Annotated in this window: 114 protein-coding genes (2 of these 114 running past the window's edge); 58 read left to right on the top strand and 56 right to left on the bottom strand. The window is 68.8% G+C overall.

Annotation, left to right across the window (positions count from 1 at the left end; all coding sequences use genetic code 11):
* The 8 genes from rimP to AC2YHA_RS12670 all read left to right on the top strand — a co-directional run.
* Positions 1–341 carry the 3' portion of a ribosome maturation protein RimP gene (rimP, locus tag AC2YHA_RS12705; RefSeq protein ID WP_487401866.1) on the top strand. Its footprint begins 187 nt before the window's first position, so 341 of the gene's 528 nt are visible here — the last part of the coding sequence; its start codon lies beyond the left edge, outside the window; it ends in the stop codon at positions 339–341.
* Between the two features lie 5 nt (positions 342–346).
* Positions 347–1,972 carry a transcription termination factor NusA gene (gene nusA, locus AC2YHA_RS12700; RefSeq protein WP_487401865.1) on the top strand — a complete coding sequence of 542 codons (1,626 nt, stop codon included), beginning with the start codon at positions 347–349 and terminating at the stop codon, positions 1,970–1,972.
* Positions 1,953–2,678 (top strand): DUF448 domain-containing protein, encoded by a 726-nt coding sequence (locus tag AC2YHA_RS12695; protein WP_233784551.1) that lies wholly within the window; start codon positions 1,953–1,955, stop codon positions 2,676–2,678. The genes nusA and AC2YHA_RS12695 overlap by 20 nt, the downstream gene beginning before the upstream one ends.
* Positions 2,679–2,686: 8 nt before the next feature.
* The gene (gene infB, locus AC2YHA_RS12690) at positions 2,687–5,356 is read left to right on the top strand and encodes a translation initiation factor IF-2 (protein WP_487401864.1); all 2,670 of its coding nucleotides are present in this window, start codon (positions 2,687–2,689) and stop codon (positions 5,354–5,356) included.
* Between the two features lie 201 nt (positions 5,357–5,557).
* Positions 5,558–5,956 carry a 30S ribosome-binding factor RbfA gene (gene rbfA / locus AC2YHA_RS12685; protein ID WP_487401863.1) on the top strand — a complete coding sequence of 133 codons (399 nt, stop codon included), beginning with the start codon at positions 5,558–5,560 and terminating at the stop codon, positions 5,954–5,956.
* Between the two features lie 49 nt (positions 5,957–6,005).
* Positions 6,006–6,269, top strand: a complete 264-nt coding sequence (locus tag AC2YHA_RS12680; protein ID WP_233786667.1) for an AbrB/MazE/SpoVT family DNA-binding domain-containing protein — start codon at positions 6,006–6,008, stop codon at positions 6,267–6,269.
* Positions 6,236–6,655, top strand: a complete 420-nt coding sequence (locus AC2YHA_RS12675; protein ID WP_487401862.1) for a type II toxin-antitoxin system VapC family toxin — start codon at positions 6,236–6,238, stop codon at positions 6,653–6,655. Before AC2YHA_RS12680 ends, AC2YHA_RS12675 begins: the two co-directional genes overlap by 34 nt.
* A complete protein-coding gene (locus tag AC2YHA_RS12670; RefSeq protein WP_487401861.1) occupies positions 6,655–7,269 on the top strand; it encodes a thymidine kinase in 615 nt (204 codons plus the stop codon). Before AC2YHA_RS12675 ends, AC2YHA_RS12670 begins: the two co-directional genes overlap by 1 nt.
* A 5-nt stretch (positions 7,270–7,274) precedes the next feature.
* On the opposite strand, the gene AC2YHA_RS12665 is transcribed toward AC2YHA_RS12670, so the two are convergent.
* A complete protein-coding gene (locus AC2YHA_RS12665; RefSeq protein ID WP_487401860.1) occupies positions 7,275–9,410 on the bottom strand; it encodes a M3 family metallopeptidase in 2,136 nt (711 codons plus the stop codon).
* Positions 9,411–9,588: 178 nt separating this feature from the next.
* Here AC2YHA_RS12665 and AC2YHA_RS12660 point away from each other — a divergent pair, with 178 nt between their 5' ends.
* The 6 genes from AC2YHA_RS12660 (at position 9,589) to AC2YHA_RS12635 (ending at position 18,881) form a co-directional block, all read left to right on the top strand.
* Positions 9,589–10,317: an ImuA family protein gene (locus tag AC2YHA_RS12660; RefSeq protein ID WP_487401859.1), complete on the top strand. Its 729-nt coding sequence runs from the start codon at positions 9,589–9,591 to the stop codon at positions 10,315–10,317.
* 145 nt (positions 10,318–10,462) lie between these two features.
* Positions 10,463–12,019 (top strand): DUF6504 family protein, encoded by a 1,557-nt coding sequence (locus tag AC2YHA_RS12655; RefSeq protein ID WP_487402304.1) that lies wholly within the window; start codon positions 10,463–10,465, stop codon positions 12,017–12,019.
* Positions 12,016–15,315 carry an error-prone DNA polymerase gene (locus tag AC2YHA_RS12650; protein ID WP_487401858.1) on the top strand — a complete coding sequence of 1,100 codons (3,300 nt, stop codon included), beginning with the start codon at positions 12,016–12,018 and terminating at the stop codon, positions 15,313–15,315. Before AC2YHA_RS12655 ends, AC2YHA_RS12650 begins: the two co-directional genes overlap by 4 nt.
* Positions 15,316–15,436: 121 nt before the next feature.
* Positions 15,437–16,585 (top strand): glycosyltransferase, encoded by a 1,149-nt coding sequence (locus AC2YHA_RS12645; RefSeq protein WP_487401857.1) that lies wholly within the window; start codon positions 15,437–15,439, stop codon positions 16,583–16,585.
* A 34-nt stretch (positions 16,586–16,619) separates the two neighbouring features.
* On the top strand, positions 16,620–18,017 hold the full coding sequence (locus tag AC2YHA_RS12640) for a glycoside hydrolase family 28 protein (RefSeq protein ID WP_487401856.1): 1,398 nt from the start codon (positions 16,620–16,622) through the stop codon (positions 18,015–18,017).
* A gap of 75 nt (positions 18,018–18,092) precedes the next feature.
* Positions 18,093–18,881, top strand: a complete 789-nt coding sequence (locus AC2YHA_RS12635; protein ID WP_233784560.1) for a DUF2189 domain-containing protein — start codon at positions 18,093–18,095, stop codon at positions 18,879–18,881.
* 6 nt (positions 18,882–18,887) lie between these two features.
* Here the strand turns inward: AC2YHA_RS12635 and nhaA are convergent, their stop codons facing one another.
* Entirely contained in the window at positions 18,888–20,117 is a 1,230-nt protein-coding gene (nhaA, locus tag AC2YHA_RS12630) for a Na+/H+ antiporter NhaA (protein WP_487401855.1), read from the bottom strand.
* Positions 20,118–20,198: 81 nt separating this feature from the next.
* Here nhaA and AC2YHA_RS12625 point away from each other — a divergent pair, with 81 nt between their 5' ends.
* Entirely contained in the window at positions 20,199–21,689 is a 1,491-nt protein-coding gene (locus AC2YHA_RS12625) for a DUF389 domain-containing protein (RefSeq protein WP_487401854.1), read from the top strand.
* Here AC2YHA_RS12625 and AC2YHA_RS12620 read toward each other — a convergent pair.
* The gene (locus tag AC2YHA_RS12620; protein WP_487401853.1) at positions 21,664–23,253 is read right to left on the bottom strand and encodes a lysine--tRNA ligase; all 1,590 of its coding nucleotides are present in this window, start codon (positions 23,251–23,253) and stop codon (positions 21,664–21,666) included. The two genes, AC2YHA_RS12625 and AC2YHA_RS12620, sit on opposite strands and share 26 nt — an antisense overlap.
* 68 nt (positions 23,254–23,321) lie before the next feature.
* The gene (locus AC2YHA_RS12615; RefSeq protein ID WP_487401852.1) at positions 23,322–24,383 is read right to left on the bottom strand and encodes a class I SAM-dependent methyltransferase; all 1,062 of its coding nucleotides are present in this window, start codon (positions 24,381–24,383) and stop codon (positions 23,322–23,324) included.
* Positions 24,384–24,536: 153 nt separating this feature from the next.
* On the opposite strand from AC2YHA_RS12615, the gene AC2YHA_RS12610 reads away from it, so the two are divergent.
* Positions 24,537–27,236 (top strand): ATP-dependent DNA helicase, encoded by a 2,700-nt coding sequence (locus tag AC2YHA_RS12610; RefSeq protein ID WP_487401851.1) that lies wholly within the window; start codon positions 24,537–24,539, stop codon positions 27,234–27,236.
* A complete protein-coding gene (locus tag AC2YHA_RS12605; protein ID WP_233784566.1) occupies positions 27,233–27,775 on the top strand; it encodes a SixA phosphatase family protein in 543 nt (180 codons plus the stop codon). The genes AC2YHA_RS12610 and AC2YHA_RS12605 overlap by 4 nt, the downstream gene beginning before the upstream one ends.
* Here AC2YHA_RS12605 and AC2YHA_RS12600 read toward each other — a convergent pair.
* Positions 27,772–28,707, bottom strand: a complete 936-nt coding sequence (locus AC2YHA_RS12600) for a ribose-phosphate pyrophosphokinase (protein WP_233784567.1) — start codon at positions 28,705–28,707, stop codon at positions 27,772–27,774. The two genes, AC2YHA_RS12605 and AC2YHA_RS12600, sit on opposite strands and share 4 nt — an antisense overlap.
* Positions 28,708–28,845: 138 nt before the next feature.
* Between AC2YHA_RS12600 and gltX the strand changes: the two genes are divergently transcribed.
* From gltX to ribB, 6 genes are all read left to right on the top strand, one after another.
* Complete coding sequence (gltX, locus tag AC2YHA_RS12595) at positions 28,846–30,171, top strand: glutamate--tRNA ligase (RefSeq protein ID WP_487401850.1); 1,326 nt, start codon at positions 28,846–28,848, stop codon at positions 30,169–30,171.
* 99 nt (positions 30,172–30,270) lie between these two features.
* Positions 30,271–30,945: an energy transducer TonB gene (locus AC2YHA_RS12590; protein ID WP_487401849.1), complete on the top strand. Its 675-nt coding sequence runs from the start codon at positions 30,271–30,273 to the stop codon at positions 30,943–30,945.
* A gap of 59 nt (positions 30,946–31,004) precedes the next feature.
* Positions 31,005–31,352: a hypothetical protein gene (locus AC2YHA_RS12585; RefSeq protein ID WP_487401848.1), complete on the top strand. Its 348-nt coding sequence runs from the start codon at positions 31,005–31,007 to the stop codon at positions 31,350–31,352.
* Positions 31,340–32,335: a bifunctional diaminohydroxyphosphoribosylaminopyrimidine deaminase/5-amino-6-(5-phosphoribosylamino)uracil reductase RibD gene (gene ribD, locus AC2YHA_RS12580; RefSeq protein ID WP_487401847.1), complete on the top strand. Its 996-nt coding sequence runs from the start codon at positions 31,340–31,342 to the stop codon at positions 32,333–32,335. Before AC2YHA_RS12585 ends, ribD begins: the two co-directional genes overlap by 13 nt.
* Positions 32,335–32,958 carry a riboflavin synthase gene (locus AC2YHA_RS12575; protein ID WP_487401846.1) on the top strand — a complete coding sequence of 208 codons (624 nt, stop codon included), beginning with the start codon at positions 32,335–32,337 and terminating at the stop codon, positions 32,956–32,958. The genes ribD and AC2YHA_RS12575 overlap by 1 nt, the downstream gene beginning before the upstream one ends.
* On the top strand, positions 32,945–34,087 hold the full coding sequence (ribB, locus tag AC2YHA_RS12570) for a 3,4-dihydroxy-2-butanone-4-phosphate synthase (RefSeq protein WP_487401845.1): 1,143 nt from the start codon (positions 32,945–32,947) through the stop codon (positions 34,085–34,087). The genes AC2YHA_RS12575 and ribB overlap by 14 nt, the downstream gene beginning before the upstream one ends.
* Here ribB and AC2YHA_RS12565 read toward each other — a convergent pair.
* The 4 genes from AC2YHA_RS12565 to AC2YHA_RS12550 form a co-directional block, all read right to left on the bottom strand.
* Complete coding sequence (locus tag AC2YHA_RS12565) at positions 34,033–34,290, bottom strand: hypothetical protein (RefSeq protein ID WP_487401844.1); 258 nt, start codon at positions 34,288–34,290, stop codon at positions 34,033–34,035. The genes ribB and AC2YHA_RS12565 overlap by 55 nt on opposite strands.
* Entirely contained in the window at positions 34,287–35,054 is a 768-nt protein-coding gene (locus tag AC2YHA_RS12560; protein WP_487401843.1) for a DUF899 domain-containing protein, read from the bottom strand. The genes AC2YHA_RS12565 and AC2YHA_RS12560 overlap by 4 nt, the downstream gene beginning before the upstream one ends.
* A gap of 222 nt (positions 35,055–35,276) precedes the next feature.
* The gene (locus AC2YHA_RS12555; protein ID WP_233784576.1) at positions 35,277–35,753 is read right to left on the bottom strand and encodes an SRPBCC family protein; all 477 of its coding nucleotides are present in this window, start codon (positions 35,751–35,753) and stop codon (positions 35,277–35,279) included.
* Positions 35,750–36,079, bottom strand: coding sequence for an ArsR/SmtB family transcription factor (locus AC2YHA_RS12550; RefSeq protein WP_487401842.1), 330 nt, complete (start codon positions 36,077–36,079; stop codon positions 35,750–35,752). The genes AC2YHA_RS12555 and AC2YHA_RS12550 overlap by 4 nt, the downstream gene beginning before the upstream one ends.
* A gap of 115 nt (positions 36,080–36,194) precedes the next feature.
* On the opposite strand from AC2YHA_RS12550, the gene ribH reads away from it, so the two are divergent.
* From ribH to AC2YHA_RS12535, 3 genes are read left to right on the top strand one after another with little or no spacing between them, the layout of a single operon-like run.
* A complete protein-coding gene (gene ribH, locus AC2YHA_RS12545; RefSeq protein WP_487401841.1) occupies positions 36,195–36,620 on the top strand; it encodes a 6,7-dimethyl-8-ribityllumazine synthase in 426 nt (141 codons plus the stop codon).
* Entirely contained in the window at positions 36,617–37,159 is a 543-nt protein-coding gene (locus tag AC2YHA_RS12540; RefSeq protein WP_487401840.1) for a GNAT family N-acetyltransferase, read from the top strand. Before ribH ends, AC2YHA_RS12540 begins: the two co-directional genes overlap by 4 nt.
* Complete coding sequence (locus AC2YHA_RS12535) at positions 37,156–37,638, top strand: hypothetical protein (RefSeq protein ID WP_487401839.1); 483 nt, start codon at positions 37,156–37,158, stop codon at positions 37,636–37,638. Before AC2YHA_RS12540 ends, AC2YHA_RS12535 begins: the two co-directional genes overlap by 4 nt.
* Here AC2YHA_RS12535 and AC2YHA_RS12530 read toward each other — a convergent pair.
* From AC2YHA_RS12530 to AC2YHA_RS12515, 4 genes are read right to left on the bottom strand one after another with little or no spacing between them, the layout of a single operon-like run.
* On the bottom strand, positions 37,635–38,006 hold the full coding sequence (locus tag AC2YHA_RS12530; RefSeq protein WP_487401838.1) for a tRNA-binding protein: 372 nt from the start codon (positions 38,004–38,006) through the stop codon (positions 37,635–37,637). The genes AC2YHA_RS12535 and AC2YHA_RS12530 overlap by 4 nt on opposite strands.
* The gene (locus AC2YHA_RS12525; RefSeq protein WP_487401837.1) at positions 38,007–38,354 is read right to left on the bottom strand and encodes a GFA family protein; all 348 of its coding nucleotides are present in this window, start codon (positions 38,352–38,354) and stop codon (positions 38,007–38,009) included.
* Positions 38,355–38,381: 27 nt separating this feature from the next.
* Positions 38,382–39,377 (bottom strand): ATP-dependent DNA ligase, encoded by a 996-nt coding sequence (locus AC2YHA_RS12520; protein WP_487401836.1) that lies wholly within the window; start codon positions 39,375–39,377, stop codon positions 38,382–38,384.
* A gap of 1 nt (position 39,378) precedes the next feature.
* A complete protein-coding gene (locus tag AC2YHA_RS12515) occupies positions 39,379–39,894 on the bottom strand; it encodes a YciE/YciF ferroxidase family protein (RefSeq protein WP_233784584.1) in 516 nt (171 codons plus the stop codon).
* 192 nt (positions 39,895–40,086) lie between these two features.
* Here AC2YHA_RS12515 and AC2YHA_RS12510 point away from each other — a divergent pair, with 192 nt between their 5' ends.
* The gene (locus AC2YHA_RS12510; protein ID WP_487401835.1) at positions 40,087–40,788 is read left to right on the top strand and encodes an endonuclease III domain-containing protein; all 702 of its coding nucleotides are present in this window, start codon (positions 40,087–40,089) and stop codon (positions 40,786–40,788) included.
* A 21-nt stretch (positions 40,789–40,809) separates the two neighbouring features.
* The gene (gene ung / locus AC2YHA_RS12505) at positions 40,810–41,508 is read left to right on the top strand and encodes a uracil-DNA glycosylase (RefSeq protein WP_487401834.1); all 699 of its coding nucleotides are present in this window, start codon (positions 40,810–40,812) and stop codon (positions 41,506–41,508) included.
* Between the two features lie 501 nt (positions 41,509–42,009).
* Here ung and AC2YHA_RS12500 read toward each other — a convergent pair.
* The gene (locus tag AC2YHA_RS12500) at positions 42,010–42,354 is read right to left on the bottom strand and encodes a LysR family transcriptional regulator (RefSeq protein ID WP_487401833.1); all 345 of its coding nucleotides are present in this window, start codon (positions 42,352–42,354) and stop codon (positions 42,010–42,012) included.
* A gap of 438 nt (positions 42,355–42,792) precedes the next feature.
* Positions 42,793–43,353 (bottom strand): 2'-5' RNA ligase family protein, encoded by a 561-nt coding sequence (locus AC2YHA_RS12495; RefSeq protein WP_233784589.1) that lies wholly within the window; start codon positions 43,351–43,353, stop codon positions 42,793–42,795.
* A 121-nt stretch (positions 43,354–43,474) separates the two neighbouring features.
* On the opposite strand from AC2YHA_RS12495, the gene AC2YHA_RS12490 reads away from it, so the two are divergent.
* The gene (locus AC2YHA_RS12490) at positions 43,475–44,938 is read left to right on the top strand and encodes a S41 family peptidase (RefSeq protein WP_487401832.1); all 1,464 of its coding nucleotides are present in this window, start codon (positions 43,475–43,477) and stop codon (positions 44,936–44,938) included.
* 6 nt (positions 44,939–44,944) lie between these two features.
* On the opposite strand, the gene AC2YHA_RS12485 is transcribed toward AC2YHA_RS12490, so the two are convergent.
* Positions 44,945–45,493: an Ivy family c-type lysozyme inhibitor gene (locus tag AC2YHA_RS12485; RefSeq protein WP_487401831.1), complete on the bottom strand. Its 549-nt coding sequence runs from the start codon at positions 45,491–45,493 to the stop codon at positions 44,945–44,947.
* A 92-nt stretch (positions 45,494–45,585) separates the two neighbouring features.
* Entirely contained in the window at positions 45,586–46,425 is an 840-nt protein-coding gene (locus tag AC2YHA_RS12480; protein ID WP_487401830.1) for a LysR family transcriptional regulator, read from the bottom strand.
* A gap of 88 nt (positions 46,426–46,513) precedes the next feature.
* On the opposite strand from AC2YHA_RS12480, the gene AC2YHA_RS12475 reads away from it, so the two are divergent.
* From AC2YHA_RS12475 to AC2YHA_RS12445, 7 genes are all read left to right on the top strand, one after another.
* The gene (locus AC2YHA_RS12475; RefSeq protein WP_487401829.1) at positions 46,514–47,263 is read left to right on the top strand and encodes a hypothetical protein; all 750 of its coding nucleotides are present in this window, start codon (positions 46,514–46,516) and stop codon (positions 47,261–47,263) included.
* A 133-nt stretch (positions 47,264–47,396) separates the two neighbouring features.
* Entirely contained in the window at positions 47,397–48,827 is a 1,431-nt protein-coding gene (locus AC2YHA_RS12470) for a P1 family peptidase (protein WP_487401828.1), read from the top strand.
* A gap of 19 nt (positions 48,828–48,846) precedes the next feature.
* Complete coding sequence (locus AC2YHA_RS12465) at positions 48,847–49,995, top strand: serine hydrolase domain-containing protein (RefSeq protein ID WP_487401827.1); 1,149 nt, start codon at positions 48,847–48,849, stop codon at positions 49,993–49,995.
* A complete protein-coding gene (locus AC2YHA_RS12460) occupies positions 49,992–51,395 on the top strand; it encodes a peptide MFS transporter (RefSeq protein ID WP_487401826.1) in 1,404 nt (467 codons plus the stop codon). The genes AC2YHA_RS12465 and AC2YHA_RS12460 overlap by 4 nt, the downstream gene beginning before the upstream one ends.
* A complete protein-coding gene (locus AC2YHA_RS12455) occupies positions 51,392–52,783 on the top strand; it encodes an aminotransferase (protein ID WP_487401825.1) in 1,392 nt (463 codons plus the stop codon). The genes AC2YHA_RS12460 and AC2YHA_RS12455 overlap by 4 nt, the downstream gene beginning before the upstream one ends.
* A 15-nt stretch (positions 52,784–52,798) precedes the next feature.
* Entirely contained in the window at positions 52,799–53,986 is a 1,188-nt protein-coding gene (locus tag AC2YHA_RS12450; RefSeq protein WP_487401824.1) for an acyl-CoA dehydrogenase, read from the top strand.
* Positions 53,987–54,151: 165 nt separating this feature from the next.
* Positions 54,152–56,488: a TonB-dependent receptor gene (locus tag AC2YHA_RS12445; RefSeq protein WP_487401823.1), complete on the top strand. Its 2,337-nt coding sequence runs from the start codon at positions 54,152–54,154 to the stop codon at positions 56,486–56,488.
* 158 nt (positions 56,489–56,646) lie between these two features.
* Here AC2YHA_RS12445 and AC2YHA_RS12440 read toward each other — a convergent pair whose 3' ends face one another.
* From AC2YHA_RS12440 to sucC, 11 genes are all read right to left on the bottom strand, one after another.
* The gene (locus AC2YHA_RS12440; protein ID WP_487401822.1) at positions 56,647–57,288 is read right to left on the bottom strand and encodes an FMN-binding negative transcriptional regulator; all 642 of its coding nucleotides are present in this window, start codon (positions 57,286–57,288) and stop codon (positions 56,647–56,649) included.
* A complete protein-coding gene (locus AC2YHA_RS12435) occupies positions 57,285–58,754 on the bottom strand; it encodes an NAD-dependent succinate-semialdehyde dehydrogenase (protein ID WP_487401821.1) in 1,470 nt (489 codons plus the stop codon). The genes AC2YHA_RS12440 and AC2YHA_RS12435 overlap by 4 nt, the downstream gene beginning before the upstream one ends.
* A complete protein-coding gene (gene gabT / locus AC2YHA_RS12430) occupies positions 58,751–60,028 on the bottom strand; it encodes a 4-aminobutyrate--2-oxoglutarate transaminase (RefSeq protein ID WP_487401820.1) in 1,278 nt (425 codons plus the stop codon). The genes AC2YHA_RS12435 and gabT overlap by 4 nt, the downstream gene beginning before the upstream one ends.
* A gap of 249 nt (positions 60,029–60,277) precedes the next feature.
* A complete protein-coding gene (locus AC2YHA_RS12425; protein WP_487401819.1) occupies positions 60,278–61,246 on the bottom strand; it encodes a LysR substrate-binding domain-containing protein in 969 nt (322 codons plus the stop codon).
* A 92-nt stretch (positions 61,247–61,338) separates the two neighbouring features.
* A complete protein-coding gene (locus tag AC2YHA_RS12420; protein ID WP_487401818.1) occupies positions 61,339–62,580 on the bottom strand; it encodes a dipeptidase in 1,242 nt (413 codons plus the stop codon).
* 185 nt (positions 62,581–62,765) lie between these two features.
* Positions 62,766–63,311, bottom strand: coding sequence for an AAA family ATPase (locus AC2YHA_RS12415; protein WP_487401817.1), 546 nt, complete (start codon positions 63,309–63,311; stop codon positions 62,766–62,768).
* Positions 63,308–64,030 carry an SGNH/GDSL hydrolase family protein gene (locus AC2YHA_RS12410; RefSeq protein ID WP_487401816.1) on the bottom strand — a complete coding sequence of 241 codons (723 nt, stop codon included), beginning with the start codon at positions 64,028–64,030 and terminating at the stop codon, positions 63,308–63,310. The genes AC2YHA_RS12415 and AC2YHA_RS12410 overlap by 4 nt, the downstream gene beginning before the upstream one ends.
* 35 nt (positions 64,031–64,065) lie before the next feature.
* Entirely contained in the window at positions 64,066–65,178 is a 1,113-nt protein-coding gene (locus AC2YHA_RS12405) for a sialidase family protein (RefSeq protein WP_487401815.1), read from the bottom strand.
* 17 nt (positions 65,179–65,195) lie between these two features.
* Positions 65,196–66,125: an electron transfer flavoprotein subunit alpha/FixB family protein gene (locus AC2YHA_RS12400; RefSeq protein WP_487401814.1), complete on the bottom strand. Its 930-nt coding sequence runs from the start codon at positions 66,123–66,125 to the stop codon at positions 65,196–65,198.
* Positions 66,122–66,871 carry an electron transfer flavoprotein subunit beta/FixA family protein gene (locus AC2YHA_RS12395; RefSeq protein ID WP_487401813.1) on the bottom strand — a complete coding sequence of 250 codons (750 nt, stop codon included), beginning with the start codon at positions 66,869–66,871 and terminating at the stop codon, positions 66,122–66,124. Before AC2YHA_RS12395 ends, AC2YHA_RS12400 begins: the two co-directional genes overlap by 4 nt.
* A gap of 146 nt (positions 66,872–67,017) precedes the next feature.
* Positions 67,018–68,217, bottom strand: coding sequence for an ADP-forming succinate--CoA ligase subunit beta (gene sucC, locus AC2YHA_RS12390; protein WP_233784608.1), 1,200 nt, complete (start codon positions 68,215–68,217; stop codon positions 67,018–67,020).
* Positions 68,218–68,370: 153 nt separating this feature from the next.
* Here sucC and AC2YHA_RS12385 point away from each other — a divergent pair, with 153 nt between their 5' ends.
* On the top strand, positions 68,371–68,760 hold the full coding sequence (locus tag AC2YHA_RS12385; protein WP_487401812.1) for a hypothetical protein: 390 nt from the start codon (positions 68,371–68,373) through the stop codon (positions 68,758–68,760).
* A gap of 21 nt (positions 68,761–68,781) precedes the next feature.
* Here the strand turns inward: AC2YHA_RS12385 and AC2YHA_RS12380 are convergent, their stop codons facing one another.
* The 5 genes from AC2YHA_RS12380 to rpmF form a co-directional block, all read right to left on the bottom strand.
* On the bottom strand, positions 68,782–69,117 hold the full coding sequence (locus tag AC2YHA_RS12380; protein ID WP_233784610.1) for a MerR family transcriptional regulator: 336 nt from the start codon (positions 69,115–69,117) through the stop codon (positions 68,782–68,784).
* An 8-nt stretch (positions 69,118–69,125) separates the two neighbouring features.
* Entirely contained in the window at positions 69,126–69,425 is a 300-nt protein-coding gene (locus tag AC2YHA_RS12375) for an integration host factor subunit alpha (protein WP_233784611.1), read from the bottom strand.
* A gap of 233 nt (positions 69,426–69,658) precedes the next feature.
* Entirely contained in the window at positions 69,659–70,624 is a 966-nt protein-coding gene (locus AC2YHA_RS12370) for a beta-ketoacyl-ACP synthase III (RefSeq protein ID WP_487401811.1), read from the bottom strand.
* 11 nt (positions 70,625–70,635) lie between these two features.
* Complete coding sequence (gene plsX, locus AC2YHA_RS12365) at positions 70,636–71,667, bottom strand: phosphate acyltransferase PlsX (RefSeq protein ID WP_487402303.1); 1,032 nt, start codon at positions 71,665–71,667, stop codon at positions 70,636–70,638.
* 32 nt (positions 71,668–71,699) lie between these two features.
* Positions 71,700–71,879, bottom strand: coding sequence for a 50S ribosomal protein L32 (rpmF, locus tag AC2YHA_RS12360; protein WP_233784613.1), 180 nt, complete (start codon positions 71,877–71,879; stop codon positions 71,700–71,702).
* 235 nt (positions 71,880–72,114) lie between these two features.
* Here rpmF and AC2YHA_RS12355 point away from each other — a divergent pair, with 235 nt between their 5' ends.
* Positions 72,115–72,549, top strand: a complete 435-nt coding sequence (locus AC2YHA_RS12355) for an MAPEG family protein (protein ID WP_233784614.1) — start codon at positions 72,115–72,117, stop codon at positions 72,547–72,549.
* 128 nt (positions 72,550–72,677) lie between these two features.
* Here AC2YHA_RS12355 and AC2YHA_RS12350 read toward each other — a convergent pair whose 3' ends face one another.
* Both AC2YHA_RS12350 and AC2YHA_RS12345 read right to left on the bottom strand, forming a co-directional pair.
* On the bottom strand, positions 72,678–73,334 hold the full coding sequence (locus tag AC2YHA_RS12350; protein WP_487401810.1) for an MBL fold metallo-hydrolase: 657 nt from the start codon (positions 73,332–73,334) through the stop codon (positions 72,678–72,680).
* Entirely contained in the window at positions 73,331–75,241 is a 1,911-nt protein-coding gene (locus AC2YHA_RS12345) for a S9 family peptidase (RefSeq protein WP_487401809.1), read from the bottom strand. The genes AC2YHA_RS12350 and AC2YHA_RS12345 overlap by 4 nt, the downstream gene beginning before the upstream one ends.
* A gap of 67 nt (positions 75,242–75,308) precedes the next feature.
* Here AC2YHA_RS12345 and AC2YHA_RS12340 point away from each other — a divergent pair, with 67 nt between their 5' ends.
* From AC2YHA_RS12340 to msrA, 4 genes are all read left to right on the top strand, one after another.
* A complete protein-coding gene (locus AC2YHA_RS12340) occupies positions 75,309–75,614 on the top strand; it encodes an aminotransferase class IV (protein ID WP_233784617.1) in 306 nt (101 codons plus the stop codon).
* A 37-nt stretch (positions 75,615–75,651) separates the two neighbouring features.
* Complete coding sequence (locus AC2YHA_RS12335; RefSeq protein ID WP_487401808.1) at positions 75,652–76,851, top strand: pyridoxal phosphate-dependent aminotransferase; 1,200 nt, start codon at positions 75,652–75,654, stop codon at positions 76,849–76,851.
* 133 nt (positions 76,852–76,984) lie between these two features.
* Positions 76,985–77,128: a hypothetical protein gene (locus AC2YHA_RS12330; protein ID WP_233784619.1), complete on the top strand. Its 144-nt coding sequence runs from the start codon at positions 76,985–76,987 to the stop codon at positions 77,126–77,128.
* A 2-nt stretch (positions 77,129–77,130) separates the two neighbouring features.
* Positions 77,131–77,781, top strand: a complete 651-nt coding sequence (gene msrA, locus AC2YHA_RS12325; protein ID WP_487401807.1) for a peptide-methionine (S)-S-oxide reductase MsrA — start codon at positions 77,131–77,133, stop codon at positions 77,779–77,781.
* Between the two features lie 94 nt (positions 77,782–77,875).
* On the opposite strand, the gene AC2YHA_RS12320 is transcribed toward msrA, so the two are convergent.
* On the bottom strand, positions 77,876–78,277 hold the full coding sequence (locus AC2YHA_RS12320) for a DUF1489 family protein (protein WP_487401806.1): 402 nt from the start codon (positions 78,275–78,277) through the stop codon (positions 77,876–77,878).
* 36 nt (positions 78,278–78,313) lie between these two features.
* Positions 78,314–79,717, bottom strand: a complete 1,404-nt coding sequence (mgtE, locus tag AC2YHA_RS12315) for a magnesium transporter (protein ID WP_233784621.1) — start codon at positions 79,715–79,717, stop codon at positions 78,314–78,316.
* A gap of 175 nt (positions 79,718–79,892) precedes the next feature.
* Between mgtE and AC2YHA_RS12310 the strand changes: the two genes are divergently transcribed.
* The gene (locus AC2YHA_RS12310) at positions 79,893–80,348 is read left to right on the top strand and encodes a peptidylprolyl isomerase (RefSeq protein WP_233784622.1); all 456 of its coding nucleotides are present in this window, start codon (positions 79,893–79,895) and stop codon (positions 80,346–80,348) included.
* Positions 80,349–80,444: 96 nt separating this feature from the next.
* On the opposite strand, the gene AC2YHA_RS12305 is transcribed toward AC2YHA_RS12310, so the two are convergent.
* On the bottom strand, positions 80,445–81,329 hold the full coding sequence (locus tag AC2YHA_RS12305) for a LysR substrate-binding domain-containing protein (RefSeq protein ID WP_233784623.1): 885 nt from the start codon (positions 81,327–81,329) through the stop codon (positions 80,445–80,447).
* A 272-nt stretch (positions 81,330–81,601) separates the two neighbouring features.
* Here AC2YHA_RS12305 and AC2YHA_RS12300 point away from each other — a divergent pair, with 272 nt between their 5' ends.
* Positions 81,602–83,902, top strand: a complete 2,301-nt coding sequence (locus tag AC2YHA_RS12300) for a CDC48 family AAA ATPase (protein WP_487401805.1) — start codon at positions 81,602–81,604, stop codon at positions 83,900–83,902.
* 111 nt (positions 83,903–84,013) lie between these two features.
* Here the strand turns inward: AC2YHA_RS12300 and AC2YHA_RS12295 are convergent, their stop codons facing one another.
* Positions 84,014–85,309 carry an MFS transporter gene (locus tag AC2YHA_RS12295; protein ID WP_487401804.1) on the bottom strand — a complete coding sequence of 432 codons (1,296 nt, stop codon included), beginning with the start codon at positions 85,307–85,309 and terminating at the stop codon, positions 84,014–84,016.
* Between the two features lie 130 nt (positions 85,310–85,439).
* On the opposite strand from AC2YHA_RS12295, the gene AC2YHA_RS12290 reads away from it, so the two are divergent.
* From AC2YHA_RS12290 to AC2YHA_RS12280, 3 genes are all read left to right on the top strand, one after another.
* Entirely contained in the window at positions 85,440–86,051 is a 612-nt protein-coding gene (locus AC2YHA_RS12290; RefSeq protein ID WP_487401803.1) for a class I SAM-dependent methyltransferase, read from the top strand.
* A 100-nt stretch (positions 86,052–86,151) separates the two neighbouring features.
* Positions 86,152–86,562 (top strand): peptide-methionine (R)-S-oxide reductase MsrB, encoded by a 411-nt coding sequence (gene msrB, locus AC2YHA_RS12285; protein WP_233784627.1) that lies wholly within the window; start codon positions 86,152–86,154, stop codon positions 86,560–86,562.
* Positions 86,563–86,609: 47 nt separating this feature from the next.
* On the top strand, positions 86,610–88,769 hold the full coding sequence (locus AC2YHA_RS12280) for a PBP1A family penicillin-binding protein (RefSeq protein WP_487401802.1): 2,160 nt from the start codon (positions 86,610–86,612) through the stop codon (positions 88,767–88,769).
* Here AC2YHA_RS12280 and AC2YHA_RS12275 read toward each other — a convergent pair.
* From AC2YHA_RS12275 to AC2YHA_RS12265, 3 genes are read right to left on the bottom strand one after another with little or no spacing between them, the layout of a single operon-like run.
* Positions 88,745–89,416, bottom strand: a complete 672-nt coding sequence (locus AC2YHA_RS12275; protein WP_487401801.1) for a M48 family metallopeptidase — start codon at positions 89,414–89,416, stop codon at positions 88,745–88,747. The two genes, AC2YHA_RS12280 and AC2YHA_RS12275, sit on opposite strands and share 25 nt — an antisense overlap.
* Positions 89,413–89,859, bottom strand: coding sequence for a YcgN family cysteine cluster protein (locus AC2YHA_RS12270; RefSeq protein WP_233786674.1), 447 nt, complete (start codon positions 89,857–89,859; stop codon positions 89,413–89,415). The genes AC2YHA_RS12275 and AC2YHA_RS12270 overlap by 4 nt, the downstream gene beginning before the upstream one ends.
* The gene (locus AC2YHA_RS12265) at positions 89,847–90,434 is read right to left on the bottom strand and encodes an SCO family protein (protein WP_487401800.1); all 588 of its coding nucleotides are present in this window, start codon (positions 90,432–90,434) and stop codon (positions 89,847–89,849) included. Before AC2YHA_RS12265 ends, AC2YHA_RS12270 begins: the two co-directional genes overlap by 13 nt.
* Positions 90,435–90,494: 60 nt before the next feature.
* Between AC2YHA_RS12265 and AC2YHA_RS12260 the strand changes: the two genes are divergently transcribed.
* Complete coding sequence (locus tag AC2YHA_RS12260; protein WP_487401799.1) at positions 90,495–91,097, top strand: ankyrin repeat domain-containing protein; 603 nt, start codon at positions 90,495–90,497, stop codon at positions 91,095–91,097.
* Between the two features lie 164 nt (positions 91,098–91,261).
* On the opposite strand, the gene AC2YHA_RS12255 is transcribed toward AC2YHA_RS12260, so the two are convergent.
* The 11 genes from AC2YHA_RS12255 to AC2YHA_RS12205 all read right to left on the bottom strand — a co-directional run bounded on the left by AC2YHA_RS12255 (position 91,262) and on the right by AC2YHA_RS12205 (position 98,182).
* Positions 91,262–91,756, bottom strand: a complete 495-nt coding sequence (locus tag AC2YHA_RS12255; protein WP_487401798.1) for an MmcB family DNA repair protein — start codon at positions 91,754–91,756, stop codon at positions 91,262–91,264.
* 147 nt (positions 91,757–91,903) lie between these two features.
* Complete coding sequence (locus AC2YHA_RS12250) at positions 91,904–92,539, bottom strand: cell wall hydrolase (protein WP_487401797.1); 636 nt, start codon at positions 92,537–92,539, stop codon at positions 91,904–91,906.
* A 219-nt stretch (positions 92,540–92,758) separates the two neighbouring features.
* Positions 92,759–93,097: a DUF1491 family protein gene (locus AC2YHA_RS12245; RefSeq protein ID WP_233784634.1), complete on the bottom strand. Its 339-nt coding sequence runs from the start codon at positions 93,095–93,097 to the stop codon at positions 92,759–92,761.
* The gene (locus AC2YHA_RS12240; RefSeq protein WP_487401796.1) at positions 93,094–93,561 is read right to left on the bottom strand and encodes a PaaI family thioesterase; all 468 of its coding nucleotides are present in this window, start codon (positions 93,559–93,561) and stop codon (positions 93,094–93,096) included. Before AC2YHA_RS12240 ends, AC2YHA_RS12245 begins: the two co-directional genes overlap by 4 nt.
* On the bottom strand, positions 93,551–94,018 hold the full coding sequence (locus AC2YHA_RS12235) for a PTS sugar transporter subunit IIA (protein WP_233784636.1): 468 nt from the start codon (positions 94,016–94,018) through the stop codon (positions 93,551–93,553). The genes AC2YHA_RS12240 and AC2YHA_RS12235 overlap by 11 nt, the downstream gene beginning before the upstream one ends.
* 23 nt (positions 94,019–94,041) lie before the next feature.
* Entirely contained in the window at positions 94,042–94,623 is a 582-nt protein-coding gene (gene hpf / locus AC2YHA_RS12230; RefSeq protein WP_233784637.1) for a ribosome hibernation-promoting factor, HPF/YfiA family, read from the bottom strand.
* Positions 94,624–94,679: 56 nt separating this feature from the next.
* Positions 94,680–95,366, bottom strand: a complete 687-nt coding sequence (gene dnaQ / locus AC2YHA_RS12225; RefSeq protein WP_487401795.1) for a DNA polymerase III subunit epsilon — start codon at positions 95,364–95,366, stop codon at positions 94,680–94,682.
* A gap of 8 nt (positions 95,367–95,374) precedes the next feature.
* Entirely contained in the window at positions 95,375–95,968 is a 594-nt protein-coding gene (gene coaE, locus AC2YHA_RS12220; protein ID WP_487401794.1) for a dephospho-CoA kinase, read from the bottom strand.
* Entirely contained in the window at positions 95,965–96,777 is an 813-nt protein-coding gene (locus AC2YHA_RS12215) for a shikimate dehydrogenase family protein (RefSeq protein ID WP_487401793.1), read from the bottom strand. The genes coaE and AC2YHA_RS12215 overlap by 4 nt, the downstream gene beginning before the upstream one ends.
* Positions 96,774–97,364 (bottom strand): Maf family protein, encoded by a 591-nt coding sequence (locus AC2YHA_RS12210; RefSeq protein ID WP_487401792.1) that lies wholly within the window; start codon positions 97,362–97,364, stop codon positions 96,774–96,776. The genes AC2YHA_RS12215 and AC2YHA_RS12210 overlap by 4 nt, the downstream gene beginning before the upstream one ends.
* Complete coding sequence (locus AC2YHA_RS12205) at positions 97,361–98,182, bottom strand: pyruvate, water dikinase regulatory protein (RefSeq protein WP_233784642.1); 822 nt, start codon at positions 98,180–98,182, stop codon at positions 97,361–97,363. Before AC2YHA_RS12205 ends, AC2YHA_RS12210 begins: the two co-directional genes overlap by 4 nt.
* A 298-nt stretch (positions 98,183–98,480) precedes the next feature.
* Between AC2YHA_RS12205 and hemE the strand changes: the two genes are divergently transcribed.
* From hemE to AC2YHA_RS12185, 4 genes are all read left to right on the top strand, one after another.
* A complete protein-coding gene (hemE, locus tag AC2YHA_RS12200; RefSeq protein WP_487401791.1) occupies positions 98,481–99,515 on the top strand; it encodes a uroporphyrinogen decarboxylase in 1,035 nt (344 codons plus the stop codon).
* Complete coding sequence (locus AC2YHA_RS12195) at positions 99,512–99,967, top strand: CopD family protein (RefSeq protein ID WP_487401790.1); 456 nt, start codon at positions 99,512–99,514, stop codon at positions 99,965–99,967. The genes hemE and AC2YHA_RS12195 overlap by 4 nt, the downstream gene beginning before the upstream one ends.
* A gap of 159 nt (positions 99,968–100,126) precedes the next feature.
* Positions 100,127–101,383, top strand: coding sequence for a transcription termination factor Rho (gene rho / locus AC2YHA_RS12190; RefSeq protein WP_233784644.1), 1,257 nt, complete (start codon positions 100,127–100,129; stop codon positions 101,381–101,383).
* Positions 101,384–101,535: 152 nt separating this feature from the next.
* Positions 101,536–102,186, top strand: a complete 651-nt coding sequence (locus AC2YHA_RS12185) for a TerC family protein (protein WP_487401789.1) — start codon at positions 101,536–101,538, stop codon at positions 102,184–102,186.
* Positions 102,187–102,190: 4 nt separating this feature from the next.
* Here AC2YHA_RS12185 and AC2YHA_RS12180 read toward each other — a convergent pair whose 3' ends face one another.
* On the bottom strand, positions 102,191–102,883 hold the full coding sequence (locus AC2YHA_RS12180; RefSeq protein ID WP_487401788.1) for a dienelactone hydrolase family protein: 693 nt from the start codon (positions 102,881–102,883) through the stop codon (positions 102,191–102,193).
* On the bottom strand, positions 102,880–103,356 hold the full coding sequence (locus AC2YHA_RS12175; RefSeq protein WP_233784647.1) for a methylated-DNA--[protein]-cysteine S-methyltransferase: 477 nt from the start codon (positions 103,354–103,356) through the stop codon (positions 102,880–102,882). The genes AC2YHA_RS12180 and AC2YHA_RS12175 overlap by 4 nt, the downstream gene beginning before the upstream one ends.
* Positions 103,357–103,387: 31 nt before the next feature.
* Between AC2YHA_RS12175 and AC2YHA_RS12170 the strand changes: the two genes are divergently transcribed.
* The 6 genes from AC2YHA_RS12170 to AC2YHA_RS12145 are packed head-to-tail and all read left to right on the top strand — an operon-like array spanning position 103,388 to position 109,082.
* Complete coding sequence (locus AC2YHA_RS12170) at positions 103,388–103,633, top strand: DUF6489 family protein (RefSeq protein WP_233784648.1); 246 nt, start codon at positions 103,388–103,390, stop codon at positions 103,631–103,633.
* A complete protein-coding gene (gene mnmE / locus AC2YHA_RS12165; protein ID WP_487401787.1) occupies positions 103,630–104,907 on the top strand; it encodes a tRNA uridine-5-carboxymethylaminomethyl(34) synthesis GTPase MnmE in 1,278 nt (425 codons plus the stop codon). The genes AC2YHA_RS12170 and mnmE overlap by 4 nt, the downstream gene beginning before the upstream one ends.
* Before the next feature lie 47 nt (positions 104,908–104,954).
* Positions 104,955–106,793 (top strand): tRNA uridine-5-carboxymethylaminomethyl(34) synthesis enzyme MnmG, encoded by a 1,839-nt coding sequence (gene mnmG, locus AC2YHA_RS12160; protein ID WP_487401786.1) that lies wholly within the window; start codon positions 104,955–104,957, stop codon positions 106,791–106,793.
* A complete protein-coding gene (gene rsmG, locus AC2YHA_RS12155; RefSeq protein ID WP_487401785.1) occupies positions 106,790–107,413 on the top strand; it encodes a 16S rRNA (guanine(527)-N(7))-methyltransferase RsmG in 624 nt (207 codons plus the stop codon). The genes mnmG and rsmG overlap by 4 nt, the downstream gene beginning before the upstream one ends.
* A complete protein-coding gene (locus AC2YHA_RS12150) occupies positions 107,410–108,189 on the top strand; it encodes a ParA family protein (protein WP_233784652.1) in 780 nt (259 codons plus the stop codon). The genes rsmG and AC2YHA_RS12150 overlap by 4 nt, the downstream gene beginning before the upstream one ends.
* Positions 108,186–109,082 (top strand): ParB/RepB/Spo0J family partition protein, encoded by an 897-nt coding sequence (locus AC2YHA_RS12145; RefSeq protein WP_487401784.1) that lies wholly within the window; start codon positions 108,186–108,188, stop codon positions 109,080–109,082. Before AC2YHA_RS12150 ends, AC2YHA_RS12145 begins: the two co-directional genes overlap by 4 nt.
* 137 nt (positions 109,083–109,219) lie before the next feature.
* Here AC2YHA_RS12145 and holA read toward each other — a convergent pair whose 3' ends face one another.
* On the bottom strand, positions 109,220–109,328 hold the 3' portion of the coding sequence (gene holA, locus AC2YHA_RS12140; RefSeq protein ID WP_487401783.1) for a DNA polymerase III subunit delta. Its footprint extends 911 nt past the window's final position; the window shows 109 of its 1,020 coding nt (coding positions 912–1,020); the start codon falls outside the window, past its right edge; the stop codon is at positions 109,220–109,222.

The raw sequence follows: 109,328 nt of genomic DNA, 5'->3' as shown, positions 1-109,328 counted from the left end.
GGCTCGACGAGGCCGACCCGATCGAGGAGGCCTATCGGCTCGAGGTATCGTCGCCCGGCATCGACCGGCCGCTCACCCGCCTCCAGGACTTCGCCGACTGGGCGGGGCACGAGGCGCGGGTGACGCTCGCCGAGCCGGTCGAGGGCCGCAAGCAGCTCAACGGCATCCTGCGCGGGATCGAGGGCGACCAGGTCACCGTCGACGTCCGCAATTTCCATGCGATGACGGTGCCGTTCGCCGCCGTCGCCGACGCCAAGCTGGTGATGACCGATGCGCTCATCGCCGCCACCGCACCGCTTTCCGCCGAAGGGGCGGACCAGATCATCGAAGTAGAAGGGTAAAGAGGATGGCCACCGCCATTTCCGCCAACAAGGCCGAGCTGATCGCGATCGCCGATTCGGTCGCCAAGGAGAAGCTGATCGACAAGGCCATCGTCATCGAGGCGATGGAGGACGCGATCCAGCGCGCCGCCAAGAACCGCTACGGCGCCGAGAACGACATCCGCGCCAAGCTCGACCCCAACACCGGCGACCTGCGCCTGTGGCGCGTGGTCGAGGTGGTCGAGGCGGTCGACGACTATTTCAAGCAGGTCTCGGTCAAGGACGCGCAGAAGCTGCAGCCCGGCGCCGCGGTCGGCGACTTCATCGTCGATCCGCTGCCGCCGATCGAGTTCGGCCGCATCCAAGCCCAGGCGTCGAAGCAGATCATCTTCCAGAAGGTCCGCGACGCCGAGCGCGAGCGCCAGTATGAGGAGTTCAAGGACCGCGTCGGCGAAATCATCATCGGCGTCGCCAAGCGCGTCGAGTTCGGCCACGTCGTCGTCGATTTGGGCCGCGCCGAGGGCGTGATCCGCCGCGACCAGCAGATCCCGCGCGAGGTGGTGCGCGTCGGCGACCGCATTCGCTCGATCATCCTCAACGTCCGCCGCGAGAACCGGGGCCCGCAGATCTTCCTCAGCCGCGCGCATCCCGACTTCATGAAGAAGCTGTTCGCGCAGGAAGTGCCCGAGATCTACGACGGCATCATCGAGATCAAGGCGGCCGCCCGCGATCCGGGCAGCCGCGCCAAGATCGGCGTCATCTCGCATGACTCCAGCATCGATCCGGTCGGCGCCTGCGTCGGCATGAAGGGCAGCCGCGTACAGGCGGTGGTGCAGGAGATGCAGGGCGAGAAGATCGACATCATCCCCTGGTCGCCCGACACCGCGACCTTCGTCGTCAACGCGCTGCAGCCGGCCAATGTCGCGCGTGTGGTGATCGACGAGGAGGACGACCGCATCGAGGTGGTGGTCCCCGACGACCAGCTGAGCCTGGCGATCGGCCGCCGCGGTCAGAACGTGCGCCTCGCCAGTCAGCTCACCGGCAAGGGCATCGACATCCTCACCGAGACCGACGCCAGCGAGAAGCGCCAGCAGGAGTTCGTCCGCAACTCCGAGACGTTCCAGAACGAGCTCGACGTCGACGAGACGCTGGCACAGCTCCTCGTCGCCGAGGGCTTCAGCGAGCTCGAGGAGGTCGCCTATGTCGAGCTCGACGAGCTCGCTTCGATCGAGGGCTTCGACGACGAGCTCGCGCAGGAGCTGCAGAGCCGCGCGCAGGAAGCGCTCGAGCGCCGCGAGGAAGCGAATCGCGAGCAGCGTCGCGCGCTCGGCGTCGAGGACGATCTCGCCACCATGCCGTACCTCACCGAGGCGATGCTGGTGACGCTCGGCAAGGCGGGCATCAAGACGCTCGACGACCTCGCCGACCTCGCCACCGACGAGCTGATCGCCAAGAAGCGCACCGAGCCGCGCCGCCGCAGCGAGAACGCCCCGCCCGCCCGCGAGCAGGACAAGGGCGGCGTGCTCGGCGAGTACGGTCTCAGCGAAGAGCAGGGCAACGAGATCATCATGGCCGCCCGCGCCCATTGGTTCACCGACGAGGAGCCCGCGCCGGCGGGTGAGGAGGACGCGCATGCGGAATCCTCGCAATGAGGCCGCGCTAGCCCCCCAGCGCACCTGCATCCTCTCGCGCGACGAAGCGCCGCGTGAGGGACTGATCCGTCTGGCTCTGGCGCCGGACGGGTCCGTGCTGCCCGACATCCGTGCCAAGGCGCCCGGCCGCGGCGCCTGGATCGGCGTCACCAAAGTCGAGCTCGAGGCCGCACAGGCCAAGGGCAAGCTCAAGGGGGCGCTCGCGCGGGCGTTCAAGGGCGCCACGCTCGTGATTCCCGACGAGCTCGGCGCCCAGATCGCCGCGCAGCTTCAGCGTGCCGCACTCGATCGGCTGGGGCTTGAGGCGAAGGCCGGCCGCCTCCTCACCGGCACCGATCGAATCGAGGCGGCGGCGCGATCCGGCCAGCTCCACCTGCTGCTCCACGCCGCGGATGCAGGCGAAGACGGTATGCGCAAGCTCGCCCAGGCGTGGCGCGTCGGCTCGGATGCGGAAGGATCGGGCCTCAAGGGATTGGCATTGCCCGTCCCACGCCCCATATTGTCCTTGGCGCTCGGCCGCGAAAATGTGGTACATGTCGGCCTGACGGACGCTCAGGCGGCGAAGCGGGTGGAGCAATCCTTGCTCCGCTGGCTCCACTTTATCGGACCTGAACCTGTACCCGATGCTTGCGCAGACCCGCCGGTCGGCGCATCGGCATCCGTCAATCTGTCCGAGGCGACGCACGCCTCACACGAAGGAATTTGAGTAACCGCATGAGCGAGACCGACAACGACAAGCCGAAACTGGGCATGCGCCAGCCGCTGGGGCTGAAGCGCACGGTCGAGACCGGCAAGGTCAAGCAGAGCTTCAGCCACGGGCGCTCGAACACGGTGGTGGTCGAGGTCAAGCGCCGCCGCGTGCTCGGCCCCGGCGCCGGCGGCGCCCAGGCCGAGACGCCCGCGGTCGAGCAGGCCGCACCGCCGCCTCCGCCCCCCGCGCCTGCGCCGCAGCGGACCGCCGCGCCCGCTGGCGAGACGCCGCGCGAGCGCCAGGAGCGCCTGCTGCGCGAGGCCGAAGAGCAGCGCATGGCCGCACTCGAGGACGCGCGTCGCCGCGAGGAGCGCATGCGCGCCGAGGCCGCCGAGGAGGAACGCCGCCGCGCCGAGGAGCGCGCCAAGGCCGAGGCGGAAACCGCACGTCAGCCCGCGCCTGCCGCCGAACCCGCGCCCGAGCCGGAGGCAGCCGCCCCCGCTGCCGAGCCGCAGCCTGCAGCACCGCCGCCTCCACCTCCCCCGCCGCCCGTGGTCGAGCTGACGCGCGACGCCAGCCGTCCGGCGCCGCGCATGTTCACGCCGGTGCAGCGCCCTGAGATTCCCAAGCCGGTCGAGCGCCCCGCGCCCGCGCCGGCGGCCAGCGCGCCGTCGAACGGCGGCCAGTCGGCCGGCGCCGCGGCATCGCGTCCGGCATCGACCGGCGGTCCCGCGCCGCGCCGGGATGCGCCGCAGCAGCAGCGGCCGCAGCAGCGCGACCGCAAGGGTGACGATCGCCGCCAGTCGGGCAAGCTCACCGTCAACCGCGCGCTCGGCGGCGACGACGGCGCCCGCGCGCGGTCGCTCGCAGCGCTCAAGCGCGCCCGCGAGAAGGAGCGGCGTTCCCACACCGGCCCGCGCGAGGCGCAGCCCAAGCAGGTCCGCGACGTGGTGGTGCCTGAGGCGATCACCGTCCAGGAGCTCGCCAACCGCATGGCCGAGAAGGGCGCCGACCTGGTGAAGGCGCTGTTCAAGATGGGCATGATGGTCACCGTCAACCAGACGATCGACCAGGACACCGCCGAGCTGCTCGTCACCGATTTCGGCCACAACATCGTCCGCGTCAGCGAATCGGACATCGACCTCACCACCGACACCGGCGAGGATGCGCCCGAGAGCCTGAAGCCGCGTCCGCCGGTGGTGACGATCATGGGTCACGTCGATCACGGCAAGACCAGCCTGCTCGATGCCCTGCGCGGCACCGACGTGGTCAAGGGCGAGGCCGGCGGCATCACCCAGCACATCGGCGCCTATCAGGTGACGCTGAAGGATAAGAGCCAGATCACCTTCCTCGACACGCCCGGCCACGAGGCGTTCACCGAGATGCGTGCGCGCGGCGCCAACGTGACGGACATCGTCGTGCTGGTGGTCGCGGCCGACGACGGGCTGATGCCGCAGACGATCGAGGCGATCAACCATACCAAGGCGGCCGGCGTGCCGATGATCGTCGCGATCAACAAGGTCGACAAGCCCGAGGCCAATCCGCAGCGCATCCGCGAGCGCCTGCTCGAGCACGAGGTGATCGTCGAGGAAATGGGCGGCGAGACCCAGGACGTCGAGGTCTCCGCGCTCAAGAAGACCGGCCTCGACCAGCTGATCGAGAAGATCCAGCTCCAGGCCGAGCTGATGGAGCTCAAGGCCAATCCCGACCGCGATGCCGAGGGCACCGTGATCGAGGCGAAGCTCGACAAGGGCCGTGGTCCGGTGGCGACGATCCTCGTCAACCGCGGCACGCTCAAGGTCGGCGACGTGTTCGTCGTCGGCGCCGAGAGCGGCAAGGTCCGCGCGCTGGTCGACGACAAGGGCCGCCAGGTGAAGTCGGCGGGCCCGTCGGTGCCGGTCGAGGTGCTCGGTCTGTCCGGCGTGCCGTCGGCGGGCGACCTGCTCCAGGTCGTCGAGAACGAGGCGCGTGCCCGCGAGGTCGCCGAATACCGCCAGGGCGTGCTGCTCCAGAAGCGCACGACCCAGGCGCCGGCGAGCCTGGAGAGCATGTTCTCCGCGCTCAAGGACAAGCAGGCGATCGAGTATCCGCTGGTGGTCAAGGCCGACACCCAGGGCACGGTCGAGGCGATCGTCGCGTCGATCAACAAGATCTCGACCGACGAGATCAAGGCGCGGGTGCTCCACTCGGGCGTCGGCGGCATCACCGAGAGCGACGTCACGCTGGCGGGTGCCTCGGGCGCGCCGATCATCGGCTTCAACGTCCGTCCCAACGCCAAGGCGCGCGAGATCGCCGAGCGGAACAAGGTGGCGCTGAAATACTATGACGTCATCTACGACCTCATCGACGAGATCCGCGCCGGTATGGCGGGTGAGCTCGGGCCGGAGGCGTTCGAGACCGTGGTCGGCCGCGCCGAGATCCGCGAGGTGTTCTCCGCAGGCAAGCACGGCAAGGCGGCGGGTCTCCTCGTCACCGAAGGCGTCATCCGCAAGGCGCTCAAGGCCCGCATCACGCGTGCCGACGTCATCATCTACCAGGGCGAGATCGCATCGCTCCGGCGCTTCAAGGACGACGTGCCCGAAGTGCGCGCCGGTCTTGAGTGCGGCGTGACCTTCTCGAACAACTTCGTGGACATCAAGGCGGGCGACTTCCTCGAAACCTTCGAAGTCGAGATGCGCGAACGGACGCTGTAGGCGATGTGGCTCGTCGGGTTGCTGGCTCTCGTAGCGCTGCTGATTGCGGTGCATGGGGGCCGCTCAACCTGGCGAGACTTTCGCGACGATCGTTGGGGATGGACGCTCGCGGGCGCGGGCGCGACCATAGGCGGCATCGTGTCATTGGCCTTCTCGGCCGTCATGATCTGGCAATTCGTCAGAGCGGGTGGTCTCTAACCGATGCGACACACCGAAACCCCCGAGACCCGCTCGGTCCGCCTGCTCCGCGTCGGCGAGCAGGTGCGCCATGCGCTGTCGGACATCCTCCAGCGCGGCGACGTGCACGATGAGGTGCTGGCGAGCCACCTGGTCTCGATCACCGAGGTCCGCATGTCGCCGGACCTCCGGCACGCCACCGTCTTCGCCAAGCCTTTGCTGGGCAAGGACGAGGAGGCGGTGCTGAAGGCGCTGCGCCAGAACACCGCCTATCTCCAGAGCGAGGTCGCGCGCCGCGTGAACCTCAAATATGCCGCCCGCCTCAAGTTCCTCCCCGACGAGAGCTTCGACGAGGGCACCCGCATCGACGCGCTGCTGCGCGATCCCGGGATCGCGCGCGATCTGGACGGCGAAGGCGATTGACAACTCGCAAAGTAAGACACATCTTACTTCAATGAGCGCCCATACCAGGATGTCGGAAAAGGGTCAGGTCGTCATCCCGAAGGATGTCCGCGACCGGCTGCGGCTAATGCCGGGTGACCGCCTCGATGTCGTCGAGCGGCCGGACGGGGTGCTGTTGCGCAAGGCTCGGATAAAGTCGGGAGAGACGTTCGAGGACATCACTGCCCGCATCCGCGCCCGCATCGACTATCGGGGACCGTCCGTTCCGATCGAGGAGATGAGCAAGGCGATTGCCGACATGTGGGCGAGCGGCGGGCCGCGCTGGGATCGGTGAGGTCGGTCGATACCAACGTCCTCGCGCGCTACGTCATGCGCGACGATGAAGCGCAGGCGCGTGTCGCCGACGCAACGCTGTCGGAGCCCTGTTTCATCTCGGACACCGTGTTTCTCGAAACGGCGTGGCTCCTGTCATCGCGCTACCGATTGACGCGGGCAGTGCTCGCGGCAACCCTCACCGATCTCCTGCAGCTGCCGGCCGTCACCGTGAGCGATCCCGATCGAATCGGCTGGGCGATCGAACGGTTCGCTGCCGGCGCCGATTTTGCGGATATAATGCATATCGTCGCTTCGGACGGCGCGGACAGCTTCGTCACCTTCGAACGCGACATGGTCCACCTTGCGGGCAGCGAGTCGCCGATTCCCGTCGAGACACTCGGCTGATGGCCAAGCTCTATTTCTACTACGCCAGCATGAACGCCGGAAAGTCGACCACGCTGCTGCAGGCCGACTTCAACTATCGCGAGCGCGGGATGCGGACGATGTTGTTCACTGCCGCGATCGACGACCGCTTCGCTGCCGGCACGATCGCCTCGCGGATCGGTCTGTCGATGCCGGCCACTGCCTTCGACAGCGCAACCGATCTCCGCCGCTGCGTCGAGGAGGAGCATGACCGCGCACCGCTCCACTGCACCCTGGTGGACGAGGCACAATTCCTTACCGTCGCGCAAGTCGATCAGCTCGCGACCGTCGCCGACGAACTCGGCATCCCGGTGCTCGCCTATGGCCTCAGGACCGATTTCCAAGGCGCGCTGTTCGAGGGATCGGCACGCCTGCTAGGGCTGGCCGACGCGCTTGTCGAGATCAAGTCGGTGTGCCTGTGCGGGCGCAAGGCGACGATGAACGCCCGCGTCGGCCCCCATGGCCGCGCCCTCACTCGCGGCGCGCAGACCGAGATCGGCGGCAACGACCGTTACGTCGCGCTATGCCGCCGCCATTTCGCCGAGGCGCTGGCGGGTACGTTGTCGCTCGGCACCGGTTCGGACGGCATCGGCTAGGGCCTTTACTCCGCCGGAAACCCGCGCCGCTTGAACAGCGCTGTCACGTCGGGATCGCGGCCGCGGAAGGCGCGGTATGCGGCCTTGCGGTCGGTCTCGTTCCCCGTCGACAGCAGCGTGGTGCGGAAACGGTCGGCGGTCGCCTTGTCCCAGACGTTGCCGGTCTCCTCGAACGCGGCCCAGGTGTCGGCGTCCATCGTCTCCGACCACAGGTAGGAATAATAGCCGGCGGAATAGGCGTCGGACGAGAAGAGATGGTTGAACTGCGGCAGGCGGTGCCGCATCACGATCTCCTTCGGCATGCCGATCTCGGCCAGCGTGTCGCGTTCGAAGGCGGCGACGTCGGTGACCGGCGTGTCGCGGTCGTGGAGCTTCATGTCGACGATCGCCGAGGCGAGATACTCGACCGTGTCGAAGCCCTGGTTGAAGGTCTGCGACTTCTCGATCTTGTCGACCAACGCCTGCGGCATCGCCTGGCCTGCGGCGTTCTTGGCATAGCGGTCGAGCACGTCGCGGGTGAGCAGCCAATTCTCGTTCACCTGGCTCGGATATTCGACGAAATCGCGCGGCGTGCCGGACAGGCCGGGATAGGTCACGTTCTGCAGCAGCGAATGAATCGCGTGGCCGAACTCGTGGAAGGTGGTGTTCGCATCATCGAGGCTGACCAGCGTGCGCTCGCCGGAGGGCGCCTTCACGAAATTATTGTTGTTGGAGGCGAGCACGGTACGCTCGCCGCCGAGGTGCTGTTGGCCGCGATAGCGCGTCGCCCAGGCGCCGGAGCGCTTGCCCGAACGGGCATAGGCGTCGAAGTAAAAATAGCCGATGAAACGACCGCTCTTGAGGTCCGTGACCTCGAAGGTGCGCATGTCGGGCGCGAATACCGGGATCTGGCCGGTATTCTCCTTGAAGCCGAGGTCATAGAGCCGGCCCGCGGCGTAGAAGGCGCCCTGGAGGATGTTGCCGAGCTCGAGGTAGGGTTTGATCTCCGCCTCGTCGAGGTCGTACTTCGCCTTGCGCACCTTCTCGGCGTAGTAGCGATAGTCCCAGGGCTGGATGGTGATGCCGGCGCCTTCCTGATCGGCGACCGCCTGCATGTCGGCGACTTCCTGCTTCACCCGAGCGACCGCGGCCGGCCAGACGCGCGTCATCAGCGCCATGGCATTGGCCGGGGTCTCGGCCATGGTGTCGTCCATCCGGTACCAGGCGTGGTTCTTGAAGCCGAGCAGCTTCGCCCGCTCCTGGCGGAGCTTGAGGATGGTGGCGATGGTCGACTTGGTATCGTTGGCGTCGCCGTTGTCGCCGCGGTTCACGAACGCACGCCACACTTTCTCGCGCATGGCCCGGTCGGTCGCGTACATGAGATAGGGCTGGGCCGAGGAGCGGGTGTTGACCACCACCCATTTGCCGGCAAGCCCGCGCTCCTCGGCGGCGGCGCGCATCGCCGCCTTGACGCTGTCGGGCAACCCGTCGAGCTGCTTCGCGTCGTCGAGGACGATCCAGGTCTCCTCGTCGGCGAGCAGCTTGCGGCTGAACTCGGCGAAGGCACCGGCGAGTTGCTGATTGATGCGGGTCACCTCGGCGCGTTGCGCCTCGCTGAGTGCTGCACCGGAGCGCACGTAACTGCGATAGGTGCGCTCGACGAGGCGGAGCTGCTGCGGGTCGAGTTTCCGGCTGGCGCGCGTGTCGTAGACCGCCTTCACCCGTTGGAACAGCAAGGGATCGAGCGTGATCTCATCATAGAAGGCGGCGAGCTTCGGGCTCCATTCCTGGTCGAGGTCCTGCACCTCCTTGGTGGCGAGATTGCTGGTGTAGACGCCCCAGGCGGCCATCACCCGGTCGAGCGTGTCGCAGCTGAGTTCCAGCGGCTCGATGATCGATTGGAAGGTGGGAGCGGAACGCTTGTCGCGGATCGCCTGGATCTCGCGCCGGCACTCGGCCATCGCCGTCTCGAACGCAGCCGGGAACATCGCCGGCTTGATCCGGTCCCATGGCACCACGCCGCCGTGCGGCCCCGGCCAGGGCGCGGTGAGCGGCGAGGCGTCCACCTTCGCGGCAGCGGGGGCGGGCGTCTGAGCGGAAGCGGTGACGGACATGACGAGCGAGGTCGTGGCGAGCAAGGCAAGCGTCAAGCGAAAGGTCATATCGAAAATCCCCCTGATGCGCCCGACTGTGCCCGCAGGATGACAAAGGGTCCAGAGCCGCTCGTGACTTCGTCGGGGCATCTCGTCGTCGCTTGACTCGCCGGCTGCATGGAACAAAATACGAACATTCGTCATTGCCCGAGTCGTGAGCTTGTCCAGAACCCAGGTCCTTGCCCGATTGCGCGAAGAGCTTCGCGGGCTGGAGAGCGGCGGCTTCCGCCGGCGGCCGGCGCTGCCGTTCGGGATGGCGCCGGTCGATGCGGCGCTGACCGATGGGGGTCTGAGGTTAGACGCGCTGCACGAGGTCGCCGCCGCATCGCCGGGACTGGGGGATGATGCCGCGGCGACCCTGTTCCTTGCCGGCATCGCCGCGCGCGCCTGGGGCCCAGTGCTGTGGGTGGTGCGGCGCCGCGATTTGTTCGCGCCGGGGCTGGCGCAGGCTGGGCTGGCGCCGCACCGGCTGATCTATGCCGAGGCTCAGGACGATGCCGACCTGCTCGCCATCATGGAGGAGGGGCTCAGGCATCGCGGGCTCGGCGCGGTGATCGGCGAGATCAAGCGCGCCGAAATGGCGGCGACGCGGCGGCTCCAGCTCGCCGCCGAGGGCGGACGGACGATCGCGCTGCTCATGAGGCGCCATGGCCGCGCCGGCGCCGATCCGCTCGGGCCTCCCTCGGCGGCGGTGACGCGCTGGCGGGTGGCGAGCGCGCCGTCGGCACCGCTGCCGGTGGAGGGCGTGGGGCGGGCACGCTGGCGGATCGAGCTCACCCGCCAGCGCGGGGGCGAGCCGGGTAACTGGACCGTGGAGGCTTGCGATGAAACGGGTCGCTGCGCTCTACCTGCCGCACTGGCCGATCGAACGGCTGCGGCGGGCCGCGCCGACACACGCCGCCGCGCCGCCGCCTGAGGGCGGGCGAACGCCGGCGTCGGTTCCTTCGCGGGAAGGCAGCTGGCGGCCGGGGGCGAGATGGGCACTGGAGAACAGCTCCTCCCCGGCATGGGGAGGGGGACCGCTCGCGAAGCGAGTGGTGGAGGGGGCCCAGCCACGAGCGGTGACCGAGGTGGAGGGCCCCCTCCACCATTCGTCTGCGACGAATGGTTCCCCTCCCCGTGTCGGGGAGGAGCTTCTGGTCACATCCCACCGCGTCGGCAGCCGCATCCTGATCGCTGCGGCTTCACCCGAAACTCGGACAGTAGGCATCGCTCCCGGTATGGCGCTCACCACCGCGCGAGCGCTCAATCCCGGACTGGTCGTGCGCGATGCCGATCCTGAAGGCGACCGCGCCGACATGCTCCGTCTCGCCACCCTGCTCGCTCGGCGCTGGTCGCCGACCGTTTGGCTCGACGGCGACGACGGGCTGCTGATCGACATGACCGGCGTCGCGCACCTTCATGGCGGCGAGCAGAACATGGCGCGGCAGCTGATCCGGCTGCTCGCGCATTTCAGCTTCACCGCGCGGATCGCAATCGCCGACACGCCGGGCGCGGCACATGCGCTCGCCCGCCACGGGCCGCGGATTTGTCTATGCCCGCCGGGCGAGCAGGCGACGATGCTGGCGCCGCTGCCGCCGCGCGCGCTGCGACTCGACGAAGCTCAGCTCGATCTGCTGCGTACCCTCGGCATCGACACAATCGGCCAGCTCGTCACCATGCCGCGCGCGCCGCTCGCCCGGCGGCTAGGGGACGCGCTGGTCGCACGGCTGGATCAGGCGCTGGGCCGTATCGCCGAGCCAGTCGATCCCATCGTCCCGCGCGAGACGATCGCCGTCGTCCAGCGCTTCGCCGAGCCGATCGCCACAGCCGAGGCGATCGAGCATTGGCTCGGTGTGCTGGTCCCCTGCCTCGCCCAGGCGCTCACCGCCGAGGGGCTCGGCGCGCGCCGCATCGAGCTGATCGCCGAGCGGGTCGACCATGTGCCGCAACGCATCCGCATCGGCCTCGCTCGGCCGAGCCGCGATGGCGCACACATCCTCAAACTGCTCGTCCGCCGGATCGAGAGCGTCGAGCCCGGCTATGGCATCGACGCGATGACGCTCGTCGTCCGTGCGACCGACCCGCTGGAACCCCAATCCTTCGCCGAACGGCTCGACGAAGAGACCGCCCCCGATCTCGCCCCGCTGATCGACACGCTGACGACACGCGGCGCCCGCATCTGGCGCACCGAGCCGATCGAGAGCGACGTTCCCGAGCGCAGCGTCGCGGTCGCTCCGCCGCTCGATCCGCCGGGCCGGACGGGCACCGAGCCGCCAATCGACGACGTCGCGCGATTGAAGCGGCTAGGGCCGCTCGATCCCTGGACGCCGCTGTGGCCACGGCCGGCGCGGCTGCTGGCGCGGCCCGAGGAGGTCGACAACGTCCTGTACGAGCTGCCCGACCATCCGCCGCGGCGCTTCACCTGGCGCGGCGTCACCCATCGCGTGATCCGCGCCGACGGCCCCGAGCGCATCCAGGGCGAATGGTGGCGCCGCCCGTCCGAGCGGCATTCGGTGCGCGACTATTTCCGGGTCGAGGACGAAACCGGCGCGCGCTTCTGGCTCTATCGGCGCGGCGACGGTGAGCGAACTGCCAGCGGCGATCTCCGCTGGTTCATGCACGGCGTGTTCGGATGACCTATTCCGAGCTTCAGGTGACCACCCATTTCTCGTTCCTACGCGGGGTGTCGTCGGCGGAGGAGCTGTTCTCGACGGCCGCGCTGATGGGGATGCCGGCGCTCGGCATCTGCGACCGCAACTCGGTGGGCGGGATCGTGCGCGGACTGGTCGCGGCGGAGGCGATCACCAAGCAGGGCTGCCCGATCCGCATGGTCGCCGGCTGCCGTCTCGACCTCGTCGACGGCGCCTCGATATTGGTGTGGCCGGAAGATCGGGCGGCCTGGTCGCGGCTGACCCGGCTCCTCTCCAAGGGCAAGCTGCGCGCCGATCCCAAGCGCGGTGAGAAAGGGAAATGTTTCCTTCATTGGGAGGACGTCACCGAGGCGAGCGAAGGGCTGGTCGGCGCGCTGGTGCCGGGGATGGCGGACGAGGGCGATCCCCTGTCGCTGCGCTGGATGGCGGACGTGTTCGGGACACGCGGGCATGTCGCACTGACCCCGCACCGCCGACCGGGCGAGGCCCTGCGTCTCCACAATCTCGCCGAGGCTGCGCGCCGCCATGGCCTGACGCCGCTCGCAACCGGCGACGTGCTCTACCACACGCCCGACAAGCGGATGCTGCAGGACGTGGTCACCGCGATCCGCGAGAAATGCACGATCGACGAGCTCGGCTTCCGCCGCGAGCGCAGCGCCGACCGCCATCTCAAGACGCCCGAGGACATGGCCCGCCGCTTCGCCCGCTTCCCCGAGGCGCTCGACGCGGTCGAGGCGATCGTCGAGCGCTGCACCTTCAATCCTCGCGATCTCGATTATCAGTATCCCGACGAGATCGTGATGACCGGCCGCACGCCGCAGGAGGCGCTGGAGCGGCTGGCCCACAACGCGCTCGACCGGACGTTCGGCGGCAAGGTGCCGCCCGACTATCGCGCGCTGCTCGACCGCGAACTCTCCCTGGTCCGGCAGATGGGCTATGCGCCCTATTTCCTGACGGTGAACTCGATCGTCAGCTACGCGCGGAGCGAGGGTATCCTCTGCCAGGGCCGCGGATCGGCCGCCAATTCGATGATCTGCTACGTGCTCGGCATCACCTCGATCGACCCGATCGAGCGCGGCCTCCTGTTCGAGCGCTTCATCTCCGAGGAGCGTCACGAGCCGCCCGACATCGACGTCGATTTCGAGCACGAGCGGCGCGAGGAGGTGATCCAATGGATTTACGAGACCTACGGCCACAACCATGCCGCGCTGACCGCGGTGGTCAGCCGTTTCCGCTCGCGCGGCGCGATCCGCGAGGTCGGCAAGGCGCTGGGCCTGTCGGAGGACCTGACCGGCGCGCTGGCGGGGCAGGTCTGGGGCGTCTCAGGCGACGGCATCGAGGAGAAGCACAGCCGGGCGCTCGGCGTCGACACCGGTCATCCGCGGGTCGCGCTGGCGATCGAGCTCGCCAACGAACTGGTCGGCATGCCGCGGCACTTGTCGCAGCATCCGGGCGGCTTCGTGCTCACGCGTGACCGGCTCGACACGCTGATCCCGATCGAACCCGCCGCCATGCCCGACCGCTGGGTGGTCGAGTGGGAGAAGCTCGACATCGAGGAGCTGGGCTTCATGAAGGTCGACGTGCTGGGGCTCGGCATGCTCGGCTGCATGCGCCGCGCGTTCGAACTGATGGCCGAGCACAAGGGGCGCCCGATGACGCTGGACAGCCCCGAATTCCAGGACGACGACCAGGCGACCTTCGCCATGATCCGCAAGGCCGACACGCTCGGCGTCTTCCAGATCGAGAGCCGTGCGCAGATGTCGATGCTGCCCCGGATGAAGCCCGAGGAGTTCTACGACCTGGTCATCCAGGTCGCGATCGTGCGGCCCGGACCGATCCAGGGCGACATGGTGAACCCCTATCTCAAGCGCCGGCAGAATCCCCATCTGGTCGAATATCCGTCCGAAAAGCTGGAGGCCGTGCTCAAGAAGACGCTGGGCGTGCCGCTGTTCCAGGAACAGGCGATGCAGGTCGCCATCGTCGGCGCCGACTTCACCGGCGGCGAGGCGGACAGGCTGCGCAAGGCGATGGCGACGTTCAAGGCGACCGGCAACGTCGGCGAGTTCCGGCCCAAGCTGATCGAGGGCATGCTGAGGAACGGCATCAGCCTCGACTTCGCGGAGCGGATGGTCAAGCAGATCGAGGGCTTCGCCAACTACGGCTTCCCCGAGAGCCACGCCGCCAGCTTCGCCAAGATCGCCTATGCCTCGTCATGGATGAAGGCGCATCATCCCGACGTGTTCTGCGCGGCGCTGCTCAACGCGCAGCCGATGGGGTTCTACGCCCCCGCGCAGATCGTCCGCGATGCGCGCGAGCATGGGGTCGAGTTCCTGCCGCCGTGCGTCAACGCGAGCGCATGGGACACGTGCTTGGCGCCCGCGGCGCGGGCTACGGGACGCGAGAGGCATCCGGGCTTCTACGGCACCGACGAGGAATGGGCGGCGCTTGCGCCGCTTCGGCTCGGCCTCAGGATCGTGAGCGGGGTCGGCAAGGAGGATGTCGAGGAGAGACTCCTGAAAGCGCGTGCCGCCGGCCCCTTCACCTCGGTCGAGGACGTGTGGCGACGCTCCGGGGTCAGGCCCGCGGTGCTCGAGCGGCTGGCGCGGGCGGATGCCTTCCGCTGCTTCGGACATGACCGGCGGCAGGCCCTTTGGGCGGTGCGCGCGCTCGGCGAGAAGCCGATGCCGCTAGGGCTCGCCGATCGGCGCGAACCCAGCGTTGCGCTGACGCCGCTGACCGCAGGGCGCGAGGTGGTGGAGGATTATCGCGCCATCCAGCTTTCGCTGCGCGCGCATCCGGTGTCCTTCCTGCGCGGCCGGCTCGATCTGCTGGGCGTGACGCCTGCCGCGGGGCTCAAGCAGGTACGGTCCGGCCGTAAGGTGGAAGTTGCGGGCGTGATCTTGGTGCGCCAGCGCCCGGCCACCGCCACCGGCGTGCTGTTTCTCACGCTGGAGGACGAGACCGGCATTGCCAACGCGATCGTGTGGCGCGACCGGTTCGAGGCGCAGCGCCGCACGATCATGACCGCGACGATGATCGGCGTACAGGGCGAGGTGCAGCGCGAGGGCGAGGTGATCCACATCATCGTCGACCGCATCGTCGACTATTCGGACATGCTGCGCGAGGTCGGCGCGATCGACCTGCCGCGCCTTGCCGCTCCCGGTGACGGCGCGGCCAGCGATGGTCCGCCCCGGCACCCGCAGCCCCCCCGTCCTGGCAATCATTGGCGCAGCCGGCGGGACGAAGATTCGATTCCGATCCGCAGCCATGACTTCCACTGATGGAGGATTCGAACAAGCGGCAGGCGAGCTGAACCGGCCATTCGGCGCATCACCTCAGGAAGACCTTAATGCTTTCAGGGGCATATGGCCTTCCCGCCGATATCGGCTAAAGGCCGCCGCGATGAGCAGCAGCCCGATGGCCGAATCGAAGATCGACGCGTCGAACCTTTCACCGGCGCCCATACCGATCCTCTCGGTGATCGTGCCGACGTTCAACGAGCGCGACAACGTCAGCCGGCTCTATGACGCGCTGCAGGCGGCGCTCGCCGGCATTCCATTCGAGGTGGTGTTCGTCGATGACGACTCGACCGACGGCACCCGCGAGGCGATCGCGGAGATGGCGGCGCGCGACGGGCGTGTGCGGATGCTCCACCGCATAGGCCGGCGCGGGCTCGCTACCGCGGTGACGGAGGGGATGCTCAGCACCTCCACCCCCTATGTCGCCGTGATCGACGCCGATCTCCAGCACGACGAGCGCATCCTGCCTCAGATGCTCGACCTGCTGCAAAACGGCGCCGCCGACGTGGCGATCGGCTCGCGCTACGCCGCCGGAGGGAGCATCGGAGGCTGGGACGCGCAGCGGGCGCGGGTGAGCGCGGTGGCGACGCGCCTCGCGCGGCTAGTCACCGGCGCCGACATCTCCGATCCAATGAGCGGCTTCTTCGCGATCACGCGGTCCGCGTTCGACTCCGCCGTCCGCGAACTCTCCGGCCAGGGCTACAAGATCCTGCTCGACATCTGCGCCTCGGCCGAGCGGCCGCTGCGCACGGTCGAGGTCCCCTATTGCTTCCGTCCGCGCGAGGCCGGCGAGAGCAAGCTCGATGCGCTGATCACCTGGGAATATCTGCTGCTGCTCGTCGACAAGCTGATCGGCCATGTCGTGCCGGCGCGCTTCCTGTCGTTCATGTTCATCGGCGGCCTTGGCGTGTTCGTCCACATGGGCGCACTCACGATCATGATGGAGGCGCATTATCCGCCGTTCCTGTGGGCGCAGTCGATTGCGACGGTACTGGCGATGATCTTCAACTTCTTCGTCAACAACACCCTCACCTACCGCGACCGTCGCCTCAAGGGCGCCCGGCAGATCGTGCGCGGCCTGCTCACCTTCGTCGCCGCCTGCTCGATCGGCGCGATCGCCAACGTCGGCATCGCCAATTATCTGTTCGCCGATTACGACTATGGCTGGTGGGCGGCGGGGCTCGCCGGCATCCTGGTCGGCGCGGTGTGGAACTATGCCGCGACCTCGGTCTTCACCTGGCGGTCGAGATAGACTTCGGCGGAGACCGATCGAAGGGGGGATGCCGATGCCGACCGACCGCCGGACCGTCCTTGCCGCTGCGGGCGCGCTCGCTGCCGGCGCCGGACCGCTGCTGGCCCGCTCGCGAATAGAGCCGGCACGCCCGAAGCCGACCAAGCCGGCGGCGAACGGCGTCCGCCTCGACCCGCGCGACTTCGGCGCAAGAGGCGATGGCATCGCCAGGGATACCGCCGCCGTCCAGCAGGCGCTCGACCGCGCGGCCGTGCTCGGCGGCGGCGAGGTGGTGCTGGCGGGCGGCACCTTCCTGACCGGCGCGATCCGGATCGGATCCGACACCACGCTCAGGATCGAAGAGGGCGCGACGCTGCAGGGCTCACCCGACGTCCGCGACTATCCGGTGACGCAGGTCCGCTGGGAGGGCCGCTGGATTCCCGGTCATATCGGCCTCGTCTGGGCGCAGGACGCGCGCAACGTCGCGCTGGTCGGCAAGGGCCGCATCGTCGGATCGCCGGCGATCCGCGGCCGCGTCGCCACCTCCGGTCTCCGCCACCCCGCGCTACTCGAGTTCGTCGGCGTGCAGGGGCTCAACGTCACCGACCTCGACACGCAGCAGAACGACATGTGGTCGATCCACCCGGTCTATTGCGAGGACGCACTATTCCGCGGCCTGACGGTGAAGGGCAATGCCGACGGCATCGACGTCGACAGCTGCCGCCGCGTCGCGATCGAGCATTGCGACTTCGACACGGTCGACGACTGCATCTCGCTCAAGTCCGGGCGCGGGATGGAAGGCAGCATGATCGGCCGCCCGACCGAGGACGTGACGATCGCCGACTGCACCTTCCGCGACCATCGCTGGGCCTGCATCGGCATTGGCAGCGAGACTTCGGGCGGCATCCGCCGCGTCCTAGTCGAGCGCTGCAAATGCCTGCTCGCCTACACCTTCGCCATCTACCTCAAGAGCCGCCCGGGACGCGGTGCCTTCATCGAGGACATCACGATGCGCGACCTCGAGGTGTCGGGCGCGGGCAACGGCTTCCTGCGCCTCAACTTCCTCGACAGCGGCAAGCAGGACCAATTCCCCGTGCCCGGCATGGACGGCGTGCCGCGGCTCGCCAATTTCACCTTCGAGCGCATCCGGGTGAAGGACGTGCCGGTCCTGGTCGAGGCGGTGAACATCCACCCCGACAAATCGCTCGACGGCTTCACGCTGCGCGACGTCACCGGCACCTGCGGCAAAGGCATCGCGCTCGCCAACATGCGGGGCGTGCGGATCGAGCATGTCGAGGTGAGCGGGTTCGCCGGCCCGAAACTCGCCGCGGCCAACGTCGCCGGCCGCGGCCTCGACGACGCTGCGCCGCTGGTCCCGCCGGAGCGCCCGGCGCCGGTGCTCGCAGCCGAGCCGCCCTATCGGCTGGGCATGGACTCGGGCCGGCCGAACTGATCGCTACTCTGCAAACATTGCCGCTGCGCCGCCGAAAGCGTATGATCGCCGGGCGGGGGCTCGAAGGAGCGCGTCATGGCAATCGCTCAGGTCGAAGGCATCGATCGTCCTGCCCAGGCCCTTGAGGTCCGCACCATCACCACGTCTGATCTCAGAGCTGCCCTCCGCGAGGGCTGGGGTGATTTCATGGACCGGCGCGGCGATCTGATCTTCGTCGGTATCATCTATCCGATGGTCGGCTTCATTGCGGCGATCGTGGCGCTGCGCGGGTCGCTGATCCCGCTGTTCTTTCCGCTCGCGGCCGGCATCTCCCTGCTGGGGCCCGCCGCCGCCATAGGATTCTACGAGCTGGCGCGGCGCCGCGAGCAAGGGCTCGCGGCCGACTGGTCGCACTTCCTCGACGTGACGAAGCGGCCCGCCTTCGATTCGATCGCCGTCGTGACCGGTGTCCTGCTGGCGATCTTCGGCGCGTGGGTGACGGCTGCCGCCACGCTCTACTTCGCGCTGATGGGACCCGCTCCGGAGAGCGTGGGCGCGTTCGTATCCCGCCTGTTCACCACCCCGGAGGGCTGGGCGCTGATCATAGCAGGCAATCTCCTCGGTGCTGCCTTCGCGGCCGCGGTGCTGGCAGTGAGCGTCGTGTCCATGCCGATGCTGGTCGACAAGGACGTCGACGCGCGGACGGCGGTCGACACTTCGCTCAGCGCCGTTTCCGCCAACCGGGGCGTCATGCTCCGCTGGGGCCTGATCGTCGCCGCCTTGCTAATCGTCGGTACGATTCCTTTCTTCGTCGGGCTGGCGGTGGTCCTGCCGGTGCTCGGCTACGCGACCTGGCACCTCTATACGAAGCTGGTCGTGCGCTGATCGGGATCAGTCGGGCTGGGCTGCCTGCGGAGGCCCCAACCGCAGCACGATCACGCCGAGCAGCGCCGACAGCAGCGACCCGACCAGCACGCCGACCTTCACCTGGTCCTGCAGCAGCGGGTCCGCGAAAGCGAGACCGCCGATGAACAGGCTCATGGTGAAGCCGATCCCGGCGACCAGCGCCATGCCGTAGAGGTGCCGCCAGCCGCAGCCGCGCGGCCGCGGCGCGATCTTGAGCTTCACCGCCAGCGCGATGCCGCCGAGGATGCCGGCCTGCTTGCCGACGAACAGCCCGAGCAGGATCGCGAGCACCAGCGGCTCGCCGAGCGTGGCGAGAGACATGCCGGACAGCGATACCCCCGCATTGGCGAAGCCGAACAGCGGCACGATCAGATAGGCGACCCAAGGGTGCAGCGCATGCTCCAGCCGGTGGAGCGGCGAATGCGTATCGTCGGGCGCGGCGGGCGACTTGGTGATTGGGATGGTCAGCGCGGCCACCACTCCGGCGATCGTCGCATGCACGCCGGAGATCAGCGTCGCCAGCCATAGCGCGAGGAAGCTGATCAAATAGGGCCACAGCGCCTTCACGCCGCCCCGGTTCATCGCCCACATCGCCAGCGCGATTCCCGCTGCTGCGGCGAGCGCGGGCAGGTTCAGCCCTTCGGTATAGCCGACCGCGATGATCGCCACCGCGCCCATGTCGTCGACGATGGCGAGCGCGGTCAGCAGCAGCTTGAGTGACGCCGGCACGCGATCGCCGAGCAGCGCCAGCACGCCGATCGCGAAGGCGATGTCGGTCGCCGCCGGGATCGCCCAGCCGCGATGCAGCTCGGGATGGCCGCCCGCGACCGCGAAATAGACCGCCATCGGCACCAGCATCCCCGCCGCCGCCGCGATCAGCGGCAGCCGCCGCCGCTCGGCGCTGGACAGGCCGCCGTCGACCACCTCGCGCTTGATCTCCAGCCCGACCAGCAGGAAGAACACCGCCATCAATGCGTCGTTGATCCACAGGTGCACGCTCATCGGCCCGAGCTTGGGCGACAGCACCGGCCCGGTCTCGAAATGCAGCGCCTCGAAATAGCCGTGCGCGAGCGGCGAGTTGGCGACGATCATCGCCAGCGCCGCCGCGCCCATCAGCAGGATGCCGCCCGCCGCTTCGGTCGCGAGGAAGTCGCGCGTCAGCGAAACCACGCGAACGGCAGGCCGGATCGCCTTCGGGGTCGTGCGCTCATCCATGGTGCCGTCCTAACCGACTGGTCCCGTGCGGCAAAGCCGAACCGGTTGTGGGGCGCGCTCAAAACCGCATAAGCTCGGGCGATGGATCGCCCTTCCCCCGTCGCCGTGTTCGCGCGCTGGTGGCGCGCCAACGTCATCGCCGAGGTCGAGCATCGCGAGGTGCTGGAGAGTATCCATGAGGATGCCGGCTGGAACGGCCGCTACGTCTTCATGATCCTGATGTCGGCCGGCATCGCCATGCTCGGCCTGCTGCTGTCGTCGCCGGCGGTGGTGATCGGGGCGATGCTGATCTCACCGCTGATGGGGCCGATCATCGGCCTGGGCTTCGCGCTGGCGACGCTCGACCTCCATTATATCCGCCGCTCGGCTGGCGCATTGGCGGCGGGAGCGGTGTGCGCCGTCCTGTTCTGCGCGCTGATCGTGCTCTTGTCGCCGCTCCAGAACGTGACCAGCGAGATCGCGGCGCGCACCCGGCCCAACCTCTTCGACCTGCTCGTCGCGCTGTTCTCCGCGCTGGCCGGCGCCTATGCGACGATCCGCAGCCGTGCCGGCACCATCGTCGGCGTCGCCATCGCCACTGCGCTGATGCCGCCGCTCGCCACCGTCGGCTTCGGGCTCGCCACCGCCAACGGGACGGTGTTCTTCGGCGCGCTGCTCCTCTTCATCACCAATTTCGTGACGATCGCGCTGTCGGGCGCGGTGATGGCGCGCCTCTACGGCTTCGGCCCGCGCCTGACGCCCGAGCAGACCCTGTGGCAGAGCGCGTTCATCGTCGCGACCTTCGTCGCGCTGGCGGTCCCGCTCGGGCTCACCCTGCGCCAGATCGCCTGGGAAGGCCTCGCCGGCCGTCAGGCGCGCGCCGCGGTCGCCAGCGCCTTTCCCGACAAGGCGCGGATCAGCCAGATCGACGTCGATTTCGGCGCGCAGCCGCTCGCGGTCCGCGCCAGCGTGCTGACGCCCAGCTATCGCGACGACGCCGAAAGCGCCGCCGCCGCTGAGTTCGCGCGCCTCGTCGGCCGCCCCGCGGCGATGACCATCGACCAGTATCGCGTCGGCGTCGGCCAGGCCGAGGCGGCGGCGATCCAGCAGGCCGGCGCGACCGCCCCTGCGGCCGCCGATCCGCTGGCCAATCGCCTCGCCGAGGGGCTGGCGCTCGCCGCCGGGGTGAACCGCGGTCAGGTGCTGATCGATTCGGGCAAGCGCCAGGCGTTCGTCCGCGCCGATCCGCTGCCCGGGGCGGGGCTCGCCGCCTATCACGCGCTCGAGGTGCGGCTCGCACAGGGAGCCGACGGCTGGTCCGTCCATCTCGTGCCGCCGCCGGCCACGCCCGGCATCGTGCCCTTCGACGGCGACGTCCCCAGCGCGATCGGCAGGGCGGCGATCGGCGATGCCGCCTGGGCCGCCGCGCGGCGCGGCGAGGCGATGCGGGTCAGCGGCCCCGCCGAAGAGGTCGAGACGGTGGCGCGCGCGCTGGCCGAGGCGGGCGTCGAGGCGATCCGCGATCCCGGCGGCGAGGCGCCGGTGCGGCTCGCCTGGGCGGTGCCGGTCAGCGAGCCAGCGCCTCCGCGATGAGCCTGCGGCTGTTGGCGATGCCGTAGAGCCGGATGAAGCTCCCCATCCGCGGCCCCTGGCTCGATCCCAGCAGCGTCTCGTAGAGCGCCTTGAACCAGTCGCGCAGCTCGGCGAAACCGCCCAGTTCTCCAAACTGCGCCTTGCCGATCTCGTAGACGATGTTCTGGATGTCCTCGGCGCTGGCGTCCTCGGGCAGCGCGGCGAGCTCGGCATCGAGCCGCTCCAGCGCCGCGACCTCCACCCCCTCGGGCGCGCGGCGCTTCAGCGTCGGCGCCACGAAATCGCGCGCATAGGCCAGCGCATAGCCGATCAGCCGGTCGAGCTCGGGCTGGTTCTCGGGCGTGGCGTCGGGGACGTAGTTGCGGAGGTATCCCCACACCTGCTCCTTGGTCGCCTCGCCCATCACTCCGACCAGGTTGAGCAGCAGCCCGAAGGTGACCGGCAGCGTCCCCTCCGGCAGCTTGCCGTCGTGGATGTGGTGGACGGGATTGCCAAGCCGTTCCTTGATCGGCTGGCCGGGATAGTTGGCGCGGAACTGCCAGTAATCGTCGACCGCGCGCGGGACCACGCCGAAATGCAGCGACTTGGCCTTCTTGGGCTCGCGGTAGATGTAGAAGGCGAGGCTCTCGTCGGGGCCATAGGTCAGCCACTGCTCGATCGACAGGCCGTTGCCCTTGGACTTGGAGATCTTCTCGCCCTTCTCGTCGAGGAACATCTCGTAGTTGAAGCCCTCGGGCGGCCGTCCGCCGAGCGCGCGGGCGATCTTGCCCGACTGGATCACCGAATCGATCAGGTCCTTGCCCGCCATCTCATAGTCGACGCCGAGCGCCACCCAGCGCATCGCCCAGTCGACCTTCCACTGGAGCTTGGACAGGCCGCCGAGCGCGGACTGGACGATCCGCTCGCCCTCGTCCTCGAAGGCGATGGTGCCGGCGTCGGCATCGACCACCTCGACCGGCACCTGCAGCACCACGCCCGACCTGGGGCTGACCGGCAGCACCGGCGAATAGGTGGCGCGGCGCTCGGCGCGCAGCGTCGGCAGCATGATGTCGAGGATCGCCTGCCAGCTCCTGAGCACGTTGCGAATCGCCTCGTCGAAGCGTCCCGAGCCGTAATAGTCGGTGGACGACGCGAACTCATAGTCGAAGCCGTAGCGGTCGAGGAATTCGCGCAGCATCGCATTGTTGTGATGCGCGAAGCTCTCGTACTTGCCGAACGGATCGGGGATACGCGTCAGCGGCTTGCCGAGATTGGCGGCCAACATCTCCTTGTTGGGGACGTTGTCCGGCACCTTGCGCAGGCCGTCCATGTCGTCGCTGAACGCGATCAGCCGCGTCGGCCGGTCGCTGAGCGCATGGAAGGCGTTGCGCACCATCGTCGTGCGCAGCACCTCGTTGAAGGTGCCGATGTGCGGCAGGCCCGAGGGGCCGTAGCCGGTCTCGAACAGGATCGCCTCTCCGCCCGGCTTCCCCTCCGGCCAGCGCTTGAGCAGCTTGCGCGCTTCCTCATAGGGCCAGGCTTTGGACTCGAGGGCGGCGGTTCGGAGTTCGGGTGAAACGGTCATGACCGCGTGCGTCTAGCGAAGCGCGCCCGCAATCGCCAGCACCAGCACCGAACCGAAGGCCGTAGGTCTCAACGGGCTTCGAGCACCATGTTGAAGGGCCCCTCGGTCGCCCGCCTCACCTGTGTGAAGCCGCCGTCCCGGATCACGGCGCCGAGCCGTCGCTCGCCCGCCTGTGCGCCGAGCCCTTCGCCCACTTCCTGATCGAGCGACGTGGGGATGCAGATCATGGTCGAGGCGTTGTAGTAGAGCCGCCCGACCGGGTTCATGTTGTCGGCAGGTGTGTCGCCCGCGATCGGCTCGACGATCATCCAGCTGCCGCCCTCGGCAAGAATCCGGCGCATATGAGCCGCGCAGCCACGCGGATCGCCCATGTCATGCAGGCAATCGTACATGGTGACGAGATCGAAACCCTCCTCGGCGATTTCCTTCGCCTGGGCGACCTCGAAGCGGACGCGGTCGGACAGGCCGTGATGGTCCGCGTGACGGCGCGCCTCCTCGATCGAGGGTTCATGGAAATCGAAGCCGACGAAGCTGCTCTCGGGATAGGCCTCTGCCATCAGCAATGTCGAGAAGCCGACTCCGCATCCGATATCCGCCACGCGCGCGCCTTCGCGCAGCCTGGCTTCGACGCCGTCCAGCGCCGGAATCCAGTTCTGGACGATGTTGTTGACGTAGCCGGGCCGGAAGAAGGCGCCGGTCGCGCAGAACAGGCAGCCGGCATGATCGCCCCAGCGCACGCCGGTGCCGCGGCGGAAGCAATCCTCGACCCGCGGCTCGGCCTCGATCATCGCCGCGACCAGCTCGAACGCGCCGGGCAGGTAGACCGGACTGTCGGCGAGGGTGAACACCATCGCCTGCTCCGGCGACAGGCTGAAGCGGTCGGCGGACGCGTCATAGTCGATGTTGCCATTGGCTGCCTGCGCCAGCGCCCATTCGCGGACGTAGCGCTCGTGCAGGCCGCCCGCGCGCGCGGCGAGCTCGCCGGCGGTGGCGGGCCCCTGCTGAAGCGCGTCGAACAATCCGAGCCGCAGGCCGATGCGGACCGTCGGCACGCTCATCGCTCCGCCGAGATCGCCCAGCATCTTGCCGACGAAGGCATGAAGCTTCGTTTCATCGATCGCGCTGGCCATCGTGCATGCCTTTCGGGTCATTGGATTCGGAAGGGCGGCTGCGGACCGGATGATAGCCGTTCTGTCCCCAATCGCGGAACGAAATGGAGAAGCTCAGCCATAAGGGTAGGTTGAGCTGTTCCTCAATCGTTCCGACCAGTCTAAGCAGAGGTGATGCTGCCCCATCCCGCCCTTCACGCCAGCCATGGCGGCATCTGGATCGCCGATGACGACGACCTGTGGGGCGGCGCGCGTGCGATCAGCCGCGGCGAGGCGATCCGGATCGCCGCTGATACCCCCGTCATCCTGCTCAACGCGCCGCTGGTCGGGCAGCGGCTGGGACATCCCGAGCTCAATGGGCTCGATCTCCTGGAGCTGTTCGCCTTCGTTCGGCCGGCCGTGTTCGCCGTGCCGACGCCCAAGGGGCTGGCACAGGCGCTCGGCATCGAGCCGCCGGCGAGCGATGCCGACGTCGCTCCGTTCCTCCGCCGTGCCGCCGGGGCGCTGCTGGAGCTGCTCGAAACCGACTGGCCCGAACGCGAGGGCGCCTGGACCGCCGCGCAGAACCTTCAGCGCCTGCGCTGGCCGTGGGCGCCGGCGGTGGCCGCGCGCCTCGCCAGGCCCGACAAGGCCGAACGCTGGCTGTTCTCGAAGCTCCCCGAATGGAGCGAGGCCGCACCCCGCCCCGCCCCGCGCACGGTGATGATTGGCGACGGCCAGGTCTCCGCGCGCCTCAACGCCCTTACCGGCGCCGGGGCCGAGCGGCGCGAGGGTCAGCATGCCTTCGCCGACGCCGCGACCAAAGCATTCGCACCGCGGATGATGCGCGATTCGCCCAATCTCGTGCTGGCCGAGGCAGGGACCGGGATCGGCAAGACGCTCGGCTATCTCGCCCCCACCTCGCTGTGGGCGGAGGCGGCGGGCGGCGCGGTGTGGGTGTCGACCTTCACCAAGGCGCTGCAGCGCCAATTGGCGCACGAGACCGTGCGGCTTTATCCCGATCCGGCCGAGCGCAACCTGCGCGTCGTCACGCGCAAGGGGCGCGAGAATTACCTGTGCCTGCTCAACCTCGAGGATGCGCTGCAGGGCGGCTTCGCAGGCCGCGCCGCGATCCTGGCGCAACTCGTCGCGCGCTGGGCGGCCTATAGCGCCGACGGCGACATGGTCGGCGGCGATCTGCCCGGCTGGCTGCCGACTCTGTTCCGCCGCAACGGATCGACCGCGCTCACCGACCGGCGCGGCGAGTGCATCTACGCCGGCTGCCCGCACTACCGGAAATGCTTCATCGAGCGCGCGACCCGCGCCAGCGCCGAGGCGAGCATCGTCATCGCCAATCATGCGCTGGTGATGGTCAACGCCGCCCGCGGCCGCGAGACCGCGAGCCGGCCGACCCGCTACGTCTTCGACGAAGGCCATCACTTGTTCGACGCCGCCGATTCGATGTTCGCCGCGGCGCTGACCGGCGGCGAGGCAATCGAGCTGCGCCGTTGGGTCACCGGCCCGGAGGGCACTGCGCGCGGCCGCCGGCGCGGGCTGGCGGCGCGGCTCAGCGACGTCGCCAGCTATGACGAGGAGGGCGGCCGCGCGATCCAGGACGCGGTCGAGGCGGCGCGGGCGTTGCCGTCCGACGGCTGGCTAGGCCGGCTGGCGGAGGGGGCGCCGTTCGGCCCGGTCGAGGCGCTGCTCGCCGCGGTGCGCGGCCTCGTCTACGCTCGCGCCGCCAAGGAGGAGGACGCCGGCTACGGCCTCGAGACCGAGCTTGCTGAGCCCGACGCCGCGCTGGTTGAGGCGGCAGGGCCGGCCGGTGCCGCGCTCGACGCGCTGGTGCGCCCGCTGGTCGCGCTCGGACGGCGGCTGGAAGCGGTGCTGGCGGACGATCCCGACTGGATGGACGGCCCCGCGCGCGCGCGGATTGAGGGGGCGATCGCCTCGCTCGGCTGGCGCACCGAGACGGTCGGCGCCTGGCTGTCGCTGATCGCCCGGATCGGCGGGCCGGCCGATCCCGACTTCGTCGACTGGCTCGCGGTCGACCGCAGCGAGGGGCGCGAATGGGACGTCGGCCTCCACCGCCATTGGCTCGACCCCAGCCGGCCCTTCGCGAGGACGGTGCTGGAGCCGGCACACGGCGCGCTGGTCACCTCGGCGACGCTCAAGGCCGGCGGTGACTGGGATGTCGCCGATGCGCGGAGTGGTGCAATCCACCTCCCTCAGCCGGCGACGCATTTCGAGGTGCCGAGCCCGTTCGACTATGCCGCCCATGCTGAAGTGCTGGTGGTGACCGACGTCAAGCGCGGCGACCTGGCCGCGCTCGCCAATGCCTATGCCCGGCTGATTGTCGCGGCGGGCGGCGGCACGCTCGGCCTGTTCACCGCGATCCGCCGGCTCCGTGGCGTGCACGCTCGCATCGCCGACCGGCTCGCGCGCGAGGGGCTGCCGCTGCTCGCCCAGCACGTCGACCCGATCGATACCGGCACCCTGGTGGATATCTTCCGCGACGATCCGCGCACCTCGCTGCTCGGCACCGACGCGCTGAGGGACGGAGTCGATGTGCCCGGTCATTCGCTCAGGCTGGTGGTGATGGAGGGCGTGCCCTGGCCCAAGCCGACCGTGCTTCACGCCGCGCGCCGCATGGCGGGCGGGGGCAGCGCCTATGACGATCGCATCGTCCGTGCCCGGCTGGCGCAGGCGTTCGGCCGCCTCATCCGCCGCGCCGACGATCAGGGGCGGTTCGTGCTGCTCTCCGCCGCCGTGCCGTCGCGGCTGCTCACCGCCTTCCCGCCCGGCACGCCCGTGCGGCGCGTCACGCTTGACGAGGCGGTCGAGCGCTGCCGTCTTCCATCCGTCACGGACCTTCGGCAGAAGCAGCCCTCGTGAAGACGCTGACCCTGCTCCGCCACGCCAAGTCCAGCTGGGACGATCCCGTCGCCCGCGATTTCGACCGGCCGCTCAACGCCAAGGGCCATCGGGCCGCGGTGGCGATCGGCCACAGCCTGAGATCGCTGGGGTTGGCGTTCGACCAGGTCGTCGCCTCGCCGGCGGTGCGCGTGACTGAGACGCTGGAGGGGGTCGAGGAGGGCTATGGCCGCGATCTCGTGCCGACGTGGGACCGGCGGCTCTATCTCGCCTCCCCCGCGACGTTGCTCGACGTGATCCACGAGCTGTCCGACGCCGCCGGCCGGGTGATGCTGGTCGGGCACAATCCGGGCCTGGAGGAGCTGGCGTTGCTGCTCGTCCCGGACAGCGCGGGCGACGCGCTGCGCAGCGAGGTCGAGGCGAAGTTCCCCACCGGCAGCGTTGCCGTGCTCACCTTCGAGATCGATCGCTGGGCTGATGCGCGTCCGGGCGAGGCGACACTGACCCGCTTCGTGCGTCCCCGCGACCTCGATCCGAGCCTCGGGCCCGGGAGGGACTAATCGAACAGGCTGGAAACCGAGCTCTCGTCGGCGATGCGCTTGATCGCCTCGGCGATCAGCGGGGCGATGGTGAGGTGGCGGACCTTCTTGGCGGCGGCGATGATCTCATGGTTGCCGATCGTGTCGGTGATCACCAGCTCCTGGAGCGCCGATCCCTCGACGCGCGCCACCGCGCCGCCCGAGAGCACGCCGTGCGTCACATAGGCGACCACCCCCTCGGCCCCCGCCTCCTTGAGCGCCGCGGCGGCGTTGCAGAGCGTGCCGGCCGAATCGACGATGTCGTCGATCAGGATGCAGAAGCGCCCCTCGACCTCGCCGATGATGTTCATCACCTCCGATTCGCCGGCACGCTCGCGGCGCTTGTCGACGATCGCGAGCGGGGCGTTGTCGAGCCGCTTGGAGAGGGCACGCGCGCGCACCACGCCGCCAACGTCGGGCGACACCACCATCCAGTTCTTGTCCGGGAAGCGGCTGCGGATGTCGGCCGACATCACCGGCGCGGCGAAGAGGTTGTCGGTCGGGATGTCGAAGAAGCCCTGGATCTGCCCGGCATGGAGGTCGACCGACAGCACGCGGTTGGCCCCCGCGGTGGTGATCAGGTTGGCGACCAGCTTCGCCGAGATCGGCGTGCGCGGGCCGGGCTTCCGATCCTGCCGGGCATAGCCGAAATAGGGGAGCACCGCCGTGATCCGCCGCGCCGACGCGCGCCTGAGCGCATCGATGCAGATCAGCAGCTCCATCAGATTGTCGTTCGCGGGATAGGAGGTCGACTGCAGCACGAACACGTCCTCGCCGCGGACGTTCTCGTGGATCTCGACGAACACCTCCTCGTCGGCGAAGCGGCGCACGCTCGCCTTGGTCAGCGGACTCTCGCAATAATCGGCGATCGCCTGCGCCAGCGGCAGGTTCGAATTGCCCGTCAGAAGTTTCATGGTGAGGGCCTCCCGTCGCCTCGCTTCTACGCTATGAGACGCGCCTTAGGGGGTGGAACGGGGTCAGGGCAAGGCGATGGTGATCCCGCACCGCCCGTCGCCGTTGAGCTTGCCGGCCCGGCGGTCTAGGCCGCGCCGATGATCGTCACCCGTTTCGCGCCGAGCCCGACCGGCAGGTTGCACGTCGGCAACATCCGTACTGCGCTCCACAATTGGCTGTGGGCGAAGAAGCAGGGCGGGCGCTTCCTGCTGCGTATCGACGATACCGATCGCGAGCGTTCCGAGGAGCGGTTCGTCGAAGCGATCCGGGCAGACCTCGCCTGGCTCGGGCTGATGCCCGACGGCGAGGAGCGGCAGTCGGCGCGGTTCGACCGCTATGAGACGCGCTTCGAGGAGCTGAAGGCGGCGGGACGGGTCTATCCGGCCTATGAGACAAGCCAGGAGCTTGATCTCAAGCGCAAGATCCTGCTCGGGCGCGGCCTGCCGCCGATCTACGATCGCGCCGCGCTCCGCCTCACAGAGGCCGAGAAGGCGGCGTTCGAGGACGAGGGGCGAGCGCCGCACTGGCGCTTCCGGCTCGGCGGCGACCTGCTCGAGTGGGACGATCTCATCCGCGGTCCCCAGCATTTCGCGGCGGAGGCGATGAGTGATCCCGTCGTCCGCCGCGCCGACGGCTCGTGGCTCTACCTGCTCCCCTCGGTGATCGACGACATCGACATGGGTGTGACTCAGGTCGTGCGCGGCGAAGACCATGTCTCCAATACCGCGCTCCAGATCGACATGTTCCACGCGCTCGGCGCCGCGCCACCCGCCTTTGCCCACGAGGCGCTGCTCACCGGCAGCGAAGGCAAGCTCTCCAAACGGCTCGGCTCGCTCGGCGTCGATCACTTCCGCGAGGCGGGGATCGAGCCGGAGGCGGTGATCGCGCTGCTCGCACGCATCGGCACCAGCCAGCCGGTCGAGCCGCTGATCGACCGCACGCCGCTGATCGCCGGCTTCGACTTCAGCCATTTCGGCCGCGCGCCGGCGCGATTCGACGAAGCGGAGCTCGCCGGGATCAATGCCAAGATCGTCCATCAGCTTCCCCACGCGGCGGTGCGTGACCGTCTGCCCGTCGGCATGGGCGAGGCGGCATGGGAGGCGATCCGCCCCAATCTCGAGCGCGTCGCCGATGCCGCCGACTGGTGGGCGGTGATCGAAGGTCCGATCGCCGCTTCCGGCGATCCCGAGGACAGCACCTATCTCATCGAAGCGGCGACGGTCGCCGCGCAGATCGACTGGTCCGCCGATCCCTGGCACGCGCTCACCGCCGCGCTCAAGGACCGCACCGGCCGCAAGGGCAAGCCGCTGTTCCTCCCGCTCCGCCGTGCCCTCACCGGCCGCGACCACGGCCCCGACATGGCGGCGCTGCTCCCGCTGATCGGCCGCGACCGCGCGGTCGAACGGCTACGGAGCGCCAGCTAGGGCCCGCCACCGTTCTTCTCCCGCCTGAAATCGCTTTGTGACGATTGTGTAATGTTGTATCATCCCTCAACCGGATCGCCCGGCGTGAAGGAGAGGACAATGTACGCAGACCGTGCGAATCGTACGAAGATGAGCCCCGCGGGGCTGACGATGGCGGTGGGAATCAACGCAGCGCTGCTCGCGGCGCTGATCTGGTCCGCGCCCGAGCTGCCGAAGGTCATCAACTGGGACCCGATCGAGGCGATCAACATCCCGATTCCGCCGCCTCCGCCGCCGATCCCTAAAGTCGAGCCGACGAAGACGGTCGAGGCACCGCGCCCGATCGATCCCTATGTTCCGCCAAAAAGGGTCGACGTGCCCACGAAGCCGACCGATCGGGTCGACACCACGGACGTGATCCTGCCCCCCGATACTGGAACTCCGCCGGGAACCGGGACCGGCACTGGCGGCGGCGTCACCGTGGATCCGCCCAAGCCGCTGCCGGTGGTGACCGTGCCGGAGATCGATTCGCGCTACGCCGACGATCTCCAGCCTGACTATCCGGCCGACATGCGCCGTGCCGGACTGGAGGGCCAGGTGGTCGTGAAGGTGCTGGTCGGCACCAACGGCCGGGTGAAGGCGATCGAACTGGTGAGCAGTCCGCACGACAGCTTCTTCCAGGCGACCAGGCGCCAGGCGCTGTCCCGTTGGCGGTTCAAGCCGGCGACTCGTGACGGCATACCGTTCGAGAGCTGGCGGACGATGCGGCTCGGCTTCCACCTGACCGACGCCTGACCGCGACATGGCGCCGGGGGTGGTGGCGAGCCTCCCCGGCGCCTATGTTATGCGGCGCAATGCGTTATTTCGCCCGCTTCTCGCCTTTTCGAGCGATCCAGGATCTGCGTATCTTCCTGTCGCAGCGCCAGCCCTATGAGCTGGTGTTCCTGTTCCTGTCGATCGTGGTGACGACGCTGCTGATCGCCGGCTTCGTCCACGATTCACACGAGGAGCGCGTCTACAAGCGCGAGATCACCTATTTCCAGAGCTGGCCGCTCACCCGCACCGACGAGGAGATCCGCGCCCAGCAGAAGATCGACCTGCCCAAGGAGCTGGCGCGCAAGGCCGAGGCGGAGCGCAGGGCCAAGGAACGGCAGGAACAGTTCAAGAGATACGACGACGCGCTCAAGAAATGGGGCCTGTGAGCGATCCGCGCTGGATGGGCGCGGCGTTGGCGCTGGCCGAACGAGGGCGCGGGCGGACGGCACCCAATCCCAACGTCGGCTGCGTGATCGTGAAGGACGGGCGCGTGGTCGGACGCGGTTGGACCCAGCCCGGCGGCCGCCCTCATGCCGAGGCGATGGCGCTGGCCGAGGCCGGTGAGGCGGCGCGCGGGGCGACGGCCTATGTGACGCTGGAGCCGTGCGCCCATGTCTCGCCGCGCGGACCGGCCTGCTCGACGCTGCTGGCCGAGGCGGGCATCGCACGAGTCGTGGCGGCGCTCGAGGATCCCGATCCACGCACCGGCGGTGCCGGGATCGAGCGGCTGCGGGCAGCCGGCGTCGCCGTCGAGACGGGAATTGGCGCGGCGGAAGCGCGGCGGTCGATGGCCGGCTTCCTCACCCGCCGCGCGCTCGGCCGGCCGCATGTCACGCTCAAGCTCGCGACCTCGCTCGACGGCTGCATCGCGCTTGCCAATGGTGCGAGCCGCTGGATCACCGGCCCTGCCGCGCGGGCGCACGCGCATCTCGAACGCGCACGGCACGAGGCGATCCTGGTCGGGCGCGGGACGTTTGATGCGGACAAGCCGATCCTCGACGTGCGCCTGCCTGGCTTGAGCAAAAGCCGCGCACCTCGCCGCTTCGTTCTGACGAATCGTCCCCTCCCACCATTTGCCAATTCTCATGAGGCGGAGAATTGGCACACGCTGGAGAATCCGGCCGATATCGCCGATTGGCTGGGAATCGACCATCTGCTGGTGGAGGGGGGTGCAGAGACCGCCGCCTCCTTCCTCCGTGCGGAGCTGGTCGATCGGCTACTCCTCTACCGCGCTCCGATCCTGATCGGCGGCCGTCAGGCGCTCGGCGACCTGGGCCTGACAGACCTGGAGGCGGCGCACGGCCGCTGGCGGCGCGTGGACCGGCGTCAGCTTGGCACCGACACCCTGGAGGTCTACGAGCGCGACTGATGTTTACGGGAATCGTCACCGATATCGGCACCATCCGTTCGGTCGAGCAGCAGGGCGACCTGCGCGCGATCGTGGAGACGGGCTACGACACCGCCACCATCGACCTGGGCGCGTCGATCTCCTGTTCGGGCGTATGCCTGACGGTGGTCGACAAGGGACCGGGCTGGTTCGCGGTCGACGTGTCCGGCGAGACGGTGAGCCGCACCGCCCAGGGCCAGTGGACCGCGGGCCGGCGCCTCAACCTCGAGCGTGCGCTGCGGCTCGGCGACGAATTGGGCGGCCATATCGTCACCGGCCATGTCGACGGTATCGGCGAAGTGGCGAGCGTGCGCGAGGAAGGCGGGTCGCACCGCGTCGTCATCGCCGCGCCGCGCGAGCTCGCCCCGTTCGTCGCGCCCAAGGGCTCGATCACCGTCGACGGCGTGTCGCTGACCGTCAACGAGGTGACGGATACGGCGCACGGCGTCGCGTTCGGCCTCAACATCATCCCGCACACCGCCGAGGTCACCACCTTCGGCGCGATCGAGCCCGGCCAGCCGGTCAACCTCGAAATCGACGTGCTGGCCCGCTATCTCCAGCGGATGGAGCAAGCCAGAAAGTCCCTGACCGATGCCGAAGCCTGAGCTGGCCCGCCTGCGCCACGCCTTCCTCTCCTCGCCGGAGGAGATCATCGACGAGGCGCGCAACGGCCGCATGTTCATCCTCGTCGACGACGAGGACCGCGAGAACGAGGGCGACCTCGTCATCCCCGCGCAGATGGCGACGCCCGACGCGATCAACTTCATGGCGAAGTACGGCCGCGGCCTGATCTGCCTGGCGATGACCAAGGCGCGGGTCGACCAGCTCGGCCTCGACCTGATGAGCCGCAACAACGGCACGCGGCACGAGACCGCCTTCACCGTCTCGATCGAAGCGCGCGACGGCGTCACCACCGGCATCTCCGCCGCCGACCGCGCGCGCACCGTCGCGGTCGCGATCGACGCGTCGAAGGGGCGCGAGGAGATCGTCACCCCCGGCCACGTCTTCCCGCTGGTCGCGCGCGAGGGCGGGGTGCTGGTCCGTGCCGGTCATACCGAGGCGGCGGTCGACGTCGCGCGGCTCGCCGGGCTCAATCCCTCGGGCGTGATCTGCGAGATCATGAACGAGGACGGGACGATGGCGCGGCTCGACGACCTCGTCGCCTTCGCCCAGCACCACAATCTCAAGATCGGCACGATCCGCGACCTCATCGCCTACCGCCGCCGCCACGACCATCTCGTCGAGAAGCGCGCCGAGGTGCGTTTCACCAGCCAATGGGGCGGCGAGTGGACCGCGATCACCTTCTGGAACAAGGCGACCGGAACCGAGCAGGTCGCGCTGATCAAGGGCAGGGTCGATCCCGCCAAGCCGACGCTGGTGCGCATGCACGTGCTCTCGCCCTTCTCCGACATCTTCGGCGAAGGCGGCGAGCGCGGCGGGATGCTGCGCCGCTCGATGGAGATGATCGGCGCGGAAGGCGCCGGCGTGGTGGTGGTGCTCAATCCGACCCGCGCCGACAGCTTCACTATGGCGCTGCAGGCGCGCGCCGGCACGCTTGCCGAGAAGGACATGGAGGAGCTGCGCGACTATGGCGTCGGCGCGACCATTCTGACCGAGCTCGGCGTGCACGACATGATCCTGCTCACCAACACCCACCACACGCTGGTGGGGCTCGACGGCTACGGCCTGTCGATCGTCGGGGAGCGGGCGGTGGACTGCTGCGGCCCGGCCTGACGCTCCCGCCGCGATGCCAGGCGGATCCACGGCGGCGCGTGGATCACGCTCATCAGCACCCACATCGCGGTCATCCCGCCGAGCGGCGAAGCGCCTGCCGCCGAGCAGAGCATGTCGGCGGCGCTGCCCTGGACGGCGCTGTGCAGCGCCATCGCCGCACAGGCCGGCATCGCGGCGAGGCCGAGCCAGCGCGCGCCGTTCACGTCTTCGCCTTCGCCTCGGGATCGCGGAACGCGGCCTCGCCCGCGTCCGAGATCTCGACCCATTTGGGGTCGGGCCTGGCCTCGGCGTCGTAATTGTCGTGCCAGTTCCACCATTTGTACGGCGGGTCCTGCGGATAGCCTTCGGGCGAATCCTCCCAGCTCTCCTGCCGGCCGAGCGGCGTCACATCGAGGTAGCTCCACACCGTCCCGAACGCCTCGTCGCCGCGGTTGTCGGTGAAATAGGTGCGATAGATGCGCTCGCCGTCGCGGATGAAGACATTGTGCCCGTGCCATTCGTCCACGCCGAAATCGGCGTCGAAGCTGTCGGTGATCGTGTACCACGGCATCGCCCAGCCCATCCGCGCCTTCAGCCGCGCGATGTCGGGCTGCGGCGCGCGCGAGGCGTAGGCGAGCGTGGTGTCGCGGGCATTGAGGTGCGCGAGGTGCGACACCTGGTCGGCGCCGAGCGAGCAGCCGCGGCAGGCATGGTCGGGCCAGCCGAACACGCCGGGCTCGAAGAAGGCGCGGTAGAGGATCAGCTGCCGCCGGCCCTCGAACAGGTCGAGCAGGCTCATCCGGCCGTCCGGCCCCTCGAACGCATAATCCTTCTCGACCGCCATCCACGGCATCCGCCGCCGCTCGGCGGCGAGCGCGTCGCGCGCCCGCGTATGGGCCTTTTCCTTGACGAGCATCGCCTCGCGCGCCGCGCGCCATTCTTCGGGCGACACGATCGGCGGATGGGTCTTCGGCAGTTCCTGCTGCATGGCCTTCACTCCTGCTGGGCCTAGGTCGTGTTGACATTCAGGCGTTTCGGTGACGGCCGCGGTAAAACCGCGGTAAACCATCGTCATGCCGGGCTTGACCCGGCATCCAGAGCCACAAGCGGTGTCCCCCATGGCCCTGGATGCCGGGTCAAGCCCGGCATGACGGCTGTTTGGAGCCCGCGCGACGGTCTCGACGCTGAATGTCAACGCGACCCAGGCCCGTCATCGCGCTGCGCTCTGCTCGCCCGACAGTTCGCCGATCCGATGGACGACCTGCGTCCAGCCGCCGCTCATGTTGCGATAGGCCGTCTCGTTGCGCGGCAGGACGAAGCCCGAATGGACGACGCGCAGCCGGGTTCCGCCCTCGACGGGCTCAAGCGTCAGGGTGACGACGGTATCGAGCAGCGAGCCATAGCCCTGGTTCTCCGCATGTCCGCCCTTCCACGAATAGGCGAGGCGCCGGTTGGGGATCACCTCCACCACCTCGCACCGGATCGTCCCGTCCCATTTGCCGCCGGGCGAGGTCTGATAGGTGAAGCGGTTGCCGACCACCGGCTCGAAGCCGGCGGGCGTCATGTTGAGCCAGCGCGCGATCAGCTCCGGCCGCGTCAACGTCGCCCAGATCACCTCGGGCGCGTGCGGGAACACCTCGTCGACCGCGATCTGCTCCGAGTGCGTTGCCAGGTCTCCGACGGTCATGGATCGATCTCCTTCAACAACGTGCGCAGGTTGCCGAGCCGCTCGCGCCAGAAGGCGTCGTAATGGTTCAGCCAGTCGAACAGCGGCGCCAGCCCTTCCGGCCGCGCCCGGTAGAAGACCTGCCGGCCCTGCGGACGTTCGGCGACGAGGCCGGCCTGCTTCAGCGACTTGAGATGCTGCGAGACCGCCCCCTGGGTCACGCCGCTTGCGCGGGTCAGCTCGGCCACGTTGACCTCGTCGGAGCGGGCGATGCGCTCGAACACCGCCCGCCGCGTGGGATCGGCGAGGGCGCGCATCACGGTGTCGAGGCCGGCGACCTGCATCATGCGAATCCTATTAGCCTATGCTAATTCATTAGTCAACACTAATATTAACTCCGCCGTTGCCGAAGCCCGGGCTCTTCTTCTACCGGAGGGGCTCAAGCGAACGGAGTGACGGAAGATGGCCCATGTCCTGATCGTCGAGGCGCGGTTCTATGACCACCTCAACGACCTGCTCCTCGCCGGCGCGCGCGCGGCGATCGAGGCAGCGGGGCACAGCCATGAGACGGTCACCGTTCCGGGCGCGCTCGAGGCGCCTGGCGCGGTGTCGCTGGCGGCGGAGACGGGGCGCTACGACGCCTATGTCGCGCTCGGCGTGGTGATCCGCGGCGAGACCTATCATTTCGAGATCGTCTCCAACGAGAGCGCGCGCGGGCTGATGGCGCTGACCATGGACGGGCTGGCGATCGGCAACGGTATCCTGACCGTCGAGACCGAGGAACAGGCGATCGTCCGCGCCGATCCCGCGCAGGCCGACAAGGGCGGCGGCGCGGCCAGGGCGGCGCTGGCGATGCTCGCGCTCAGGGAGCGGTTCGGGGTCGCATGACCGGCCCGATCCTCTTCACGCCGCGGCTGATGCTGCGGCCGCTCGACGGCTCGGATTTCGAGGCGTGGGCGGCGTTCGCCGCGGACGAGGAGCAGATGCGCTTCCTCGGCGGGCCGAGGGACCGCGCCAACGCCTGGCGCGGGCTGGCCGAGATGGCCGGCGCCTGGGCGGTCTCCGGCTTCTCGATGTTCTCGGTGATCGAGCGCGCCACCGGCCAATGGGTCGGCCGGCTCGGCCCCTGGGCGCCGGAAGGCTGGCCCGGCACCGAGGTCGGCTGGGGCGTCGCCCGCGCGTTCGCCGGCAAGGGCTATGCCTATGAGGGCGCGGTCGCGGCGATGGACTATGCGGTCGAGGTGCTCGGCTGGACCGAGATCATCCACACCATCCATCCCGACAATGTCCGCTCGATCCGCCTCGCCGAGCGGCTGGGATCGACCAACGGCGGCCCGACCAGGCTGCCGCCACCGCTCCAGGACGTGCGGGTCGATCGCTGGGGTCAGACCGCCGACCAATGGCGGGCCCGCCGCGCAGCATTGTGACCGACGCGCCGCCGAGCCGCTACAAGGTGATCGAGCGCGGCCGGCGGCTGGTAGTGATCGATACCCGCACGGGCAGGGAAGCAGCCTCGGCGCCACCGCCCGATCGCACGCGCGTGCCCGACGAGCGACGGATGGGCGAGGGCCCCGATCCGGTCGACCGGATGCTCGATCGCGTGACGAGCGCGGTGGTCAGCGCGGCGCCGCGCTCGGTCGACGACCGTAGCGGCCGTCCGATCCTGACGACCTCATCGCTCTACGATCTCAAGGGCCCTCGCCGAGTGATCCTGGACGAGAACACGCAGCGGGCTTTCGCCGGGGTGGTGATCGTCACGCTCGTCATCGGATTCGTGCTGCTCAGCGTCGCAGTCGAGTGGCCGGCGATCCTGATCGTGCCGGCTCTCGTGCTGATCAATGGCACGAGGCCGATCCGGCGATGGGTCACGACCCGGATCGATGCGCTCGATCAAGCGGCCGACTAGAACAGCCGGCCGCCGTTCGGCACCTCGTGCGACGGGCCGATCAGCACGACCTTGCCGTTCTCGTCCGGGAAACCGAGCGTCAGCACCTCGGACATCATCGGCCCGATCTGGCGCGGTGGGAAGTTGACCACCGCCGCCACCTGCCGCCCGACCAGCATCTCCGGCGTGTAATGCTCGGTGATCTGCGCCGACGACGCCTTGCATCCGATCGGGTCGCCGAAGTCGATCGTCAGGCGATAGGCGGGCTTGCGCGCCTCGGGGAATTCGCGAGCCTCGACGATCGTGCCGACGCGGATGTCGACCTTGAGGAAATCGTCGAAGCCGATCGTCGCCGCCGGCGGCGCGCCGGCGCCATGGTTCATGTGCATCTAGACGCTCGCACCGTCGAACCGGGTGATCTCGAGCGCGTCCGGGTCGATGCCGTCGGTGCAGCGCAGGTTGATCGCGACCATCGCCTTGCCGTCGGGCGCCGTGCCTTCGGCGAACGGCGCGCAGCCGCAGGTGGTGCAGAAATGGTGTTGGATATTGTGCGACTTGAAGGTGTAGGTGGTGAGCGCCTCGCGTCCCTCGACCGTTACCGCATCGGCCGAGGCGAAGTGGAGCAGCGAGCCCTTGCGCCGGCAGATCGAGCAGTTGCAGGCCATCGCCTTGGTCGGCGCCGGCTCGTCGAGCGTATAGTTGACGGCCCCGCAGTGGCAGCTTCCGGTGACGGACATGAGCGAATCTCCTCTCCTCGCCATCCCTTAGCCCGCCAAAGCGGCACCGACCACCGCCGGACTCGCCTCCGGCTCGAGCTGGTCGAGCGTGCACTGGCGCGGCGCCTTGTCGGGACGCCAGCGGAGGAACGCCGTGCCGTGGCGGAAGCGCTGGCCGGTGACATGGTCGTAGCGGACCTCCACTACCAGCTCGGGCCGCAGCGGCTGCCATTCGGCCGAGCGCTCGGTCGACCAGCGGCTGGGGCCGCCCGGCGCGTCGCCGGTGAAGCCGGGCGGTGCGATCAGCGCCTCCAGCCGTCTCGTAAGCGGTACGCGGTCAGGCATGTTCGAAGTGAAGCCGACATGGTCGAGCCGGCCGCCCTCGTCGTAGAGCCCGAGCAGCAGCGAGCCGACCACCGGCTTGCCCGTCGCATAGCGGAAGCCGCCGACGACGCAGTCGGCGGTGCGCAGGCGCTTGACCTTCACCATCGCCCGCTCGCCGGGCCGGTAGGGCTCGTCGAGCCGCTTGGCGACCACGCCGTCGAGCGCGCCGCCCGTCTCCGCCAGCCACTCGCGGGCGCGGGCGGGATCGCGGGTGACGGGCGACAGGTGGAGTGCGGGCGAAGGATTCCTCTCGACGAAGGCCTCCAGCGCGGAGCGACGTTCGGTCAGCGGGGCGGCCGGATCGTCGAGGTCGTCGAAGAGCATCAGCTCGGCCGGCGTCTCGGCGGCGAGCCTGGCGACCCGCTTGGCTGAGGGATGCAGCCGCATCTGCAGCGCGGCGAAGGACAGGCTGCCGCCCACCGGCACGATCAGCTCGCCGTCGAGGCGGAACCGCTTCGCCGGCAGCGCGGCGAGCGCGGCGACCACCTCCGGGAAATAGCGGCCGAGCGGCTTGCCCGCCTTCGACCACAGCTCGACGCGGTCGCCGTCGCGCAGCGCGATGCAGCGGAAGCCGTCCCATTTGGGCTCGAACTGCCACCCCTCGTCCGATGGAAGCCCGGCGGCGAGCTTCGCCTCCATCGGCACGATCGGCGCCGTCACGTCAGGCGTCGGCGAACTCGGCCTCGGCGTTGACCTGGCCCTCCGCCATCGTCGTCAGCTTCTCGTCGGTCGCCTTCTCCTCGGCCAGCGTCTCGGCCAGGATCGACGCCGCCTGGCTCTGGCCGAGCTGGTTGGCCCAGGCGATCAGCGTGCCGTAGCGGGTGATCTCATAATGCTCGACCGCCTGGGCGGCGGCGATCAGCGCGGCGTCGAGCACCTTCTTGTCGGCGATGTCGCCGGCGATCTCGTTGGCTTCCTTGATGATGCCGTCGATCGCCGGGCAGGTGACGCCCTGCGGCTCCTTGCCGAGCAGGCCGAAGACCTGGTCGAGCCGGCGGATCTGGCCCTCGGTCTCGCTGAGATGCACCTCGAACCCCGCCTTGAGATCGGGCGAGGTCGCCTTGTCGACCATCTTCGGCAGCGCCTTGGTGATCTGGTTCTCGGCGTAATAGATGTCCTGCAGCGTGTGCAGGAACAGGTCGTCGAGCGTTGCGATGTCCTTGCTGAACAGGCCCATGGCGGACTCCTTGCCCTTGATCGGTTTCGGGATGTGCCGGCGCGTAAAGGGGGAAACGCGCCGGCACCCGGCAACAACGCGGCGGCAGGACTCAAGTTGCTGTACCCAAGAGTCTTTTTGTCGCCGAATGCGATCGGCCGAGCGCGAAGGGGCTTTGTTGTTGTTCACGATATGTTCTAAACTGACCGCGCCATGCAGGAACGATTCGCCTTCGGTGCGGAGATGGAGATCGAGCGCTGGCGGGCGGCATTGGCGCCGCTGGCCGCCGGCGTGGTGCCGGGCAAGCCGCGGAGGCCGATCGGACAGCTCGTCAAGTCGATGATCAGCGGCCGCACCCGCGACGAGGTGTCGCTCGCAGCCTATCGGCAGCTGGGCCGCCGGTTCGGATCGGTCGGACGGCTGGCGGCGGCCGAGCGGCGCGAGGTGCTGGCGGCGATCCGCGACGTCACCTTCGCCGAGGACAAGGCGGCCCATCTCCTCGAGACACTGCGCCGGATCGGCCGCGAACGGCACGGCTACAAGCTCGATTTCCTGGGCGAGATGCCGCTCGATGACGCGCTGGCCTGGCTGGAGCGCTTCCCGGGGGTGGGGCGGAAGGCGGCAGCCTCGACGCTCAATGCGAGTACGCTCGCGCGGCCGGTGTTCATCGTCGACAGCCATGTGCTGCGCGTGCTGCGACGGCTGGGCTTCGTCTCCAGGACAGCGGAAGCGCAGGCGGCGAGCGAGGCGATGACCGCGGCGATGCCGCACTGGTCCGGCGCCGACTTCCTGTGGTTCCACATCGCCTGCAAGCGGCTCGGCCAGACGCTGTGCCGGCCGGAGGCACCGCAATGCAGCGCCTGCCCGCTCTCCGCCGACTGCCGGCGCCGAGCTAACCGATTGACATCCGCCTGAACGCCCGCCCATCGAATGGCCATGGCCGAGATCAAACTGCATCCGAGCTGGCTGGAGCCGCTGCGTGGCGAGTTCGACAGCCAGTATATGGCGGACCTGCGCAGCTTCCTGGTCGAGGAGAAGGCGCGCGGCAAGCGCATCTTCCCCGCCGGCAGCGAATGGTTCCGCGCGCTCGACCTGACGCCGCTCGACCAGGTGCGCGTCGTCATCCTCGGGCAGGACCCCTATCACGGCCCCGGCCAGGCGCACGGCCTGTGCTTCTCGGTCAAGCCCGGCGTCCGCACGCCGCCGAGCCTGGTCAACATCTTCAAGGAGATGGAGAGCGACCTCGGCATCACGCCGGCGCGGCACGGCTTCCTCGAGCATTGGGCGAAGCAGGGGGTGCTGCTGCTCAACGCGGTGCTGACGGTCGAGATGGGCCTCGCCGCCTCGCACCAAGGCCGCGGCTGGGAGAAGTTCACCGATGCGATCGTGCGGCAGGTCAACGCTAGGCAAGAGCCGGTCGTGTTCCTGCTGTGGGGCAGCCACGCCCAGCGCAAGGCGGCGGCGGTCGACAGCATCGAGCGCGGCGGGCGGCACCTGGTGCTGAAGGCGCCGCACCCTTCGCCGCTGTCGGCGCACAACGGCTTCTTCGGCTGCCGGCATTTCTCCAAGGCCAACGCCTTCCTCGAGAGCCGCGGCCTGCCGCCGATCGACTGGGCGCTGCCTGCACTGGAATAGAGGGATCGACATTTGAGGGAGTGACGACATCTCAATCTTCCTCACCATCACCCCGGACTCGTTCCGGGGTCCACCGGGAGGCAAGGACTGGGCAAGAGGTTTCGAGCGCAGTCGGCGAAGCACAGTGGACCCCGGAACAAGTCCGGGGTGACGGCCGGGTGACGGGCTACGGAAGACCTGCAACCTCAAATGTCGATCCGCTCTAGAGCCGGCCGAGGTTGACCAAATTGACTCGGCGGGGGGTTTGCGTCGGCCGTACGAGGGGAGGCAAGGCCGACGCGCCGGCGAGGCGACGGGAGGGCGCCACCGGCGCGCCACCCGGGTAACAGGTAGGTACCATCGACGCGCCACCCGGGTAACGGGCAGGCGCCACCGGCGCGCCGCCCGAGTGACAGATACGCGCCATCGACGCGCCACCCCGGCGACAGGGGCGCGACACCGGTGCGACGGACAGGCGCCGCCGACGCGCGTGGTTCGCGACAGGCAGGCGGCGTCCCGGCGTCATGCGCGCTCCGGTGACGCGGCAGGACGGGCAGCCGGCGCACCATCGTGCGCGAACGGATCGGCCATCCGGCGGGCATGGAGCGCGAGCGCGTGCTCCCATAGACGATCGAACGGCGTGCCGGCGAGGCGCCGGCGCAACCGGTGTGCGCCCGACCGCGACATGCCCGCGGCCCGCGCCGCGCGCGCGACGCTGCCGCTCTCGGCCAGCGCGGCGAGGAAGATGCGCTGCAAGGCGGGCGTCCATTGCGCGCGGTCCGGCGGGACGCGCGGCTGGAGGGTTCGGGGCGCCACCGGCGCGGCGTCGCGCGCGGGCGGCTGGTTGCGGTGGGGATGCTGTTCCATCGATGAGGATAGAACAGATCAAATCCTACATTGGAAGGGGTTTTGCGACACATGGCGCGCCGGGGTCCGGTTCGGCGGGCGCTTGGCCGATACTTGGGGTGAATGCCGATATATTGGTTCACGCGAAGACGCGAAGACGCGAAGACGCGAAGAAGAAGGAAGATTTTGTTCGCGCAGAGGCGCAGAGAGCGCAGAGGTTACGTCGCTTGCCGCACATGCAGCCGCGCCAGCGGCTTTCAAGCTTGTCGCACGTCAAAGACTGAAGGTCTCGCTGACGCGAGACGGGGCCGCAAACGAATCACCTCTGCGCCTCTGCGCCTCTGCGCGAAAATCCTTCTTTTCCTTTCTTCTTCGCGTCTTCGCGCCTTCGCGTGAACCCTCTCTTCCTTGCCATCCACACCTGTCGGCGCACGATTCATCCGGAATGGCCCACGGCCCTCACTGGAACAGCGGCAGCTCCGGCATCAGCCGCCAGCGTCCGACGATCTCGTGCCGGGTCGCGCCGACATGGCTGTGGATCAGCACGAACTCGTCGACCTGCCATGCGACCGGCGCGACCGCGCGGCTGAACGCCTCGCCCTCGCGATAGCCGAGCGTCAGGTGCGGGCTGAAGCTCCATCCCTCGCGCGCCTTGAGCCCGGCGCGATCGACCTCGGCATGGATCGCGCGCTGGAGCAGCGCCAGCCCGGTCGAGCGCCGCCCCGGCCGCAATGCCACCGATCGGACGGTGCCGACCACGCGGTCGAGCATCAGCTCGAACGCCGCCGCTTCCACCGCATTGCCGATAGCGACCAGCTCGGCGATCAGCTCGTCCGGCCGGCGGGGATGATCGTCGAAAATCTCGAGGGTGATGTGGGCGTGCTCGGATCGGACCGGCGTGCCCTCTCCGCAATAGGTCCGGCGCATCCCTGCGATCGGCGCCAGCACCTCGTCCGCGGGCTTGATCGCGAAGAACGGGCGGTATCGGACGGGTGCGGACCCGGGCAGCTCCTGGAACATTCATGCCTCCGAATCGTCGATTTCGTTCTTTATATGTTCCGCACATCGAAGAGTCGATGAGCGATTGACGCGGCGGCGGTCCGCGCCGACAAGGGAGCGTCATCGACCGGGGGACGCGGCAGTGGCGAAGCGGGGACGTTTGGGTGCGGCGCTGGCTCTGGCGGCGCTGTTGGCAGGATGCGGCGGCGGAGGGGGTGGCCCCGGCGCGGTGGTTGCGCCGAGCCCGACGCCGACTCCAACGCCAACTCCTACACCCACCCCGACACCGACCCCCGTCGCCGGCTGCAGCCTGCGCGAACGGCAGGATTGGGTCGCGGCGCAGATGCGCGAATGGTATCTGTTCCCCGAGACGCTGCCGGCGAGCCTCGATCCCGGCGTCTACCCGACGGTGGACTCCTATCTCGACGCGCTGACCGCGACCGCGCGGTCGCAGGGGCGCGACCGCTATTTCACCTATCTGACCTCGATCGCCGAGGAGAATGCCTATTATGAATCGGGATCGAGCGCCGGCTTCGGCTTCCGGCTCGGCCTCGGCGGGCAGCGGCTGTTCATCATCGAATCCTTCGAGGGCGGGCCGGCGCTGACCGCGGGGATCGATCGCGGCACCGAGATCCTGGCGATCGGCACGACAGCATCGAACCTGCGCAACGTCAGCGACATCATCGCGAGCGCGGGTACCGCCGGCCTGACCGACGCGCTCGGCCCCGACACCGCCGGCACCGCGCGCGTGCTGCGTGTCGCCGACGCGGGCGGCACGCGCACCGTGACCCTCGCCAAGACCGACTTCGCGCTGACGCCGGTCTCCAGCCGCTACGGCGCCAAGGTGCTCGACGACGGCGGGCGCAAGATCGGTTATCTCAACCTGCGCACCTTCATCAACACCGCCGATCCCGCGCTGCGCCAGGCCTTCGCCAATTTCCGCGCGCAGGGCATTACCCAGCTCATCGTCGACTTGCGCTACAATGGCGGCGGCCTGCTTTCGATCGCGGAGTTGATGGGCGACCTGATGGGAGCCAACCGCACCGGATCCGATGTGTTCGACCATGTGACTTTCCGGCCCGAGAAGGCTTCGGAGAACGAGACCCATTATTTCACCGCACAGTCCGAGGCGGTGGCACCGGCCAGGATCGCCTTCATCGGCAGCGGCGGCACCGCGTCGGCGAGCGAGCTCGTGATCAATGGCTTCCTCCCCTATCTCCACGCCAACATGGCGCTGATCGGCACCAACACCTACGGCAAGCCGGTCGGCCAGATCGCGATCGACAAGACCGCCTGCGACGACCGACTGCGGGTGATCGCCTTCGCGCTGGAGAATGCCGCTCACCAGGGCAGCTATTTCAACGGCCTCGCCAGCACCGTCGAGGCGAGCTGCCAGGCGAGCGACGACATCAGCTATCCGCTCGGCGACCCGCGCGAGGCGTCGACCAAGGCGGCGCTCGATTTCCTCGCCGGGCGGAGCTGCACGCGGATCAGCACCGCCAGCGCGGCGACGCGCGAGCTGAAGGTGAGCGCACCGGGCGGCCGCGAGCTGCTGGCGCCGGCGCGGCCGACCACGATGCAGCGCGAGGTGCCGGGGGCGTTCTAGGCCAACTTATTCGGAGGGGCAGTTGCCGGGGCGCGTTTCCGTCTTGCCGCCTGGCAGGTACCAGGTCGAGCGGCCTTCGACCGAATCCTCGTTCTCGTAATAGCAGACCTCGGCGCTCGCCCCATCGGGCGTGATGGCGACCGACCAGTTGTGATAGCCGCAATTGTGCTTCTCGCAGCCCCAGGCGAGGACGCGGCCCTCGCTCATCACGATCGGCGCGTCGGGGCCGTCGTACTTGAACACGAAGTCGCGCGCCTTGGCATCCTTCGCCACCGCGCCGACCGCAGCCTTGACCAGCGGCTCGTCGAGGAAGGTGCGGCCATCCACCTTCTCCGACGGATGGCGGCCGACATAGGCGGCGAGCGGGCCGGGATCGGCCGCAGCCGCGTTGGTCGGGTTGGCGGCAGCGTCATTGGCGGCGACCGCGGCGTTGACCGCATCCGCGGCGGCGTTGGCGGCGGGCTGGTTGGCGGGTTCGCCTTCCCCGCTCCCGCCGCAGCCTGCGAGCAGCAGCGCGGCGGCCAGCGCCGCTCCCGTCCGCGAACGATCGATCATGACATCCTCCCTGTTCGCCGGCCGACTCGACCGTGTCGATGCGATCATGACGGAGAGCGCACCGGCGGCAAGCGACTTTGCGGCCGGCGGGTTCAGCCCGGCTGCTTCAGGCAGGCCGCGATCAGGCGCGCCTCCGGCGTCCTCAACGCGGCCTTGCTGCCGCACAGGAAGATGCCGTTGCGGCAGGCCGGGGCGGCGGTCTCGAGGCCGAAGGCGCGGCAGGCATCCGCAGGCGCGATCGTCGCACCCCGCCCGGCCGCGACGCTGGCCAGCGCCTCCTCGAGCTCCTCGAAATGGTCGTGGCGCCGCAGGAACGGCGGCTGGCTGCCGACGATTTCGGCGAACCAGCGGCCGAACACATATTCATATTCGTCATACGTGACGAAGGGCAGCCGGCCGGCGCCGGCGTCGGCGGTTCCGGCGGCGCCGACCAGCACGAGTTCCTCCTCCGCGACCGCCAGGCTCTCGAACGGCGCGGCCACCACCGGGCGATAGGTCAGGGCAAGGTCGATCTCGCCGCGGCCGAGCGCATCCAGCAACGCGTCCTGGCTGTCGGTGTGCAGGACCAGGCGCTGCTCCAGCGGCAGGCGCGGAAGGAGCGCGGGGACCAGGCGATAGCGGCCGAAGCCGGTGACCGCCCCCAGCCGGAGCGGCGAGACGACCGGCGCGTCGGAGCCGATCGCGGCGCAGACCCGGTCGATGTCGGACAGGGCGCGCCCGACCACGTCGAATATCTCGCGTCCCTTGGGGGTGAGGCGGAGCGAGCGCCCGACACGCTCGGTGAGCCGGATTCCGACCTCGCGCTCGAACCGGCGCAGATCGGCGTGCACGGCCGGCGGCGACTTTCCGATCCGCTGCCCGGCCGCCGTGATGCCGCCGGCCAGGCCGACCGCGTGGAACACGGCCGCGCGCCGCAGGGTGCTGCTGTCCATCATTCATCTGTATCGAAGATTAGCGGCAAGAGGAAAGAATTTTGGAATGATAGCCGCGCGCCTAACGAGTGCATGAGGAGATACCACGATGCGCTCGTTTCTGCTGGCAGCAGCCATTGTCCTCGCGGCCCCTGCGATCGCGCAGGCGCAACCGGACGACGGGAAGCGGATCGCGCAATTCTACAGCTATCGCCTCACCGATCGCGCCCGGTTCGAGAGCGGCTATCGCGCGCATCTCGGCTGGCATGCCCGCCAGCGGGATCGGCTCGTCTGGTATGCCTGGACCGTCCAGTCGGGCCCGCGGCGGGGGCAGTTCATCGATGCGACCGCGGGCGCCAGCTTCGCCGACCTCGACGCGCGGCCCGATATTGCCGGCGACGGCGCGGATTTCGCGCGCACGGCGGCGCCCCATGCCGAGCCGGTCGACGTCGAGACATGGGAGCTGTGGCCGGAGCCATCCACCGCCACCCCGCTGGAGGACCGTGAGCCGAGCCGGACCGTGGACGTGTTCCTCATCCAGGTGGATCCCAGCGAGGAGCTGGCGTTCGAGCGCGCGATCGGCGCGATGGCCACGCGCAAGGTCCCCGGATTGCGCGTGAGCTGGTATCGCAAGCTGCGCGGGGGACGGGTTCCTGCCTATATGGTCCTGCTGGCGCGGGACCGCTGGGCGGACCTCGGCCGGGCCGGCGGCACGCTGTCGTCGCTCCTGGCCGGCGCCTATGGCGCGCAGCCGGCCGCGATCCAGCCGGTGCTCGACGGCGTCGCGTCGATCGACACCGAAAGCTGGAGCTACGAGCCGCGGCTGTCGCTGATCCCGGGAATTCCGCTGCTGCCCTGATCTACGCCGTCCCGGCCTGGTGTCCCCACAGCACCAATGGTCGTGCTCTTGTCATCTTCTGCTATCGCGGCTCCTGGCGCATCATCGCTCGATGATGGTCATGGGAGTGTGGCTGCGGGTGGGGAAGACAGGCATGGATCGGCGCGGGACGGGTTCGTCATTGTGGCGCGGCTTCGCCGCTGCGGTCGCCCTGGCCGGCGGCGTTCCCGCCGCGGTGGCGCAGGACGCGCAGCCGACCCAGAGCCCCCCGTCCGCAAACCAGGACGGGCTCCGCCCTGTGCTCAACTCCGACGGCGGGAGGACGCTGCGCTTCGACTGGCCGATGCTCAGCATCGGCACCGGCGAATATGAGGAGGGGCCGACCGGCGTCACCGTGTTCCGCTTCGGCCGCAAGGTGCACGGCGCGGTCGACGTGCGCGGCGGGGCGCCGGGGACGGTCAACACCGATTTCCTGCGGCTCGGCTACGAGACGCCCGACCTGGATGCGGTCGTCTTCGCCGGCGGTTCCTGGTACGGGCTCGAGGCGACCACTGCCGTCGATACCGCGCTCAAGGACGACGGGGTGCGCAGCGGCTATTGGGACAATATCGGCCTCGCCGTCGGCGCGATCATCTACGACTTCGGCGGCCGGCGGCTGAACGAGATCTATCCGGACAAGCGCCTCGCCCAGGCGGCGCTGAGGGCGGCGCGTCCCGGCATCTTCCCGCTCGGCGCGCGCGGCGCCGGCCGCTCGGCGATGACGGGCAGCCTGTTCGGCTGCGACGCCCATTCGGGGCAGGGCGGCGCCTTCCGCCAGGTCGGACCGGTCAAGATCGCCGCCTTCACCGTCGTCAACGCATTCGGCGCCGTCACCGACCGCGACGGCAAGCTGGTCGCCTGCTATCCCGATCCCGCCTGGCCGAAAGACGTGAAGACGAGCCAGCTGCTCACCGATTTCTCTGAGAAGCGGCTGTCGGGGCTGCTCGCCTCCTCGGCCGACAAGGGACGCAAGAACACGACGGTCAGCCTGGTCGTCACCAACGTGAAGATGAGCCCGGCCGAGCTGCAGCGGCTCGCGATCCAGGTCCACAGCTCGATGGCGCGCGGCATCCAGCCGTTTCAGACCATGTTCGATGGCGACGTCCTCTACGCCGTCTCGACCGACGAGGTCGATCCGGGCGAGACGACGCTGGGCTTCGGCTCGGTCGACGTCGCCACGCTGGCGTCGGAGGCGATGTGGGACGCGATTCTCGCCTCGGTGCCGCCGCAGCCGGCGGCGCCGGTGCCGGCGAAGCGCGCCGTCGCGGGGCAGGCGGTGCTCGAGGGCTATGCCGGCGACTATCGTTTCAGCCCGATCGCCGAGCTCCGCGTCACCGCGCGCGAGGGCAAGCTGTTCGGCGAGGCGACCGGCAAGTACGACATCTTCTCGATCAAGCGCGGCCAGCCGGTCGAGCTGTTGCCGGTGACCGCGACCGACTTCACCGTGCCGGGTCGCTATCCGATGCTGCTGCGCTTCGACGGCAACGGGATGCTGACGATCAATCCCGGATCGTGGCAGCAGGTCGCGCAGAGGACCGACCGCTGACGTGCCGCGCCTTCAGCCGATGACCGAGCCGATCGAGGAAGCCGATCCGGCCGAGCTGCTCCACGCCACCTACGCCGGGCACCTGCTTCCCGGCCGGCAGCTCGAGGCGTTCCGCCGGTTCGAGCACCTCTTCCCGACGCGCATGGTCCGCCGCGGCATGGCCGCGCGCCCGTTGCCGCGACGCGACGCGCCGTTCCCGGAGCTGTCATTCCGGTCGAACGGCAAGAGCTGCGACCTCTACGACTATGTCTCGCGCAACCGCGGCATCGGCCTCCTCATCCTGAAGGACGGCGCCATCGCGTTCGAGAACCACGAGCTCGGCCATGACGAGCGCACGCGCTGGATGTCGATGTCGATGGCCAAGTCGATCACCGCGACCCTGGTCGGCGTGGCGATCAACGACGGCTTCATCGCCTCGCTCGACGACCCGCTCACCCGCTACCTCCCCGAGCTCGCGGGCTCGGGCTATGACGGCGTCAGCGTCCGGCAGCTGCTGATGATGGCGTCCGGCGTGCGCTGGAGCGAGGATTACCTCGACCCGGCGTCGGACCGGCGGCGGATGCTCGACCTCCAGCTCACGCAGCAGCCGGGCGCGATCATGGACTTCATGGCGAGCCTGCCGCGCGTCGCCGAGCCCGGCACGGTATGGAACTACAGCACCGGCGAGACGCATGTCGCCGGCGCGCTGGTCCGCGCCGCGACCGGGCGGCCGCTCGCCGACTATCTGTCGGAGCGGATCTGGTCGCGGCTCGGCATGGACCAGGACGCCTTCTGGTGGCTCGAATCGCCGGGCGGGCTGGAGGTCGCGGGCAGCGGGCTCAGCGCGACGCTGCGCGACTATGGCCGCTTCGGGCTGTTCATCGCCGGCGGCGGCGTGATCGACGGCGAGCGCGTGCTGCCGGAGGGGTGGGTCGCCGAATCCGGCGGCTGCGCGATCCCGGCGCCGGGGCGCGGCCATTACGGGCTGATGTGGTGGCCGATCGCCGGCAGCGACGGCGGCTATGGCGACGGCGCGTTCCGGGCAGGCGGCATCTTCGGCCAATATATCTACGTCAACCCGAAGCAGCGCGTGGTCATCGTCGTGTGGAGCACGCGGTCGAAGCCGCTCGGCGCCGACGCGATCGAGGACAACGACTTCTTCAACGCCGTGGTCGAGGCGCTCGGGTGAGCGGCGCCGCGGCCGTGCAGCCGATCGCCCCCTTCGCCCCGCCGGCCGGGGAGCGGACGCTGTTCGGGCACCCGCGCGGGCTCGCCTATATCGTCTTCACGGAGGCGTGGGAGCGGTTCTCCTTCTACGGGATGCAGGCGCTGCTGGTGCTCTACATGGCGGGCTATCTGCTCCAGCCCGGCCATGTCGACCAGGTGCTCGGCTTCGCCGGCTACCGCCATATGGTCGAGGCGCTGTTCGGGCCGCTCTCCACGCAGGCGCTGGCGACGCAGACCTTCGGCCTCTACGGCGGCTTCGTCTATCTGACGCCGATCTTCGGCGGCCTGCTCGGCGACCGCGTGCTCGGGCGGACGCGCGCGGTCACGCTGGGGGCGGCAGTGATGGTCGCCGGGCATTTCCTGATGGCGTTCGAGGGCGCCTTCCTGATCGCGATCCTGGCGCTGCTGGTCGGCTGCGGGCTGCTCAAGGGCAATCTCGCCGCACAGGTGGGGGCGCTCTATCCGCGCGACGATCCGCGCCGCGACCGTGCCTTCTCGATCTATTATGTCGGCGTCAACGTCGGCGCCGCCGTCGCGCCGCTGATCTGCGGGACGCTGGGCGAGCTCTACGGCTGGCATTACGGCTTCAGCGCGGCGGGGGTCGGGATGCTGATCGGCCTTGGCGTCTACCTGTCGGGGCACCGGCACCTGCCGCCGGATGGCCTCGCTGCCGGCGGCGAGGCGCCGCGACTGGCACGGAGCGATGTGAGGCCGATCCTCGGCCTGCTGATCGTCCTCGCGCTCGTCACCCTGTTCTGGGTGGCGCAGACGCAGGTGTGGAACAGCTATCCGCTGTGGGTGCGCGACCGGGTGGACCGCGGGCTGTTCGGGCTCAGCGTGCCGATCACCTGGTTCCAGTCGGTCGATTCGATCGCGGTGCTGCTGTTCGCGCCCGTCTGCATGGCGATCTGGCGGTGGCAGGAGCGCCGGCGCGCGGAGCCGTCCGATCTCGGCAAGGTCGCGCTCGGCTGCGCGGTGTTCGCGGGGGCGTGCCTGTGGCTCGTCGTCGGCGAGGCGCTGTCGGGGGGCACGCGAGTGCCGATGCTGTGGCCGGTGCTGTTCCACCTCACCTGCGCCTTCGGCTATCTCTATGTCGTGCCGATCGCGCTGGCGCTGTTCGCGCGCGCCGCGCCCGCCTCGGTCAATGCGCTGATGGTGTCGGTCTACTACGTCGGCATCTTCCTCGGATCGATCGCGAGCGGCTGGCTCGGCCGCTTCTACGGCACCGTTCCGCCATCGCATTTCTGGGCCATCCACGCCGCCGTCGTCGGCGCCGCGGCGGTGCTGATCGTCGCGCTGCACCGCCCGCTCACGCGCCTGCTCCGCATCGGCGCGCCCCATCGTTCAGGAGTAGCATCATGACCGACCGCACCTACGACAACGACCGCCTCCGGCGTCTCGACGTCGCGCATCACCTGCCGGCGCAGCAGGACTGGGGGCTGCAGCGCGCCGCTGGCGGCAGCCGCGTGATCGTGCGCGCCGAGGGGTCGACGATCCACGATGCCGAGGGCAACGCGCTGCTCGACGCGATGGCAGGGCTGTGGTGCGTCCAGGTCGGCTATGGCCGCGAGGAGCTGGCGCGCGCCGCCTATGACCAGATGCGCGAGCTGCCCTTCTACAACAGCTTCTTCCGCACCGCCGCGCCGCCGACGATCGAGCTCGCCGCGAAGATCGCGGAGCTGCTCGGCGGCCGGCTGAACCACGTCTTCTTCAACAGCTCGGGCTCCGAGGCGGTCGACACGCTGATCCGTACCGCGCGCCATTATTGGCAGGTGAAGGGCGAGCCGCAGCGCACGGTGATCATCGGCCGCACCAACGGCTATCACGGATCGACCATCGGCGGCGTCAGCATGGGCGGGATGGCCGCGATGCGCGCGCAGGGCGGGCCGTGGGTGCCCGACATCGAGCATGTCCTCCAGCCCTATCGCTTCAACGAGGGGTTCGGCGAGGACCCGGACGCCTTCGCCGCGCGCGCCGCCGACGCGATCGAGCGGCGCATCCTGGAGGTGGGGCCGGAGCGGGTCGCGATGATCTTCGGCGAGCCGGTGCAGGGCGCGGGCGGCGTCATCATCCCGCCCGACGGCTATTGGCCGCGCGTCGAGGCGATCGCGCGCAAATATGGCGTGCTGCTCGGCTGCGACGAGGTGATCTGCGGATTCGGGCGGCTCGGGCGGTGGTTCGGCTTCCAGCATTTCGGCGTCGCGCCCGATCTGGTGTCGATGGCGAAGGGGCTGTCGTCGGGCTATCTGCCGATCTCCGCGGTCGGCGTCGCCGATCATGTCGTCGAGACGATCCGCGGCGCGGGCAAGCCCTTCGTCCACGGCTATACCTATTCGGGCCATCCGACCGCGGCGGCGGTGGCGCTCGCCAACATCGGCATCATCGAGCGCGAGGGGCTGGTCGAGCGCACGGAGATGGAGAGCGGTCCCTATTTCGCCGCGGCGCTGGAGCGATTGGCCGACCATCCGCTGGTCGGCGAGGTGCGCTCGCTCGGCCTGCTCGGCGCGATCGAGATCGTTGCCGAGAAGGGGACGAACAGGCGCTTCGGCGGCGCGGAAGGAACGGCGGGGCCGATGCTGCGCGATGCCTGCATCGAGCGGGGGCTGATGATCCGCGCGGTGCGCGATTCGCTGGTGATGAGCCCGCCGCTGGTCATCACCCATGCCGAGATCGACCGCATGGTCGACATCATCCGCGACGCGCTCGACGCCTGCCGGCCGCGCCTCGACGACACGCGCGCCGCCGCCTGATCCTGGAACCGATCGATGGCCGATTTCACCCCCTTTCGCTGGGACGACCCGTTCCTGCTCGACGCGCAGCTCACCGACGAGGAGCGGATGGTGCGCGACACCGCCGAGACCTATGCGCAGGAGCGGCTGCTGCCGCGCGTCCTGTCGGCAACGATTGAGGAGCGGTTCGACCGCGAGATCATGTCGGAGCTCGGCGAGCTCGGGCTGCTCGGCGCGACGATCGACGGCTATGGCTGCGCGGGGGTGAGCCATGTCGCCTACGGCCTCGTCGCGCGCGCGGTCGAGCGGGCCGATTCGGGCTATCGCTCGGCGATGAGCGTGCAGTCGAGCCTCGTCATGCACCCGATCCATGCCTATGGCAGCGAGGCGCAGCGGCAGGCCTATCTCCCGCGTCTTGCCAGGGGCGAGATCGTCGGCTGCTTCGGCCTGACCGAGCCCGATGCCGGCTCCGATCCCGGGGGCATGAAGACCCGGGCGCGGCGGGTCGACGGCGGCTATCGCCTGACCGGCAGCAAGATGTGGATCACCAATTCGCCGATCGCCGACATCGCGGTGGTGTGGGCGAAGGACGACGACGGCGTCATCCGCGGCTTCATCCTGGAGCGCGGCATGGCGGGGCTGAGCTTCCCCAAGATCGAGAACAAGCTGTCGCTGCGCGCCTCGATCACCGGCGAGATCGTGATGGACGAGGTGTTGGTGCCGGAGGAGAATCTCCTCCCCGGCGCGCGGGGCCTCGGCGGGCCGTTCGGCTGCCTCAACAAGGCGCGCTACGGCATCGCCTGGGGAGCGATGGGCGCGGCCGAGGATTGTTATCATCGCGCGCGCCAATATTCTCTTGACCGCAGCCAGTTCGGACGGCCGCTCGCCGCCAACCAGATCCCGCAGCTCAAGCTCGCCGACATGGCGACCGAGATCGCGCTGGGCCTCGGGGCGGCGCTGGCGGTGGGGCGGAACATCGACGCGGGCACCTGGTCGCCGGAGATGGTGAGCCTGATCAAGCGCAACAATTGCGGCAAGGCGCTGGAGATCGCCCGCACCGCACGCGACATGCACGGCGGCAACGGCATCTCGGCCGAGTTCCATGTGATCCGCCACATGATCAACCTCGAGACGGTCAACACCTACGAGGGCACGCACGACATCCATGCGCTGATTCTCGGACGTGCGATCACCGGGATACCGGCGTTCGTGCCGGGTGGCTGACGCACGCTCTCCGGTGGTGACCGATGGGCACCAGCCATCGACTCTTTGGCATCTGGCGGTGCAGCATGGTTCGGCAATCATCGAGGTCCGCAGGAGCATCACGACCGGATCGGCAACAGCCACGCCCGCAGAGGCACATCCGGACTTGCCAGGGAAGGATCGAGAATGAGCGGACGTTACAGGATGCTGGCGGCGGCGACGATGCTGGCATCGCCCTGGTGGCTGGCGAGCGCGGCCGCGCAGGATGCGCCTGCCCAGGCGGCGGAGGCGCCCGCCGACGCCGACGACATCATCGTCACTGCCAGCCGCCGCGATGAGCAGCTGAGCCACGTGCCCGCCAGCATCGCCGCGCTCAGCCAGGCGAAGATGGACAGCCAGGGCGTGCGCGACGTCAACGACATCGCCCGCCTGACGCCGGGCCTCAACTTTCGGCGCGAGAGCCGCTTCTCGGGATCGAACACCAACATCGCCATCCGCGGCATCCAGTCGACCGACGGCGCGGCGACCACCGGCATCTACATCGACGACGTGCCGATCCAGTCGCGCGCGGTCGGCTTCAGCTCGGCCAACACCTATCCCAAGATCTTCGACCTGCAGCGCGTCGAGGTGCTGCGTGGGCCGCAGGGCACGCTGTTCGGCGCGGGCGCGGAGGGCGGCGCGGTGCGCTTCATCACGCCGCAGCCGGGGTACGACCGCTACAGCGGCTATGCCCGCGCCGAGGTCGCCTTCACCGAGAACGGCGATCCCACCTATGAGGCGGGCGCGGCGGTCGGCGGACCGATCGTGAAGGACGTGCTCGCCTTCCGCGCCAGCGCCTGGTTCCGGCGCGACGGCGGCTGGGTCGACCGGGTCGATTCGAACACGGGCACGGTCACGGCCGACGCCAATTCGGAGAATTCGCTCGCCTTCAAGGCCGCGATCGGCTGGCGGCCGGTCGAGGGGCTGACGATCACGCCGTCGGTCTACTACCAGAACGTCAAGATCGACGACACCGGCGGCTATTGGGAGGCGCTGACCGACCGCGGCGACACCCGCTTCCGCAACGGCTATGTCCAGGCGCAGCCGCAGCGCGACCGCTATGTGCTGCCCTCGCTGGGCGTGGACTGGGATTTCGGCGGCGTCACGCTGATCTCCACGACGTCATGGTTCGACCGCAACCAGCGCGAGACCCGCGACTATACCAATTTCGATGCCGAGCTGGTCTCGCCGGGCCATCCCTATCCGACGCTGCCGGGCCAGGTCGCGACCGGCTTCTTCGGCGACAAACAGCATAATTTCACGCAGGAGGTGCGGCTGCAGTCGAACGGCAGCGGGCCGTTCCATTTCGTGATCGGCGGCTTCTACAGCAACGAGCGGCAGAGCTCCTATCAGCGCAACCGCGACGAATTCATGGACACGCTGATCCGCAACGCCTTCAACAACGCGTTCGGGATCGAGGGCTTCTTCGGTACCGGCTATCTGCCCGACTTCTACATCTACGACAGCATCACCCGCAGCCGGACGCGGCAGCTCGCCGGGTTCGGGCAGGTGGACTTCAAGCCCACGGACACGCTGACGCTGACCGCGGGCGTGCGCGTCGCCCACGTCAAGGTGGACCACGCGCAATATGCGATCGGCCCCTTCGCCGGGGGCACGATCGACACATCGGGCAGCGCCAAGGAGACGCCGGTCACGCCCAAGTTCGGCATTTCCTGGCAGGTGACGCCGGACAATCTCGTCTATGCCTCGTTCGCCAAGGGCTTCCGCGCCGGCGGAGCGCAGACCCGCGTGCCGGCATTGTGCGAGCCCGACGTCCGCGGCCTCGGCTATGACCAGTCGCCGGCCAGCTACGATTCCGACAGCGTCTGGTCCTATGAGCTCGGCACCAAGGGCGGCTTCCTCGGCGGTGCGCTGACGGTCGATGCCAGCGCCTTCTACATCAAGTGGAAGAACATCCAGACATCGCTGTACCTGCCGACCTGCGGATCGAGCTTCATCGCCAATGCGGGGCAGGCGACCAGCAAGGGCTTCGACCTGGCGCTGCAGGGCCGGCCGAGCGACGGGCTGACGCTGGGGCTGGTGATGGGCTATACCCACGCCACCTACGACGAGGATGTCTACGGCGGCAGTGGGCTGCTGATCTTCGGCAAGGGCGACTATGTCTACCGGGGGCCGAAGCTGAGCTTCACCCTGTCCGGCCAGTACGACTTCCAGCTGGGGGGAAGCGGCGCCGACCGCGACGGGTTCGTGCGGTTCGACTATTCCTACGGTCAGCGTGGGCCTCGCAACAATCCCGACGCATTCGGCTATGACCCGGTCATCACCAACGGCGATGAGACCAACATCATCAACGCGCGGGCCGGTATCCGGCGCGACGGGGCCGAGCTGTCGCTGTTCGTGAACAATCTCACCAACAACCATCCCGAACTGGCGCGCTACCGCCTGTTCCCGGGATCGCCGCTGATCACCAACGCGACCGTCCGCCCGCGGACGATCGGGCTTACGGCGACCTATCGCTATTGAGGGAGATGGGGGAGAGCCTGGAGCCTGATTGGCCCGTGTGTATCTGTTCCCCGGCGAAGGCCGGGGCCCAGTTGCGAGCGGTTTGATCCTGGGCCCCGGCCTTCGCCGGGGAACGGCTGCTTCAAGTCGAGTAGGTCAAACTCCGGCTCCCCCGCGGTTCAGCGCGGCCGGTCGAGGTCGGCGATCATCCGCGCGATCGTGCGGGTGTCGTCGTCACGCATCAGCGCCTCGGCGACGCGCGCGCGGTCGCCGGGCGGGTGCGACTGGCTGAGCTTGGCGACGCCCTCGATGCTGTCGACATGGATACGGAAGGAGCGGATCATCGGCAGCAGCATCGCGACGCGGCCCTCCGGCGCGTTGTCGAGCGTCCAGGGCCGATCGGCGCCGCGCTCCAGGCAGGCGGCGGTGCGCTCCAGCACGGCGAGCTGGCCGGCCTCGTCGTCGATCGGCTCGAGCGTGCCGCGGACATGCGCGGCGACATAGTCCCAGGTCGGCACCTGCGGCTTCTCGACATACCAGCGCGGCGAGACATAGGCGTGCGGCCCGGAGAACACCGCCAGCACCTGCTGCCCCGCCGACAACGCGGGCGCATGCGGATTGCGCCGCGCCATATGGCCGAGCAGCCGGTCGGTGGCGGCGTCATGCTCGAAGACGATCGGGCAGGAGGTGGCGCGGATGCCCGCCTCGTCGGTCGTGATCAGCAGCGCGAAGGGATAGGTGCCGACGATCGCCGCCGGATCATCGGCGCGGTAGACGTCAGGCACGAACAGGCCCGGCCTGGCTTGCCCCGGCGCGGTCATGCGCCCGCGGCGAGCGGCGGCACTTCGACCGCCATCAGCTTGATCTCGACATAGTCGTCGATGCCGTGCCGCGCCCCTTCGCGGCCGAGTCCGGACTCCTTGACCCCGCCGAACGGCGCGACCTCGGTCGAGACGGTGCCGGTGTTCATGCCGACCATGCCATACTCCAGCGCCTCGGCCATCCGATAGGACCGCGCCATGTCACGCGTATAGACGTAAGCGGCGAGGCCCGCGCGGCCTTCGTTGGCGAGCTCGACGGCCTCCGCCTCGCCCTCGAAGCGGATCAGCGCGGCGAGCGGGCCGAAGGTCTCCTCGCGGCACAGCAGCGACTGCGGATCGACGTCGGCAAGCACCGTCGGCGCGAAGAAGCTGCCCTCGGCGGTGCCGCCGCCGGTCAGCATCCGGGCACCGCGCTCGACCGCGTCCCTCAGATGGCGGGCGACCTTGTCGACCGCAGCCGCGTTGATCAGCGGTCCCTGATCGGTGCCGTCCGCGAGACCATCGCCGAGCCGCAGCGCGGCGGCGCGCTCGGCGAGCCTGGCGGCGAAGGCGTCGTAGACCGGCGCCTCGACGAAGATGCGGTTGGCGCAGATGCAGGTCTGGCCGGCATTGCGGAACTTGGCGATCATCGCGCCGGCGACGGCGGCATCGAGGTCGGCGTCCGCGAAGACGATGAACGGCGCGTTCCCGCCGAGCTCGAGCGAGACGCGCTTGACCGTCGCCATGCAGCGCGCGGCGAGCTGCTTGCCGACCGCGGTCGACCCCGTGAAGCTGAACTTGGCGATGCGCGGATCGCCGACGAGGACGTCCCCGATCGGTGTGGGGGCGCCGGTGACGATGTTGAACACGCCGGCCGGCACGTCCGCCTCGTCGGCCAGCACCGCCAGCGCGAGCGCGGAGAAGGGGGTGAGCTCCGACGGCTTGAGCACGATCGTGCAACCGGCGGCGAGCGCGGGCGCGACTTTGCGCGCGATCATCGACGAGGGGAAGTTCCACGGCGTCACCGCCGCGACGACGCCGACCGGCGCGCGCGTGACGATCAGCCGCCGGTCGGCCTGGTTGGCCGGGATCACATCGCCGTAGATGCGCCGCGCCTCCTCGGCGAACCATTCGAGATAGGCGGCGGTCGACCCGACCTCGCCGCGCGCCTCGGCGAGCGGCTTGCCCTGCTCGCTGGTGAGGATGCGCGCCAGGTCCTCGCGGTGCGCGACGATCAGGTCATGCCAGCGGCGCAGAATCTCCGACCGTTCCTTCGCCGAACGCGCGCGCCAGGCGGGCAGCGCACGCTCGGCCGCCGCCACAGCATCGCGCGCCGCTGCGCCGTCGAGATCGGGGACCGTGCCGATCACCGCCCCGGTCGCCGGGTTGGAGACGGCGAGGGTCGCATCGCCGTCGATCCAGCGTCCGCCGACATAGGCCGACCGGCGCAGCAGCTCGGGACGGGCGAGGGCGATGGGGTCGGTCATTCGCCGCTCTCCCGGGCGAGCGCCTGCTCGAGGATGTCCAGCCCCTCCGCCAGCTGCGCATCCGGGATGGTGAGCGGCGCCAGAATACGGATCGCCTGCCCGAGCGGGCCACAGGTGAGGATGATGAGGCCGCGGTCGAGCGCCCGCGCGACCACCCGCTTCGCCGCTTGCGGGTCGGGCGCGCCGGCATCGTCGAGGATGTCGAAGGCAACCATCGCGCCGAGTCCGCGCGGCGCGGAGACGCGGGTCAAGTCATTGCGCCCCGCGAACCCGGCGATGCGGGCGGAAAGCGCGGCTCCGATCGCGGCGGCACGCTCGCACAGCCGCTCCTCCTCGATCACGTCGAGCACGGCCAGTGCGGCCGCGCACGCCATCGGCGAACCGCCGAAGGTGGTGCCGAGCCCGCCCGGGTCGCACGCGTCCATCACCGCCTTGCGCCCGATCACCCCGGCGAGGGGGAAGCCGCCGGCGAGCCCCTTGGCCACGGTGATCAGGTCCGGCTCGACCCCGCTGTGCTCGATACCGAACAGCTTTCCGGTGCGGGCGAAGCCGGTCTGCACCTCGTCGGCGACCAGCAGGATGCCGTGGCGGTCGCAGATGTCGCGAAGCGCGCGCAGCAGCTCGTGCGGCGTCGGATGGAAGCCGCCTTCGCCCTGGACCGGCTCGATGATGATCGCGGCGACCTGTCCGGGATCGACGCTCGCGGCGAACAGCAGGTCGAGCGCGCGCAGGCTCTCCGCGACGGTGACGTCGCCGGAGGGGAAGGGCACGTGGTGGATGCCGCCCTGCATCGGCCCGAAGCCGGTCTTGTAGGGGGCGACCTTGCCGGTCAGCGCCATCGTCAGCAGCGAGCGCCCGTGGAACGCGCCGGTGAACGCGATCACCGACGCCCGCCCGGTCGCGCGGCGGGCGATCTTCACCGCATTCTCGACCGCCTCCGCGCCGGTCGAGAAGAGCACCGTCTGCGCATCCCCCGCGACCGGTGCGAGCGCGTTGAGCCGCTCGGCCAGCGCGACATAGGGCTCGTAGGCGACGACCTGGAAGGCGGTATGCGTGAACCTGTCGAGTTGCGCATGGACCGCCGCCATCACCCTGGGGTGCCGATGCCCCGTGTTGAGCACCGCGATCCCTGCCGCGAAGTCGATGTAGCGCCGCCCCTCGACGTCCCACAGCTCGGCGTTCTCCGCCCGGTCGGCGGCGATCGCGGTGACGTTGGCGATGCCCCGCGGGATCGCCTCGAGACGGCGACGGTGGAGCGCGGCGTTGGACTGCATGGCGGCCTTTCGAAGACAAGCGAACAGGCCGCCAGACTGTCACCCTGCGTCGGTCGGAATAAGATGCGAACGAGAGCGGCGGTGGTGCATGCGAATCACCGTCGGGCTTTTGCTCAATCCTCCCCCGCCAGGGGGAGGTGGCGCGCGAAGCGTGACGGAGGGGGAGGAAGCACACCGATGGCCGGTCGCCGTCCTCCCCCCTCCACCGCCTTCGGCGGTCCCCCTCCCCCTGGCGGGGGAGGATTTGATCTAGACGATCTCCTCCTGCGCCACCGTCGCCACGATCCATCGCCGGAACCGCGCGATCGCCGGGCTCGACCAGCGATCGGTGCGGGCGATAAGCAGGTAAGAGCCGAGCGAGAGCTTCTCGAACGGGCCGTGCTCGCCGCCGAGCTCGACCAGCTGCCCCGCCTCGATCGCGTCGACCGCGAGGAAATGGTTGGCGAGCGCGATGCCGCGCCCCTGGCAGGCGGCGTCGATCGTCAGGTGCGCGTGCCACAATCGCGTGCCGGTGATGTCCTCGGGCACCGCGACGCCATGCGCGGTCAGCCATGCGCGCCAATTCTCGAAATTCTCCTCGTGCAGCAGCGGATGCGCCAGCAGGTCGGCCGCGCGCGCGATCAGCGGCGCGCTCGCCAGATAGGCGGGGCTGGCGACCGGAATCACCGACGGCCGCGCCAGCTCGAGCGTGCGCACGTTGGGCGGCAGGTCGATCGATTCGCCATAGGTGGGTGCGTAGCGGATATCGATATCGGCCTCGTGCCGGTTGAAGTCCGGCTGATGATCGCTCGGCCGCACCTCGATCGTCATCCCGGAGTTCGCCATCTCGAACGCGCGCATCCGCGACAGCAGCCATTTCGACGCGAAGCCGGGCATGCACCAGATCTTGAGCTGATGGTCGTCGCTCGCCTTGATGAGGTCGAGCGTCGCATTGGAGATGAGGTCGATCGCGGCGGCGATGCTGCGGTGATAGGCGAGCCCCTCCGGCGTCAGCGCCGAACCGGAGCGGGCGCGCTCGAGCAGCACCGTCCCCGTCCACAGCTCGAGCGTGCGCAGGTGGCGGCTGACCACGGCGTGATCGAGCCCCAGCGTCTGCGCCGCCTTGCGGATCCCGCCGAGCCGCGCCACCGCGTCGAATGCCCGCAGCGCCGCGAAGGGCGGGATGCTGTTGCGCGGGGGGAGTTCCTTCGTCCCCGGGCCGGGCTCGCGGCTGCTCAATTCGGTCTCCGTCGTCGAACGCGGCCGACCTTTCACGCCATACCGCTCGCTTCCAGCTTGGGAGCTCTCCTCGCCAAACGCAATCGACGGCGTCAGTTCCGCGCGGTCGCGTCCACCGGCGGCTGGCTGGCGAGCGACTTCGCCACCGCCTCGACCTGCTCCATCACGCGCAGGATGTTGCCCTGAGCGAGCTTGGCGAGATCCGCATCGCTCCACCCGCGTCGCGCCAGCTCGGCGAACACCAACGGGTAGCCGTCGACGCCCTTGATCCCCTCCGGCCCGGTGCCGCCGATGCCGTCGAGGTCCGCGCCGATGCCGACGTGATCCTTGCCCGCGACCTTGGCGATATGATCGATATGGTCGGCGACGGTCGCGGCGGTGACGCGCGGCTCGGGATGCGCCTTGTCCCAGGCGGCGAGGATCACCGGCGCCTTGTCGCCATAGCCGTCGGACGGCACGCCGACCGACTTGGCATAGTCGTTCCGCGCCTTGTCCCACGCGTTCCATTCGGGCGAGATGAAGGCGGGGTAGAAATTGACCATCACCACGCCGCCGTTGGCCGCGATCGCCTTCAGCAGCTCGTCGGGGATGTTGCGGGGCCGGTCGGTCAACGCGCGCGCCGACGAGTGCGAGGCCATCACCGGCGCCTTGCTCGCCCTGATCGCCGCCGCCATCGTCGTGTCGGCGACGTGGCTCACGTCGACGATCATGCCGATGCGGTTCATCTCCGCCACCACCTGGCGGCCGAAGTCGCTGAGGCCTCCCGCGCGCGGCGCGTCGGTCGAGCTGTCCGCCCATTCGAGGCTCTTGCCGTGGGTCAAGGTCATGTAGCCGACGCCGAGCGCTTTGTACTGGCGCAGCACCGACAGGCGCCCGTCGATCTGGTGCCCGCCCTCGACGCCCATCAGCGAGGCGATCTTCCCGGCTTTCTGGATGCGGCGCACGTCGGCGGCGGTGGTCGCGAGCTCGAAGGTGTCGGGATGCTCGGCGACGAAGCGGCGGACGATGTCGATCTCCTCCAGCGTCACCTCGACCGCGCGCGGGCCGGTGATGCCGGCGTCGATGTAGACCGACCAGAACTGGCCGCCGACATGGCCCTTCCTGAGGCGCGGGATGTCGGTCTGGAGCGGCAGCGGAAGCCGCGACGTGTCCTTGTCGAGGTCGAGCGATTCGACCTTCGCTTCGTATTTCTCGCGAATCTCCCAGGGCAGGTCGTTGTGGCCGTCGATCACCGGATATTGGCGCAGCAGCTTCTCGGCGCGGGCGAGATCGGCGGGTGCCGGCGCAGCGGCCTGAGGCGCGGCGGTCGCGAGCAGCAGCGAAAGGATCATCATCGGCAACCCCCCTCGAAAATTTTTTACAGAATTCTTACAGGACCCGGAACCGGTCTCGATATCCGGCGTTGATACTCCGCTTGAACGAAAGAACGAGCATCTTTTGACGGATTGAAAACCGCATGGTGGACGATCCGTCATAGGGAGCCCCGCCGCGAAAGCGACGGGGCTTACCTGTATCCGGGTCAGGCGCCGATCGCCGCGCGCACGAACGCAACCCGCTCCGCGACGCCGGCGCGCGGCAGCTCGACCAGCACATAGCCATAGCTCCGGTAGGTCTCGACCATCGCCGCCTGGGTCGCCTCGGCGAGTTCCGGCGATTGCTTGCGTTCGGCATCGTGCGCGTAGATCTCTGCCCAGAAGGGGGCGATGAACACGCGGGCGTTGTAGCGGACCTCGTGCGCCGCGGCGTCGATGTGCGGCGGCACCGGCAGGTTCGAGACGCGGAGGAAGCCGACCACGTCGGGCACCCCGCGGTCCATCACCGTCACGCGCCCGCTCGCCAGCGCCGCCTGCTGCGCGGCGACGTCGCGGACCAGCATCTCCTCCGCAAAAGCGAGCTCGTCGCCCCAGGGCAGTGCGGTTCCGCCGGTCGCGAGCTGCTCCTTGATCACCGCACGGCCGACCTCCGGGCTGGTGGCGATCCCCGCGGCGGCGAGTGCCTCGATCAGCGTGGTCTTGCCCGATCCGGGGCCGCCGGTGACGACGTGGAGGCGATCGGTCGGGATCACCGGGCGCGCTCGACCGTTGCGAGCCACTCCCGCGCCATCAGCCCGTGCCCGGCATAGGTCGGATGCACGCCGTCCCAAGCCCAGTGACTCGCCGGAGCGCGGGCCATCGCGCGATCGAAGGCGGCCTGATAGCGGACCAGCGGCAGGCAGTAGCGCCGCGCAAGCTCGGCCACGATCGCCTGGCGTTCGGCCAGTCGTGCGCGGAGTTCCGGTGTGATCGGGGCATAGCGGCCCACCGGCAGCAGGAAGGGCTCGCCCAGCACGATCCTCACCTCGGGCAAGGCCGCTCGCGTGCGCTCGATGAGCGCGGCATAGGTCCGGCGATAGGCGTCCGCCAGCACCGGTTTGTCCGAAAGCAGGTCGTTGATGCCGACAAGGATGCTGAGGACGTCCGGCTTCAGGTCGATCACGTCGGTTTGCCAGCGGCGTTCCAGATCGACCACCGTGTTCCCGCCGATGCCGCGGTTGACGAACCGCAGGCGCCGTTCGGGGAGGTCTGCGCCGATCTCGGCGGCGATCAGATAGGCATAGTCCTGCCCCATGATGTGGTTCTGGTCATCGCCTTCGCGCCACCGGCCGCCGTCGGTGATCGAATCGCCCTGGAACAGGACGAGCGCGCCGGGGCGAAGCGTTTCGAGCCGGTCGGCCGCATCCGCAACGCCGGGCAGGCCGATGACGAGCAGCAGTAGCGGAAAGAAACGGCGAACGTGCTGGAGCATGGTTGTCCTTTCCGGAAATCCCCCGGACCGCCCTGTCAGGGAGCCTGATCCGCCGCCGGGTCGCACAGCCGCGTCGGATCGAGCACGACATGGCGGATGCGGGTGCGGTTGTGAGTATAGGTGATGTGGATCAGCCCGTCGTGCGCCTGGATCACCGCGGGATAGGCATAGCCGTCGCGGATCGGCTTGCTTTCGAGCGTCAGCACCTCACGCCAGCTTACCCCGTCGTCGGATAGCGCGACGTTGAGCGGATAGCGCGGCCCCTTGCCGGGGCGATCGGGATAGTGCGCGCTATGGTTGTAGACCAGCAGCTGCCGCCCGTCCTTCAGCGTCACCGCGTCGGTACCCGAATTGGGATTGGGCAGGTCGATCGCCGCCAGCGGCGACCAGTTGCGACCGCCGTCCTTCGACCAGGTCATCGCCAGCGCGCCCTGCCGGGTCCGCGCCACCGCCTCCAGCACGCCGTCCTTGTGGACCAGGATGCTCGGCTGGATCGCGTCGATATGTTCGGGCGAGGCGACCGGCGCCGTCGCGGTCCAGCTCCTGCCACCATCTGCGCTGCGTTCGAAATGCAGCGACCAGTCGTCGCCCTCGCGCTCGGTGCTGGACGGAGCCAGCCAGCTGCCGTCGGCAAGCGTCACCGGCTTGTTCTTGATCGGGCCGAGGATGCCGTCGGGCAGGCGGCGCGGCGTACTCCACGAGCGGCCGTCGTCGCTCGACGTCATCGCCATGCCCCACCAATGGCGCGGATCGGGCCCGACCTTGTAGAACAGCGTGAGCGGCCCGCGCGCGGGCTGGAACAGCACCGGATTCCACGTCGGCAGCCGCGTGCCGTCGGGCTGGACGCCGTCGGCGACCTTGACCGGCGTCTGCCAGCTATCGCCCTCCTGCCGCGCGAGATAGATGCTGACGTCAGGATGGCGCTCGTGCGTGCCGCCGAACCAGGCGGCGAGCAGCGTGCCGGCGCTGGTCTCGACGATCGTCGAGGCGTGCGCCTGCGGATAGGGCGCGCTCTCGTAGATGAAGCCCGAGGCGAGGATCGCCGACTGCGCGGTGCAGGCCGGCACCGGAGCGGGCGCCGCCCATCCGGAGATCGAGGCGCAAAGCAGCGCGGCGGCGGGTGCCAGGGTCCGGACGAACCGCCGCACCAGCCGCCGCGCCGGGATCACAGCTTCGAGGTCAGCTCGGGAACGACCTTGAACAGGTCGCCGACCAGGCCGATGTCGGCGACCTGGAAGATCGGCGCGTCCTCGTCCTTGTTGATGGCGATGATGGTCTTGGAGTCCTTCATGCCGGCGAGGTGCTGGATCGCGCCGGAGATGCCGATCGCGATATAGACCTCGGGCGCGACGATCTTGCCGGTCTGGCCGACCTGATAGTCGTTGGGGACATAGCCCGCATCCACCGCCGCGCGCGACGCGCCGACCGCGGCGCCGAGCTTGTCGGCGAGCGGCTCGATGATCGTGTGGAAATTCTCGCTGTTCTGCAGCGCGCGGCCACCCGAGACGATCACCTTCGCGCTGGTCAGCTCCGGACGCTCCGACTTGGCGAGCTCGGCGCCGACGAAGCTGGAGACGCCCTTGTCGCCCGTACCCGAGATCTTCTCGATGCCTGCCGAGCCGCCGTCGGCCGCCGCCTTCTCGAAGGCGGTGGTGCGCACGGTCAGTACCTTCTTCGCGTCCTTCGACTGTACCGTAGCGATCGCGTTGCCGGCGTAGATCGGGCGGGTGAAGGTGTCTGCGCTCTCGACCGAGAGGATGTCGGAGACCTGCATCACGTCGAGCAGCGCGGCGACGCGCGGCGCGATGTTCTTGCCGGTGGTGGTGGCGGGCGCGACGAAGGCGTCGTGGCTCGCCATCAGATCGGCGACCAGCGGCGCGACATTCTCGGCGAGGCCATGCGCATAGGCGGCGTCATCGGCGACCAGCACTTTGCCGACACCGGCGATCTTCGCGGCCGCCTGTGCGACGCCGTCGACGCCCTGGCCCGCGACCAGCAGGTCGACGTCGCCCAGCTTCGCCGCCGCGGTCACCGCCGCCAGCGTCGCGTCCTTGACGGTGGCCCCGTCATGCTCGACCCAGACCAGCACGCTCATTTCGCCACTCCCAGAGCCTTGAGCTTCGTCACAAGTTCATCGACGTCGGCGACCTTGACGCCCGCCGTGCGCTTCGCCGGCTCGACCACCTTGAGCGTGGTCAGGCGCGGGCTCACGTCGACGCCATAGTCGGCGGGCGACTTGGTCGCGAGCGGCTTGGACTTGGCCTTCATGATGTTGGGGAGCGACGCATAGCGCGGCTCGTTGAGGCGCAGGTCCGTGGTGACGATCGCCGGCAGCTTGAGCTCGACCGTCTCAAGGCCGCCGTCGACCTCGCGGGTGACCTTCACGGTCTCGCCCGCGACCTCGACCTTGGAGGCGAAGGTGCCCTGGCCCCAGCCGGTCAGCGCGCCGAGCATCTGGCCGGTCTGGTTGTTGTCGTCGTCGATCGCCTGCTTGCCGAGGATGATCAGGCCCGGCTGCTCCTCGTCGGCGATCGCCTTCAGGATCTTGGCGACGCCGAGCGGCTCGACCCTGTCGTCGGTCTGGACCAGGATCGCGCGGTCGGCGCCCATCGCGAGGGCGGTGCGCAGCGTCTCCTGCGCCTTGGCCTCGCCGATCGAGACCGCGACGATCTCGGTCGCCACGCCCTTTTCCTTGAGGCGGATGGCTTCCTCGACGGCGATCTCGTCGAAGGGGTTCATGCTCATCTTGACGTTGGCGAGGTCGACCCCCGTCCCGTCCGCCTTCACGCGGGGCTTCACGTTGTAGTCAAGCACGCGCTTGACCGGCACCAGGACCTTCATTCTACTCTCCCATGGTTTCGTCTCTTCCTGGGGAGGAAAGAGCCGAACCTGTCCTCCGTCATCCCGGCGAAAGCCGGGATCCAGGAGTCACGAGCGACAAAGCAGAGACACCCTGGACCCCGGCTTTCGCCGGGGTGACGCTATTCTTATGCCGCCTGCTTTACCTCGGCGACGATCTTCTTCGCGGCGTCGCCCAGGTCGTTGGCCGGGACGATCGCGAGGCCCGAATTGGCGAGGATGGCCTTGCCTTCCTCGACGTTGGTGCCCTCGAGGCGCACGACCAGCGGCACCGACAGGTTCACCTCCTTGGCGGCCGCGACGATACCCTCGGCGATGATGTCGCAGCGCATGATGCCGCCGAAGATGTTGACGAGGATGCCCTTCACCGCCGGATCGCTGAGGATGATCTTGAACGCCGCGGTCACCTTCTCCTTGCTCGCGCCGCCGCCGACGTCGAGGAAGTTGGCCGGGAACATGCCGTTCAGCTTGATGATGTCCATCGTCGCCATGGCGAGCCCGGCGCCGTTGACCATGCAGCCGATGTCGCCATCGAGCTTGATGTAGGCGAGGTCGTACTTCGACGCCTCGAGCTCCATCGGATCCTCCTCGGTCTCGTCGCGCAGCTCCATCAGGTCCTTGTGACGGAACGACGCGTTCGAATCGAAGCCGACCTTGGCGTCGAGCACCATCAGCTTGCCGTCGTCGGTGACCGCGAGCGGGTTGATCTCGATCTGCGAGGCGTCGGTGCCGAGGAACGCCTGATAGACCTTGCCCGCCAGGCTCTGCGCCTGCTTGGCGAGGTCGCCGGTCAGGCCGAGCGCCTTGGCGACGGCGCGGCCGTGGTGGGGCATGAAGCCGGTCGCCGGGTCGACGTCGAAGGTGTGGATCTTCTCCGGCGTGTCATGCGCGACGGTCTCGATGTCCATGCCGCCCTCGGTCGAGACGACGAAGGCGACGCGGCCGGTGGCGCGGTCGACGAGCAGCGCGAGGTAGAATTCCTTGGCGATGTCGACGCCGTCGGTGACGTAGAGGCGGTTGACCTGCTTGCCGTGCTCGCCGGTCTGGATGGTGACGAGGGTGTTGCCGAGCATCTCCGTCGCCGCGGTGCGGACCTCGTCCTCGGTCTTGGCGAGGCGGACGCCGCCCTTGGCCTCGGGCGGCAGCTCCTTGAACTTGCCCTTGCCGCGGCCGCCGGCGTGGATCTGCGCCTTCACCACGTAGAGCGGCCCGGGCAGCTTCTTGGAGGCCGCGACCGCCTCCTCGACGCTCATCGCCGCATAGCCGGCGGGCACGGGCACGCCGAACTTCGCGAGCAGTTCCTTGGCCTGATATTCGTGGATGTTCACGGGGCGCCTCTTTTAGAAGATCGGGAATCTCGATGGCCTTAAGCACAGCGCGGCGGGCGAATCCACCCTGCCCCTCCTGCGGGCGGGCGAAAGAGGCGCTATACCGGTACCGTGAACCTGCTGGCGGCGCGCACATGCCGGAGGAGGAGTGCAATGAAGGCTCTCGACTGGCTCGGACGAGTCGCGCTGCTGGTGCTGAGCGTGCTGGCGACATTGTCGCTGGTCGGATCATTGGCTTCGGTCTCCGGCGGCAGGCTCGGCGACGCCGTGCCGGGGCGAGTCGGCGCGCCGATGCCCGTTGTGGAGGAGGCATCCAGACCTGCTCCGCTCGAAACCGGAGGGGCGTCCGGCGTGCCGGACCTCGTCAACGGCACCGCACCCGCCGGCACCGTCGCGGCGGAACGACCGCGCGCGGAGGATGAGATCGCGCGGTGGCTGAAGGCGCTGACCTATGCCGTGCTCGCGCTGGCCGGCTTCGCGGCGGCCGGGCTGCTGGCGCTGCTGCGGATCACCGCGCACCTCGCGCGGATTGCGGATCGATAGGGCTCGTCAGAGCGTCCTGCCCTACCGCCGATCTTCCTCCAGCGCCGCCGCGAGATCGGCGCGGATCGCGCGGGCCGCGTCGCGCGTGCTGCGCGCGCCCTTGGCCGGCGACTCGCTCGCGAGCAGCTTCTGGACGCCGCGGATCGTGTAGCCTTCATGGTCGAGCAGATGCTGGATGCGGCGAACCAGCGTCACGTCCTCGGGCCGATAATAGCGCCGGCGGCCGGCGCGCTGCAGCGGCTTCAATTGCGGAAAGCGCGTTTCCCAATAACGCAGGATATGCTGCGCGATCCCCGTCTCGCGCGACAGCTCGCCGATGGTTCGGAAGGCTCCGGCCGCCTTGTCCGGCGCGGCCATGGCCTGGGTCAGCCGGCCTCGACGATGCGGTCGCGCATCATCTGGCTGGCGCGGAAGGTGAGCACGCGGCGCGGGGCGATGGGCACCTCGACGCCGGTCTTGGGATTGCGGCCGATCCGCTCGCCCTTGTCGCGAAGGATGAAGCTGCCGAAGCCGGAGATCTTGACGTTCTCGCCCCGCGACAGCGCCTCGCACATGTGGCCGAGGATCTGTTCGACCAGCTTGGACGAATCGGCCCGCGACAGCCCCACCTCATGGTGCAGCGCTTCGGCAAGATCGGCCCGAGTCAGCGTTCCGGACATGTCCATGCGGCGTAATTCCCCTGCCAAGCCAAGCAGCAACGTCGAGACGCTATCATAGCGCGACGAGTCGCGCAAAGCCGAGGGCCGTTACGCCCTCGTCACGAGTCCCGAAGTCGGACAGCCTTGTTCGTTTCAGCGAGCTGAAACGGGTGCGGCACCGGCCCGCTCCCCCACCCGGCCACCCAACGGCAGTATCTTATGGGTGGCCGGGTGGGGGAGCGGGCCGGTGCCGCTCAACATCAATAACGCACGACCGCCGCGCCCCAGGTGAATCCGCCGCCCATCGCCTCGAGCACGAGGAGGTCGCCGCGCTTGATCCGGCCGTCGCGGACCGCCGTGTCGAGCGCGAGCGGCACCGAGGCGGCGGAGGTGTTGGCGTGCTCGTCGACCGTCACCACCACCTTCTCGGGCGCGAGGCCGAGCTTGCGCGCGGTCGCGTCGAGGATGCGGGCATTGGCCTGATGCGGGACGACCCAGTCGACGTCGGCGCTCGTCAGCCCCGCCGCCGAGAGCGATTCGTTCATCACCGCGGCGAGGTTGACCACCGCGTGGCGGAACACCTCGCGGCCCTTCATGCGGAGCTTGCCGACCGTGCCGGTGGTCGAGGGGCCGCCGTCGACGTAGAGCAGCTCGTTGTGGCGTCCGTCAGCGTGGAGCCGGGTCGCGAGCACGCCGCGCTCCGATCCCTCCTCGGCCGCGAGCACGATCGCGCCGGCGCCGTCGCCGAACAGCACGCAGGTCGCGCGGTCCTCCCAGTCGAGGATGCGGCTGAAGGTCTCGGCGCCGATCACCAGCGCCTTCGAATGCGCGCCGGCGCGGATCATCGAATCGGCGACCTGGAGCGCGTAGAGGAAGCCCGAGCACACCGCGGCGACGTCGAACGCGACGCAATCGTCGATGCCGAGCGCGGCCTGGACCTTGGTCGCCGAGGCGGGGAAGGTCTGGTCGGGCGTCGCCGTCGCCAGCACGATGAGGTCGATGTCCTGCGCGGACACCGCCGCCGCGGCGAGCGCGGCCTTGGCCGCATCGGTGGCAAGCGTCGCGGTGGTCTCGTTCGGTCCGGCGATATGGCGGAAGCGGATGCCGGTGCGCTCGACGATCCATTCGTCGGAGGTGTCGACCTGCTGCGCGAGCTCGTCATTCGACACGCGCCGCGGCGGCAGCGCCGACCCGGTCCCGAGAATCACCGAACGCCGTTGGGTCACGCTGGCACTGCTCACGCTGCTTGGGCCTCGAAGTTGCCGAGATCCTCGGTGATGCGGCGGGTGAGGTCGTCGCGCACCATCTTGGCGGCGACCTCGATCGCGTGCGCCACGCCGACCTCGTTGGCGCTGCCGTGGCTCTTCACCACCAGCCCGTTGAGGCCGAGGAAGACCGCGCCATTGTGGTTGTTGGGATCGAGATGGTTGCGCAACAGCTCGGTCGCCGGGCGCGAGATCAGGAAGCCGATCTTCGAGCGCGTCGAGCTCTGGAACGCACGGCGCAGCAGGTCGGCGACGAAGCGGGCGGTGCCCTCGGCGGTCTTGAGCGCGATGTTGCCCGAGAAGCCGTCGCACACGATCACGTCGACATTGCCGCGCGACAGCGAATTGCCCTCGATGAACCCCTCGAAGCGCAACGGCAGATGGTCGGCCGCGCGCAGCTGGGCGGCGGCGTCGCGGATGATGTCGGTGCCCTTCAGGTCCTCGGTGCCGATGTTGAGCAGCGCGACGCGAGGGCTTTCGAGATCGAGGATGGTGCGCGCATAGGCGGCGCCCATCACCGCGAACTGGACGAGGTTGCGCGCGTCGCACTCGGTATTGGCGCCGAGGTCGAGCATTACCGTGTCGGTCGCGCCGAGGCTCGGCAGCTGCGCGGCGAGGGCGGGGCGGTCGATGCCCGGCATGGTGCGCAGCGACAGCTTGGCCATCGCCATCAGCGCGCCGGTGTTGCCGGAGGAGACGGCGGCGGCGGCGCGCCCCTGCTTCACCAGGTCAATCGCGACGCCCATCGACGTGGTCTTGGCGCGGCGCAGCGCCGCGCTCGGCTTGGCGTCGGACGCGACCAGCTCGGGCGCGTGGACGATCTCCGACGCGGCGGTGAGGTTGGGGTGGGTCTTCAGCCCATCGCGAATCGCCGGCTCGTCACCGACGAGGAGGAAGCGCATCCCGTCGAACTTGCGCCGCGCGCGCGCGACGCCGGCGAGCATGACCGCCAGCCCCTCGTCGCCGCCCATCGCATCGACGGCGATCCGCGAACCGGGGGGCATTTCGGTCAAGCTCTGCTCAATCGCTTTGAGGCTCAGCCCTCGACCGACACGATCTCACGGCCGTTGTAGTGGCCGCAAGCGGGGCAGAGATTGTGCGGACGCTTCAGCTCGCCGCAGTTCGGGCATTCCTGGAACGATTCGACGGCAAGGGCGTCGTGCGCGCGGCGCATGCCACGCCGCGAGGGCGAAGTCTTTCTCTTGGGGACGGCCATTTCGGCACCTTCTCAAAACGAATTCGAACGGTTCGGGGCCGCGATACGACCCGGGCGCGGGAAGGGCAAGCGGAGCCGACGGCCGGCCGCTCGTCCAGGCCGGCATGTCCGGGCGGGTCGCGAAGCGAAGGCGCGCCTATAGCGATTTCCGCCGCAGTTGCAACCCGCGAGGCGGCGTGCGACGCTTTGGTGCCGCCCTGTTTCAGCTCTGCTGAAACAGATTAGGGGAAGCTCTATGCACGTCATCCTGCCCGTCGCGCTCGCAACCGCCGCCGCTGCGGCATTGATCAACCTGTGGATCGGCGTGCGAGTCGGGCGGCTGCGGATGGCGGAGAAGGTGATGGTCGGCGACGGCGGCAATGAACGGCTGCTCGCGGGCATGCGCGCTCATGCCAATTTCGTCGAGTATGCGCCGTTCGTACTGATCCTGCTCGCGCTGGTCGAGCTGGCGGCCGGCACCTCGGCCTGGCTGTGGGCGGCGAGCATCGTCTTCATCGCCGGTCGGCTGCTGCATGTGTTCGGGATGGAGGGCTGGCGGCCGGGTCGGATGATCGGAATCGGTGCGACCTGGGCGGTGCTGCTGGGGCTCGCCGTCTATGCCGCCGTGCTGCCGTTCCGCAGCGCGCCGCCGGTGGATGCGACGCCGGTCGAGGTGGTGCCGTCGGCTTGACCTATCCGTCACCCCGGCCTTGTGCCGGGGTCCACCGGGCAGCACCTCCACCGCTCAAGCTCCTTGCTGCTGTACTTGCGGTGCAGTGGACCCCGGCACAGGGCCGGGGTGACGAGCGAGTAGGGGGGCTAGGCCAGCACCGCGTCCCCGACGAACGGATTGCTCGCGCGCTCGCGGCCAATGGTGCTCGGCTGGCCGTGACCCGGGAGGAACACCGTGTCGTCTCCCATCGGCCACAGCTTGGTGACGATCGAGTCGATCAACGCCTGATGATCGCTCATCGGGAAATCCGTCCGCCCGATCGAGCCCTGGAACAGTACGTCGCCGACGATCGCCAGCTTCGACGGCGGATGGTGGAAGACGACGTGGCCCGGCGTGTGGCCGGGCGTGAACCAGGTGTCGAGCGTGAGCTCGCCCACCGTCACCGTGTCGCCGTCGACCAGCCAGCGGTCGGGCTCGAACGGCGCGGTGGGCAGGCCCCACTGCCTGCCGTCGTCGGCGAGCCGGGCGATCCAGAAGCGATCGGCCTCGTGCGGCCCCTCGATCGGTACGCCGAGCTCCTCCGCCAGCGGGCCGGCCATGCCGCAATGGTCGAGGTGGCCGTGGGTGACCAGCACCTTCTCGACCGTCACCCCGGCCTGTTCGATCGCCGAGCGGATGCGCGGCAGGTCGCCGCCGGGATCGACCACCGCGGCGCGCTTCGTCGCCGTGCACCAGAACAAGGTGCAGTTCTGCTGAAGCGGCGTGACCGGGATGATGGTGGCGCGGAGCGGCGGTTCGCTCATTTCGGCATGTCTCCGAGCAGGGTCTGCCGCCAGAACATCAGGCCGGCGAGATAGGCGAAGTCGCGGTTCGCCTTCTTGGCATAGCCATGGCCCTCGTCCGCCGCCAGCAGGTGCCACACCTGCCCGCCGTTCGCGCGCACCGCCTTGACGATCTGCTCGGCCTCCGAAGCCGGCACGCGCGGGTCGTTGGCCCCCGTCACCACCATCAGCGGGATCCGGAGCTCGTTCACGCGGGTGAGCGGGGAGATCTCGACCAGCTTGGCGCGCTGCTTCGGGTCACGCTCGTCGCCATATTCGACGCGGCGCAGGTCGCGACGGTATGACTGGGTGTTCTCGAGGAAGGTCACGAAGTTGGAAATGGCGACGACGCAGTTCGCGCCCTTCAGCCGCGCGCCGTAGCGGATCGCGGTCGCATAGCACATATAACCGCCGTAGCTGCCGCCGGTGACGGCGATGCGGCCCGCATCGATCGCGGGGTCGGCGGCAAGGCGGTCGAGGAAGGCGCCGATGTCCTTCACCGAATCCTCGCGCTTGAACGGGCCGTTGTCGAGGCCGACGAAGCGCTTGCCGAAGCCGGTCGAGCCGCGCACGTTGGGATAGAAGACGGCGATGCCGAGCTCGTTGATGAGATAGTTGGTGGTGCCGTAATAGTCCGGCCGCTCCTGCCCCTCGGGCCCGCCGTGGATGTTGACGATCAGCGGGCGCTTGCCAGGGAACCTGGCGGGATCGGGCCGGAGCAGGAAGCCGGAGACCTCCTCGCCGTCGAAGCTCCTGATCTTGACGAGCTCGGCGTCGGCATTGGCCCTGGGATCGAGGCCGCCGGTCTCGCTCTCGGTCCATTGAACGACTGCCAGCGTCCTGGGATCGACCACGAAGGCGTCGCCCGGCACCTTGGGCCCGCTCAGCGTCAGCGCGACCGCGCCCCATGGGGCGATCTCCAGCCCGCTGGCGACGCCGGTGGGCAGCTTTACCTCGCGCGCCTGGCCGGTCTTGGGATCGAGCAGCTTCAGCCTGCTGAACCCGTCCTCGTTCACGAGATAGGCGATGAAGCTGCCGTCCTCGGCAATCGCGAATTCCTCGACGTCCCATCTGGGTTCGGGCGCGACGGCGGCGAACTTGCCGCCCTTCAGCGTGCCGAGGCGCTGGAAATCCGATCTTTCGTCGCTCAGCACCCAGAGCGTGCCGTCGGGGGCGTAGTGCGCACCGCTGTAGGCGACCTTGGCCTTGAGGTCGGTGAGTGGCGTCAGCTTGCCGCCAGCGAGGTCGAGCTCATAGAGGTCGCTCTTCTCGACCGAGATGTAATTGGCGACGACGGCACGCCGCCCGTCGGGTGCGAAATCGAGGATCGACCAGCCGCCGCCCTTCACCTGCGCAACGAGGCGATCGCTCTTGGGATCGCGCGGATCGACGACATAGAGGTCGCTGTCGGCGCCGTTGCGGCGGGTCGAGGAATAGCCGACCCATTTGCCGTCCTTGCTGAACGCGCCGAATTCGTTGCGGCTCTTGCCGTCGGTGATCAGGCCGAGGCGCCCGTCCTTCAGCGTGTAGAGCTGGAAGAACTCGTTGCCGCCGACGTCCTTCTGCACCACCAGTACGTCGCTGGCCTTGGAATAGTGCGCGCCGGCGATGCGGTCGGCCTCGAAGCTGATCTGGCGGCGCATCGCCAGCGGGGCGGCGACGCTGTGGAGCTGGGCGGTGTTGGCGAAGCGGGTCGAGATCAGCAGCGATTTGTCGATCGGGTTCCAGTCGACCACCGCCGCCGAACGGGCCTCGAGATAGGGCCGCGTCGCATCGGCCAGGCTCTCCGGAATCGGCGGCACGCCGTCGGCGGTGAGCGCGGCGGGCGGCGTCACCTGAGCGGCGGCCGGAGTGGCGGCGAGCAAGGCGATGGCGAACGTCAGGCGCATGGTGGTTCTTCCCCCTGTGATCGCCCAAAGGGTTAAGGCCAGTCCCCATGATCGGCAACGGCTTGCGGTGACGCGCGCGGAGGGGCATGTCCTCAGCAACATCATGACCGCGCTGCCCGATATTGTCGCCACCATGTCCTTCGATCCGCTTGGCGGGATCGCCGACCTCGAACGTCATCTCGACGGGATGAAGGAGCAGGCCGAGGCGCTCCACTATCCGTTCAACCGCCACATGGTCCGGAACGAATTGCAGGCGGCGACCTTCCGCATCCGCTATCCGCGCCGGGTGCGGCTGCTGCTCGGGCCTTCGGGCGCGCTGGCGATCGAGATTTCGCCGCTCGCGGTTGCGAAGGAGCGCGAGACGCGCCTATAGGCGCGCGCGCTTCCCTTCCAGCTCCGAGGTGATCCCCATGAAGCCCTCCGCCGCGCTCGGCCGCATCCAGCCCTCCGCCACGCTGGCGATGACCAGCCGCGTGTTCGAGCTGAAGCGCCAGGGCGTCGACGTGATCGGCCTCGGCGCGGGCGAGCCCGACTTCGACACGCCCGAGCATGTCAAGGAAGCGGGCATCCGGGCGATCCGCGACGGCAAGACCAAATACACCAACGTCGACGGCACGCCCGAGCTCAAGCAGGCGATCGTCGACAAGTTCGCGCGCGACAACAACCTCACCTACGGCACCGACCAGGTGACGGTGAACGTCGGCGGCAAGCACACGCTGTTCAACGCGATCGTCGCGACGGTCGATCCCGGCGACGAGGTGATCGTGCCGGCGCCCTATTGGGTGAGCTATCCCGACGTCGTCCAGTTCGCCGGCGGCACGCCGGTGTTCGTCGAGGCGGGGGTCAAGCAGGGCTACAAGCTGCGCCCCGAGCAGCTCGAGGCGGCGATCACGCCGCGGACCAAGTGGGTGATCCTCAACTCGCCGTCGAACCCGACCGGTGCCGCCTACAGCGAAGCGGAGCTGAAGGCGCTGGGCGAGGTGCTCGCGCGCCATCCGCACGTCTGGGTGTTCGCCGACGACATGTACGAGCATATCGTCTACGACGGCTTCGTCTTCCGCACCATCGCGGAGGTTTGCCCGGAACTCTACGAGCGCACGCTGACCGTCAACGGTTGCTCCAAGGCCTATGCGATGACCGGCTGGCGGATCGGCTTCGCCGGCGGCGCGGCCTGGCTGATCAAGGCGATGGCCAAGCTCCAGTCGCAGTCGACCAGCAACCCCTGCTCGATCGCGCAGGCGGCGGCGGTGGCGGCGCTGACCGGGCCGCAGGATTTCCTCAAGGAGCGTGCGGCCGCGTTCCAGTCGCGGCGGGATCTGGTGGTCTCGATGCTGAACCAGGCGACCGGCATCCATTGCCCGCGGCCCGAGGGCGCCTTCTACGTCTATCCCGACGTCTCCGGGCTGATCGGCAAGATCACGCCGGGCGGCAAGGCCATCGCCAGCGACGAGGACCTCATCGGCTATTTCCTCGACGATGCGCGGGTGGCGGCGGTGCATGGCGCCGCCTTCGGCCTCTCGCCGGCGATGCGGATCAGCTATGCGACCTCGGAGAGTGCGCTGCGCGAGGCGTGCGAGCGCATCCAGACCGCGGCGGCGGCGCTTCGCTGAAACCGCGATGAATAGGGCGGCCAGCGCCGGTTAAGCGCGCGGCCGCCACATTCGCCCATATTTCGACGCTTTTTCGCCCGCCCGCCTCTTCGGGTCAGCCGGCGTTCAGGCGTGGCAGTCAATGGAGCCTCCTATGCGTACCCGTCTGAAGCCCCATTTCCTCCGCTATTTCGTCGGCGGGTTCGCGATCGGGGCGATCTGCGTGATCGGCAGCCAGGTCGCGCATGCCGAGGCGCAGCCGGCGTCCTCCGTACCTTTCGTCCAGACGGCGTACTGACCATGCGCTGGCCGCTCCTCGCCGGAACGATCGCGGCGGGAGTGGCGGCCATGGCGATGCCGGGACGCGCCGAGCGCGCGGTGCCGATCCCGCCGCCGGCCCGCGATGTCGTCGCCAGGCCGGGGCTGCAGAATGCGGTGCTGGCCGGCGGCTGCTTCTGGGGCATGGAAGCGGTGTTCGAGCATGTGAAAGGCGTACGCGCGGTCGTCAGTGGCTACGCCGGCGGCTCGCGCGGTTCCGCCAGCTACGATCAGGTCTCGACCGAGCGCACCGGCCATGCCGAGGCGGTGAGGATCGTCTATGATCCCAAGCAGGTGAGCTACGGTACGCTGCTGCGCATCTATTTCTCGGTCGCGCACGATCCGACGCAGGTGAACGGGCAGGTTCCCGATCAGGGCCCCAGCTATCGTTCGGCGATCTTTCCGCAGAGTGCGGCGCAGAAGCTGGTGGCGGAGCAGTATATCACCCAGCTCACCCGCGCCCATGCCTTTGCCAAGCCGATCGCGACGAAGATCGAGAGCGGCGGGTTCTTCCCGGCGGAGGCCTATCACCAGGATTTCGCGCGGCGGAATCCGAACCACCCATACATCGTGCGCTGGGACCGGCCGAAGGTGGCGGCGTTCCGGGCGGCGTTTCCGGCGCTGGCCCTATAACCCTTCGTCACCCCGGCCTTGTGCCGGGGTCCACCGTGCCTCAAGCGCCAGCATTGGCGGCTCCGTGGATGCCGGAACAAGTCCGGCATGACGATCAAATCAGCGCCAATGCACTGAGTTTGCCCGCCAGCTCTGCGGGCATCTCAGCGATGCCTTCCAATGAGCCAGCAAGATCGGACGGAGCGTCCTTGGCTTCGAGATAGCGCCAGCCTTGGTGCGCACGTTTCGGGAGTGGCTGGACGGGGATGAACTGCGGTTCGAGATGGATCGCGACGCGGCCGCTCTCCGCCTCGCCGAAGCCGAGGATCGGCGTGCGGCCGACCAGCTGGTGCTTGACGATCCAGAACAGCGAGCCGCCAGCGATCTCCGCATGACGCTTGGGCAGGTAGCGCGTCGTCATCACGAACGCGCCCTCGGCGGCGCGGATGGCGATGCGCTCGCGGAGATAGGCGACGCTGTCGCAACCATAGGCGACCTTGGTCAGGTGAAGCGGCATCGGCCTGATCTGGGCGCTCGCGTGGCCCGACTCAAGTCAGCCGGCCAGGCCGCTCACGGTGGCGAGGCCGAGGAAGACGAGGAAACCCATCGAATCGGTCGTCATCGTCACGAAGATCGACGAGGCCACCGCCGGATCGGCGCGCAGGCGATCGAGCGTCAGCGGCACCACCACCCCGGCGAGGCCGGCGATGACGATGTTGCCAAGCATCGCCGAGGCGATCACCGCGCCCAGCGCCGGATGATGGTAGAACAGCCCGACCGCGATCCCGATCACCGCCGCGACGCTGAGGCCGTTGAGCAGCGCGATCGAGATCTCGCGGCGGATCGCGCGCCAGGTGTTCGATTGCGTCAGCTGGTTGGTGGCGAGTGCGCGCACCGTCACCGCCATCGTCTGGGTGCCGGCATTGCCGCCGACGCCGGCGACGATCGGCATCAGCGCGGCGAGCGCCACCATCCGGCTGATCGTGCCCTCGAACAGGGTGATGATCGTCGCGGCGACCAGCGCAGTGCCGAGATTGGCGATCAGCCAGCGCACGCGCGCCTTGTAGCTGTCGATCACCGGCTCGTTGATGTCGCCCTCGCCGGCGCCGGACAGGCGGAGGATGTCCTCGCCCGCCTCTTCCGAGATGATGTGGACCACGTCGTCCACCGTGATCACACCGACCAACCGGCCGTTGCCGTCGACCACCGCGGCCGAGATCAGCGCATATTTCTGGAAGCGGAGTGCCACCTCCTCCTGGTCCATGTCGACCGGGATCAGCGTCTGCTCGCGCTTCATCACGTCACCGATCGCCACAGACCGCGGCGCGCGCAGGATCCACGAGAGCTGGCAGGTCCCGACCGGCTTGTGCGCCGGATCGACCACGAAGATCTCCCAGAAATCGGTGGTGAGGTCCTCGTTGCCGCGCAGATAATCGAGCACGTCGCCGACGGTCCAATGCTCGGGCACCGCGACCAGCTCGCGCTGCATCAGGCGGCCGGCGGATTCCTCGGGATAGGAGAGCGCCTCCTCGATTGCGGCGCGGTCGTCGGGGTCGAGCGCGCGCAGCACCGCGCGCTGGTCCTCCTCCTCCAGGTCCTCGATGATCGCGACGGCATCGTCGGTGTCGAGCTCGGCGGCGATGTCCGCCACCTGGTGCGGCTCGAGGCTGTCGATCAGCTCCTCGCGGACCCAATCATTCATCTCGGCGAACACGTCGCCGTCGAGCAGGTCGGAGATGGCGCGCGCCAGCGCGGCACGCTGCTCGGCGGGCGTCAGCTCGAACAGGTCGGCGATATCGGCGGGATGCAGCGGCTCGACCAGCTCGCGGGCGCGGCCGTCGTCGCCGGCGTCGACCGCGTCGAGCACGGCGCGGACGAATTCGGGCTTGAGCCGGTCGTCCTCGTCGAGCTCGCTGCTCTCGGGCGCGTCGGGTTGGGGAAGCTCGGTCTCGCTCATCGTGCCGCCCCTTGCTGGTTACCGGTTGCCGTCAAGCTCCTAACGCCGGTGCTGCCAACTGCCAATCGGCCGCTTGGCTCCCGCTTCGGCACAGCCGAATCGGATACGAATTTGCCAAGCCTCCGCACGCACTCTAGGGCGGCGCAACCCCCGTTGCTTTTGGAGTGAGCCCCGCGTGACCGACCTTCCCGAAACGCTGACCTTGACGCTGGAGACCGGCGACGTCGTCATCCGCCTGCGTCCGGACCTCGCGCCCGGCCATGTCGAGCGGATCACGACGCTGGCCAACCAGGGCTTCTACGACGGCGTGGTGTTCCACCGCGTGATCGACGGGTTCATGGCGCAGGGCGGCGACCCGACCGGCCGCGGCACCGGCGGCTCCGACCTGCCCGACCTCCAGGCCGAGTTCAGCCGCGAGCCGCATGTCCGCGGCGTCTGCTCGATGGCGCGCACCTCCTATCCGCACAGCGCCAACAGCCAGTTCTTCATCTGCCTCGACGACGCGACCTTCCTCGACGGTCAGTACACCGTGTGGGGCGAGGTGACCGAGGGCATGGAGCATGTCGACGCCCTCCCCAAGGGCGAGCCGCCGCGCAACCCCGGCAAGATCGTGCGGGCGCGGGCGGCGTAATCGCCAACCTCGTCATCCCGGCGAAAGCCGGGATCTCAAGCGAAGGCGCAATACGGCAGGAGATCCCGGCTTTCGCCGGGATGACGGCCGGGACTATCAGGTCGTCGCGATCGTCGCGGCCACCCAGTCGTGGAACAGCCGCACCGGGCGCGTCTGCAGTGCGCGCGGGCGGCACACGAACCAGTAGCTGTAGCGGCTCTCGACGGTGACGTCGAAGAGCTGGACGAGCCGCGGGTCGTTCGCCGACTCGTAATGGGTCTCGAGCATGAAGGCGATGCCGAGTCCCTGCGCCGCCGCCTCCAGCATCAGCGATCCCGAATCGAAGAAGTCGATCGCCAACGGCTCGAGGTCCGGCAGTCCCACCGCCTCGCGCCAGGCGGTGAAGGTCTCCGGCATGTCGCGGTGGATCAGCACGGTCTGGCTGGCGAGCTGGTGCGGCTCGGTGATCGCGCCCGGCCCTTCGGCGAGCGCGCGCGCGGCGATCACGTGCACGCGGTTGCGGTCGAGCCGTTTGGCGTAGAGCGCCGGGTCGATCTCTTCGGCCAGCACGATCGCGGCGTCGAGCCCGTCGCCGAGTCGGGTCACGCCATGGCCGCCGGTATCGACGTCGAGATGGAGCTCGGGATGGAGCCGCTTCAGCTCGCCGAGCCGCGGCAGCAGCCGCTGCGTCGCGAACAGCGGCAGCACGCCGAGGCGCAGGCGCAGCAGCTCGACCCCGCTGGTCATCGCCTCGATCGTGTCGGAAATGGTGTCGAGCGCGGGCGCTATCCCGCTCAGCAGCCGCTCGCCGTCCGCATTGAGCCGGAGCGCCTGGTGGCGCCGCTCGAACAAGGGCTTGCCGATGAAGCGTTCCAGCGCCTGCACGCGGCGGCTGAGCGCGGGCGAGGACAGCGCCAGCTCCTCGGCGGCGGCCTTGATCGAGCCGAGCCGGGCGACCTGGACGAACGCCTCGATCGCGGTCAGGGGAGGGAGCCTGCGCATCGCTCAGCTTCCTTGCATCGCCTCGCACGCATGTCAAAAACGCACTGATAACGGTCCCATAGTTGCATTTTATGCAATTTAATAGAATTATTTCGCACTTGCACAAAAACGTGCTGCGCCGCACATAGAGCGGGCCTTTCAGGCATCCTCTCCTAAACCTTTCCAAGGCCGGTCCTTCGGGACCGGCCCTTTTTTTGCCCGCAATACCCCTCCCGCTCCCGGAACTGCCGCCCTATGTGGCGCGCTTCAGGAGTTTGCTCAGGGAGAGTCGGATGGCCGACGACGAAACGCGCGGGCGCAAGCTGCAGGTAGCCAACGCCCGGCCCGAGGACAGCGGCCGCGGGCTTGCCCATATCCCCCGCGCCATGATGGCGGCGCTCGGCATCACTGAGGGCGACGTGATCGAGATCGTCGGCAAGCGCGTGACGCCCGCCCGCGCGGTGCTGCCCTATGCCGAGGACGAGGGGCTGGAGATCCTGCGCATCGACGGCCTCCAACGCGCCAACGCCGGCGCCGGATCGGGCGATTTCGTCGAGGTGCGCCGCGCCGAATCGAAGCCGGCGACGCGGGTGGTGTTCGCGCCGGCCTCCAAGAACGTCCGCCTCCAGGGCTCGGGGCTCGCGCTCCAGCGCAGCTTCGCCGGGCGGCCGCTCACCGCCGGCGACACCGTCGCCACCGTCGGCCAGCAGCGCGTCCCCGGCAGCGACGTGCCGCCGCACATCGCCCAGTATCTCCGCGCGCCTGCTTATGCCCTGCAGGAAATCCGCATGATCGTGGTGTCGACCGCGCCCAAGGGCATCGTCCATATCGACGAATCCACCGAGATCGAACTGCGGTCCGATTATGAGGAGCCCAAGGAAAGCCGCCGCGCCGATGTGACCTACGACGACGTCGGCGGCATGGCCGCCACGATCGATCAGCTGCGCGAGATGGTCGAGCTGCCGCTGCGCTATCCCGAGCTGTTCCAGCGCCTGGGCGTCGATCCGCCCAAGGGCGTGCTGCTCCACGGCCCGCCCGGCACCGGCAAGACCCGGCTCGCGCGTGCGGTCGCCAATGAAAGCGATGCCAGCTTCTTCCTGATCAACGGGCCCGAGATCATGGGCTCGGCCTATGGCGAGTCGGAGAAGCGGCTGCGCGAGGTGTTCGAGGAGGCTGCCGCCAACGCGCCATCGATCGTGTTCATCGACGAGATCGATTCGATCGCCCCCAAGCGCGGGCAGGTGCAGGGCGAGGCCGAGAAGCGCCTCGTCGCGCAGCTGCTCACCTTGATGGACGGGCTGGAGGCGCGCGCCAACATCGTCATCATCGCCGCGACCAACCGGCCCGAGGCGCTCGACGAGGCGCTGCGCCGGCCCGGCCGCTTCGACCGCGAGATCATCGTCGGCGTCCCCGACGAGCGCGGGCGGCGCGAGATCCTGGGCATCCATACGCGCGGCATGCCGCTCGGCGACCGCGTCGACCTCGGCGAGCTCGCGCGCACCACCTATGGCTTCGTCGGCGCCGACTTGGCCGCACTCGCCCGCGAGGCGGCGATCGAATCGGTGCGGAGGATCATGCCCAAGCTCAATCTCGAGGAAGGGACGATCCCGCCCGAGGTGCTCGACACGCTCGCCGTCACCCGCGAGGATTTCCTGGAGGCGCTGAAGCGCGTCCAGCCCTCGGCGATGCGCGAGGTGATGGTGCAGGCGCCGCAGGTGCGCTGGGAGGACGTCGGCGGGCTCGACCAGGCGCAGGAACGCCTGAAGGAGGGCGTCGAGCTGCCGCTCAAGGACCCCGACGCGTTCCGCCGCATCGGCATCCGCCCGGCCAAGGGCTTCCTGCTCTATGGCCCGCCCGGCACCGGCAAGACGCTGCTTGCCAAGGCGGTGGCGCGCGAGGCGGAGGCGAACTTCATCGCCACCAAATCCTCCGACCTGCTCAGCAAATGGTATGGCGAGAGCGAGCAACAGATCGCCCGGCTGTTCGCCCGCGCGCGGCAGGTGGCGCCGTGCGTGATCTTCATCGACGAACTCGATTCGCTGGTCCCCGCGCGCGGCGGCGGTCTCGGCGAGCCGCAGGTGACCGAGCGGGTGGTCAACACCATCCTCGCCGAGATGGACGGGCTCGAGGAGCTGCAGTCGGTGGTGGTGATCGGCGCGACAAACCGGCCGAACCTGGTCGACCCGGCGCTGCTGCGCCCGGGCCGGTTCGACGAGCTGATCTACGTCGGCGTGCCCGATCGCGAGGGGCGGCGGCGCATCCTCAACATCCAGACGCAGAAGATGCCGCTGGCCGAGGACGTCGACCTCGATTCGATCGCCGCGCGGGCCGAGCGCTTCACCGGCGCCGACCTGGAGGACATTGTCCGCCGCGCCGGCATGATCGCGCTGCGCAAGTCGCTGGGCGCGAAAACGGTGTCGATGGCCGACTTCGAGGAGGCGCTCGAGGAATCGCGCGCGTCGGTCACGCCGGAGATGGAGGAGGAGTATCGGCGGATGTCGTCGCAGCTCAAGCAGGATGCGGTGGCGATCCAGCCGATCGGCTTCATCGCGCCGGGGACGCTCCAGGGCCGCGGACCGAAGAGCGCAGATTAGACAGGGCTTTCCCCGCCCCTATCCCCGTTCGTCCCGAGCGAAGTCGAGGGACATGGCCTGCGTGAGCGTCCCTCGACTTCGCTCGGGACGAACGGGGGTAGGGGACTTGTCTCAGCACGAACGGGGTGAGGTGCGGTCCTTCAACACCAACCACGCATAGCCGAGCAGCAGTACGAGCGCGGCGGCCGCGGTCAGATAGGGCAGCGGCCGCCACAGCTCGTAGAGACCGACGCCGATCGACGGCCCCAGCACGAAGGAGGCGCCGTTGATCGACGTCACCTTGCCGGCGACCGATCCCTGCGCCTCGGCGCCGACCGCCAGGCTCGATCCGGCGGTGAAGCCGGGGCGGATGAAGCCGAATCCCATCGCCGCCAGCGCATTGCCCATCGCGATGCCATAGAGCGTGCCGGCGGTCCCCGTCGCCGCGCAGCCGACCGCCGCGATCGCCAGCCCGATCCGCACCAGCGTCGCGGGCCTCAGGTTGAGCAGCGGGATGAAGCCCCATTGCACCAGCAGCGCGGAGACTGCGCCGATCATCAGCACCAGGCCGGTCGGCGGCAATGCCTCGGCCGGGGCCAGGTGGAGCCGGTCGATCACCAGGAAACCGATCACCTGACCCGTCATCGCCTGAGCATGGCCCATCACCAGCCCGACCGTCATCCAGCCGCGGACGCGCGGGTCGAGGAAGCCGACGCGCTCGTCATGCCCGGCGACGGCGGCGGTGACGCTCGCCCCGGTCGGCGCGCCGCCGATCGAAGGATAGGCGGAGGCGACGCCATGCCCGGCGAGGTCCGGCTGGCCGGACAGCTGCCGCGCCGCCGCGGTCAGGACGACGAGACCGATCATGCAGCCGACGAAGGCCGGGCCGGCCAGGCCGATCTCGACCGACCCGAGATGCCCCACCACCAGATAGGGCGCGATCGCGGGGCCGAGGATGGTGCCGAGCCCGAACGCCGATCCGAGCAGCGCCAGCGCCCGCGTGCGCTCCTCGCGCGTGGTGCGGCCGGCGACGATCGCCTGCACCGCCGGCGGTGCCGCCGAGCCGAGGCCGCCGTAGAACATCCGCCCGATCACGAAGAGCGCGAAGGCGAGCGTCCCCGGAATCCAGCCGTTGATCCCCGCGGCGAGGAACGATCCGCACAGGAACAGCGACAGGCAGAAGCCGGTGAGCCCCAGCAGCACCATCGCCCGCCGTCCATGCCGGTCCGACCGGTTGGCCCAGAACGGCGCGGCGACCACCCAGAGCAGCGCCGAGACCGAGAAGGCGACCGCCACCCAGCTGTCGCGCACGCCCAGCGACCGCCCCAGCGCCGGCAGCACCGACTGCAGCGCCGTGTTGCCCGCGGCGATCGTCAGCATCACCACGAACAGCATCGCGAAGGTGCGGTCGAAGCGCGGACCGTTCATCCGCTCATCGCTTAAGCGGCCGGTCGCATTGTGCAACCGTTCCCGCTTCCTACATGCAACCGGTGCGCTTGCACTTTCGTTGCAGTTTTGCGACGGACGCTCGCTTGTCGCCGGCTTCGCAAGGATCATGATGACCAGCTCGCTTTCCCTCGGCCGCTCGGCACGCAAGAGCAAGCGCCGCCTCTCGCCGCAAGCGATGTTCTTCCGCGAGTTCTTGAGGCGGCCGGTGATGGTCGGATCGATCATCCCGTCGTCGAACCGCACGATCCGGCGCGTGCTCGACCGCGTCGACTGGGCCAGCGTCAAGCTGTTCGTCGAATATGGCCCCGGCGTCGGCACCTTCTGTCAGGCGGTGCTCGACCGGCTGGGCCCCGACGCGCAATATATCGCGATCGACACCAACCCCGATTTCGTCGAGTATCTGCGCGATTCCTTCCACGATCCGCGCTTCACGGTGGTGCAGGGATCGGCCGAGGACGTCGAGAAGATCGCTGCCGAACATGGCCATGAGCATGCCGATTACGTGCTCTCGGGCCTGCCCTTCTCGACGCTGCCGCCCGGCGTCGGCGACCGTATCGCCGCGGCGACGCGCCGCGTGCTCCGGCCCGGCGGCGCCTTTCTCGTCTATCAGTTCAACCCGAACGTCCGCAATTTCCTGACACCGCATTTCGATCGCATCGACTATGAGATCGAATGGTGGAACGTGCCGCCGGCGCAGATCTGGTGGGCGTGGAAGGATTGATCCTTTCGACGTAATCCGGGCGGAAGGCGACCGTCCTCCTGATATGGATCAAGCATTTCCTGCGTTGACGCACGGGCATGAATCGATCACGCGAAGACCCATGGACCAGCTCAACCTGTCCGAGGCCGAATGGCGCAAGCGCCTGACGCCCGAGCAATTCCACGTCCTGCGCGAAGCCGGCACCGAAGCGCCGTTCGCGGGCAAGTACACCAACAACAAGGCCGACGGCGTCTATCGCTGCGCCGGCTGCGGGCTCGAGCTGTTCGACAGCGAGGACAAATATGATTCGGGTTCGGGCTGGCCGAGCTTCACGCGCCCGATCGCCGAGGACCATATCACCGAGCATGGCGACGCGAGCCATGGCATGGTGCGCACCGAGGTACGCTGTGCGCGCTGCGACGGGCATCAGGGCCATGTCTTCCCCGACGGGCCGCCGCCGGCGGGGCTGCGCTACTGCATCAATTCGGTCAGCCTCGATTTCCGCGCCAGGGCGAACGGGAAGGCGGCCTGATCCCCTTGTCCGTGAATCGGTAACCGCGTAATCCTCCCGCCGACGCGATGGCGAGCCGCAGCACCCGATCCCCCAAGCCGCGCTGGCGCCGCGTCCTCGCCTGGACGGTCGGCATCGGCCTGACGCTCGCGATCCTCGGCCTCGCCGCGCTGGCGATCGCCGTCTATACGGCGCGTGCCTCGCTCCCCAGCTTCGACGAGCTCAAGTCCTCGCCCAACGGCCAGATGATCCGCGTCCATGCCGCCGACGGCACGGTGATCGTGTCGCTGGGACCAAGCTACGGCGAGTGGATTCCCTACAGCCAGATCCCGAAGGTTATGCGCGACGCGATGGTCTCGGTCGAGGATCGCCGCTTCCGCTCGCACATCGGCGTCGATCCGGTCGGCATGGCGCGCGCGATCAAGTTCGGCATCGAGAACCGGAACAACGGCCGCCGCCTCCAGGGCGCCTCGACCATCACCCAGCAGGTCGCGCGCACCATCTTCCTGTCGAACAAATACGACTGGCGCCGCAAGATTCGCGAGGGCATCCTGGCGCTGGCGCTCGAGCGCAAGTTCAGCAAGGACCAGATTCTCGAGCTCTACCTCAACAAGGTCTATTTCGGCGGCGGCGCCTATGGCATCGACGCGGCGAGCCGGCGATTCTTCGGCCATCCTGCCACCAACCTGTCGCTGAGCGAGGCCGCGGTGATCGCCGGGCTGGTCAAGGCGCCGTCGCGCTATTCGCCCACCGCCGATGCCGAGGCCGCGGTCGGCCGCGCCGGCGTGGTGCTGCAGACGATGGTCGAGACGGGCGCGATCACGCCGGCCGAGGCGGCGAGCGCCGATCCCAAGGCAGTTAAGCTCGCGCCCGAGCCGCAGCAGAACTCCGTCCGCTACTTCACCGACTGGGCGCTGCCCCAGTTGGAGACGCTGATCGACGAGACGGTCGAGCCGCTGGAGGTGTGGACCACGCTCGACCTCAACATGCAGCGCGCCGCAGACCAGGCGATCGATGCCAACACCCCCGGCGGCGCCCAGGGCGCGCTGGTCGCGCTCGACCGCGGCGGCGAGGTACGCGCGATGGTCGGCGGCAAGGATTACATCAGCTCGATCTACAACCGCGCGACCCAGGCGACGCGCCAGCCGGGTTCGGCGTTCAAGCTGTTCGTCTATCTCGCCGCGCTGGAGGCCGGCCACAAGCCCGACGATGCGATCGTCGACGAGCCGGTCAACATCAACGGCTGGAGCCCGCGCAACTCGTCGCGGCGCTTCTCCGGCCAGATCGATATCCGCACCGCCTTCGCCTATTCGATCAACACCGTCGCCGCGAAGCTGGGGCAGGAGGTCGGCTTCACCACCGTCGCCGACATGGCGCGCCGCTTCGGCATCACCACGCCGGTCAACACCCATCCCTCAATGGTCCTCGGCACCAGCGACGTGCGCCTGATCGACATGACCCGCGCCTTCGCCAGCGTCGGGCAGAAGGGGGTGATGGTCACGCCCTATGCGATCACCCGCGTCACCGCCAACGGCCAGGTGATCTATCAGCATCAGGTCGACACCAGCCGCGTGCTGGTCGCCCCCTATGTCGCCGCCGAGATGACCGACCTGCTCCAGACCGCCGTCAACACCGGCACCGCGCGGGCGGCGCAGATCGGGCGGCCGGTGGCAGGCAAAACCGGCACCACCAGCTCGAACAAGGACGGCTGGTTCCTCGGCTTCTCCAGCGGCATCACCACCGGCGTATGGATGGGGCGCGACGACGCGCGCCCGATCCCGGGCCTGCAGGGCGGCACCGCGCCGGCGCGCGCCTTCGCCAGCTTCATGCGCAAGGCCGTCGCCAATCGCCCGATCGAGAATTTCGACACCGAGGTGAAGTTGCCCGAATGGCAGCTCGAACCCGATGACGAGGCCTATCTCGGCCAGCCCGACAACGGGATGATGGTCGATCCCGACGGCAATCCGCTCGAACCCGCGCCCGACGATTTCGCCGTCCCTGAGCCCGGCACCGGGACCGAGAACCAACCTCCGCTGCCCGAAGGCGGCGGCGAGCAATTGCAGCCGCCACCGCAGCGGCTCGATCAGGACTTCATCGACCGCGCGATCGGCCGCGACCGCTCACGCGAGGCACCGCCGCGCCAGTCGCCGTCGCAGCAGGGAACACCCCGGCCGCTGGACCGCGACCGTCCTCCCCCACGCGCTCAGGACGAGCGGCCGAACCAGTGAAGCCGGGCGCCGTGGGCGCGCAGCCAGGCGCGCGCCGCAGCGGGATCGCCCTCGAACAGCGCGGCGACCAGCCGATGGAAGGCGGGGCCGTGGTTCATATGGACGCGGTGCGCGACCTCATGCGCGACCGTCGCGCGGCGGACATGGGCGGGGGCGAGGATCAGCCGCCAGCTGTAGCGGATCGCCCCGCTCGACGAGCAGCTTCCCCAGCGCCCGCGCGGATCGCCGATCGTGACCGCCTCGACCGTGACGCCGGCCCTTTCGGCGTAATGCGCGGTCTCCTCGCTCAGCACCCGCAGCGCCTCGCGCTTGAGCCAGCGGGCGATCCGGCCGGCGAAACCCTCCACTGGGCCACCGCACACCAGCCGGTCACCCTCGCGGACCGGCGTGCGGACGGCGCCGAGGCGATGCTCCAGCGCCACCTCGATGCCGCCGATGGGGATCACCATCCCTGGCAGGAACGGCCGCGCCTCGGGCAATTTCGCGCGCTGCGAGGCGATCCAGCCGGCCTGCTCCTCGGCCCAGGCCAGCGCCGGCTTCAACGCCGCGCGCTTGGGCAGCGTCAGGCGTACCCGTCCGCTCGCCGGATCGACCGAAAGCTTGAGCCGCCGCGCGCGCGGATGGCGGCGGACCTCGATCGCCGTCACAGCTCGCGGTCGATCATGTGGTGCTCGAGCTCGCCGGCATCGACTTCCGACACCGTCCAGCCGCGCGTCGATTCGCCGGCGCGGTGCACCGCCTCGCGATCGCCGCACACCAGATAATGCCATTCCGGCAGCGGCTCGCCGGCCGCGCGCAGGCGATAGGCGCAGGTGCCGGGCAGCCAGTCGATGTCGGCGACGTTGCGCGTCGTCAGCCGCACGCAGTCGGGCACATGCGCACGGCGGTTGCGATAGTCGCTGCACAGCCCGGTACGCCGGTCGAGCAGCCGGCAGGCGACATTGGTCGGGTAGAGCGCACCGCTCTCCTCGTCCTCCAGCTTGTGGAGGCAGCATTTGCCGCAGCCGTCGCACAGCGCTTCCCATTGCGCGCGGTCGAGCCGGTCGAGCGGCAGCGTCTCCCAGAATTTCTCGTCGGTCACTTCACCCAGCGTTTGAGCTCGTCCGTCACGGCCGCAGGGCCCTTGTCGGCCGGCAGTAGCGCGATCGGCGCCCCGTCCGGACCCATCAGATAGGCCTGGCGGCTGTGCTGTACCAGATAGCCTCCACCCGGCGCCGGCGGTTCGAGCTTGTAATAGATGCCATAGGCCTTGGCCGCCGCGTCGATCTCCGCCTTGCTGCCGGTGAGGCCGACCATGCGCGGATGGAAGGCGGAGACGAATTGCTTGAGCACCGGCGGCGTATCGCGGGCGGGATCGACGGTGACGAAGATCGGCACCACCTTCGCCCCCAGCGCCGGCGAGGCCTGTTCGAACGCCTTGAGGCCCGCGCCGATCGCCTGCACGTCGATCGGGCAGACGTCCGGGCAGTAGGTGTAGCCGAAGTAGACGATGCGGTAGCGGCCGGCGAAATCCTTGTCGCCGACGCGTTTGCCGTCCTGGTCGGTAAGGGTGAAGGGGCCACCGATCCGGGCCCCGGCCAGCGGCGGCGGAGCGCTCGAATCCGCGCCGCCGCCGCAGCCGGCGAGCGCGAGCAGCAGGGCGAGAGCCGGTAAGCGTCTGTTCATGGCATCGCGAGCCTTGGTCTGCTAATCGGTTCCATGCAAGCTCAACAGGATCCTTCGTCGATGGTGTCGCCCGCTTTCCGCCTCGTCCTCGCCGCCGCGCTGCTCGCCGCTCCCGCCGCGCTTCCCGCCCAGCGCATGTCCGACAGCTACGAGTTCCTGAAGGCGGTACGCGAAGCAGATGGCAACAAGGTCACGCAGATCCTGGACAAACCGGGGTCGCGGATCATCAACACCCGGGACGATTCGGGCGACGCGGCGCTGCACATCGTGACCAAGCGCGGCGACGTCACCTATCTCCGCTTCCTCATCGCCCGCGGCGCCAACATCAACATCCAGGACGGGCGCGGCAACACGCCGCTGATGCTGGCGGTGAGCGCAAGCTGCTTCGACTGCGTCGACGTGCTGACCCAGCAGAAGGCGAACGTGAACCTCGCCAATGCCTCGGGCGAGACCCCGCTGATCCGCGCGGTGCAGCTGCGCAATCTCGAGATGGCGCGGCGGCTGCTCGACGCCGGTGGCAATCCCGACCAGCGCGACGTGGTCGCCGGTCTGTCCGCGCGCGATTATGCGACGCGCGACACCCGCTCGCCGGCGCTGACCAAGCTGCTCGCCGATGCGCCCAAGGCCGGCAGCAGCCGCAGGGTTGCGGGACCGGGGCTCTGATCCTCCGACCCCGGCACGACGCCGGGGGGACGGTGAGGGCCAGAGTTTGATCCATCCGGCTTGAAGCAGCTGTTCCCCGGCGAAGGCCGGGGCCCAGCTGCGAGCGGTTCGATACTGGGCCCCGGCCTTCGCCGGGGAACAGCTACAACTGGCCGAATCCGACTCTAATACCCCCCGAGATCGCCGAACGCGTCCGGATCCATGAGCCCGATCACCCGCCGCGCCGCACGTCTTGCGAGCGCGAGCGTGCAGCGGCGGCGGGCATGGACGGGCAGCGCCACCGTCGCCGCTTCACGCACGATCGCCGCGTCATAGCGGTCGGCGACGATCACCCCGGAACGCTCGGGCAGGAAGCCCGGCCCGTCGAGCGGACTCGCATCGAAACCCTCCGGCACCGCCCAGTAGAAGCGGTCACAATGCCCCAGATAGTCGGTCCATTTGGCGTCGCCGAGCAGGTCGGCCCGCGATACCTTGATCTCGACGATCACCAGCCCGCCTTTGGCATCCAGCGCCATCAGGTCGGCACGGCGCCCGCCGTCGAGCGGCACCTCCGCGATCGCGACGATATCGTGACGGAGCAGCATCCGGCACACCCCACGCGCGACGTCGGCAGCGACGAGAGGGGCCGCAGAATCGGAAAGGGGCACGGCGCTGGCCATGCCCCTTCCTAGAACATCATGGGAACGCTGGAAAGCGCTCGTGCGCCGTAAGACGGTACCGGCCCGCTCCCCCACCCGGCCACCCATAAGATACTGCCGTTGGGTGGCCGGGTGGGGGAGCGGGCCGGTGCCGCCTAGATAAACGACTCAGCGATAGAAGACGTGGTTGCCGATCGCGGCGACCTTCGACAGCCGCCAGCCGGGCGAGACCCGCCGCGCATGGAAATAAAGCGCACTGCCGGCAGCCGAATCCCACAGGTCGCGCTGCGCGACCTTGGCGACCGCCACCGCGGTCTGCCATGCCTTGCCCTTGCCGGTCGGCACATAGCCGCCGCGCACGAACGAGAACTGGCCGCGCTGGGTCAGCACCGAGCACACCGAGGTGGGGAAGCGGCCCGAGCGGGTGCGGTTGAGGATGGTCTCGGCGACCGCCAGCTGGCCGGCGAGCGGCTCGCCCTTCGATTCGAAATAGACGCCGGAGGCGAGGCACTGGAGCTCGCGATCGTCGTCGAGCGCGGTGTTCTGCGCGGCGACCGCATCGGCGAGCGAATCGAAATCGTCCTCAGCCTGGACAGGCTGCTGCTCGTCCTCGGCCGGAATCGCCTGGATCATCGCAGGCTGCGGCTGGACGGTCTGAACCGTCGCGGTCGGCTCAACGGCGGCCTGGGGCGCCGGAGCGGGCGGAACCTGGGGAAGGGTGATGGCGTTGAGCGTAGTGAGCGGCGCGGAATCGAGCTTCTGGGCGAAGCCGGGCGCCGAGGTGCCGACGAACACGGCGCTCACGAGAAAAACGGCCGCAGGAATTGCGGCGCGGGCAACGAACGACATTCAACAACGATCAAGTGCGGTTGGCACACGATCCGGCGGCTTCCCCGCTCTTCGATGAGGCGGGTTCGATACGGATCGGGATACCCCCCGACTGCGTCACCGGCCGAAATCGCACTTCGAACGGCACAACGCGAACATAATGACACCGGTAGGTCATTCCGCGGCGCAGCAAAGTCAATTCAACGCAATCGTTTCAGCGACGAATCGTTCTCCTTCCGGGATATCCAGTTCGATTACCCACAAATCGGGATCGCGCTCGACGCGGCGGCGCCAATAGGCGGCGATCGCCTCCGCATCCTCCTCGCGCGGGCCCGTTCGGATGAGTGCGGTACGACCATCGGGGCCGATTCCGCGCTCGACGAAACGCGGCTCGCTCCCCCTTTCGAGCAGCAGCACCAGCAGCGCCCCGGCCTGATCGTCGCCCCGCGCGAGCACCATCGCGCTGCCGCCGGCATCATGGACTCGGCGGATCAGCGCCTTGGCCAAGAGACCACTCGGCAGACGTTCGATCACGCGTGATAACCAGGCAGCCCCGCCAGCGGGATATTCGAACGCATGAAGGTGCCGGTCCCCCGCGCCGCTTCCTCGCCCGAGGCGTCGACCAGGCGCGCCTCGGCGATCAGCACCCGCCGCTGTCCGCTCACCCAGCGGCCTTCGGCGATCACTGGTCCTGCTCTCAGCGGCTTGGTGAACAGCAGGTTGAAGGCGGTGGTGAGCAGGAAACGATCGCTGACCAGGCTGTTCGCCGCATAGAAGGCGGCATCGTCGAGCATCTTGAAATAGGCGGTGCCGTGGAGCGCCCCCGCGGCATGGAAGAAGCTTTCCGCGACGATGAAATGAATCCGCGCCTCGCCCGGCGCGACGATCTCCATCCGCGAATCGAACAGCCGGTTGATCGGCGCCGCGTCATAAAGCGATTCGAGCGCGCGGAAATGCGCCTCCGCGCCGGCGGGCGGAGACGACCCCTCAGGCGGCATCGCGGGCTTCGATGCCGGTGAGCAGGGCGTAGATCGCGTCGGGCGATGCCGCGCCGCGCAGCTTGTCGGCGAGCGCCCGGTCGCGCATCCGCCGCGAGATGCGCGCCAGCGCCTTCAGATGCTCGGCGCCGGCGCCGGCCGGCGACAGCAGCATGAACACCAGGTCTACCGGCAGATCGTCGACCGCCGCGAACTCGATCGGCCGCGACAGACGGGCGAACAGCCCGCGCACGCCACTCAGTCCTTCGATTCGCGCGTGCGGCACGGCAATACCGCCGCCGAAACCGGTGGTGCCGAGCTTCTCGCGCGCCGCCAGCCGGTCGACGATCAGCTTGGCGTCCATCCCCCAGAGCTTCGCCGTAGCGGCGCCGAGCGCGGTGAACAGCGCGCGCTTGCTGCCGACGGCCATGTCCGCGAACACGGCGTCGGGGCCGAGCAGGTCGGTAATGTCGTTCATCGATGATCTTTCGGCAGATGGGCTCAGTCGGCGCGGTTGGGCTCGACCCAGCCGATCGTCCCGTCACCGCGGCGATAGACCATGTTGAGGCTGCCGGTGCCGCTGTTGGTGAAGAGCAGCGCGTTGGTGTTCCTGAGGTCGAGCATCATCACCGCGTCGGACACGCTCGCGCTCGGGACGTCGACGCGGGTCTCGGCGATGATCAGCGGGGCCTCGGCGACGTCTTCCTCGCCGCCCGCGTTGAAGACGGTATAGCCGGCGTTGTCATACGCCTGACTCTCCTGGACCGCGACCGCCTCCCCGGCATTGCGGTCCTTGAGCCGGCGCATGTAGCGTCGCAGCTGCTTCTCGATCTTGTCGGCGGCGCCCTCGAACGCGCCGTGCGCGTCCTGGCCGTCGTTGCTGCCCTTGAGGATCAGCCCCTGCATGACATGCGCGACGATGTCGCAGGTGAAGCGATGGTCGTGCGGCCCCTTGCCGAAGGTCACCTGCGCCGAGAGCGCGCGCGAGAAATATTTGTCCGCGATTCCCTGGAGCCGCTCCGCAACATGGCGCTTGAGCGCGTTGCCGGTTTCGACCTGATGGCCAGAGACCCGGATATCCATCGCTTCCTCCTTTCAAAATTGGGGATGGCGCAAAGGAAGCGCGCCCCCCGGCGGACTCATCCCAACGCCGGAGACCCCCATAACGGTTCCTTGACCGTCGTCAGGAACTCGGCGTGGCGCGCAAGTTCTTCCTCGCTGGCGGCGTGCGGCCGCGCCGGCCGCACCACGGCGCGCGTCACCGGCGCCGCGACCTCCACCGTCTCGACCTCGACCGCGAGCCCCAACCCGATCTGCCGTCCGCCGGACAGCTCGACATAGACCTGCGCGAGCAGCTGCGCGTCGAGCAGTGCTCCGTGGAGCACACGGTGGCTGCGATCGATGCCGTAACGCGTGCAGAGCGCGTCGAGCGTGTGCTTGGCGCCCGGATGCTTCGTCCGCGCCAGCACCAGCGTGTCGATCATCCGCGTGCGGCACACTTCGGGATGGCCGCAGCGGCCGAGCTCGCCGTTCAGGAAGCTGAAGTCGAACCCGGCGTTGTGCGCGACCAGCGGCGCGTCGCCGAGAAACTCCAGCAGCTCGCCGACCAGCGAGGCGAACACCGGCTTGTCCGCGAGGAAGGCGTCCCCCAGGCCGTGCACAGCCTGCGCTTCGGCCGCCATCGCGCGCTCGGGATTGATATAGGCGTGGAAGGTGCGGCCGGTCTCGACCTTGTTGATCAGCTCCACGCAGCCGATCTCGACCAGCCGGTCGCCACCGGCGAAGCTGAGGCCGGTGGTCTCGGTGTCGAACACGATCTCGCGCATATGGCCCCTTATCCTCCCGACTGCGGCATCAGGCAAGCGATCACGCAGCGCACGACGGCGCGCGTCTCGTCCAGCGGTCCGCCGGTCGGGATGACGAAATCGGCGCGGGCGCGCTTTTCCGCGTCGGGCATCTGCTTGGCAAGGATCGCGGCGAATCGTTCCTCGGTCATGCCGGGCCGGGCCAGCACGCGTTCGCGCTGGACCTCGGGCGGGGCGGAGACCACCGCGACCTTGTCGACCTGAGCCTCACCGTGGGTCTCGAACAGCAGCGGGATGTCGAGCACGACGAGCGGCGCATCGGCATGTTCGGTGAGGAATCCAGCACGCTCCTCGCGCACGGCGGGGTGGACGATCGCCTCCAGCGCCTTCAGTTCGCCGGGCCTGCCGAACACCGCAGCGCCGAGCGCTGGCCGGTCCACCCCCGCCGGTCCTGTGGTGCCAGGAAAACGTGCCTCGATCGTCGGCAGGATACGCCCGCCCGGGCCCTGCAATCGATGAACCACGGCGTCGGCGTCAAATACGGGGACGCCTTCATCGGCGAACATCGCCGCGACAGTCGATTTCCCCATGCCGATCGAGCCGGTGAGGCCCAGCTTGATCATGACGTCAGCAAGGCGCGCAGCTCGTCGTCGCGCTCGCGAGGGGGCTCGGCATCGAACAGCAGCTCGAACGCGAGCGCCGCCTGCCCCACCAGCATCTCCAGGCCGTCGACGGTATCCAGCTCACGCGCGCGCGCCTGTGCCAACAGCGGCGTCTCCAGCGGTGAATAGACGATGTCATAGACCACCGCCTCCTCGGACAGCGGCGAGAGATCGATCTCCAGCGGAGGATGGCCGGTCATGCCGAGCGCGCTGGTGTTGACCAGCAGCGCGCTGGTCGGCGCGAGCGGCGCGGTGAGCGGCACCACATCGCCCTTGAGTCCGAATTGCGCGAGCAGGCCGGCGGCCTTGAGCGGCGTGCGGTTCATCAGCGTGACGCGGCCGACCTCCAGCCGCGCCAGCGCGAACAGCACCGCCCGCGCCGCGCCGCCCGCACCGATCACCGTCACGTGCTGGCCGGCGAGGTCGAGTCCACCGATCGGCGCGGCGAACCCGCCGGCGTCGGTGTTGGTGCCGATCAGGGCATCGCCGTCGCGCAGCACGCAGTTGATCGCGCCGATCGACTGGCGGATGCCGCCGCGATCCTCGACATGATCGAGCGCGGCGACCTTGTGCGGCAGCGTGATGTTGCACCCCCGCCAGGCCGGATCGGCACGGCGCTCGGCGAAATAGGCGGCGAGACCGTCCGGCGTGACCAGCGTCTTGCGATATTCGGCATCGATGCCGAGCGCATCGAGCCAGAAGCCATGGATCACCGGCGACTTGGACTGGACGATCGGATCGCCGATCACCTCGGCATAGGCTCGCGTCATGACGTCAACACGCCTCTCACACGCAGATAATCGAGCACCGGCAGCAGCGGCAGGCCGAGCACGGTGAAGTGGCTTCCATCGATGCGAGCGAAGAGCTGGGCACCCAGTCCCTCGATCCGGAAGCAGCCCACGCAGCCGGCGATCGCCGGCCATTCGGCATCGAGATAGGCTTGCACGAAGGCATCGCTCAACGGCCGCACGAACAATGTCGCGGTATCGACCTCGCGCCACACCGGCCGGCCGGCTTCGGCGATCACCGCGGCGCTATGGATCTTGTGACGCTTGCCCGACAGAAGCCTCAGATGCTCCTCGGCCTCGGCGCGCGTTGCCGGCTTGTCGAGGATCGCGCCGTCGGCAAGCTCGACGATCGAATCACTGCCGAGCACGAGCGCGCCGGGCTCGTTCATCGACACTTTGCGCGCCTTCAATTCGGCGAGTGCATCGGCAGTGTCGCGCGCGCTCACGCCGGCGAGCCCTGCCTTGGCTGCCGCTTCGTCGACGTTGGGCGGCACCGCCATGAACGGCACGCCCGCCGCCTCCAGCATCGCCCGGCGCGACGCGCTGCCGGACGCCAGGATCAATCTCATGTCTCCACCTTCGGCAGGTTGCGGTCGTTGACGAGGCCGATGATCGCCGCGGCCGTCTCCTCGATCGAGCGGCGGGTGACGTCGATCACCGGCCAGCCGTTGTCGGCGAACATGCGGCGGGCATAAGCGACCTCCTTCGCCACCGCTTCCTGCTCGACATAGGCGGTCTCGGTCTTCTGGTTGAGCGAGAGCAGACGGTTGCGCCGGATCTGCACCAGCCGGTCGGCGCTCGTGGTGAGGCCGACGATCAGCGGATTCCTGAGCGCGAACAGTTCGGACGGCGGCGGCGATTCGACGACGATCGGCACGTTGGCGGCCTTGTAGCCGCGATTGGCGAGATAGATCGACGTCGGCGTCTTCGACGATCGCGAGACCCCGACCAGCACGATGTCCGCCTCTTCCCAATCCTCCGGCGCGATGCCGTCGTCATGGGCGATGGTGAACTGGATCGCGTCGACGCGCGCGAAATAGGCGGCGTCAAGCATGTGCTGCCGGCCGGGCCGCGCCTTCGCCTCCTGCCCCAGCATCGCCGACAGCGCGTCGTTGACCCCGTCGAGTGGCGCCACCGCCGGAAGGCCCATCGCCCGGCACCGGCTCTCCAGCGTCTCGCGGATCGCATGGTTCACCAGCGTGAACAGCACCAGGCCGGGATTCTGCGCGATCTCCTGCAGGATGCGCTCGAGGTGCGCCTCGCTTCTCACCATCGGCCAGAAATGGCGCTGCGTCTCGACGTCGTCATATTGGGCGAGCGCCGCCTTGGCGATGTTCTCCAGCGTCTCGCCGGTCGAATCCGACAGGAGGTGCAGATGGAGCCGCATTCAGGACAGACCTGTGGAAAACATGGGGACGAGCGCTAGCGCAACCCCGTCCATGCGCCAAGCGAGGTGATTCCGATCGATTCGTCCATGACAATCCACAGCCCCGCCGACAGCGCCCGATTTGCCCCACAGCCTGTGGATAGCGGGGATGCCGCTGCCCGACTCCCGTCCGCGCCGCGATGAATCGCATCGTCAAGCTGTTGGCAGATGCGGGATGCTCGCCTAATCCCGGCCATCCACCCGCCAACAACCTTCAACAACCCTTAGATTTTTCCTTTAATAGAGGTAGGCGACGCCGGTGAGCGTGAACGAGAGCAAGCCGCTGCTGGCGACGCTGAAGGGGGAGCGGCAGGCGATCCCCCCGACATGGCTGATGCGCCAGGCCGGGCGCTATCTGCCCGAATATCGCGCGCTGAGAGAAAAGAAGGGCGGCTTTCTCGAGTTGGTGACCGACAGCGCCGCGGCGGCCGAGGTCACACTCCAGCCGATCCGCCGCTTCGGCTTCGACGGTGCGATCCTGTTCTCCGACATCCTGATGGTGCCGTGGGCGCTCGGGCAGGATCTGTGGTTCGAGATGGGCGAGGGCCCGCGGCTCGCCCCCACGATCGGCCGCAGCACGATCGATGAGCTCGTGCCGGTGCCGGGGCGGCTCGATCCGGTTTATGAGACGGTGCGCCGGGTGAAGGCGTCGCTCGATCCTGCCACGACCTTCCTCGGCTTCGCAGGGGCGCCGTGGACGGTGTCGACCTATATGATCGCCGGCCAGGGCAGCCGCGAGCAGGCCGAGGCGCGCCGGCTCGCCTATGCCGATCCCGGGCTGATGGCGGCACTGGTCGATCGCATCGTCGCGACGACGCTCGATTATCTGGAAGGCCAGGTCGCTGCCGGCGTCGAGGCGGTGCAATTGTTCGACAGCTGGGCGGGCAGCCTTTCTCCTGCGCAGTTCGAGACCTGGGTGATCGGTCCCACCGCCCGGATCGTCTCGGAACTCCGCACGCGCTGCCCGGACGTCGCGATCATCGGCTTCCCCAAGGGCGCCGGCGGCAAGCTCCCGGCCTATGCGCGCGAGACCGGCGTCGATGCGGTCGGCATCGACGAGACGGTCGATCCGTTGTGGGCAGCCACCGGCCTGCCCGCGGGGTTGCCGGTGCAGGGCAATCTCGACCCGCTCGCGCTGATCGCCGGCGGCGCGCCGCTCGACGATGCGATCGATCGGATCCTTGCGGCCTTCGAGGATCGGCCGCATGTGTTCAACCTCGGCCATGGCATCTTGCCCGACACGCCAATCGCGCATGTCGAGCAACTGCTGGCCCGCGTACGGAGGACGGCATGAGCAATTGGCTCGGCAGCACCTATCTCTGGGTCAAAGCGGCGCATGTCATTTTCGTGATCTTCTGGATGGCCGGGCTGTTCATGCTGCCGCGCTATCTGGTCCATCACCAGGACGCGCTCGGAAACCCCGGGGAAGCGGCGAAATGGGTCGAGCGCGAAGCCAAGCTCCGGCGGATGATCCTGACGCCGTCGATGATCCTGGTGTGGGTGCTCGGCCTGATGCTGGCTACCAACCTCGGCCTGTTCGACGGCGCGCCGAATCTCGGCTGGCTCCATGCCAAGCTGCTGCTGGTGGTGCTGCTCTCGGGCTACCACGGCTGGGCGGTCGCCTATGCGAAGAAGCTCGCGCGCGGCCAAGCCACGCTCGCGACGCGGACGCTGCGGATGATCAACGAGATTCCGGCGCTCGCCGTCACGCTGATCGTCATCCTGGTGATCGTCCGCCCCTTCTGAGCGCCTTGACTTGGGCTTGAGCCGCACCTAACTCACTTCTGTGTCGGGACACCGCTCCAGCGGGCTCGGCATCCCTCCTTTCATCGCCAGCGCGCTCGCACTTCCTCAGCCGTTCAGCGCCTGCCAATCTCCCTCGATCCTACCTACCGGACGCTTGAAATGCATCTCAAGGACCTCAAGAAGAAATCCCCCGCCGAGCTGGTCAGCATGGCCGAAGAACTCGGTATCGAGGGCGCGTCGACCCTGCGCAAGCAGGACCTGATGTTCGCGATCCTCAAGGTCCAGGCCGAGAACGGCGAGCAGATCATGGGTCTCGGCACGATCGAGGTGCTGCCCGACGGCTTCGGTTTCCTGCGCAGCCCCGAGGCGAACTATCTCGCCGGCCCCGACGACATCTATGTCTCGCCCAACCAGGTCCGCAAGTTCGGCCTGCGCACCGGCGACACGGTCGAGGGCGAGATCCGCGGGCCTAAGGACGGCGAGCGCTATTTCGCGCTGACCAAGCTGGTCTCGGTCAATTTCGACGACCCCGACGCGGTCCGCCATCGCGTCAACTTCGACAATCTGACGCCGCTCTATCCCGAGCAGAAGCTGACGCTCGACCAGCTCGATCCGACCCAAAAGGACAAGTCGGCGCGCGTCATCGACATCGTCTCGCCGCAGGGCAAGGGCCAGCGCACGCTGATCGTCGCGCCGCCCCGCGTCGGCAAGACGGTGATGCTGCAGAACATCGCCAAGGCGATCACCGACAACCATCCCGAGGTCTTCCTGATCGTGCTGCTGATCGACGAGCGGCCCGAGGAAGTCACCGACATGCAGCGCTCGGTGCGCGGCGAGGTCGTCTCCTCGACCTTCGACGAGCCGGCGACGCGTCACGTCCAGGTGGCGGAAATGGTGATCGAGAAGGCCAAGCGCCTGGTCGAGCACAAGAAGGACGTGGTGATCCTGCTCGATTCGATCACCCGCCTCGGCCGCGCCTACAACACCGTGGTGCCGAGCTCGGGCAAGGTGCTGACCGGCGGCGTCGACGCCAACGCCCTGCAGCGGCCGAAGCGTTTCTTCGGCGCCGCGCGCAACATCGAGGAGGGCGGCTCGCTCTCGATCATCGCCACCGCGCTGATCGACACCGGCAGCCGCATGGACGAGGTGATCTTCGAGGAATTCAAGGGTACCGGCAACTCCGAGATCGTGCTCGACCGCAAGGTCGCCGACAAGCGCATCTTCCCGGCAATGGACGTCGGCAAGTCCGGCACCCGCAAGGAAGAGCTGCTCGTCCCGAAGGACAAGCTGTCGAAGATGTGGGTGCTGCGCCGCATTCTCATGCAGATGGGCACCGTCGACGCGATGGAGTTCCTGCTCGACAAGATGAAGGACTCCAAGACCAACGAGGATTTCTTCGATTCGATGAATCAGTAGCCGAGTGCGGCCGGAATTAGCGCCGCTAATTCCGGACTCGCACCGGCTCGGCCGGCGGAGCAAGGCTCCGGCCGACGGCGTGGGCTTTGCTCACGCCCTGACGGGTGCTGAATCCCTTTGCCCTCGCCGGCTAACCCGCTAAGCCCGCCGGCATGACCGAGCTCTGGCAGCATATCGTCAACGACTTCGCCAACATCACCAGCCCGAGCGCGCTGAGCGCGTTCCTGCAGGTCCTGGCGATCGACGTGATGCTGGCGGGCGACAACGCCATCGTTGTCGGCGCGCTCGCCGCTGGTCTTCCCGCCAATCAGCGCAAGCAGGTGATCCTGATCGGCATCATCGCCGCGCTGGTGCTGCGCATCATCTTCGCGCTGGCGGTGACGCAGCTCATGCAGATCATCGGCCTGATCTTTGCCGGCGGCCTGCTGCTGCTGTGGGTGTCATGGAAGATGTGGCGCGAGATCCGGCAGGACGTGAATCACGACGAGGAACTCGGCAATCTGAAGCCCGCCAAGAGCTTCGCCGCCGCTGCCTGGGCGGTCGCGGTCGCGGACGTGTCGATGAGCCTCGACAACGTCCTTGCCGTTGCCGGTGCCGCGCGCGAGCATCCGGGCATCCTGATCGTCGGCCTGCTGCTCTCGGTCGCGCTGATGGGCATCGCCGCCAACGTCATCGCCAAATACATCGAGCGCCACCGCTGGATCGCCTATATCGGCCTGGCGGTGATCCTCTACGTCGCCTTCAAGATGATCTACGAGGGCTGGACCGACCACCAGGTCGGGGTGCTGAGGCTGTTCAGCTAACGCGTCAGCCGAGATTGTCGGCGAAGAACTGCCGTGTCACCGCATCGGCGCGCACGGCAGAGTCGGGTGAGCGGCGCTTGCCCATCTCGGTCGCGAAGCCGTGATCTTCGCCCGGATAGTCGACCAAGGCGACCTTGGGATGATCGTCGAGCCCCTCGTGCATTGTCTTCTGCACCTCGGGCGACACGAAATGGTCGGCGCCGGCGATATGCAGGAGCAGCGGATGCGCGATCGCGTGCTTCTCGCCGAGGAGATTGTCGATGCCGACCGCATAATAGCCGACGCTGGCGTCCACGTCGGTGCGCGCCGCGGTCATATAGGCGAGCCGGCCGCCCAGGCAGTAGCCGACGCAGCCGACCTTGCCGCCGCCGATCTCGGCGCGGGCGGCGCGGATCGTCGCCTCGATGTCGCGGATGCCGGCGTCCTGGTCGAACCTGCCCATCCAGTCGAGCGCCTGTTGGAACTGCTCGGGCACGTCGGGATCGAGCTCGATGCCGGGTTGCAGCCGCCAGAACAGGTCGGGCGCCACCGCGAGATAGCCGTCGGCGGCGAGCTTGTCGCACTTTTGGCGGATGCCCGGATTCACCCCGAAGATCTCCTGGATGACCACGATCGCCGCGCGCGGCTCGCGGGTCGGGCGGGCGACATAGGCGGAGAAGCTGCCTTGGCCGTCGAGCGCTTCGATCGTCAGCGTCATATGAGTCTCCCGTGCCTGGCTTCGTGGTCGAGCAGCCACCGTTTGGTGGCGAGTCCCTCGCCCGCCGAATAATGGCCGAGCCCGTCCGCGCCAAGCACGCGGTGGCAGGGGACGACGATCGGAAAGGGATTGCGCGAGCAGAGCTGCCCGATGGCGCGCGGGCCTGAATCGAGCCGGCGAGCGAGCGCGCCATAGCTCATCGTCTCGCCGTAACCGATGGCGATCAGTCCACCCCTAAGTTCTTGTCCTCGCGTGGTTTTTGCGGGTTCGAGTGGCAAGGTGAATTGCTGCAGCGCACCATCGAACCACGCCTCGAGCTGCTCGGCCGCGGCAACGACCGCCGGCGCGTGCGCTCGCGACGGAGGCGAGCGATCGCGCTCGATCGCGATGCGGTGAATGATGGTCGCATCTCCTTCGATCCGTATGGTACCGACGGGCGTTGCGATCAGGGCTGTGTCGCGCGCATAAGGCATGGCTCAGAGGTTAACACGGGGACGCGCGCCCATGAAGATCAACGTCGAGATCGACTGCACCCCCGAAGAAGCGCGCCGCGCGATCGGATTGCCCGACCTGACACCGCTCCACGATCGCTATGTCGCGATGATGCAGGAGGCGATGAACGGCGGCGCGTCGCCCGAGTTGCTCGAATCGGTGATGAAGAGCTGGGCGCCGATGGGCGAGGCCGGCCTCAACCTGTGGCGCACGCTGTTCGAGAGCGCGACCAAGCCGAGCAACAAATCCGGCGGATGAGCGACACCATCTTCGCGCTGTCGAGCGGCACGCCGCCGGCAGCGATCGCGATCATACGGCTGAGCGGGGCGGGGGCCTTTGCGGCGGTCAAGGCATTGGCGGATCGGCTGCCCCGACCGCGCTCCGCCGCGTTGCGCTCGCTCCGTGATCCGGCGACAGGTGCCCTGCTCGATCGCGCGCTGGTCCTGCTGTTTCCCGGTCCCGACAGTGCGACAGGCGAGGACGTCGCCGAGTTGCATCTTCACGGCGGTCGCGCGGTCGTACGTGCCGTCGATGCCGCGCTGGCGGCGATGCCGGGTCTGCGTGCGGCGGAGCCCGGTGAATTCACTCGCCGTGCGCTCGCCAATGGCCGTATCGATCTCACCGAGGCCGAGGGTCTTGCCGATCTCCTTGCTGCCGAGACCGAAGCGCAGCGTCGGTCCGCCATCGCCAGCGCCGAAGGCGGGCTGCGTCGCCAGGTCGAGCAATGGAGCGCGCGGACGGTGACGCTCGCCGCACGGATTGAAGCGGCGATCGACCATGAGGACGAAGGTGACGTCGAGGCGGAATCGATCGCCACCGGCGTTCGCGAGGACGCGGAGACGCTGGCGCGCGAGATCGAAGCGATGCTGGCGCAACCGCCGGCGGAGCGATTGCACGAAGGCATCCGTGTCGTCCTCGCCGGACCACCGAACAGCGGCAAATCGACTCTGCTCAATGCGATGGCCGGGCGGGAGGCCGCAATCGTCTCGCCGATCGCCGGCACGACGCGCGATCGCATCGAGGCGCCGGTGACACGGCGAGGCATCGCCTGGCTGCTCACCGATACCGCCGGTCTCGCCGCCGAGACCGATGACCCGATCGAGGCGATCGGTATCGCGCGCGCGCGCGAGGCGGCGGCGCTTGCCGATATCGTGCTGTGGCTGGGGGATGAGGCGCCGCCCGAGCCGGCGATGCTGGCCATCCACCCGCGTGCCGATGCGCGTCCCTCTCGTCCCGACCGTCTTGCGATCTCGGCGGCGACGGGGGAGGGGATGGAGGCGCTGTGGGACGTTCTGGTCGAGCGGGCGACGACGCTGTTGCCCGCGCCCGATGCGGTCGCTCTCAACCGGCGGCAGGCGGAGCTGGCCAGCGCCGCCGCCGCGGCGCTGGGCCTCGCCGCTGCGGCGTCCGATCCGCTGCTGATCGCCGAGGAACTGCGTCACGCGCTTGTCCAGTTCGACCGGCTTACCGGACGAGCAGGCGTGGAGAATGTCCTCGACGATCTGTTCAGCCGCTTCTGCATCGGCAAGTGATGTTTCACGTGGAACACGGCGCTCCGAACGATTAGATGGCGCTCGCCATGAACAGCTTTGATGTCATCGTCGTCGGCGGCGGTCACGCCGGAACCGAGGCGGCCGCCGTTGCCGCCCGGCGCGGCGCGCGCGTGGCGCTGGTGACGTTCGATGCGCGCATGATTGGCGTGATGTCGTGCAATCCGGCGATCGGCGGGATCGGCAAGGGGCATCTGGTTCGCGAGGTCGACGCCTTCGACGGACTGATTGCGCGGGCGGCCGATGCCGCGGCGATTCATTACCGGATGCTCAACCGCAGCAAGGGGCTGGCGGTGAGGGGGCCCCGTATCCAGGCCGATCGCCGCCGCTACGCCGCTGCCATTCGGGCGATGCTTGCCAGCCAGGGGAATCTGACGATCGTCGAAGGCGAGGCGGCGGAGCTGATTGTCGCCGGGGACAAGATTGCAGGGCTCGTGCTGGATGACGGCACCAGCCTTGCCGCGCCTGCGGTGATCCTGGCGACCGGGACCTTTCTCGGCGGCCGCATCTTCCGCGGGGAGGAGCGCCAGGAAGGTGGCCGTGTCGACGAACGCGCCGCGACCCGGCTTGGAATTCAGCTCCGCGCGCTTGGTCTGCCGATGGCGCGGCTCAAGACGGGCACGCCGCCTCGGCTCGATGGGCGCACCATCGATTGGGCGGCGCTGCTGGAGCAGCCGTCCGATGTCGAGCCGTGGACGATGTCCCCGCTGACACTCGCGCGTACGCTGCCGCAGCTTGCCTGCGCCGTAACCCGCACGACGGCGGAAACCCATGCGATCATCCGCAGCGGTCTCGATCGCTCTCCGCTGTTTGGTGGCGATATCCAGGGTGCGGGGCCGCGCTATTGTCCGTCGATCGAGGACAAGGTTCATCGCTTCGGCGATCGCGATGGTCATCAGATTTTTCTCGAGCCGGAGGGGCTCGACGACCATCTCGTCTATCCCAATGGTATCTCGACCTCGCTCCCGGCCGATGTGCAGGCAGCGATGATCGCGTCGATCCCCGGACTCGCACGCACGCGGATCGTCACGCCGGGGTACGCCGTCGAATATGACTATATCGACCCGCGGTCGCTCGATCGCACGCTGATGCTGGCAGCGTTGCCCGGACTATTCTGTGCCGGGCAGATCAACGGCACTACCGGCTACGAGGAAGCGGCGGGGCAGGGGCTCGTCGCGGGCCTCAATGCAGCTGCCTATGCGCGCGATCTCGCGCCGGTCGCGCTGAGCCGCTCCGACAGCTATCTCGGCGTGATGATCGACGACCTGATCCTGCAGGGTGTGACGGAACCTTATCGCATGCTGACGGCGCGGGCGGAGCACCGTCTCCGCCTGCGCGCAGACAATGCCGAGACCCGGCTCGGGCCGATCGCGCTCGCCGCAGGATGTGTCGGCGAGGAGCGGCGCCGCCATCTCGAAGAACGGATGACCGAGCGTGATCGGCTCGACCGTCGTTTTGGGGAGCGCTTCACCGCATCCGAGCTGGCCTTGCGCGGCGCGCCGGTTGCGCAGGATGGCGCGCGCCGGAGCGTCCGCGAATGGCTGCGTTTCGACGGCGTCGATGTCGAGATGCTGCTGCCGGACGTCCGCGCCGAGACCGATCCTGCGCTACTCGCAGAGGCGGTCGAGGATGCCCGTTACGCTCCCTATCTCGAACGTCAGGCGGCGGACATCGAAGCCGCGGCGCGCGAGGAAGCCATGCCGCTCCCGCCGGCGCTCGATTATTCAATGATTCACGGTCTTTCCAACGAGATGGTGGAGAGACTCTCTGCGGCGCGGCCCGAAACGCTCGGCGCCGCCGGCCGGGTGCGCGGTATCTCCCCCGCAGCGCTATCAGCGATTCTGCTCCACGTGAAACGTGCCGCGTGACTGAGGACGAGGCGCGAAGCTGGATAGCGAATCGCTGTGGCGCTCATGCGATCGAGCGACTGGAGCACTACGTCGACTTGCTGGTCGATGAGATGGGACGCCAGAATCTCATCGCTGCTTCCACCCTGGCGACGCTATGGGCACGCCACCTGGTCGATTCCGCTCAGCTCCTGGAACTGGCGCCGTCCAGCACAGGCGAGTGGATCGATATCGGTTCCGGCGCCGGTCTGCCCGGCCTGGTGATCGCGCTGGCCAGCGACTGGCATGTCGCCTTGGTCGAGCCGCGACGGTTGCGTGTCGCCTTCCTCAACCATTGCATCGAAGAACTCGGCCTCATGGGCCGCGTTACGGTTGAAGCAAGCAAGATCGAGAGCATCCGCCGCGCGGCGCCGGCACGCGTGATCTCCGCTCGTGCGGTTGCGACGCTTCCGCAATTGATCGCCTCGGCAGTGCATCTCGCCGATCGAGAGACGGTCTGGCTGTTGCCGAAGGGCAGCCGCGCGCAATCGGAGGTGGCGGAGGCGCGGCGTTCGTGGCAGGGTGTGTTTCACGTGAAACAGAGCGTCGTCGACCCTGACTCGGGAATCGTCGTCGCCAGCCGGGTTGCGCGCCGCCGATGATCTGCATCACCATCGCGAATCAGAAGGGCGGGGTCGGCAAGACCACGACCGCCATCAACGTCAGCACCGCGCTGGCCGCGACCGGGCTGCGGGTGTTGATCATCGATCTCGATCCGCAGGGCAATGCCTCGACCGGCTTTGGTATCGCGCGCGCCGAGCGTACCCGCTCAAGCTACGATCTGCTGATCGGCGACACCGACCTGCAGTCGGTTGCGACGCCCACCCGCGTACCGCGGCTCGACATCGTGCCGGCGACGGTCGACCTCTCGGGCGCCGAGATCGAGCTGGTCGAGTTCGATGCCCGCACGCATCGCCTCGATGCCGCGATCCGCCGTAGCGAGCAGCGCTGGGATGTGGTCCTGATCGATTGCCCGCCATCGCTCGGCCTGCTCACGATCAACGCCATGGTCGCCTCCCATGCGCTGCTGGTGCCGCTGCAGTGCGAGTTCTTTGCGCTGGAGGGACTGAGCCAGCTCCTGTCCACGGTCGAGCGCATCCGGTCGCGCTTCAATCCGGGGCTGTCGATCCTCGGCGTGGTGCTCACGATGTTCGACCGCCGCAACCGCCTGACCGACCAGGTATCGGACGACGTGCGCGCAGTGCTCGGCAAGGTGGTGTTCGACACCGTCATCCCGCGCAACGTCCGTCTGTCCGAAGCGCCGAGCCATGGTGTGCCGGCGCTGATCTACGACCATCGCTGCTCGGGGTCCGAGGCCTATATGGCGCTCGCTCGGGAGGTGATCGCCCGTTTGCCCAAGGTTGCCCAGGCCGCATGACCGATTCCGTCACTCCGATTCGCAAGTCTCGTCCTGGCCTCGGCAGGGGCCTCAGTGCTTTGCTCGGCGATGCCACCGGGGAAACGCCAGCCGGCACGGTGTCCGGGGAGGTCATTGGCGTTCGCATGATGGCGGTCAGCGCGCTCTCACCGCATCCGGATCAGCCGCGCCGCCGCTTCGACGAGGAGGCGCTGGAGGAGCTGGCGCGCTCGGTCGCCGAGCGTGGGGTGCTGCTGCCGCTGCTCGTCCGCCCACATGGTAAAGACTATCAGATCGTCGCCGGCGAGCGCCGCTGGCGCGCGGCGCAGAGGGCGAGGCTGCATGAGGTGCCGGTGATCGTCCGAGAGATCACTGATGCCGAAACGATGGAACTCGCGCTGGTCGAGAACATCCAGCGCGAGGACCTGAATGCGATCGAAGAGGCGGAGGCCTATCGCAAGCTAATCGATCAATTCGGTCATACCCAGGAGGCGCTGGCCAAGCTGGTCCACAAGTCGCGAAGCCATATCTCTAACTTATTGAGACTGCTTGATCTTCCTGCGCCCGTCCGGGAAATGGTGGTCGAAGGCAGCCTGGAGATGGGCCACGCGCGCGCGCTGATCGGCGCGCCCGATCCGCTCGCGCTGGCGCGCAGGGCCGTGGAAGGTCAATTGTCGGTGCGCGAGGTCGAGAGGCTGGCGCGCGAAGCCAAGCCGGGTACAAAAGGAAAGGGTGGGGGCGGCACGTCCGCCCGCAACGCCGATATCGAGGCGCTGGAGCGGCAACTCGGCGACGTGCTGGGGCTCAAGGTGGCGATCGCCCATGGCGACAAGGGCGGCACGCTGACGCTCGCCTATTCGACGCTCGATCAGCTCGACATGCTTTGCCAGCGATTGAGCGGGGAACGGATTTAGGCGACGGGACGCGTTGAACTAAGGCGTCATCCCGGCGAAAGCCGGGATCTCAAGCGATAGCGCAATACGGTACGAGATCCCGGCTTTCGCCGGGATGACGATTTCGGACTCGAATTGCTCTTGCCCGACGGATCGGCTCAAAGCCGCGCTGCGGCGCGCGCGATGGTGAGCAGATCATGGGCGGCACCTACCGAGCCAACCGTGCCTCCGCCGGCCATCACGCCGCGTTCCGCGCGCCGTACCCGC

The sequence above is a fragment of the Sphingomonas sp. SRI_018 genome (assembly GCF_057586275.1).
The sequence above is the reverse complement of the archived record's forward strand: the minus strand, read 5'-3'. Positions and strand labels throughout refer to the sequence as shown.

Coding starts and splice junctions, on each gene's coding strand:
- gabT (WP_487401820.1), bottom strand. CDS start 60,028: ATGCAGTCCAACGCCGCGCTCCACCGTCGCCGTCTCGAGGCGATCCCG.
- AC2YHA_RS12620 (WP_487401853.1), bottom strand. CDS start 23,253: ATGACCGTTTCACCCGAACTCCGAACCGCCGCCCTCGAGTCCAAAGCC.
- AC2YHA_RS12645 (WP_487401857.1), top strand. CDS start 15,437: ATGAGCAGCAGCCCGATGGCCGAATCGAAGATCGACGCGTCGAACCTT.
- ribD (WP_487401847.1), top strand. CDS start 31,340: ATGGGGCCTGTGAGCGATCCGCGCTGGATGGGCGCGGCGTTGGCGCTG.
- AC2YHA_RS12145 (WP_487401784.1), top strand. CDS start 108,186: ATGACCGATTCCGTCACTCCGATTCGCAAGTCTCGTCCTGGCCTCGGC.
- AC2YHA_RS12485 (WP_487401831.1), bottom strand. CDS start 45,493: ATGATCGATCGTTCGCGGACGGGAGCGGCGCTGGCCGCCGCGCTGCTG.
- AC2YHA_RS12345 (WP_487401809.1), bottom strand. CDS start 75,241: ATGCGCCTGACGTTCGCCATCGCCTTGCTCGCCGCCACTCCGGCCGCC.
- AC2YHA_RS12205 (WP_233784642.1), bottom strand. CDS start 98,182: ATGCGGCTCCATCTGCACCTCCTGTCGGATTCGACCGGCGAGACGCTG.
- AC2YHA_RS12475 (WP_487401829.1), top strand. CDS start 46,514: ATGCGCTCGTTTCTGCTGGCAGCAGCCATTGTCCTCGCGGCCCCTGCG.
- AC2YHA_RS12445 (WP_487401823.1), top strand. CDS start 54,152: ATGAGCGGACGTTACAGGATGCTGGCGGCGGCGACGATGCTGGCATCG.
- AC2YHA_RS12215 (WP_487401793.1), bottom strand. CDS start 96,777: ATGACGCGAGCCTATGCCGAGGTGATCGGCGATCCGATCGTCCAGTCC.
- AC2YHA_RS12380 (WP_233784610.1), bottom strand. CDS start 69,117: ATGGCCGCGCCGGACAAGGCGGCCGGAGCCTTCCGAACCATCGGCGAG.
- AC2YHA_RS12695 (WP_233784551.1), top strand. CDS start 1,953: ATGCGGAATCCTCGCAATGAGGCCGCGCTAGCCCCCCAGCGCACCTGC.
- AC2YHA_RS12530 (WP_487401838.1), bottom strand. CDS start 38,006: ATGCACATGAACCATGGCGCCGGCGCGCCGCCGGCGGCGACGATCGGC.
- AC2YHA_RS12470 (WP_487401828.1), top strand. CDS start 47,397: ATGGATCGGCGCGGGACGGGTTCGTCATTGTGGCGCGGCTTCGCCGCT.
- msrA (WP_487401807.1), top strand. CDS start 77,131: ATGCGCTGGCCGCTCCTCGCCGGAACGATCGCGGCGGGAGTGGCGGCC.
- nhaA (WP_487401855.1), bottom strand. CDS start 20,117: ATGGATGAGCGCACGACCCCGAAGGCGATCCGGCCTGCCGTTCGCGTG.
- AC2YHA_RS12525 (WP_487401837.1), bottom strand. CDS start 38,354: ATGTCCGTCACCGGAAGCTGCCACTGCGGGGCCGTCAACTATACGCTC.
- AC2YHA_RS12590 (WP_487401849.1), top strand. CDS start 30,271: ATGTACGCAGACCGTGCGAATCGTACGAAGATGAGCCCCGCGGGGCTG.
- AC2YHA_RS12465 (WP_487401827.1), top strand. CDS start 48,847: ATGACCGAGCCGATCGAGGAAGCCGATCCGGCCGAGCTGCTCCACGCC.
- AC2YHA_RS12420 (WP_487401818.1), bottom strand. CDS start 62,580: ATGATGATCCTTTCGCTGCTGCTCGCGACCGCCGCGCCTCAGGCCGCT.
- AC2YHA_RS12440 (WP_487401822.1), bottom strand. CDS start 57,288: ATGACCGCGCCGGGGCAAGCCAGGCCGGGCCTGTTCGTGCCTGACGTC.
- AC2YHA_RS12550 (WP_487401842.1), bottom strand. CDS start 36,079: ATGATGCAGGTCGCCGGCCTCGACACCGTGATGCGCGCCCTCGCCGAT.
- AC2YHA_RS12375 (WP_233784611.1), bottom strand. CDS start 69,425: ATGGACATGTCCGGAACGCTGACTCGGGCCGATCTTGCCGAAGCGCTG.
- hpf (WP_233784637.1), bottom strand. CDS start 94,623: ATGGATATCCGGGTCTCTGGCCATCAGGTCGAAACCGGCAACGCGCTC.
- gltX (WP_487401850.1), top strand. CDS start 28,846: ATGATCGTCACCCGTTTCGCGCCGAGCCCGACCGGCAGGTTGCACGTC.
- AC2YHA_RS12330 (WP_233784619.1), top strand. CDS start 76,985: ATGCGTACCCGTCTGAAGCCCCATTTCCTCCGCTATTTCGTCGGCGGG.
- AC2YHA_RS12400 (WP_487401814.1), bottom strand. CDS start 66,125: ATGAGCGTGCTGGTCTGGGTCGAGCATGACGGGGCCACCGTCAAGGAC.
- AC2YHA_RS12435 (WP_487401821.1), bottom strand. CDS start 58,754: ATGACCGACCCCATCGCCCTCGCCCGTCCCGAGCTGCTGCGCCGGTCG.
- AC2YHA_RS12180 (WP_487401788.1), bottom strand. CDS start 102,883: ATGACGCTGACGATCGAAGCGCTCGACGGCCAAGGCAGCTTCTCCGCC.
- AC2YHA_RS12290 (WP_487401803.1), top strand. CDS start 85,440: ATGACCAGCTCGCTTTCCCTCGGCCGCTCGGCACGCAAGAGCAAGCGC.
- AC2YHA_RS12450 (WP_487401824.1), top strand. CDS start 52,799: ATGGCCGATTTCACCCCCTTTCGCTGGGACGACCCGTTCCTGCTCGAC.
- AC2YHA_RS12650 (WP_487401858.1), top strand. CDS start 12,016: ATGACCTATTCCGAGCTTCAGGTGACCACCCATTTCTCGTTCCTACGC.
- rho (WP_233784644.1), top strand. CDS start 100,127: ATGCATCTCAAGGACCTCAAGAAGAAATCCCCCGCCGAGCTGGTCAGC.
- AC2YHA_RS12395 (WP_487401813.1), bottom strand. CDS start 66,871: ATGAAGGTCCTGGTGCCGGTCAAGCGCGTGCTTGACTACAACGTGAAG.
- ribH (WP_487401841.1), top strand. CDS start 36,195: ATGGCCCATGTCCTGATCGTCGAGGCGCGGTTCTATGACCACCTCAAC.
- AC2YHA_RS12455 (WP_487401825.1), top strand. CDS start 51,392: ATGACCGACCGCACCTACGACAACGACCGCCTCCGGCGTCTCGACGTC.
- mnmE (WP_487401787.1), top strand. CDS start 103,630: ATGAGCGACACCATCTTCGCGCTGTCGAGCGGCACGCCGCCGGCAGCG.
- dnaQ (WP_487401795.1), bottom strand. CDS start 95,366: ATGCGCGAGATCGTGTTCGACACCGAGACCACCGGCCTCAGCTTCGCC.
- AC2YHA_RS12295 (WP_487401804.1), bottom strand. CDS start 85,309: ATGAACGGTCCGCGCTTCGACCGCACCTTCGCGATGCTGTTCGTGGTG.
- AC2YHA_RS12240 (WP_487401796.1), bottom strand. CDS start 93,561: ATGCCGCCTGAGGGGTCGTCTCCGCCCGCCGGCGCGGAGGCGCATTTC.
- AC2YHA_RS12350 (WP_487401810.1), bottom strand. CDS start 73,334: ATGAGCGAACCGCCGCTCCGCGCCACCATCATCCCGGTCACGCCGCTT.
- AC2YHA_RS12680 (WP_233786667.1), top strand. CDS start 6,006: ATGTCGGAAAAGGGTCAGGTCGTCATCCCGAAGGATGTCCGCGACCGG.
- AC2YHA_RS12625 (WP_487401854.1), top strand. CDS start 20,199: ATGGATCGCCCTTCCCCCGTCGCCGTGTTCGCGCGCTGGTGGCGCGCC.
- AC2YHA_RS12510 (WP_487401835.1), top strand. CDS start 40,087: ATGCAGGAACGATTCGCCTTCGGTGCGGAGATGGAGATCGAGCGCTGG.
- AC2YHA_RS12610 (WP_487401851.1), top strand. CDS start 24,537: ATGCTGCCCCATCCCGCCCTTCACGCCAGCCATGGCGGCATCTGGATC.
- AC2YHA_RS12515 (WP_233784584.1), bottom strand. CDS start 39,894: ATGGGCCTGTTCAGCAAGGACATCGCAACGCTCGACGACCTGTTCCTG.
- AC2YHA_RS12665 (WP_487401860.1), bottom strand. CDS start 9,410: ATGACCTTTCGCTTGACGCTTGCCTTGCTCGCCACGACCTCGCTCGTC.
- AC2YHA_RS12265 (WP_487401800.1), bottom strand. CDS start 90,434: ATGAACAGACGCTTACCGGCTCTCGCCCTGCTGCTCGCGCTCGCCGGC.
- AC2YHA_RS12600 (WP_233784567.1), bottom strand. CDS start 28,707: ATGAAACTTCTGACGGGCAATTCGAACCTGCCGCTGGCGCAGGCGATC.
- AC2YHA_RS12195 (WP_487401790.1), top strand. CDS start 99,512: ATGAGCAATTGGCTCGGCAGCACCTATCTCTGGGTCAAAGCGGCGCAT.
- AC2YHA_RS12560 (WP_487401843.1), bottom strand. CDS start 35,054: ATGCAGCAGGAACTGCCGAAGACCCATCCGCCGATCGTGTCGCCCGAA.
- AC2YHA_RS12355 (WP_233784614.1), top strand. CDS start 72,115: ATGCACGTCATCCTGCCCGTCGCGCTCGCAACCGCCGCCGCTGCGGCA.
- plsX (WP_487402303.1), bottom strand. CDS start 71,667: ATGCCCCCCGGTTCGCGGATCGCCGTCGATGCGATGGGCGGCGACGAG.
- AC2YHA_RS12575 (WP_487401846.1), top strand. CDS start 32,335: ATGTTTACGGGAATCGTCACCGATATCGGCACCATCCGTTCGGTCGAG.
- AC2YHA_RS12670 (WP_487401861.1), top strand. CDS start 6,655: ATGGCCAAGCTCTATTTCTACTACGCCAGCATGAACGCCGGAAAGTCG.
- ribB (WP_487401845.1), top strand. CDS start 32,945: ATGCCGAAGCCTGAGCTGGCCCGCCTGCGCCACGCCTTCCTCTCCTCG.
- rpmF (WP_233784613.1), bottom strand. CDS start 71,879: ATGGCCGTCCCCAAGAGAAAGACTTCGCCCTCGCGGCGTGGCATGCGC.
- AC2YHA_RS12260 (WP_487401799.1), top strand. CDS start 90,495: ATGGTGTCGCCCGCTTTCCGCCTCGTCCTCGCCGCCGCGCTGCTCGCC.
- AC2YHA_RS12585 (WP_487401848.1), top strand. CDS start 31,005: ATGCGTTATTTCGCCCGCTTCTCGCCTTTTCGAGCGATCCAGGATCTG.
- AC2YHA_RS12185 (WP_487401789.1), top strand. CDS start 101,536: ATGACCGAGCTCTGGCAGCATATCGTCAACGACTTCGCCAACATCACC.
- AC2YHA_RS12300 (WP_487401805.1), top strand. CDS start 81,602: ATGGCCGACGACGAAACGCGCGGGCGCAAGCTGCAGGTAGCCAACGCC.
- AC2YHA_RS12150 (WP_233784652.1), top strand. CDS start 107,410: ATGATCTGCATCACCATCGCGAATCAGAAGGGCGGGGTCGGCAAGACC.
- AC2YHA_RS12320 (WP_487401806.1), bottom strand. CDS start 78,277: ATGCCGCTTCACCTGACCAAGGTCGCCTATGGTTGCGACAGCGTCGCC.
- AC2YHA_RS12495 (WP_233784589.1), bottom strand. CDS start 43,353: ATGTTCCAGGAGCTGCCCGGGTCCGCACCCGTCCGATACCGCCCGTTC.
- nusA (WP_487401865.1), top strand. CDS start 347: ATGGCCACCGCCATTTCCGCCAACAAGGCCGAGCTGATCGCGATCGCC.
- AC2YHA_RS12410 (WP_487401816.1), bottom strand. CDS start 64,030: ATGCTCCAGCACGTTCGCCGTTTCTTTCCGCTACTGCTGCTCGTCATC.
- msrB (WP_233784627.1), top strand. CDS start 86,152: ATGGACCAGCTCAACCTGTCCGAGGCCGAATGGCGCAAGCGCCTGACG.
- infB (WP_487401864.1), top strand. CDS start 2,687: ATGAGCGAGACCGACAACGACAAGCCGAAACTGGGCATGCGCCAGCCG.
- AC2YHA_RS12175 (WP_233784647.1), bottom strand. CDS start 103,356: ATGCCTTATGCGCGCGACACAGCCCTGATCGCAACGCCCGTCGGTACC.
- ung (WP_487401834.1), top strand. CDS start 40,810: ATGGCCGAGATCAAACTGCATCCGAGCTGGCTGGAGCCGCTGCGTGGC.
- AC2YHA_RS12640 (WP_487401856.1), top strand. CDS start 16,620: ATGCCGACCGACCGCCGGACCGTCCTTGCCGCTGCGGGCGCGCTCGCT.
- AC2YHA_RS12615 (WP_487401852.1), bottom strand. CDS start 24,383: ATGGCCAGCGCGATCGATGAAACGAAGCTTCATGCCTTCGTCGGCAAG.
- AC2YHA_RS12255 (WP_487401798.1), bottom strand. CDS start 91,756: ATGGCCAGCGCCGTGCCCCTTTCCGATTCTGCGGCCCCTCTCGTCGCT.
- AC2YHA_RS12235 (WP_233784636.1), bottom strand. CDS start 94,018: ATGAACGACATTACCGACCTGCTCGGCCCCGACGCCGTGTTCGCGGAC.
- mgtE (WP_233784621.1), bottom strand. CDS start 79,717: ATGAGCGAGACCGAGCTTCCCCAACCCGACGCGCCCGAGAGCAGCGAG.
- AC2YHA_RS12635 (WP_233784560.1), top strand. CDS start 18,093: ATGGCAATCGCTCAGGTCGAAGGCATCGATCGTCCTGCCCAGGCCCTT.
- rbfA (WP_487401863.1), top strand. CDS start 5,558: ATGCGACACACCGAAACCCCCGAGACCCGCTCGGTCCGCCTGCTCCGC.
- AC2YHA_RS12385 (WP_487401812.1), top strand. CDS start 68,371: ATGAAGGCTCTCGACTGGCTCGGACGAGTCGCGCTGCTGGTGCTGAGC.
- AC2YHA_RS12500 (WP_487401833.1), bottom strand. CDS start 42,354: ATGGAACAGCATCCCCACCGCAACCAGCCGCCCGCGCGCGACGCCGCG.
- AC2YHA_RS12555 (WP_233784576.1), bottom strand. CDS start 35,753: ATGACCGTCGGAGACCTGGCAACGCACTCGGAGCAGATCGCGGTCGAC.
- AC2YHA_RS12480 (WP_487401830.1), bottom strand. CDS start 46,425: ATGGACAGCAGCACCCTGCGGCGCGCGGCCGTGTTCCACGCGGTCGGC.
- AC2YHA_RS12280 (WP_487401802.1), top strand. CDS start 86,610: ATGGCGAGCCGCAGCACCCGATCCCCCAAGCCGCGCTGGCGCCGCGTC.
- mnmG (WP_487401786.1), top strand. CDS start 104,955: ATGAACAGCTTTGATGTCATCGTCGTCGGCGGCGGTCACGCCGGAACC.
- AC2YHA_RS12540 (WP_487401840.1), top strand. CDS start 36,617: ATGACCGGCCCGATCCTCTTCACGCCGCGGCTGATGCTGCGGCCGCTC.
- AC2YHA_RS12170 (WP_233784648.1), top strand. CDS start 103,388: ATGAAGATCAACGTCGAGATCGACTGCACCCCCGAAGAAGCGCGCCGC.
- AC2YHA_RS12335 (WP_487401808.1), top strand. CDS start 75,652: ATGAAGCCCTCCGCCGCGCTCGGCCGCATCCAGCCCTCCGCCACGCTG.
- coaE (WP_487401794.1), bottom strand. CDS start 95,968: ATGATCAAGCTGGGCCTCACCGGCTCGATCGGCATGGGGAAATCGACT.
- AC2YHA_RS12210 (WP_487401792.1), bottom strand. CDS start 97,364: ATGAGATTGATCCTGGCGTCCGGCAGCGCGTCGCGCCGGGCGATGCTG.
- AC2YHA_RS12305 (WP_233784623.1), bottom strand. CDS start 81,329: ATGCGCAGGCTCCCTCCCCTGACCGCGATCGAGGCGTTCGTCCAGGTC.